85 protein-coding genes and 3 pseudogenes (1 of these 88 only partly in view) are annotated in these 115,343 nt (G+C 40.5%); 65 read left to right on the plus strand and 23 right to left on the minus strand.

What is annotated here, in order from left to right:
- The first annotated feature begins 52 nt into the window (after positions 1 to 52).
- Positions 53 to 991 carry a tRNA modification radical SAM protein MnmL/YtqA gene (locus B9Y81_RS07770; RefSeq protein WP_085536411.1) on the plus strand — a complete coding sequence of 313 codons (939 nt, stop codon included), beginning with the start codon at positions 53 to 55 and terminating at the stop codon, positions 989 to 991.
- On the opposite strand, the gene B9Y81_RS07775 is transcribed toward B9Y81_RS07770, so the two are convergent.
- Positions 972 to 1,457, minus strand: a complete 486-nt coding sequence (locus tag B9Y81_RS07775) for a DUF4251 domain-containing protein (protein WP_085536412.1) — start codon at positions 1,455 to 1,457, stop codon at positions 972 to 974. The genes B9Y81_RS07770 and B9Y81_RS07775 overlap by 20 nt on opposite strands.
- A 114-nt stretch (positions 1,458 to 1,571) precedes the next feature.
- Here B9Y81_RS07775 and B9Y81_RS07780 point away from each other — a divergent pair, with 114 nt between their 5' ends.
- The 6 genes from B9Y81_RS07780 to B9Y81_RS07805 all read left to right on the plus strand — a co-directional run bounded on the left by B9Y81_RS07780 (position 1,572) and on the right by B9Y81_RS07805 (position 10,190).
- The gene (locus B9Y81_RS07780; RefSeq protein WP_085536413.1) at positions 1,572 to 2,594 is read left to right on the plus strand and encodes a C40 family peptidase; all 1,023 of its coding nucleotides are present in this window, start codon (positions 1,572 to 1,574) and stop codon (positions 2,592 to 2,594) included.
- 6 nt (positions 2,595 to 2,600) lie between these two features.
- Positions 2,601 to 3,746, plus strand: a complete 1,146-nt coding sequence (locus B9Y81_RS07785; RefSeq protein WP_085536414.1) for a dipeptide epimerase — start codon at positions 2,601 to 2,603, stop codon at positions 3,744 to 3,746.
- Positions 3,747 to 3,861: 115 nt separating this feature from the next.
- On the plus strand, positions 3,862 to 6,549 hold the full coding sequence (locus B9Y81_RS07790) for a calcium-translocating P-type ATPase, PMCA-type (protein WP_085536415.1): 2,688 nt from the start codon (positions 3,862 to 3,864) through the stop codon (positions 6,547 to 6,549).
- Positions 6,550 to 6,692: 143 nt separating this feature from the next.
- Positions 6,693 to 8,924 (plus strand): formate C-acetyltransferase, encoded by a 2,232-nt coding sequence (gene pflB, locus B9Y81_RS07795; protein WP_085536416.1) that lies wholly within the window; start codon positions 6,693 to 6,695, stop codon positions 8,922 to 8,924.
- A gap of 46 nt (positions 8,925 to 8,970) precedes the next feature.
- The gene (gene pflA / locus B9Y81_RS07800) at positions 8,971 to 9,693 is read left to right on the plus strand and encodes a pyruvate formate-lyase-activating protein (protein WP_085536417.1); all 723 of its coding nucleotides are present in this window, start codon (positions 8,971 to 8,973) and stop codon (positions 9,691 to 9,693) included.
- 230 nt (positions 9,694 to 9,923) lie between these two features.
- Entirely contained in the window at positions 9,924 to 10,190 is a 267-nt protein-coding gene (locus B9Y81_RS07805) for a GNAT family N-acetyltransferase (protein ID WP_085536418.1), read from the plus strand.
- Here the strand turns inward: B9Y81_RS07805 and B9Y81_RS07810 are convergent.
- Positions 10,187 to 10,753 carry an RNA polymerase sigma-70 factor gene (locus B9Y81_RS07810; RefSeq protein ID WP_085536577.1) on the minus strand — a complete coding sequence of 189 codons (567 nt, stop codon included), beginning with the start codon at positions 10,751 to 10,753 and terminating at the stop codon, positions 10,187 to 10,189. The two genes, B9Y81_RS07805 and B9Y81_RS07810, sit on opposite strands and share 4 nt — an antisense overlap.
- 227 nt (positions 10,754 to 10,980) lie before the next feature.
- On the opposite strand from B9Y81_RS07810, the gene B9Y81_RS07815 reads away from it, so the two are divergent.
- From B9Y81_RS07815 to B9Y81_RS07850, 8 genes are all read left to right on the plus strand, one after another.
- The gene (locus tag B9Y81_RS07815; protein ID WP_085536419.1) at positions 10,981 to 12,009 is read left to right on the plus strand and encodes a FecR family protein; all 1,029 of its coding nucleotides are present in this window, start codon (positions 10,981 to 10,983) and stop codon (positions 12,007 to 12,009) included.
- Positions 12,010 to 12,158: 149 nt separating this feature from the next.
- Positions 12,159 to 15,746 carry a TonB-dependent receptor gene (locus B9Y81_RS07820; RefSeq protein WP_245832420.1) on the plus strand — a complete coding sequence of 1,196 codons (3,588 nt, stop codon included), beginning with the start codon at positions 12,159 to 12,161 and terminating at the stop codon, positions 15,744 to 15,746.
- Positions 15,747 to 15,759: 13 nt separating this feature from the next.
- The gene (locus B9Y81_RS07825) at positions 15,760 to 17,538 is read left to right on the plus strand and encodes a RagB/SusD family nutrient uptake outer membrane protein (RefSeq protein ID WP_085536420.1); all 1,779 of its coding nucleotides are present in this window, start codon (positions 15,760 to 15,762) and stop codon (positions 17,536 to 17,538) included.
- 33 nt (positions 17,539 to 17,571) lie between these two features.
- A complete protein-coding gene (locus B9Y81_RS07830) occupies positions 17,572 to 18,411 on the plus strand; it encodes an endonuclease/exonuclease/phosphatase family protein (protein ID WP_085536421.1) in 840 nt (279 codons plus the stop codon).
- A gap of 155 nt (positions 18,412 to 18,566) precedes the next feature.
- A complete protein-coding gene (locus tag B9Y81_RS07835) occupies positions 18,567 to 19,886 on the plus strand; it encodes a bifunctional folylpolyglutamate synthase/dihydrofolate synthase (RefSeq protein WP_085536422.1) in 1,320 nt (439 codons plus the stop codon).
- A gap of 3 nt (positions 19,887 to 19,889) precedes the next feature.
- Positions 19,890 to 21,239 (plus strand): MFS transporter, encoded by a 1,350-nt coding sequence (locus B9Y81_RS07840; RefSeq protein WP_085536423.1) that lies wholly within the window; start codon positions 19,890 to 19,892, stop codon positions 21,237 to 21,239.
- A gap of 4 nt (positions 21,240 to 21,243) precedes the next feature.
- Positions 21,244 to 22,053, plus strand: a complete 810-nt coding sequence (gene ispE / locus B9Y81_RS07845) for a 4-(cytidine 5'-diphospho)-2-C-methyl-D-erythritol kinase (RefSeq protein ID WP_085536424.1) — start codon at positions 21,244 to 21,246, stop codon at positions 22,051 to 22,053.
- A gap of 18 nt (positions 22,054 to 22,071) precedes the next feature.
- Positions 22,072 to 24,573, plus strand: coding sequence for an alpha/beta hydrolase family protein (locus B9Y81_RS07850; protein ID WP_085536425.1), 2,502 nt, complete (start codon positions 22,072 to 22,074; stop codon positions 24,571 to 24,573).
- Between the two features lie 265 nt (positions 24,574 to 24,838).
- On the opposite strand, the gene B9Y81_RS07855 is transcribed toward B9Y81_RS07850, so the two are convergent.
- The 3 genes from B9Y81_RS07855 to pheT form a co-directional block, all read right to left on the minus strand.
- Positions 24,839 to 26,179: a hypothetical protein gene (locus B9Y81_RS07855; protein ID WP_085536426.1), complete on the minus strand. Its 1,341-nt coding sequence runs from the start codon at positions 26,177 to 26,179 to the stop codon at positions 24,839 to 24,841.
- Positions 26,180 to 26,424: 245 nt separating this feature from the next.
- Positions 26,425 to 27,147 carry a YebC/PmpR family DNA-binding transcriptional regulator gene (locus B9Y81_RS07860; RefSeq protein ID WP_085536427.1) on the minus strand — a complete coding sequence of 241 codons (723 nt, stop codon included), beginning with the start codon at positions 27,145 to 27,147 and terminating at the stop codon, positions 26,425 to 26,427.
- A 27-nt stretch (positions 27,148 to 27,174) separates the two neighbouring features.
- Entirely contained in the window at positions 27,175 to 29,637 is a 2,463-nt protein-coding gene (gene pheT / locus B9Y81_RS07865) for a phenylalanine--tRNA ligase subunit beta (protein ID WP_085536428.1), read from the minus strand.
- A gap of 114 nt (positions 29,638 to 29,751) precedes the next feature.
- Here pheT and trmD point away from each other — a divergent pair, with 114 nt between their 5' ends.
- Complete coding sequence (gene trmD / locus B9Y81_RS07870; RefSeq protein WP_085536429.1) at positions 29,752 to 30,435, plus strand: tRNA (guanosine(37)-N1)-methyltransferase TrmD; 684 nt, start codon at positions 29,752 to 29,754, stop codon at positions 30,433 to 30,435.
- A 68-nt stretch (positions 30,436 to 30,503) separates the two neighbouring features.
- Here trmD and B9Y81_RS07875 read toward each other — a convergent pair whose 3' ends face one another.
- The 5 genes from B9Y81_RS07875 to B9Y81_RS07895 all read right to left on the minus strand — a co-directional run bounded on the left by B9Y81_RS07875 (position 30,504) and on the right by B9Y81_RS07895 (position 36,613).
- Entirely contained in the window at positions 30,504 to 31,154 is a 651-nt protein-coding gene (locus tag B9Y81_RS07875; protein WP_085536430.1) for a response regulator transcription factor, read from the minus strand.
- A gap of 3 nt (positions 31,155 to 31,157) precedes the next feature.
- Positions 31,158 to 32,393: a PLP-dependent transferase gene (locus tag B9Y81_RS07880; protein ID WP_085536431.1), complete on the minus strand. Its 1,236-nt coding sequence runs from the start codon at positions 32,391 to 32,393 to the stop codon at positions 31,158 to 31,160.
- Positions 32,394 to 32,487: 94 nt separating this feature from the next.
- On the minus strand, positions 32,488 to 33,045 hold the full coding sequence (locus B9Y81_RS07885) for a DNA-3-methyladenine glycosylase I (protein WP_085536432.1): 558 nt from the start codon (positions 33,043 to 33,045) through the stop codon (positions 32,488 to 32,490).
- 11 nt (positions 33,046 to 33,056) lie between these two features.
- Positions 33,057 to 34,076, minus strand: coding sequence for a tRNA (adenosine(37)-N6)-threonylcarbamoyltransferase complex transferase subunit TsaD (gene tsaD, locus B9Y81_RS07890; protein ID WP_085536433.1), 1,020 nt, complete (start codon positions 34,074 to 34,076; stop codon positions 33,057 to 33,059).
- Positions 34,077 to 34,177: 101 nt separating this feature from the next.
- Entirely contained in the window at positions 34,178 to 36,613 is a 2,436-nt protein-coding gene (locus tag B9Y81_RS07895) for a DUF5686 and carboxypeptidase regulatory-like domain-containing protein (RefSeq protein ID WP_085536434.1), read from the minus strand.
- Between the two features lie 2,652 nt (positions 36,614 to 39,265).
- Here B9Y81_RS07895 and B9Y81_RS07905 point away from each other — a divergent pair.
- The 13 genes from B9Y81_RS07905 (at position 39,266) to B9Y81_RS07960 (ending at position 54,542) form a co-directional block, all read left to right on the plus strand.
- On the plus strand, positions 39,266 to 40,612 hold the full coding sequence (locus B9Y81_RS07905; protein ID WP_085536436.1) for a sigma-54-dependent transcriptional regulator: 1,347 nt from the start codon (positions 39,266 to 39,268) through the stop codon (positions 40,610 to 40,612).
- A gap of 9 nt (positions 40,613 to 40,621) precedes the next feature.
- Complete coding sequence (locus tag B9Y81_RS07910; protein WP_085536437.1) at positions 40,622 to 41,932, plus strand: sensor histidine kinase; 1,311 nt, start codon at positions 40,622 to 40,624, stop codon at positions 41,930 to 41,932.
- A 73-nt stretch (positions 41,933 to 42,005) separates the two neighbouring features.
- The gene (locus tag B9Y81_RS07915) at positions 42,006 to 43,706 is read left to right on the plus strand and encodes a glutamine--tRNA ligase/YqeY domain fusion protein (protein ID WP_085536438.1); all 1,701 of its coding nucleotides are present in this window, start codon (positions 42,006 to 42,008) and stop codon (positions 43,704 to 43,706) included.
- Between the two features lie 31 nt (positions 43,707 to 43,737).
- On the plus strand, positions 43,738 to 45,189 hold the full coding sequence (locus tag B9Y81_RS07920) for a tetratricopeptide repeat protein (protein WP_085536439.1): 1,452 nt from the start codon (positions 43,738 to 43,740) through the stop codon (positions 45,187 to 45,189).
- 101 nt (positions 45,190 to 45,290) lie between these two features.
- Positions 45,291 to 45,518, plus strand: a complete 228-nt coding sequence (locus tag B9Y81_RS07925) for a 4Fe-4S dicluster domain-containing protein (RefSeq protein ID WP_085536440.1) — start codon at positions 45,291 to 45,293, stop codon at positions 45,516 to 45,518.
- Between the two features lie 23 nt (positions 45,519 to 45,541).
- On the plus strand, positions 45,542 to 46,621 hold the full coding sequence (locus B9Y81_RS07930) for a 3-methyl-2-oxobutanoate dehydrogenase subunit VorB (RefSeq protein WP_085536441.1): 1,080 nt from the start codon (positions 45,542 to 45,544) through the stop codon (positions 46,619 to 46,621).
- Between the two features lie 4 nt (positions 46,622 to 46,625).
- On the plus strand, positions 46,626 to 46,796 hold the full coding sequence (locus tag B9Y81_RS15275) for a hypothetical protein (RefSeq protein ID WP_176221461.1): 171 nt from the start codon (positions 46,626 to 46,628) through the stop codon (positions 46,794 to 46,796).
- 11 nt (positions 46,797 to 46,807) lie between these two features.
- Positions 46,808 to 47,572: a thiamine pyrophosphate-dependent enzyme gene (locus tag B9Y81_RS07935; RefSeq protein ID WP_085536442.1), complete on the plus strand. Its 765-nt coding sequence runs from the start codon at positions 46,808 to 46,810 to the stop codon at positions 47,570 to 47,572.
- An 18-nt stretch (positions 47,573 to 47,590) separates the two neighbouring features.
- A complete protein-coding gene (locus B9Y81_RS07940; protein WP_085536443.1) occupies positions 47,591 to 48,133 on the plus strand; it encodes a 2-oxoacid:acceptor oxidoreductase family protein in 543 nt (180 codons plus the stop codon).
- Between the two features lie 72 nt (positions 48,134 to 48,205).
- The gene (locus B9Y81_RS07945; protein WP_085536444.1) at positions 48,206 to 50,296 is read left to right on the plus strand and encodes a putative porin; all 2,091 of its coding nucleotides are present in this window, start codon (positions 48,206 to 48,208) and stop codon (positions 50,294 to 50,296) included.
- Positions 50,297 to 50,311: 15 nt separating this feature from the next.
- Positions 50,312 to 51,130: a transporter substrate-binding domain-containing protein gene (locus tag B9Y81_RS07950; protein WP_085536445.1), complete on the plus strand. Its 819-nt coding sequence runs from the start codon at positions 50,312 to 50,314 to the stop codon at positions 51,128 to 51,130.
- A 39-nt stretch (positions 51,131 to 51,169) separates the two neighbouring features.
- Positions 51,170 to 52,408 (plus strand): DEAD/DEAH box helicase, encoded by a 1,239-nt coding sequence (locus B9Y81_RS07955; protein WP_085536446.1) that lies wholly within the window; start codon positions 51,170 to 51,172, stop codon positions 52,406 to 52,408.
- Positions 52,409 to 52,418: 10 nt separating this feature from the next.
- A complete protein-coding gene (locus B9Y81_RS07960) occupies positions 52,419 to 54,542 on the plus strand; it encodes a Tex family protein (protein WP_085536447.1) in 2,124 nt (707 codons plus the stop codon).
- 80 nt (positions 54,543 to 54,622) lie between these two features.
- On the opposite strand, the gene B9Y81_RS07965 is transcribed toward B9Y81_RS07960, so the two are convergent.
- The 6 genes from B9Y81_RS07965 to hisG are packed head-to-tail and all read right to left on the minus strand — an operon-like array spanning position 54,623 to position 59,821.
- Complete coding sequence (locus tag B9Y81_RS07965) at positions 54,623 to 55,015, minus strand: lipocalin-like domain-containing protein (protein ID WP_085536448.1); 393 nt, start codon at positions 55,013 to 55,015, stop codon at positions 54,623 to 54,625.
- Entirely contained in the window at positions 55,012 to 56,139 is a 1,128-nt protein-coding gene (gene hisB, locus B9Y81_RS07970; protein WP_085536449.1) for a bifunctional histidinol-phosphatase/imidazoleglycerol-phosphate dehydratase HisB, read from the minus strand. The genes B9Y81_RS07965 and hisB overlap by 4 nt, the downstream gene beginning before the upstream one ends.
- Positions 56,136 to 57,173 (minus strand): histidinol-phosphate transaminase, encoded by a 1,038-nt coding sequence (gene hisC, locus B9Y81_RS07975; protein ID WP_085536450.1) that lies wholly within the window; start codon positions 57,171 to 57,173, stop codon positions 56,136 to 56,138. Before hisC ends, hisB begins: the two co-directional genes overlap by 4 nt.
- The gene (gene hisD / locus B9Y81_RS07980) at positions 57,170 to 58,450 is read right to left on the minus strand and encodes a histidinol dehydrogenase (protein WP_085536451.1); all 1,281 of its coding nucleotides are present in this window, start codon (positions 58,448 to 58,450) and stop codon (positions 57,170 to 57,172) included. The genes hisC and hisD overlap by 4 nt, the downstream gene beginning before the upstream one ends.
- On the minus strand, positions 58,437 to 58,973 hold the full coding sequence (locus tag B9Y81_RS07985; protein WP_085536452.1) for a GNAT family N-acetyltransferase: 537 nt from the start codon (positions 58,971 to 58,973) through the stop codon (positions 58,437 to 58,439). The genes hisD and B9Y81_RS07985 overlap by 14 nt, the downstream gene beginning before the upstream one ends.
- The gene (hisG, locus tag B9Y81_RS07990) at positions 58,970 to 59,821 is read right to left on the minus strand and encodes an ATP phosphoribosyltransferase (RefSeq protein ID WP_085536453.1); all 852 of its coding nucleotides are present in this window, start codon (positions 59,819 to 59,821) and stop codon (positions 58,970 to 58,972) included. Before hisG ends, B9Y81_RS07985 begins: the two co-directional genes overlap by 4 nt.
- A 453-nt stretch (positions 59,822 to 60,274) precedes the next feature.
- Between hisG and B9Y81_RS07995 the strand changes: the two genes are divergently transcribed.
- From B9Y81_RS07995 to B9Y81_RS08035, 10 genes are all read left to right on the plus strand, one after another.
- Positions 60,275 to 60,484 (plus strand): hypothetical protein, encoded by a 210-nt coding sequence (locus B9Y81_RS07995; RefSeq protein ID WP_085536454.1) that lies wholly within the window; start codon positions 60,275 to 60,277, stop codon positions 60,482 to 60,484.
- A 117-nt stretch (positions 60,485 to 60,601) separates the two neighbouring features.
- Positions 60,602 to 60,751, plus strand: a complete 150-nt coding sequence (locus tag B9Y81_RS15280; protein WP_176221462.1) for a hypothetical protein — start codon at positions 60,602 to 60,604, stop codon at positions 60,749 to 60,751.
- A 509-nt stretch (positions 60,752 to 61,260) separates the two neighbouring features.
- Positions 61,261 to 61,677, plus strand: coding sequence for a DUF2141 domain-containing protein (locus tag B9Y81_RS08000; RefSeq protein WP_085536455.1), 417 nt, complete (start codon positions 61,261 to 61,263; stop codon positions 61,675 to 61,677).
- 1 nt (position 61,678) lies between these two features.
- Complete coding sequence (locus B9Y81_RS08005) at positions 61,679 to 64,075, plus strand: TonB-dependent receptor (protein ID WP_085536456.1); 2,397 nt, start codon at positions 61,679 to 61,681, stop codon at positions 64,073 to 64,075.
- A gap of 61 nt (positions 64,076 to 64,136) precedes the next feature.
- Positions 64,137 to 64,736: a hypothetical protein gene (locus B9Y81_RS08010; protein ID WP_245832421.1), complete on the plus strand. Its 600-nt coding sequence runs from the start codon at positions 64,137 to 64,139 to the stop codon at positions 64,734 to 64,736.
- A complete protein-coding gene (locus tag B9Y81_RS08015; protein WP_085536457.1) occupies positions 64,729 to 65,013 on the plus strand; it encodes a winged helix-turn-helix domain-containing protein in 285 nt (94 codons plus the stop codon). The genes B9Y81_RS08010 and B9Y81_RS08015 overlap by 8 nt, the downstream gene beginning before the upstream one ends.
- A gap of 191 nt (positions 65,014 to 65,204) precedes the next feature.
- Positions 65,205 to 65,618: a methylmalonyl-CoA epimerase gene (mce, locus tag B9Y81_RS08020; protein ID WP_085536458.1), complete on the plus strand. Its 414-nt coding sequence runs from the start codon at positions 65,205 to 65,207 to the stop codon at positions 65,616 to 65,618.
- Positions 65,619 to 65,663: 45 nt separating this feature from the next.
- A complete protein-coding gene (locus tag B9Y81_RS08025; protein WP_085536459.1) occupies positions 65,664 to 67,226 on the plus strand; it encodes an acyl-CoA carboxylase subunit beta in 1,563 nt (520 codons plus the stop codon).
- Positions 67,227 to 67,240: 14 nt separating this feature from the next.
- A complete protein-coding gene (locus B9Y81_RS08030) occupies positions 67,241 to 68,152 on the plus strand; it encodes an OadG family transporter subunit (RefSeq protein ID WP_085536460.1) in 912 nt (303 codons plus the stop codon).
- Between the two features lie 3 nt (positions 68,153 to 68,155).
- Positions 68,156 to 68,590, plus strand: a complete 435-nt coding sequence (locus tag B9Y81_RS08035) for a biotin/lipoyl-containing protein (RefSeq protein ID WP_085536461.1) — start codon at positions 68,156 to 68,158, stop codon at positions 68,588 to 68,590.
- A gap of 75 nt (positions 68,591 to 68,665) precedes the next feature.
- On the opposite strand, the gene B9Y81_RS08040 is transcribed toward B9Y81_RS08035, so the two are convergent.
- Together B9Y81_RS08040 and B9Y81_RS08045 are read right to left on the minus strand one after the other, a co-directional pair.
- A complete protein-coding gene (locus B9Y81_RS08040) occupies positions 68,666 to 70,159 on the minus strand; it encodes a SusD/RagB family nutrient-binding outer membrane lipoprotein (RefSeq protein WP_085536462.1) in 1,494 nt (497 codons plus the stop codon).
- Positions 70,160 to 70,181: 22 nt separating this feature from the next.
- Positions 70,182 to 73,436: a SusC/RagA family TonB-linked outer membrane protein gene (locus B9Y81_RS08045; RefSeq protein WP_085536463.1), complete on the minus strand. Its 3,255-nt coding sequence runs from the start codon at positions 73,434 to 73,436 to the stop codon at positions 70,182 to 70,184.
- A 737-nt stretch (positions 73,437 to 74,173) separates the two neighbouring features.
- Between B9Y81_RS08045 and B9Y81_RS08050 the strand changes: the two genes are divergently transcribed.
- The 14 genes and pseudogenes from B9Y81_RS08050 to B9Y81_RS08110 all read left to right on the plus strand — a co-directional run bounded on the left by B9Y81_RS08050 (position 74,174) and on the right by B9Y81_RS08110 (position 93,735).
- Positions 74,174 to 76,354: a ligand-binding sensor domain-containing protein gene (locus B9Y81_RS08050; RefSeq protein ID WP_085536464.1), complete on the plus strand. Its 2,181-nt coding sequence runs from the start codon at positions 74,174 to 74,176 to the stop codon at positions 76,352 to 76,354.
- A gap of 184 nt (positions 76,355 to 76,538) precedes the next feature.
- A complete protein-coding gene (locus tag B9Y81_RS08055) occupies positions 76,539 to 78,365 on the plus strand; it encodes a purple acid phosphatase family protein (RefSeq protein ID WP_085536465.1) in 1,827 nt (608 codons plus the stop codon).
- A 3-nt stretch (positions 78,366 to 78,368) separates the two neighbouring features.
- A complete protein-coding gene (locus tag B9Y81_RS08060; RefSeq protein WP_085536466.1) occupies positions 78,369 to 81,026 on the plus strand; it encodes a glycoside hydrolase family 2 protein in 2,658 nt (885 codons plus the stop codon).
- A gap of 17 nt (positions 81,027 to 81,043) precedes the next feature.
- Entirely contained in the window at positions 81,044 to 83,380 is a 2,337-nt protein-coding gene (locus B9Y81_RS08065) for a hypothetical protein (RefSeq protein WP_085536467.1), read from the plus strand.
- Positions 83,381 to 83,404: 24 nt separating this feature from the next.
- Complete coding sequence (locus B9Y81_RS08070; protein ID WP_085536468.1) at positions 83,405 to 84,496, plus strand: alkaline phosphatase; 1,092 nt, start codon at positions 83,405 to 83,407, stop codon at positions 84,494 to 84,496.
- Positions 84,480 to 86,291 (plus strand): exo-alpha-sialidase, encoded by a 1,812-nt coding sequence (locus B9Y81_RS08075; RefSeq protein WP_085536469.1) that lies wholly within the window; start codon positions 84,480 to 84,482, stop codon positions 86,289 to 86,291. Before B9Y81_RS08070 ends, B9Y81_RS08075 begins: the two co-directional genes overlap by 17 nt.
- Position 86,292: 1 nt before the next feature.
- Positions 86,293 to 87,300 (plus strand): LacI family DNA-binding transcriptional regulator, encoded by a 1,008-nt coding sequence (locus B9Y81_RS08080; RefSeq protein ID WP_085536470.1) that lies wholly within the window; start codon positions 86,293 to 86,295, stop codon positions 87,298 to 87,300.
- Between the two features lie 17 nt (positions 87,301 to 87,317).
- A complete protein-coding gene (locus tag B9Y81_RS08085) occupies positions 87,318 to 88,226 on the plus strand; it encodes a dihydrodipicolinate synthase family protein (RefSeq protein ID WP_085536471.1) in 909 nt (302 codons plus the stop codon).
- Between the two features lie 29 nt (positions 88,227 to 88,255).
- Entirely contained in the window at positions 88,256 to 90,028 is a 1,773-nt protein-coding gene (locus B9Y81_RS08090; RefSeq protein ID WP_085536472.1) for an L-fucose isomerase, read from the plus strand.
- Positions 90,029 to 90,035: 7 nt separating this feature from the next.
- Positions 90,036 to 91,277 (plus strand): MFS transporter, encoded by a 1,242-nt coding sequence (locus B9Y81_RS08095; protein WP_085536473.1) that lies wholly within the window; start codon positions 90,036 to 90,038, stop codon positions 91,275 to 91,277.
- A 560-nt stretch (positions 91,278 to 91,837) separates the two neighbouring features.
- Positions 91,838 to 92,037: pseudogene (locus B9Y81_RS08100) on the plus strand (helix-turn-helix domain-containing protein).
- 2 nt (positions 92,038 to 92,039) lie between these two features.
- Positions 92,040 to 92,192: pseudogene (locus B9Y81_RS15495) on the plus strand (type I restriction-modification system subunit M N-terminal domain-containing protein); the annotation flags it as partial.
- Positions 92,175 to 92,414 carry an N-6 DNA methylase gene (locus tag B9Y81_RS15500; RefSeq protein ID WP_394335437.1) on the plus strand — a complete coding sequence of 80 codons (240 nt, stop codon included), beginning with the start codon at positions 92,175 to 92,177 and terminating at the stop codon, positions 92,412 to 92,414. The pseudogene B9Y81_RS15495 and the gene B9Y81_RS15500, both read left to right, overlap by 18 nt.
- Before the next feature lie 181 nt (positions 92,415 to 92,595).
- Positions 92,596 to 93,735: a Fic family protein gene (locus tag B9Y81_RS08110; protein ID WP_095996259.1), complete on the plus strand. Its 1,140-nt coding sequence runs from the start codon at positions 92,596 to 92,598 to the stop codon at positions 93,733 to 93,735.
- Positions 93,736 to 93,945: 210 nt separating this feature from the next.
- On the opposite strand, the pseudogene B9Y81_RS08115 reads toward B9Y81_RS08110, so the two are convergent.
- Positions 93,946 to 94,386, minus strand: a pseudogene (locus B9Y81_RS08115) (IS1634 family transposase); the annotation flags it as partial.
- A 258-nt stretch (positions 94,387 to 94,644) separates the two neighbouring features.
- Between B9Y81_RS08115 and B9Y81_RS08120 the strand changes: the two are divergent.
- The 8 genes from B9Y81_RS08120 to groL all read left to right on the plus strand — a co-directional run bounded on the left by B9Y81_RS08120 (position 94,645) and on the right by groL (position 103,542).
- Positions 94,645 to 96,699: a dipeptidyl-peptidase 3 family protein gene (locus B9Y81_RS08120; protein ID WP_085536476.1), complete on the plus strand. Its 2,055-nt coding sequence runs from the start codon at positions 94,645 to 94,647 to the stop codon at positions 96,697 to 96,699.
- A gap of 9 nt (positions 96,700 to 96,708) precedes the next feature.
- On the plus strand, positions 96,709 to 97,365 hold the full coding sequence (locus B9Y81_RS08125; protein ID WP_085536477.1) for a DNA alkylation repair protein: 657 nt from the start codon (positions 96,709 to 96,711) through the stop codon (positions 97,363 to 97,365).
- A gap of 66 nt (positions 97,366 to 97,431) precedes the next feature.
- Positions 97,432 to 97,911 (plus strand): Fur family transcriptional regulator, encoded by a 480-nt coding sequence (locus B9Y81_RS08130; RefSeq protein ID WP_085536478.1) that lies wholly within the window; start codon positions 97,432 to 97,434, stop codon positions 97,909 to 97,911.
- Complete coding sequence (locus B9Y81_RS08135) at positions 97,908 to 99,179, plus strand: adenylosuccinate synthase (RefSeq protein WP_085536479.1); 1,272 nt, start codon at positions 97,908 to 97,910, stop codon at positions 99,177 to 99,179. The genes B9Y81_RS08130 and B9Y81_RS08135 overlap by 4 nt, the downstream gene beginning before the upstream one ends.
- Before the next feature lie 108 nt (positions 99,180 to 99,287).
- Positions 99,288 to 99,965 carry a zinc metallopeptidase gene (locus tag B9Y81_RS08140; protein ID WP_085536480.1) on the plus strand — a complete coding sequence of 226 codons (678 nt, stop codon included), beginning with the start codon at positions 99,288 to 99,290 and terminating at the stop codon, positions 99,963 to 99,965.
- A gap of 116 nt (positions 99,966 to 100,081) precedes the next feature.
- Positions 100,082 to 101,437: a histidine--tRNA ligase gene (gene hisS, locus B9Y81_RS08145; protein WP_085536481.1), complete on the plus strand. Its 1,356-nt coding sequence runs from the start codon at positions 100,082 to 100,084 to the stop codon at positions 101,435 to 101,437.
- Positions 101,438 to 101,601: 164 nt separating this feature from the next.
- Entirely contained in the window at positions 101,602 to 101,871 is a 270-nt protein-coding gene (locus tag B9Y81_RS08150) for a co-chaperone GroES (protein ID WP_085536482.1), read from the plus strand.
- A 30-nt stretch (positions 101,872 to 101,901) separates the two neighbouring features.
- Complete coding sequence (gene groL, locus B9Y81_RS08155) at positions 101,902 to 103,542, plus strand: chaperonin GroEL (protein WP_085536483.1); 1,641 nt, start codon at positions 101,902 to 101,904, stop codon at positions 103,540 to 103,542.
- 83 nt (positions 103,543 to 103,625) lie between these two features.
- Here the strand turns inward: groL and B9Y81_RS08160 are convergent, their stop codons facing one another.
- A complete protein-coding gene (locus tag B9Y81_RS08160; protein WP_085536484.1) occupies positions 103,626 to 104,123 on the minus strand; it encodes a radical SAM-associated putative lipoprotein in 498 nt (165 codons plus the stop codon).
- A gap of 149 nt (positions 104,124 to 104,272) precedes the next feature.
- Here B9Y81_RS08160 and B9Y81_RS08165 point away from each other — a divergent pair, with 149 nt between their 5' ends.
- Positions 104,273 to 106,120: an ABC transporter ATP-binding protein gene (locus B9Y81_RS08165; protein WP_085536485.1), complete on the plus strand. Its 1,848-nt coding sequence runs from the start codon at positions 104,273 to 104,275 to the stop codon at positions 106,118 to 106,120.
- Between the two features lie 7 nt (positions 106,121 to 106,127).
- On the opposite strand, the gene B9Y81_RS08170 is transcribed toward B9Y81_RS08165, so the two are convergent.
- Both B9Y81_RS08170 and B9Y81_RS08175 read right to left on the minus strand, forming a co-directional pair.
- Positions 106,128 to 108,047, minus strand: coding sequence for an LTA synthase family protein (locus B9Y81_RS08170; protein ID WP_085536486.1), 1,920 nt, complete (start codon positions 108,045 to 108,047; stop codon positions 106,128 to 106,130).
- A 71-nt stretch (positions 108,048 to 108,118) separates the two neighbouring features.
- Positions 108,119 to 109,732, minus strand: coding sequence for an ABC-F family ATP-binding cassette domain-containing protein (locus B9Y81_RS08175; protein WP_085536487.1), 1,614 nt, complete (start codon positions 109,730 to 109,732; stop codon positions 108,119 to 108,121).
- 343 nt (positions 109,733 to 110,075) lie between these two features.
- Here B9Y81_RS08175 and B9Y81_RS08180 point away from each other — a divergent pair, with 343 nt between their 5' ends.
- The 3 genes from B9Y81_RS08180 (at position 110,076) to B9Y81_RS08190 (ending at position 113,822) form a co-directional block, all read left to right on the plus strand.
- Positions 110,076 to 110,840 carry a BACON domain-containing protein gene (locus tag B9Y81_RS08180; protein ID WP_085536488.1) on the plus strand — a complete coding sequence of 255 codons (765 nt, stop codon included), beginning with the start codon at positions 110,076 to 110,078 and terminating at the stop codon, positions 110,838 to 110,840.
- A 249-nt stretch (positions 110,841 to 111,089) separates the two neighbouring features.
- Positions 111,090 to 112,772, plus strand: a complete 1,683-nt coding sequence (locus B9Y81_RS08185; protein ID WP_085536581.1) for an alpha-amylase family glycosyl hydrolase — start codon at positions 111,090 to 111,092, stop codon at positions 112,770 to 112,772.
- A 105-nt stretch (positions 112,773 to 112,877) separates the two neighbouring features.
- Positions 112,878 to 113,822, plus strand: coding sequence for a ribose-phosphate pyrophosphokinase (locus B9Y81_RS08190; RefSeq protein WP_085536489.1), 945 nt, complete (start codon positions 112,878 to 112,880; stop codon positions 113,820 to 113,822).
- 73 nt (positions 113,823 to 113,895) lie between these two features.
- On the opposite strand, the gene guaA is transcribed toward B9Y81_RS08190, so the two are convergent.
- On the minus strand, positions 113,896 to 115,343 hold the 3' portion of the coding sequence (gene guaA / locus B9Y81_RS08195) for a glutamine-hydrolyzing GMP synthase (protein WP_085536490.1). It continues 73 nt past the right edge of the window; only the last 1,448 of its 1,521 coding nucleotides appear in the window; the start codon falls outside the window, past its right edge; its stop codon occupies positions 113,896 to 113,898.

Consider the following 115,343-nt stretch of genomic DNA (forward strand, 5'->3'; position numbering starts at 1 on the left):
CATTCCTGTCTTATTTATTCAACAACCTGTATTTCTTTTTTATCTTTGCGCTGTGGCAGAAGATAGTAAACGATACAATGATTTCGGGGATTTCCTGAAAAATATATTTCCTTATAAAGTTCAGAAGATTTCTGTTAACGCGGGCTTTACCTGTCCTAACCGGGATGGAACAAAAGGGCGCGGAGGATGTACTTATTGCAATAATCAGACCTTCAGTCCGGATTATTGTCATACAGAAAAAGGGGTTGGCGAACAGTTGGATGAAGGGGTTGGTTTCTTTTCCCGGAAATATGCCGACATGAAATACTTAGCCTATTTTCAGGCATACACTAATACGTATGAACGGTTTGATAAATTAATCCCCAAATACGAAGAGGCACTATCCTACCCTAACGTAGCCGGATTAATCATTGGTACCCGTCCGGATTGTATGCCGGAAGACTTACTCTGTTATTTTGCTGAGCTGGCCAAACGGAAATTCCTGATGATTGAATATGGATTAGAAAGCACATTAGACCGGACGTTGGAATTAATAAACCGGGGGCACACGCATGCTGAATCGGAAGAAGCGATTCGTAGGACAGCAGCCAAGGGTATTTATACCGGAGCCCACATGATACTCGGTCTGCCGGGTGAAAGCAGAGAAGAAATACTGCATCATGCGGATGTATTATCCGCGTTGCCCTTAACAACACTCAAACTGCATCAACTACAGTTGATTCGTCATACTAAGATGGCGTATGATTTTTCAAAAAGACCGGGCGATTTCCACCTATATGAAGTAGACGAATACATTGATCTGGTGATCGACTTTATAGAAAGATTAAACCCCTCTATTATTGTAGAGAGGTTTGTATCGCAGTCCCCCAAAGAATTATTGATAGCGCCGGACTGGGGGTTGAAGAATTATGAATTCACAGCGAAGGTACATAAACGTTTAGCTGAGCGAGAAACCTGGCAGGGACGTTTATTCACTCCTGCTTCAACCTAATCTCTCCATGATAAGTAATGCTTTGTTTATTCGTAGGTTGAACAAAAACCGTCGCGGTTCCGTTTGAATAAATCTGAATCCTGAATTCATATCTATCGTCATCCGAACGGGTTGAAAATACTACGGTTGCTTTATCGTCTTTGTCGAAAGAAACATTATAATCCATTACGGGTTTTTCAAACCGCATACCATTACCACCGCCATAGGGAACAGAATAAGCACGCCCATAATAAGGAAGATGAGAATAAATAGAATCTCCCTTAATATCAATGCTATAAAGAGAAGTCAGATTGACAGAACGCCCGCCCATGGGGTAAGCGCGATCAATGTCTACGCGATAAGTACCACTCTCTATCAAGTCTTTTACTTGTTGCTTCTTTTCTTCTTGCTTATCCTGAGCAAAAAGGGACTGTCCCCCAAGAAAGGAGACAATCCCTAACATAATCAAAAACCTACTAATCTTCATAACCTTAAAAACTAAACACTCTATATATATAAGACAAAAAAGACACAAAAGGTTTAATTTGAAACCTTAAATAAATAAAATTTGTATTTTTACATTTTAAAATAGATTATCATTATGACTAGAACCTTTTCTTTATTTTTATTTAGTCTCCTTTTACCGGTATTGTTTTCCTGTACGGAAAGCGGTAAAACGAATCGTACCGAATGTGCACAAGAAACCGTGTCGGGGAAAAACGTAGGAGATAAAACGTTTGGTGTTGTTAATGTATCGGTAGCAGATACACGTACCAAAAACAGTTATTCGAGCGGAATGGCCACTCAACTATTGCTGGGCTCTCCTGTAAAAACCCTTGAACACGATGGTTGGTGGCAAATTGAAAGCAGTGAAGGGTATGTTTCATGGATTCCATCCAACACTTTTGTGCCTATGACCAAAGAGGAGTTCAACACTTGGACTTCGGCTCCCAAAATTATCTTTACCGATTTCTATGGATTCTGTTATGAAACAGCAGATAAAAAACAACAAACCGTATCTGATCTGGTGTATGGCAATATGCTCAGGTTAGACGAAGAGGTGGGCAATTTTTACCGGGTTATTTATCCCGACGGACGAAAAGGATACGTTTTAAAAGATCAGGCTAAAACAATTGAGGACTGGTTGGCCGGTCATGATTTAAGTGAAGCTACTTTGCTTGAATCAGCATTTCGCATGAAAGGAATACCTTATACATGGGGAGGAACATCTGTAAAAGGATTAGACTGCAGCGGATTTACAAAGTCTGTTTTATTTGAATTCGGAGTAATTTTACAACGCGATGCTTCTCAACAAGCAAAAACCGGCACTCCGGTTGATATTACTAACGGATACGATAATCTTTGTCCGGGAGATCTACTCTTTTTCGGCAAAGCTGCCACACCTGACAAACCGGAAAGAGTAAGACACGTCGCGTTTTACATCGGCAACAAGGAATTTATTCACGCTTCCGGCTTTATCAAAATCAACAGCTTAGATCCGGACAAACCGAATTACGATGAACTAAACACAAAAGAGCTACTAAGTGCTTCACGTATTTTCGGATCAGTTGGTTCGGAAGGTATTCAACGTATTTCAGACAACCCCCTTTACAAAATTCAATAAAACAATATGAAAAACTCCAGACGGGCATTCTTAAAAAAAGCAACATTTGCCACAATCGGAACAAGTATTGCAGGTTCATTGCCGGCAACTTTATTAATTCAGCCTAAATCTATTTCTGAAAACAAAGGAAGCAGCAAGATGAAATTAAGTTTCAAGCCTTACGACTTGCAACTAAGACATGTATTCACTATTGCCAATTCTTCAAGAACAACCACACCTGTTGTACTAGCCGAAATAACTTACGAAGGTGTTACAGGCTATGGCGAAGCTTCTCTTCCACCCTATCTGGGGGAAAGTCAGGCTTCTGTAATCGAATTCCTAAAAAAAATAGACCTCAATCAGTTTTCAAGTCCATTCCTGCTTGACGATATCCTGACTTATGTTGATAAAATAGCTGAAAACAACACAGCGGCCAAGGCTGCTGTTGATATCGCCCTGCATGATCTTGTCGGCAAATTAGTTGGACAACCTTGGCATAAACTATGGGGATTAGATAAATTGAACACGCCCTCAACAACATTCACAATAGGCATCGACACAGAAGAAGTCGTTAAGCAAAAAACACGTGAAGCAGCAGGGTTATATAATATTTTGAAAGTTAAGCTTGGGCGTGACAATGATAAAGAGATCATTAACGCTATACGCTCGGTAACCGACAAACCTATTGCTATTGATGCAAACCAGGGATGGAAAGACAAACATCAGGCGTTAGATATGATCTACTGGCTAAAAGAAAAAGGGATTGTTATGATAGAGCAACCAATGCCAAAGTATAATTTAGATGATACCGCCTGGGTAACCGAACAAAGTCCACTCCCCATCTTTGCAGATGAATCTTTCCAGAGACTACACGATGTAATGCGACTGAAAGGGGCTTTTACGGGTGTAAATATCAAACTGATGAAATGTACAGGCATGAGAGAGGCACACAAAATATTGACCGTTGCCCGCGCGTGTAACATGAAAGTTATGATCGGATGTATGACGGAAACTTCTTGTGCTATTTCTGCCGCCTCTCAACTTTCTCCTGCTGTAGACTGGGCCGATCTGGATGGCAATCTATTAATCGCTAACGACCTGTTTAGCGGGGCCAAGGTTGTGGATGGGGTAATAACACTTAATGATTTGCCGGGTATCGGATTAGACAAGTAAACCGCCCCCGGTTTAATCAGATGTTTATATGCTAATAGCTTAAATAAAAGAACTAAACGTGTATAAATAGCAGGAACTTTGTATTTTTGCATTCATATTAACACATCACAAAAGTATGGATAGCAAAAAATCGTTTCAAGGATTAAACGACGAACAAGTTGAAGAAAGCAGGCGTTTACATGGAGAGAACATTTTAACACCCCCTAAAAAAACTTCCTTATGGAGCCTGTTTCTGGAAAAATTTGACGACCCGATTATACGAATACTGCTTGTTGCCTGGTTTCTGTCTATGATCATCGCCGGAGTACACTGTTGGGGACCTGAGGCAAAAGGATTTACCGCTTTTCTTGAACCAATCGGTATCTTTTTTGCCATTATTCTGGCAAGTGGCGTTGGCTTCTTCTTTGAAGTAAAAGCGAACAAAGCATTTGACGTACTCAACACCGTAAATGACGATATACAGGTTAAAGTGATCCGAAACGGAAACATCTGCCAGGTTACACGTAAAGATGTAGTAGTAGGAGATATTATTCTGCTTGAAACCGGTGAGGAAATTCCGGCAGACGGTCATCTGATTGAAGCGATCTCTTTGCAAATTAACGAATCAACGCTGACCGGTGAACCTATAATTGCTAAAACAACCAACGAAGCCGACTTTGATGAAGAAGCGACTTACCCGTCGAATATGGTTATGCGAGGCACAACAGTGGTAGACGGACACGGCGTGATGGAAGTAGAATTAGTTGGCGATGCGACCAGTTATGGAAAAGTGTACGAAGGTTCGCAGATCGATAATAATGTAGAAACACCACTTCAGATTCAGTTAAAAGGATTAGCCGGAATTATCAGTAAAGCAGGATATACAATAGCCGGAGCGACTTTTATCGCGTTGGTTGCTAAAATGTTCTTAACGCAACCGAACCTTCCTCTAATGGATATGATCAGTCATGTATTGAATATATTCATGATTGCGGTTACTTTGATCGTTGTTTCCGTGCCGGAAGGGTTGCCTATGAGTGTAACATTGAGTTTGGCACTTAGTATGAATCGGATGTTGAAAACGAATAATCTTGTTCGTAAGATGCATGCTTGTGAAACAATGGGAGCAACTACGGTTATTTGCACAGATAAGACGGGAACACTTACGCAAAACCAGATGCAAGTGTATAAAACAAACTTCTACAACCTGCCTGATCAACTACTAAAAGACGATGAACTAAGTAACTTGATTAAGGAAGGTATTTCTGTAAACTCTACCGCTTATCTGGACTATTCGGAAGACAAAGTTAAAACGTTAGGAAACCCTACTGAAGCAGCCTTATTGTTGTGGTTGAATAGCCAAAATCAAAACTACCTTAATTTTCGCGAAAGCGCTCCTATTGTCGAGCAGTTGACATTCTCAACCGAACGTAAATATATGGCCACGGTAGTGACCTCTCCTTTATTAGGTAAGAAAGTTCTTTATGTTAAAGGAGCTCCGGAAATTGTTCTGGCAAACTGTAAACGCGTAGCTACCGAAGGTAATTACAAAACTGTAGCTGAAGTTAAATCCGGAATTGAACAACAATTGCTCGATTATCAGAATCAGGCGATGCGTACATTAGGATTTGCTTATCAGATTATTGATGATAATCACACAGGCAGTTTCTTTACTGAAGGAAGATTGGTTCAGGATACTGATTTGACTTATCTGGGTATCGTTGCAATCTCAGACCCTGTCCGTTCAGATGTTCCTGATGCGGTTAAAAGTTGTTTGAACGCAGGCATTTCTGTTAAAATAGTAACGGGTGATACTCCGGGAACTGCAAAAGAAATCGGCCGCCAGATTGGTATTTGGGAACCGGAAAAAGACACAGAAAGAAACATCATTACCGGTCCCGGATTTGAAGCCTTAAGCGACGAAGAAGCATTAGATCGTGTACTCGATCTGAAGATAATGTGTCGGGCCCGCCCAACGGATAAGCAGAGACTTGTTCAATTATTACAGAAAAAAGACGCTGTTGTGGCTGTTACCGGAGACGGAACCAACGATGCTCCGGCATTGAAAGCCGCTCAGGTAGGTCTTTCTATGGGCGATGGAACTTCTGTTGCCAAAGAAGCCAGTGATATCACAATCATAGACAACTCCTTCAGCAGCATCACTCGCGCTGTTATGTGGGGGCGTTCGTTATACAGGAACATTCAAAAATTCCTGTTGTTCCAATTAACAATCAATGTGGTGGCATGTATTATTGTTTTGGTCGGATCAATTTTGGGAACAGAATCTCCGCTTACCGTAACTCAAATGTTATGGGTAAACCTGATTATGGATACATTTGCCGCTGCTGCTCTTGCGTCATTACCTCCTCAGGAGCACGTGATGAAAAACAAACCGCGTAAAAGCGGTGCAAATGGTGATTTTATTATCACTAAAGAAATGGCTTACAATATATTCGGTGTAGGTATACTTTTCGTTGTGTTCCTCGTTTGTGTTTTATTGTATTTCTATCAGGACGGTACACTATCACCCTATGAATTATCCATGTTCTTTACCATTTTTGTTATGCTGCAATTCTGGAATATGTTTAATGCCAAAGCATACAGTGATAAAAAATCAGCATTCAGTGACTTTAACGACAGTAAGGTATTTCTATTTGTTTCACTCTTAATCATTGTTGGACAGTACCTTATTGTAACTTTCGGTGGACAAATGTTTAGTGTTGTTCCGCTAACGTGGGAAGACTGGGGAATAATCATTGCAGGCACTTCAATTGTGTTATGGCTGGGCGAAATAGTTCGTTTTTTCACACGGATGAAAAAATAACTATGTTTAACAACCATGCTTAACAACATATAAATCATCATATTTAGGTATAATCCCTACATAATTCACATTATGTAGGGATTGTTGTATTTTTTTTAAATACCTACATTTGTGCATCTTTTAAACAAAATTATAGTGAGTATATGGATGCGTACAAAGACTTTCAAGGAACTAAGTGGCAAGAAACAATTGACATCAACGACTTTATTCTAAAGAACTACACAGAATACACAGGAGACGAGAAGTTCCTGGAATCTTCAACCGAGGCTACAAATAAATTATGGGCTGAGCTAAGCCAAATGTTTGTTGAGGAAAAAAAGAAAGGCATCTATGATGCTGAAACTAAAATGCCTTCTCAAATCGATGCTTACGGAGCAGGTTACATAGATCAAAAGCTTGAAAAAATTGTTGGACTTCAAACAGACAAACCGCTTAAAAGAGCAATATTCCCCAATGGCGGCTTGCGTATGGTGCAGCAAAGCCTTGAAGAATATGGCTACCAATTAGACCCGGTAACAACAGAGATTTTTTCTAAATACCGCAAAACGCATAACGAAGGCGTTTTCGCTGCTTACACAGACAGTATCCGCCGTGCCAGAAGTAACGGTTTATTAACCGGGTTACCTGATGCCTATGGACGCGGACGTATTATCGGTGACTATCGCCGGGTGGCGCTTTATGGTGTAGATCGTTTAATAAACGAACGCGTAAAGCGTTTTCAAGAGTGCGACCCAATTGTTATGACCGACGATCTGATCCGTCTGCGTGAAGAACTAAGCTCACAAATTGAGGCACTAAAAGCACTTAAACGCATGGCGGAATCTTACGGTTTTGACATTTCAAATCCGGCAAACAATGCCAAAGAAGCTATTCAGTGGACATACTTCGCTTATCTGGGAGCTATTAAAGATCAGAACGGAGCGGCAATGAGTTTAGGTCGTGTCACTACTTTTCTGGATATCTATATTGAACGTGATCTTAAAAACGGAACACTTACAGAACAAGAAGCTCAGGAATTGATGGATCACTTCGTTATGAAACTTCGCATTGTAAGATTTCTCCGCACAAACGAATACAACGAATTGTTCTCGGGTGATCCGGTTTGGGTAACAGAATCAATCGGGGGTATGACCAACAAAGGACGTTCAATGGTAACGAAGAACAGTTTCCGTATGTTGCATACATTATATAATTTAGGTCCGGCTCCGGAACCAAACCTAACAGTTCTTTGGAGCGACCGCTTGCCTGAAGCCTGGAAGAAATATTGCGCCAAAGTTTCAATCGATACGTCATCTCTTCAGTATGAAAATGATGATTTGATGCGTCCGCAATTAGGAGACGACTACGGCATCGCTTGTTGTGTGTCGCCTATGCGTATCGGTCAGCAAATGCAATTCTTCGGTGCTCGCGCCAACCTACCAAAATCTTTGCTATATACAATCAACGGAGGTAAAGACGAAATAACAAAAAAACAAGTTCTTCCTAAACATTGGGTTGAAAAGGTGTCTGGTGATTACCTTGAATTCGACGAAGTATGGGAAAAATTTGACCGCACACTCGATTGGGTTGCTGAAACCTACGTTAAAGCATTGAATATTATTCACTATATGCATGATAAGTATTCATACGAAGCGCTTGAAATGGCTTTGCATGATGTAGATATCGTTCGTACACAAGCCTTTGGTGTATCCGGTCTTTCAATTATCGCAGACTCGTTCGCTGCAATTAAATACGGGAAAGTTCGTATCGTAAGAGATGAAGACGGAGATGCGGTAGATTATGTAAATGAAAAAGACTACGTTCCTTTCGGAAATAACGACGACAACACAGACCAATTCGCAGTGCAAATTGTAGAATTGTTTATGAATAAGATTCGTAAACGCAAGATGTACAAAAACGCGACTCCTACACAATCGGTATTGACGATCACATCCAATGTGGTTTACGGAAAGAAAACCGGAAACACTCCTGACGGACGTCGTGGTGGTACGCCATTTGCTCCGGGAGCAAACCCGATGCACGGACGAGACACGAAAGGAGCTGTAGCTTCGCTTGCATCCGTATCTAAACTGCCATTCGAACATGCAAACGATGGTATCTCCTACACATTCGCCATTACACCGAATACGTTAGGAAAGAACAGAGACGAAGAAGCACAAAACCTTTGCGGTTTGTTGGACGGTTATTTCCTACAAACAGGTCATCATCTGAATGTGAACATCTTCGATCGACAGTTATTGATCGACGCAATGGAACATCCGGAACAATACCCTCAATTAACAATACGTGTTTCCGGTTATGCCGTTAATTTCGTCAGACTAACACGTGAACAACAATTAGACGTAATAAACAGAACGATAGCAACAGCTATCTAATATCCAATACAATAGAGACGTGCGAAAACACGTCTCTATTTGCATTATGACGGGAAATATTCACTCTTTCGAATCGTTCGGCACCAAAGATGGTCCGGGAATACGCTTTGTCATCTTTATGCAAGGATGCCCGCTTCGTTGTCTGTATTGCCACAATCCGGACACATGGAATGTGAAGAATCGTGCCTATGAAATGACTCCGGAAGAAGTCTTCAAGGAAATCAATAAAGTAAAAAACTTTATCCGCAATGGCGGAATAACCATTTCCGGTGGCGAACCCCTACTCCAACCCGATTTCATTCTCGAACTATTCAAACGCTGCAAAGAAGAAGGTATTCATACTGCAATAGACACTTCAGGTTATCTACTGAATGATAAAATCAAGGATGTATTAGCACTGACCGACCTCGTTTTATTGGATATAAAACACATCAATCCCAACAAATACCAAACCCTGACTGCAAAACCATTAGAACCCACCCTGCAGTTTATCGATTATCTTACCGAAACAGAAAAACCAATGTGGGTACGCTATGTACTTGTTCCCGGCTATTCCAATGACGAAGCCGACCTTCATCAATGGGCAAAATACGTATCCACCCTTCCTACAGTACAACGAGTAGATATTCTTCCTTTCCATCAAATGGGAATACACAAATGGGAACAAATCGGGGCAAAATACCAACTAAAAGAAGTACTTCCCCCCACAAAAGAAGAAATAATTCAAGCCGAAACCATTTTTAAAAGCTACGGATTACCGCTAATCTGAGTCAGAGCACAGTCTCTAAATGCAAAAAATCCATCCATCTTACCTCTATCTACTATTCTTAATACTAAAAAAGAATAGCTATATAGAATAAAACAATATTTTTGTACTATATTTCTCTTTTTCTATATCTGTGGAAAAACTTTTCTATATCTGTGGTAAAGTTTTTCTATATATATAGAAAAAGGAAAATAAAGGATGTTTTCAAACAAATAAAGATTAACCGAGATTTTATGAACTATCAAATTACACATTTACAAGAAGAAAATCGCTTTGAAATTAAGATCGGCGAAGACATGGCGTATGTTGAATACACTTTGCATGATGAGAATCTGGATATTGAACATACATTTGTTCCAAAGCCTTTGGAGGGACAAGGTCTGGCAGCAGCTCTTGTAAAAAAGGCTTATGATTATGCTTTGGTAAATAATCTTAAACCACTCGCCACATGCTCTTATGCTGTTGCCTGGTTAGAGAGACATCCGGAATATAATCGTTAAAGGAGTCCGATAAACGAAGGCAGATACTCTTTCAGATCTCTCCGCAGCAACTTTAGCGCTTGTTGTATGCGGTAATCAATTGTTTTGGGAGACAAGGAAAGTTTCTCTGCGATTTCATTGTAGGTCATATCTCTAAACCGGTTGAGTTCGAACGCTATTCGATAACTTTCCGGCAGACGCTTTAGTGCCTCTTCTATTTTCAAGGTCAATTCTTCCACAATATAAAAGTCGGGAGCGTCATGCATATATCCCATATTTTCATGCACCGTCTTTTGCACCTTTTCTTTAAGCTCATTTCTCGACAAGAAAGTAAGGCATCTATTCTTAACCGATTGAAAGAAATATTGTCGCGGAGAGGTTGCAACCAACAACTGCCCTCTGTTCAACCACATATTCACCATAATATCCTGCACAATATCCTGTCCGTCTTCAATGCTAACAAATTGCTTTGAATAAGCACACAACACAGCGTAATATCGGATAAAGAAGGTGTCAAAAGCCTTCTTATTACCAGCTTTAATGGCGTAAATTAGGTCTATATCTGACTGGTGGTTATCATTCATAACAGGATACATTTAATACAAACATAATTCTTTTCGTTTTAATATGCGAAAGCTGATTGGCTTTCTTTGCGCATAATTGAGCTAATTTTGTGTTGGCTACAAAAATAAACTATCCGGGTTACGTATTTATGTATTTTCTTTTACAAAAAAATGTTACAAAAAAATCATTTTTGTTTAGGAGGTAGGCGTTTTTGTTAGTCTTAAGAATATAGAAACGAACAAACGGAATGAATACAGAACAAAACAACAGAAATAAAATAACAGAATTTGAATTAATCAGTTACTTCAAAGCTGAATTGAGCGAAGATGACAGAGGGTGCGTGGAAGCATGGATTGATGCTTCCGAAGAAAACCGGGCTCTTGCCGAAAACATTTATACCATTATATTTGCGGATGAAACTTTGCACACCATTAATAATATATCAGCACATGACGCGCTTAGGCAAGTAAATAAAAAAATTACCTTGTTTAAATTTCGTCAGGGAGGAAAATGGTTACAGCGCATAGCAGCTATTTTATTTATTCCTTTGTTAATTACAACAATCTATCTTTCAACAAAAGATCTCAACGACGAACCGGAATATATATCACTCCGAACCAATCCGGGAATTGTAGCAGACTTTAAATTACCCGACGGAACAAAAGTTTGGCTAAACGCACTTTCAACACTCACCTACCCTGCCAAGTTCTCAACAAAGAACAGAAAAGTGGAATTGTCCGGCGAAGCCTATTTTGACGTTGAGACAGATAAAAAGCGCCCATTCATAGTCGGTGTCAGCAACAATATTGAAGTTGAAGCAACAGGAACAGAATTCAACATTGACGCCTACGATAATTTCGGTCAAATAACAGCCACACTGGCCGAAGGAAGCATCAAGATGAGATATCCGGATAAAGAAACAGGTATAAAAACACAAATACTAAAACCCGAAGAGAAAATCGTTTTTGACAAAAACAGCGGAAACATAATGCTAACAACAGCATCAACTCTTGTAGAAACAGGCTGGAAAGACGGGTTGATTTATTTAGAAAACACCCCTTTAGAGCATTTATTACACACATTGAGCAAACGCTTTAATGCAAATTTCGTATTAGAGAACAATTCACTTAAAGAAAATTATTTTACCGGAGTTTTCGGAACACAAGACCTAAAATTGATACTACAGCATCTTGAAATATCTTCCGGCATTAAGCATCACGTAAAAATGCCTACAGAAAACGATCCGGAAGCACGAATAACGATAAGACTATATTAATTTAAACAACACAATTATGATGATGAATAAACCACCTTAGAAAAGGACGGGAAAGTGCTGGAGACACCTTCCCGTACAAGAAACTGATTTCAGTATTACTCATGCAAGTAATTAACCAGGTTTCATACAAAAAAAACTATTACAAATCTATGACAAAGAAAAATATGAACAAAGGATTTAGAAACTCTGTTTTTCTTAATCTTTTAAAAATCAATACCATTAGAGGTCTGTTAGCCGCCGTTTTATTCCTGTCCGCAACAGGCGTATGTAACGCGTCAACCACGTATGCACAGACCGTTTCGCTCTCTCTGCATATAGAGAATAAACCTATACAACAAGTATTACAGGAAATAGAAAAAAACTCAGAATTCAAATTTTTCTATAACAATAAGCAGATTAATTTATCTCATAAAGTTTCTGTAGATATTTTGGAGAAAGATGTGTTTACAATCCTCGATCAAGTATTAAAAAACACAGATATCAGTTATAAGGTTTTAGATAAAAACATTGTGCTGGCTCGTAAAAACATGTTGGATAAAACCAATTTAACAGAGTTACAACAACAGAAACAAAAAACGGTAACCGGTACTATTGTCGATACATTCAACGAACCAATTATTGGAGCTAATATTTTAGTACAAGGAATGACTTTGGGTACAATTACGGATATCGATGGTCGGTTTACACTGACCGAAGTACCTGAGAATGCCACTCTTATCGTTTCATATATTGGATATATCGAACAACTAATCAAGGTTGAAGGGAAAAATCAACTGGCGGTTATATTAAGGGAAGATACGAAAGCCTTAGATGAAGTGGTTGTAGTAGGTTATGGTGTACAAAAGAAGCTTAACCTGACAGGTTCTGTTGAACAGGTAACTTCTGAAGTTTTTGAAAATCGCCCTATCACAAACATATCTCAGGGATTGGTTGGTGCAATTCCAAACCTGAATATAAAAATGGCAGATGGAAAGCCAACTCAGTCTCCTTCATATAATGTGCGTGGTACCACATCTATCGGTCAAGGAGGTAGTGCGTTGGTATTGATTGACGGTGTAGAAGGAGACCCTCGCATGTTGAACCCCAATGACATCGAAAGTGTATCGGTACTTAAAGATGCGGCTTCTGCTTCAATTTATGGAGCACGTGCTGCTTTTGGTGTTGTTTTGATTACCACAAAATCAGCATCCGAAGGAAAAACATCCGTTACCTATAGTGCTAACTTTTCATCCAAATCTCCCACTACTGTTCCGGATAATATTGTAGATTCTTATCCATGGGCACAATCGTTCAGCGATGCATGGTCAAGATGGAATGACAATGGAAATACGCCTACGGCAGTAAACAAGACAATGACATTCTCACCGGCTTATTTAGCTGAAATCAAAAGAAGATGGGAAGACCCTTCTCTACCCAGAGTCGAAATAAATCCTACTACGGGCGCGTACGAATATTATTACAGCACCGACTGGTATAAAGAGTTATATAAAGATAGTTTCTTCGCACAAGATCATAATCTATCCATGTCTGGAGGTAATAATTTAGCAACCTATTATGTAGCTGCAAGATATAACGGTGAAGATGGGCTTTATCGTTACAGTCCGGATAAATATTCCATGTATAATATTCGTGGAAAAGGAACCCTTCAGTTGACAAAATGGCTGCAAATCGACAATAATATTGAATACTCTTCTATGAGTTATTATCAACCGATCAATGTTGGTGAAGGTAGTAATATCTGGCGTAACATTGCCGATGAAGGTAACCCTTTAGCCCCACTGCTCAACCCTGATGGAACATTGAGTTTCGTGTCTGCCTATACTGTTGGTGACCGTTACTTAGGAAAAAGCGGAGCGGATATTCGCCAGCGGGTTTTCAAAAACAAAGCCGGATTTAAAGCGGAGTTTTTAGATAAAAGCCTAACTATACGTGGAGATGTAACGCTGCAAAACACAGACTATGACCATGATCAAATACGCGTACAGGTTCCATACAGCAGATACGAAGGTGTTATTGGCTATGCAGGAACAAATACGAATGATTTTGAGGTAAGAAAAAACACGAACGAGTATATTGCTACGAATTTATTTGCCAATTATATAAAATCATTCAGAGAATCACATAATTTCAATTTTTTAGTGGGATGGAATTATGAGCAATCTACGTATAAAAACTCAACAGTTCGCCGTAACGGTATTGTGTATGAAGATGCAAGCGACATCAACCTTGCGCTTGGAAATAACATAACAACCACAGGAGGATATAGAAAATGGCGTGTAGCAGGTGGATTCTTCCGTGTAAATTATAATTTCAAAGAACGCTACCTTCTCGAAGTTAACGGGCGATATGATGGCTCTTCCAAATTCCCGGATTCACAGCAATGGGATTTCTTCCCATCTGCCTCAGTGGGTTGGCGTCTCTCCGAAGAAGCTTTCTGGCAGGTAGATCCTAAAGCTATCTCTAACATAAAACTTCGTTTATCTTACGGATCATTAGGAAATGGAACAATTGATCCTTATACGTTTAGTGAAAACTTTAGTATTAAGCAATCCGGACGTATCCTTAACGGAATCCGTCCGCAACAAACGTCTCAACCAAACGTTATCCCACATAGTTTAACATGGGAAACTGCAACAACAGGAAATATAGGGTTAGACATAAGTAGTTTAAACAATCGTCTGAGCTTTGCCGGAGACCTTTACCGCAGATGGACGAAGGATATGTACACAGTAGGACCAACTGTTCCGGCAATCTTCGGTACAGGAGTTCCCAAAGGTAATTATGGTGCTATGAGAACTACCGGATGGGAAATTTCGGTAAACTGGATGGATAAATTCAATGTCAATAACAAACCATTGAACTATAATGTAAGATTTACTTTGGCCGATTATCAGTCTGTTATTACCGACTATTACAACCCGGACAAGAACCTGAGCGACTATTATGTTGGTCAGAAGATTGGAGAAATTTGGGGTTATCGCGTAGAAGGTCTGTTTAAATCACAGGAAGAAATTGACAACTCCCCTTCACAATCCAATATTTTGGCGCATAATACACGCAAGAATCATGTAGGAGACCTGAAGTTCAAAAATCTGGATGGAGATGATATTATTTATCATGGCTTAAACAGAGCAGATGACTCGGGAGACAAAACAATTATAGGAAATAAAGAACCAAGATATGTATTCGGTCTTACACTCGGAGCTGATTGGAACGGATTCTTTTTCTCTTCATTCTTCCAAGGAGTAGGAAAACAACAATGGTATCCTTCTAAAGAAGCTCGTTTCTGGGGACAATATAATCGTCCGTACAACGACTATCCACGTTGGCAGGAAAATCAACAATTCCGTCCCGAATTAAATAATTTTGATGCTTATCTTCCATTACTTTCCGGATATACAGCACAGAATTCAAATGGCCAACTCAGTTTACCAAACGACCGATACCTACAAAACGTAGCTTATATTCGTTTAAGAAGTTTGAATATCGGTTATACAATTCCTAAACGGTTTACAGAGAAAATCAAAGCTCAGGATCTAAGAATCTATATCTCCGGGGAAAACCTGTGGACGTGGTCGCCATTGTATAAAAAAACAAAAGATACAGACGTAACTAATATCTGGGGAGCAGGATCTGAACTAACCGGTGTCGATAGCGACAAAACTCGTACTGATGGCGATGGATACGGTTATCCTGTTTTAAAGGCAATTACGCTTGGTTTATCTGTAAACTTCTAATATAAAAGACAATATGAGAAATATAAATAAATATATACAGCGCATTGCCGTCGCTTTATGCATCTCGGCAGGCTTAATTAGTTGCGACTTAAATGAAATGCCAAAAGAAACAGCATCTAATGCTGCCATATTTGGATCAAAAAATGGTCTGGAACTATACTCTACTTCTTTTTATGAAATATTACCTACACCTTATGATGGTGTTTTCATGGTTGATGACAATTCGGACCTTATTGCCCGAAACGGAGTAGACATACGATTTGTACCCAATGCTTTAAGCCCCTTAAACAGCGGTGGTTGGGATGTAAAAGACAACTGGGACAGATTGAGAAATCTTAATTATTTTATTGAAAACTGCGAGAAGAGTTCTGTTGCGGAAAAAAATCATTATTTAGGTTTAGCCCGCTTCTTTCGCGCTTATTTCATGTTTGAAAAAGTGAAACGTTTCGGAGATGTTCCCTGGATAGATAAAACTATTGAGGTAAGTGATGAGGAGACGTTATACGGAACACGTACAAATCGTTTTGAAGTAATGGATAAAATTCTGGCAGATCTTAATTATGCTATTGAAAACATCACATTGGAAGTGGATCCTTCTTCTACCAACATTACAAAAAATGCTGCAAGAGCATACAAAACGCGCGTATGTTTATATGAAGCTTCTTTCAGAAAATATCACACGGGTTACGGAAAGCAAAGTACAGCAAACGAGTGGTATCAGGAAGTTATTAGCACAGCCGATCAGATTAAGGGCTTCTCTTTACGTCAAGGAGCAAATGTATATCGCGACATGTTCCTGCAAAAGGTTCCTTATATTGAAGAAACAATTCTTGCCGTTGCTCTGGATGGCGCGTTACAAACATACAGTTCCAGAAACAGAAAAACTATCAGTCCGACTTATGGCAACAGACCGGCTCTGACTCGTCGGTTTATTAATACTTATCTGAATTTGGATGGTACTTCCTTTACCGACAAGCCGGCATATAAAACAACTCCTTTTGTAGAGGAAGTTAAAAACCGTGACTTGCGCTTAAAACAGACAATTCGTGTGGGAGATTATAAAAGAACAGAAAACGGTGATCCGATTGCCGCTCCAAGTAATCTTGATCAGTCTTATACCGGCTATCAACTTATTAAGGGTTGTTATGACGAACGTTTCCCTTACGATGACGAGAGTCGTAATGAGAACGCACATATTTTATTCAGATATGCTGAGGTTCTTTTAAATAAAGCTGAAGCATTAGCCGAATTAGGTACTATGACGGATACTGACTGGGCTAATACGATTGGTGCACTTCGTGCCCGTGCCGGCATTACAGGATCTACATTAACTCAAAAACCAACCGTTGCCGATCCTTATATGGTGGACTTTTATAAAAACAAATTCTCTGATCCGGTATTGCTCGAAGTTCTTCGTGACCGTGCTATCGAAATGATCACCGAAGGTTTACGACCGGACGATTTGACACGATGGAGATTGGCAGAATTGTTTGCCGAAGCTCCAATGAATGGAATGTATGTGCCGGCATTAGGAGAGTATGATCTAAATGAAGATGGAATTATGGATGTTTGCTTCTATCAGGGTGAAAAGCCTAAAACGGCAACTGCAACTGTATTTGTGGACGTTTCGTCTTCCGGAGTAGGAAAACGAATACTGTCTAACGGTACATCCGGAGAAATAATATGGAATCCGGGTGAGCGCGAATGGGCAGAAAAGAAGTACCTTTACCCCATACCTGAAGCACACAGGATCAAAAATCCTAATTTAGGACAGAACCCCGGATGGGAATAATAATGGATCACACATAATTATAAACTAAGTCTTATGAAAAAAATTTTAATTGTACTCCTCTCTGTTTTATGCGTTTCCGCATATAGTCAACAGAAAGCGAATATCAACGTAGGTTCATTCAACCTCCGTATGGATACAGAAAGTGATAAGGAAAATGCCTGGCCAAACAGGAAAGAAATGGTTAAGTCATTGCTTTTGTATCATGAGTTCGATATCTTCGGAACACAGGAAGGTTTCAAGCATCAGTTGGATGGTATTTTGGAAACGGGTAAATATGCATATATCGGAGGTGGACGTGATGATGGTAAGGATGCGGGAGAGCATTCGGCTATTATTTACAATAAAGAACGCTTCAAGGTGTTGGATAATGGTGATTTCTGGTATTCGGAAACTCCGGATGTGCCCGGCAAAGGATGGGATGCGGAATGTTGTAACCGGATCTGCTCATGGGGAAAGTTCAAAGATAATGTAAGTGGAAAGGAATTCTTTTTCTTTAATTCGCATTATGATCATCAGGGTAAAGTGGCACGTAGAGAATCATCCAAACTCTTACTTAAAAAGATGAAAGAAATAGTTGGTTCCTCTACCTTCTTCTGCACGGGAGACTTTAACGCAACACCGGATGACGAACCGATCCAGATTCTCTACGCCGATGGTATGTTTAACGACTCAAGAAAAATAACCAAGCAACCGCCTTATGGACCGGAAGGAACTTTTTCTGCTTATAAATTTGACGCACCAATGAAAAACCGGATCGATTATATCTTTGTTTCAGCCGATGTTACTGTAAATAAATACGCCGTATTAACAGACAGCAAATTCGGTCGCTACGCCTCAGATCATTTCCCGGTACTCATAAACGCAACTTTCTAAGTTGCAGGAAGAAAATAATTGAGGAAGGCCGTAACGAACAAGTTTTATCGTTACGGCTTTTTTATATACATACGCTAAAAACTATCCTGATACATAGTTTAATATAATGATCAAATGGCTTTTTTAGCTATTTTTGTGAAAATAAAGATAAGAACATGACTTACGAAGAAACGCTGCACTACTTGTATACCAGCATTCCTGTCTTTCAGCATATTGGCGGAGACGCTTATAAACCGGGGTTAGATAGAAGTTTAGCGTTAGATAAACAGTTGGGATTTCCTCAGCAAGCTTATAAGAAAATTCACGTTGCCGGAACGAATGGAAAGGGTTCTACAAGTCATTTGCTGGCAGCTATATTACAAGCAAGCGGATATAAAACCGGACTCTACACATCGCCTCATTTAGTGGATTTCAGGGAACGTATCCGGGTTAATGGAAAAATGATCAGCGAGGAATACGTTATTGATTTTGTTGAACATCACCGCCCTTTTTTCGAATCTCTTCAGCCTTCTTTCTTTGAACTTACCTCCTCACTTGCCTTTGATTATTTCCGCTCAGAAAAAGTTGATTTTGCTATTATAGAAGTTGGCCTGGGAGGGCGTTTAGATAGCACCAACATTATTACTCCTGAATTAAGTATCATCACCAATATAAGTCTTGATCATACGCAGTATCTGGGAAAAACACCGGAGGCTATTGCTTTTGAAAAAGCGGGGATCATCAAATCCGGTGTTCCTGTTGTAATTGGTGAATGCGGAAATGAAGGCGTTAAGCATGTCTTTGTTGAAAAAGCAAAAGAATTGAATGCTCCTATACTTTTCGCGGAAAAGGAAGATGTACTTCAGAGAACGTCGTTAACTGATAACGGACAATGGATCTATCTTTCAACGGATTTCGGCCAGATTACCGGAGAGTTAGGAGGTGCTGTTCAGATACATAACACCCGGACTGTATTAACGGCTGTAAGACTGTTGAGGGATTTAGGCGTGGTAATATCGCCGGACGCTGTCAAAGAAGCATTTGCTCATGTAGTGGAACTAACCGGATTAATGGGTCGGTGGCAAACTATGCAAGAGTCTCCACTTGTGATCTGTGACACCGGGCATAACATCGGTGGGTGGGAATACCTTTCCGTTCAGTTAAAAGAGAAACAAAAAAATCACCCTTCACTTCGCATGGTGGTGGGGATGGTAGATGATAAAGATATAAATGGGGTTTTAAGCCTCATGCCAAAGGATGCGATTTATTATTTTACGCAAGCTTCCATAAAAAGAGCCATGCCCGTAGATAGTTTTGCCGAGATGGCCCACAAACATGGGCTGGAAGGTTCCAACTATCCTACGGTGGAAGAAGCAGTACAGGCTGCTCTTACCGATGCCGATCCGGCCGATCTGGTTTTTATCGGAGGAAGCAGCTTTATTGTCGCGGATGCGATTCCTTTATTCAGCAATTCAAATAACTTAATAAATAATTAATCTATGACTGAGATCATACAAAAAAAGTTGAATGATTCGCCCGTAGCACGTTGGAGTGTACTGGCAATCGTATCGTTAACAATGTTGTGTGCATACTTCCTGACGGATGTAATGGCACCCATGAAAACTATGCTGGAACAAGAATTCGGTTGGAGCAGTTCGGACTATGGTTTTTTCACCAGCGCTTATGGTTGGTTCAATGTGTTCTTATTTATGCTGATCATCAGTGGTGTGATTTTAGATAAGATGGGGCCACGATTTGCCGGTATTTTAGGATGTGTCTTTATGCTTGCCGGCTGTTTTATAAAGTATTATGCTGTTTCTTCGTTTTTCACGCTTGAAGGTGAGTTGTTCGGAATCAGCTTACGTGTTTTTGCCGCCGCTATCGGATTCGCTATTTTCGGCGTGGGGGTTGAAACAGCGGGAATTACTGTTTCTAAAATTATCGCCCGTTGGTTCAAAGGACACGAAATTGCGATGGCTATGGGATTAGAAATGGCTATGGCACGTATTGGAACGGCATTGGCTATGTCTGTTACCGTTCCATTCGCTAAGCACTTTGGAAGTATCTCCGCACCGATATTATTGGCGTTAGTACTTCTTTGCATAGGGCTTTTGTCATTTCTCTTGTTCTGCATCATGGACCGTAAATTAGATGCTTCTCTTGGGGAAACCGAAGTGAATGAAGAAGACTCCTTTAAATTCGCGGATATTATTTTTATTATTAAGAATAAAGGTTTCTGGTTAATCGCGATCTTATGTGTTCTGTTTTATTCGGCCGTATTTCCATTCTTGAAATATGCCACGCAGTTGATGGAGATCAAATACCAGGTTGATATTGAACTCGCGGGGATAATCCCGGCATTATTGCCGTTTGGTACGATTCTGTTGACTCCGCTGTTCGGAGGGATCTATGATAAAAAAGGAAAAGGAGCTACGATTATGATGATCGGTGCTTTCCTGCTGATTATTGTACACCTCCTTTTCTCTTTGCCTATTTTAAATGTTTGGTGGTTTGCTACGATTATCATGATTGTGTTAGGTATCGCGTTTTCTTTGGTGCCGAGTGCGATGTGGCCTTCTGTGCCGAAAATCATTCCGGAAAGACAATTGGGAACAGCCTACGCGCTTATTTTCTGGGTACAAAACATCGGACTCATGTTGGTGCCTTTACTGATTGGTTGGGTATTGGAAAAGTATTGCAAGACTAACGATCCTTCAGCACCTTACGATTATACACTACCAATGGTAATCTTTACCTGCTTTGGTGTGTTGGCTGTATTTGTAGCTTACCTGTTGAGACTTGAAGACAAGAAAAAAGGTTACGGCCTTGAAAAACCGAATATAAAGTAATAAGATGATTTGTTTTCCGAATGCAAAGATCAACCTGGGGTTGAACGTTACAGAGAAACGTCGGGACGGGTATCATAATATAGAAACCATTTTCTACCCGATACCTGTCAAGGATGCCTTGGAGATTGTTCCTGCCCGGGAGTTTTCTTTTTCTCAGACGGGAATCGCAATTGATGGTCCGGCCGAGAAGAACTTAGTAATGAAAGCTGTCAACCTGATGAAAGAACATTTCGATATTCCGCCATTAGATATTCACTTACTGAAAGCGATTCCTTTTGGCGCGGGATTAGGAGGAGGTTCGGCTGACGCGGCTTTTATGCTAAAGCTTCTGAACGATTTCTGTTCATTGGGTCAAAATGAAAAAGAGCTTGAAGCATTGGCAGCGTCTATCGGTGCGGATTGTCCTTTTTTCATTCGTAACAAACCGGTCTTTGCATCCGGAACCGGAAATATATTCACTCCCGTGAATGTATCTCTTACAGGTTATATGTTGTGTCTTGTCAAACCGGATATAGCCGTTTCTACACCGGAAGCCTATTCATTGGTTAAGCCGGCTTTTCCGGAAACAGGTGTAAAAGAAATTATAAGTCGCCCTGTATCTGAATGGCGGGAATTATTGGTTAACGACTTTGAGGAAAGTGTTTTCGCTCGTCATCCACGGATAGAGCAGATAAAAACAACGATGTATAAAACCGGTGCGGCTTATGCGGCAATGTCCGGCTCCGGTTCTTCTGTGTTCGGTTTGTTTGAAAAACCGGTTTCATTAAAAGAAAACTTTCCCGATTGCTATGTATGGGAAGGTAATTTACCTTAATTAATAACGTTAAAACGAATGAAGAATAAAACGAAATATGTAATAGCACTATTGTGCGCGGCATTCACCATGCAAGCGGCAGAGGATGTTAAAATACAGCAATACAAACATGCCGGTCCGTTTACGGTTAATAAACCGGTATTGGCAGACAGCCTGAATGTAAATGGTAAACCTTTTGAAATAAAGAACCTGCTGAAAGCCACTTTGCCTTCAGACCTTGCCTTGAAACAATATCAGGTATTAGAAGCAGATACGGCAGGCAAAGTAAGCTTTACCTCACCGGAGAAAGGATACGCACTACACCTCTTCTCGTTCTATCTGAACAGCGACCGTTACGTAAAAGGCAATCTGGAAGTATCGGGAGCTGGCGAAATGGAAGTGTTTGTCGATAATAAATCGGTAGGAAAATCAGCCGAACTGAAATTGGAGCCACGTCGTTATGAGGTGGTTATTAAATACCTGACCGCCGAATCGGATACTTGCGCGCCTTACATACAGTCTGTTTTCAAAACAAAAGACACTGCAGAAGTAGTTGCTTCTCTAAATTCGGAACAACGTTATACACTGAAAGCAATGATTGAGGGTAAAAACCTCAGCGGTGTAAGTGTTTCGCCCGACGGGAAACTGGCATTGGTGAAATACACCACACAGTTAGAGGGTGGCAAGAGCGAGCGATTCGCACAACTAATCGAAACAGCTTCCGGAAAAGTTAAGCTACAGAGCGACGGCTTCCTCAACAATGCCCGCTGGATGCCGAAGAGCAATGCCTTATACTACACGCGAACCGGTTATAACGGTACTGAATTAGTAAAATTGGACGTAGCAACGATGCAGGAGGTTGTTCTTGTAAACGCATTGCCGGAGAAGAACCCATATTTCGCACCCGATGAACAAACACTTTTCTTTATGGTAAAGGAAGAAGGACCGAAAGAAGGGAAAGAACTTATACGTGTTCAGGAGCCAAGCGACCGCTTACCCGGATTTCGTGATCGTTCATTTATCTGGCGCTACGATTTGCAGTCCGGATTATACGAACAGCTTACCTACGGACATAACTCAACCTATATCAACGACATTAGCTTAGACAGTCGCTATATACTGTTCAGCACCAGCGAGCGTGTTCTAACCGCTGTGCCACATTCACGCAACTCGCTTTATAAGCTGGATTTACAAACACTGAAAACAGATACACTTTGGGAAAAAGCTCCTTTCATTAATCAGGCTTCTTTCTCTCCCGATGGGAAACAATTGCTTGTATCCGGAGCAGGAGCGGCGTTTGATAATATCGGACTGAATATTCGTGAAGGACAAATCTGCAACACCTATGACGGACGCCTTTATACCTACGATATCGCAACTAAAAAAGCGACCGCGTTGATGAAAGATTTCAACCCGAACTCAATCCGTGCCGTATGGAGTCAATTCGACAAACAAATTTATATCCTGACGGAAGACAAGGATTATCAAAACATCTACGTCTGCAATCCGACAAACGGTAACCTAAAAAAAATAGAAACAGGAGAAGATGTAATTCTCAACTTTTCGTTGGCCGAAACGGCTCCGGTAATGTACTATTACGGACAAAGCGTTTCAAACGCTAACCGCCTATACTCATACAATACAAAGACAAATAAGCGTCAATTGGTGAATGATCTCTCGGCCGAAAGACTGAAAGATATCAAATTGGGCGAATCTCACGATTGGAATTTCACCTCTGCCGATGGAACCACAATCGAAGGACGCTACTACCTGCCGCCCAATTTCGATCCGGCAAAGAAATACCCCATGATTGTTTATTACTACGGAGGCACCTCTCCTACCAACCGTATGCTTGAAATGCGCTATTCAATGCACATGTATGCCGCTCTGGGTTATGTGGTTTACACGTTGAATCCAAGCGGAACAACCGGATTTGGACAGGAATTCGCCGCGCGCCATGTAAACGCCTGGGGTAAGGTTACTGCCGACGAAATCATTCGCGGAACCGAGCTTTTCTGCAAAGAACACACCTTTGTTAACAGCAAAAAGATCGGTTGTATCGGGGCAAGCTATGGCGGATTTATGACGCAATACCTGCAAACCCGTACCGACTTGTTTGCGGCAGCAGTAAGTCACGCCGGCATCAGTGCCCTAAGCAGTTATTGGGGAGAAGGATATTGGGGATGGGGTTATTGCTCCGTTGCCAATACGAACAGTTATCCCTGGAATAACCCTGAACTATTCGTAGAACAAAGTCCGCTGTACAATGCGGATAAAATTAAAACACCCTTACTGTTATTGCACGGAAACGCGGACGTAAACGTTCCTGTAGGAGAAAGCATCCAGATGTTTACGGCCCTTAAACTATTAGGTAAGACAGTAGAGTTCGTACAAGTAGAAGGAGAAGATCACGGTATTGTAGGCTACAGCAAGCGTATCGGCTGGCAAAACAGCATCTTCGCCTGGTTTGCGAAATGGTTGCGAGACGAACCTCAATGGTGGGACAACATGTTTCCCGCTGCTCCGGGAGAAGCCAGATAAAAACCCTCAAAAAAAAATAAAAACGGTCTGTCTCTACCACAATAGAAACAGACCGTTTTTTTGCTCAAAACTATACCACATATTTAGAGGCTAAAACACATAGTAATGTCTTTAAAAACATAAAGGATATTTTTTCAAACATAAAGGATATTTTTTCAAAAATAACCTTTATGTTTTTTCACGCAAAATAAGCATTGATTTTCAACACTTTACAAACACGCATTATCGGCCGTATTTTCACCTGTTTTTCACATAAAAACTGCACTTAGAAAATACTATACGTCAATGAAGCGGCAAAATTAAGCTTTGGGTTATTTATCGTAGATTCCCAACTCTTGTCATCTTCAGAGAATTTAAAATAATAATAATTAATTCCTGCATTTGCACTAATGCGCAGTTGTGGAGATAAATAATAGTACATAGAAAAACCCAAATTTGTGTTAGAAAAGGTTTGGTTGTAGCTATCATCGTTCAAAAAGTTAAAATCTTCTCTCAATGTAAGTGTCATATAAGTTCTGGAGTTTGGATAATATCCCAACCCAAGGGAGCCTCTTAATGAAGTAGACCAAAAAGTCTCATCTATTCCTCTATTACGACCTACCACCTCTTCCGCTTCCACAAAAGCAGAATGTTGCCAATATAAGTTTACCGGTTTTTCATAGGTATAATTAACATAAGCACCACCTTTTAGAGAAGAGTTATATATTTTATCATCTTTATATTCCCATCTACTCCAAGCAAAAGCAGGTGATAATCCTACAGAAAAACGACTCCCTGAAAGACGAGTAATCAATCCTGCATACAGCCAATTATCATATAACGTTGTAAAATAACGAGAATTATTCTGTTTATCAATAATATCATTTGCCAGCAAAAAAGAGTCTACGGTAGCTATTTCATCAATCAATTTAAGTCGAGTATCAAAATGGCGTTTGTGTTTTACAAGAGTCATACATTCAGCTAATTGATCAATCACATCATGTGTGATGTTATTCACAGGCACTCCCTTGCTTGCTAAATCTTCCAACAAATAAACGGCAAGGCGCGCATCTTCAACATGCTCAATTCTTCCTTTTCCATATCCTAAGCGGAAAGATGTTATCATATTATAAGTCTTATTGTCAAATTCTTGCTCTCCGTTCTCTTTTTCCCTTCTATTATCTATATTCCCTGAAATAGAAGGTGAAAATTCTATGAAATTTTTATTTGTGAAATAATAACGAGAGTTGTCAGCCAAACTAATAGAAATCTTTAATTTATTGTTTTTTGTGAGAATGATATCATCATACTTATCCGTCAAAAGATTCCCATCAAAAGACAATGATAAAAAACGTTCGCTTTGTTTGCTTAAAGAGTTCTGTTCCTTTTTATACATGAGAGATAAATCGCCACTCCAAAACGAGCTTTTGTTTTTATTATCAACACCATCATCCCACTTCTGTTTACTCGAACTGAAATTTCCCGCCGTATTAAACATAAATTCGAGTGATTGTCTTTTATAGTCCGGATTCACATATTGATCCAGGCTATAATTATCAAACTGAGCATAGCTGCTAAAACAAACTAAGCCAGCAAAAAATAGTATCAATACTGTTAATCTTTCCATAATGGTAAAAATTTAATAGTTAGCAATTAAGCCAAAAATAACGAATATTCAACGGTATATATAATAAAAAGTAAAAAAACTACTTTTCATCGGTGAATTTTAATTAGATCGGAAAAGAAGACTTCTCTCTTATTGATCAAAAGTTCTGATATTAAGAGGCTGACTATTGGTTAGTCGGTCTTTTACAAGCAGAAGGGGCTGCCTCAAAAGTGAGACAGCCCCTAATTATTGTTATAAGAAGTTTATTACTCTTCTTCCATTTTCATATTGTGAAAAACGTTTTGCACGTCTTCATCTTCTTCCAGCTTATCGAGCAGTTTATTAAGAGACTCGCGTTGTTCGTCGGTAACCTCTTTCATATCATTAGGAATACGCACAAATTCCGCGCTGTTTATCTCGTAGCCGCTTTCTTCCAGGTATTTCTGAATAGCTGAGTTTTGAGCAAATTCACCGTAAAGGATGATGTCGCCTTCGTCTTCTTCAACTTCATCAACACCGAAATCAATCAGTTCTAACTCCAGATCTTCAAGTGAAACACCGTCTTTCTTTACAATATGGAATACGCATTTATGCTCAAACAAGAACTCCAGACTACCGGAAGTACCTAATGATCCTCCATGCTTATTAAAATAGCTGCGTACGTTGGCAACTGTTCTGGTTGTATTGTCTGTTGCTGTTTCCACGAAGATAGCTATACCAAATGGGCCGTATCCTTCGTAGTTCATTTCCTTGTAATCAGTAAAGTCTTTAGAAGTAGCCTTTTTAATCGCACGTTCCACGTTATCTTTAGGCATATTCTCCTTCTTGGCTTGTTGCATCAACACACGCAAGCGAGGGTTTGTGTCTGGTTCCGGGCCTCCTTCTTTTACTGCAATTGTAATTTGTTTACCTAATTTCGTGAATACACGGGCCATATTACCCCAACGCTTCATCTTTGTAGCTTTGCGATATTCAAATGCTCTTCCCATCTTATTTATTAAGTTTTTATATTTTAATTAACGTAATTGCGCATTAAGTTTCTGCTCCAGATTCGCGCGAATCTTACCCATTATACCGTCGATTTGTTTATCGTTAAGTGTTTTATTCTCATCTTGCAGATAAAAACTAACCGCATAAGATTTTTTTCCGGCAGGCAGATTCTTGCCTTCATAAACATCAAACAGACGAACATCCTTCAGTAGTTTTCGTTCGCTTTCACGCGCTATATTTTCAATCTCTTCAAAACGAGTTGAATTATCAATCAGTAACGCCAAATCTCGTTTTACTCGTGGAAACTTAGACATCTCAGTGAAGGTAACTTTATTCTTGCGTGTTTCCTTCATCAACAACGTCCAGGATATTTCAGCATAATATACTTCAACATCTATATCAAGAGCTTTAGTCAACTTGCGATCTACAATTCCAAGTGTAGCCAATTGTCTTCCCGAACGAGTGGTTACACTCAAACCGACAGAATAGATATCGTTACTAAGATTACCGAAGATCACGCTTTTCGGATTAATACCTAAACGTGTTAGGATATTCTCAACGTACGCTTTCAGCTCATATACGTTTGATTTCTCATCCGGATGAGCCCAATTGTTTTCTACGCGATTTCCTGTAATCCACAATCCCAGACAATATTCTTCACTGAATTCGGCAAGGCTTTCACCTTCTTTCTTCCTGTCTATATCATACCTATAACAGTTCCCGAATTCAAAGAAACGGATATTCTCATTCTTTCGTTTTACGTTGTGCTCAACACTTTCCAATCCGCCAAATAATAATGTCTGACGCATTACACTCAAGTCTGCACTTAAAGGATTCTCGAGTTTTACACAACGAGCGATCGGATAGGTAGAAAGATTCTCGTAATACGCTGAACGAGTCAGCGAGTTATTTAGAATTTCATTGAAACCACCTCCACAGAGTTGTTCGGAGATTAGGTTCTGCAAATCGTAGCTCTTATCTGTTGGTGTTTTATAACTCAGGTTTGATTTCAAGCTGTCGCTGAATTCTATATTATTGTATCCGTAGATACGCAGAATATCTTCTATCACATCCACATCACGCTGTACATCCATACGATACAAAGGTACCTCCAACGTCCAACGTCCGGCGGTTTCTGCAACAATTTTCATCTCAAGACTTGTTAAAATGCTGCGGATTGTATCTGCCGGTATATCTTTACCGATCAAGGTATTCACTTTTGAATGAAGCAGATCAACGGTATACGGTTTTGCCTGTACAGGATAAACATCCTGAATCGGACCGGCAATAATACCTCCGGCCAATTCCTTGATCATAATCGCGGCTCTTTTCAACGCATACATTGTTTCATTAGGATCAAGTCCACGTTCGAAACGGAAAGACGCATCCGTATTTAAGCCGAAACGACGAGCTGTTTTTCGTATCCAGGTTGAATGGAAGTTGGCTGATTCAAGGAATACATCTGTTGTTTGTTCTGTTACGCCGGAATCCAAGCCACCGAATACACCACCGATACACATAGCGTCTTCCGTATTGCAGATCATCAGATCACGTTCGGTTAGTGTACGTTCTATACCGTCTAACGTAATAAATTTAGTTCCTTCCGGTTGAGTCTTAACCACAACCTTATCTCCCTTAATCCTTGCCGCATCAAAGGCGTGTAAAGGACGACCTACTTCGTGAAGCACGTAGTTGGTTATATCCACTATATTATTGATCGGACGCAGACCTATTATTTTCAGTCGGTCTTTCAACCAATCCGGGCTTTCTTTTACAGTAACGCTTCTGATTGTAATACCGGAGTAACGAGGACAAGCCTCTGTATTTTCAACAATTACTTCAATACCTGAAGTAGGGTTTTCTATTTCGAAAGACTCCACCGAAGGTAAAGTCAATGTTCCTTTTAAATTATTTTGTTTTAAATAAGCAGCCAAATCACGTGCCACACCGTAATGCGAAGTCGCATCCACCCGGTTCGGTGTAATATCAACTTCAAGCACATAGTCGCTCTTTACATTATAATAATCCTTTGCCAAAGTTCCGACAATAGCATTTTGCGGCAAAACGATAATGCCTTCATGACTTGTGCCGATACCTATTTCATCTTCGGCGCAGATCATACCATTGGATTCAACACCACGGATCTTTGATTTTTTAATCGTAAAACTTTCGTCACCATCATACAATTTAGTGCCGTTAACAGCAACTACAACCTTTTGACCGGCAGCAACATTCGGAGCGCCACAAACAATCTGAAGCGGTTCTTCACCACCTACGCTTACAGTAGTAAGATGCAGATGATCTGAGTTCGGGTGGTCTATGCAGGTTAATACTTCTCCAATGACGAGCCCTTCCAGTCCGCCTTTGATCGTTTGCACTTCTTCCACGCCTCCGGTTTCTAAACCGATAGAAGTTAAAGCATCCGCTACTTCTTCCGGCTGAAGGTCAAAATCAAGATAGTCCTTCAACCAATTGTATGATATATTCATTGCTTTTTTAATTTACGCCCCAAAGTTAACAAGTTTTTTTTACGGTTAAAAGATACACACCATTATATCGTCTTGAAAACACTACCTTTGCACCTGAATAGAAAACAGATACGAATGAGAATAGATATACTGACGGTTTTGCCGGAAATGATAGACGGAATGATTAACTGCTCTATACTTAAACGGGCGCAGGAAAAAGGCTTGGCAGAGATACATTTACATAATCTTCGTGATTATACGACTAATAAATGGAGACGAGTGGACGATTATCCGTTCGGAGGAGAAGCAGGAATGGTGATGCAGATAGAACCGATAGACCGTGCGATCAGCACATTAAAGGCCGAACGCGCATACGACGAGGTAATCTACACTTCACCGGATGGCGAAACATTCGATCAGCCGATGGCAAACAGTATGTCTTTACTAAATAATATGATCATCCTTTGCGGACATTACAAAGGGGTGGATTACCGGATAAGGGAACACCTCATCACAAAAGAAATTTCTGTGGGCGATTATGTTCTTACCGGTGGAGAATTAGCCGCAGCCATTATGGCCGACGCTATCGTACGTCTTCTGCCCGGTGCTATCGGCGATGAGCAGAGTGCGCTTTCCGATTCTTTTCAGGATAATCTTTTAGCACCACCTGTATATACACGTCCGGCGGAGTATAAAGGATGGAAAGTACCGGACATTCTCCTTTCCGGACACCAACTGAAAATTGATGAGTGGAGACTTCAACAAGCGCAGGAGCGAACAGCCAGACTACGACCGGATTTACTCCAAAAGGATAAATAAAATCAGCAGGGGCGAAAACATTTCGTCTCTATATCAAATTTGTACAACCGGCAAATTTCCGGGGTGTATCAGATATAATATTCAGCCGAATCAACAAGTCCGGCCCGAAGTGCGTATTTCGTTGCCTCGTGGATATTATTGACTTCTAATTTACGGAAGATATTTTTTCGGTGTGTCGTGATCGTGTGGACACTCGAGAAACGTTCGGAAGCGATTTCTTTGGTTGTTTTTCCTAACGCGATTAATTTAAGTATTTCGGTTTCAGTTGCCGTCAATACCGGCTGCTCCTTTAATTCATAGTCCGCCCTACGACTCAACAGCATATTAGAAATGCGATTACAAACATAGCGTTCAGACCGTAACGCGTATTGAACAGCCGCTTGAATTTCTTCCAGCGAAGAATCTTTCAGCACTATACCAAAAGCCTCACTTCCAAAAACAACCCTGCGGATAAAATCTTCAGACAGGAATTCACTGAACAAGATCCATTTCACCTTCTTATACCTTTCCTGTATGATCTGCAACTCTTCAATACTGTTCATATCGAACAACGAATAATCCAGGATAACAACCGAATCGGGGTATTCAGCCAGTTTTGCCAACAGAGCTTCACGGTTTTCGGCTTCAGCTATTTGACTGTAGCCGGAAATCTTATTACATATGTATAAGATCCCGGCTCTTGTTATATCCTGATTATCCGCTAATATAATCGTTTTCATTCCTTAGGAATATAATGCTTGTTTAATGTCATTAAACAGGTCTTCTACCTCTTCCAATCCCACAGACAATCGAATTGTTTTCGGGCTAACATCCATACTCACACGCTGTTCTTCTGTAAAACTGCCAAATATTGTCGTTGCCGGATGAATAATCAAAGACTTGTTATCAAAAAGATTGGTTGCCCGGCAAATCAACTTCAACCGGTTCATAAATGCAAAACAAGCGTCTTTTGAAGCCAAATCAAATGTCAACATAGCACCGGGAAGTGGGCCAAATTGAACGGTACTCAATTTATAATAAGGATTATCCTTGAGTCCGGTATAATTAACCGATTCAATTTTATCTAACGTTTTCATACGTTTTGCCAATTCAAGGCAGGTAGATGCCTGACGTTCGAAACGCAGCGACATGGTTTCCAAGCCCAAGGTCTGCATATAAGCTACCTGTGGAGTCATATACGCACCCATATTCCGATGAATTTCTTTACGCATACGAACCGTAAAAGCATCCGCTCCGAACCGTTCGGCCATTGGAGCAAGCACACGAGACTTAGACCAGTCGAACGTTCCGTAATCCAGAATTAAACCGCCAACACTTGTCGCTCCACCTGAAATATATTTAGTAGATGAAACAACCTCTATATTAATTCCGAACTCATTTGCATGAAAAACAGAAAAAGGAACAACCGTGGTATCTGCCACCAAGGGTATTCCGCCTTCCAGACAAATCGAAGCGAGTTGTTTCAGATCGGCCACTTCCAATTGCGGATTAGTAATGACCTCCAGAAATAAAGCAAATGTATTTTCGTCGATCTGTTTACGCACCTCTTCCGTGTTTTTCAGATCACAAAAGCGAACTTCTACGCCAAATGCAGCCAGCGTCATCTTAAACAAAGAATATGTATTGCCAAACAAATGCGAAGAGGTAACGATATTACCTCCTGCAAAACCGATTGCCATCATTACATTACTGATTGCCGCCATACCCGAATTAAGCGCGGTTACACCTGTCGCTCCCGTGATAGCACGAACTCTCGTTTCAAAATATTGTACTGTAGGATTGGTGATCCTTGAGTAAGTGTGATCCGCCGAGTACCCTAAAAAGGCTGCTTCCATTGCTTCCGCAGTCTCGAATTCAAAGGCAGCCGAATTATATACCGGCATAGCCAATGCATTATACGCATCCGGCTTCTCATACGGGGTATGAAGAAGCCGCGCCTCAAAACTAATCTCTTCCATTTTCAACAAATTCAATCATTAAACACCTTTTATCTCCGCAAAAGTACCATTCAAATCTGTTTACAGAATATGTTTTCCGGTTTTTTTGCGTTTTTCAACGACAATGGCAATCCACTATATGATCATTAACAAAACCCACCGCCTGTAAATGGGCATAACAAATCGTTGTGCCAAAAAATTTGAACCCCCGTTTCTTCATATCTTTACTGATCGCGTCAGACAAAGGAGTTGAAACCGGCACTTCAGCCAAGGTTTTCCAATGGTTGAGCACGGGTTTTTTATCGGGTAGGAAAGAACGCATATAAGCACAGAACGAACCAAACTCTTTCTGCACAGCAATAAAGCATCGCGCGTTTGATATCGTTGATTTTATTTTATTCCGATTACGGATTATTCCGGCATCCGGCATGAGCCGATCCACATCCTCATCAGTCATGCAAGCCACCTTGTTTACATCAAAATTATGGAAGGCGTTGCGATACCCTTCACGCTTTCTTAAAATGGTGATCCAGCTCAATCCTGCCTGCGCACTCTCCAACACCAGGAATTCAAACATTTTATGGTCGTCGGTTACCTCTTTCCCCCACTCCTCATCGTGGTATTTCATATAAAGCGGATCCGTACCACACCATCCGCAACGTATTTTATCCATAAGATTTAGTATTATAATACAACGCGTGAAAACGGCGCCGCATCCATTGGGCAAAACTCTTTGTCCATATATTTATAATATCCAGTAATAGCTACCATAGCCGCATTGTCTGTCGTATAGGCAAACTTGGGAATATGTATTTTCCATCCGAAACGTTTGGCGTGATCATGAAACGCGTCACGAAGTCCGGTATTGGCAGACACACCACCGGCAATTGCTACTTCTTTTATATGGAGATCTTTCGCCGCTTTGCGCAGCTTATCCATCAGTATGTCAACAACCGTTGCCTGCAAAGAAGCACAAAGATCGGCTTTATTCTTTTCAATAAAATCCGCATCTTCAGCCAACCGATCACGCAAAGTATAAAGAAAAGAAGTTTTCAAACCACTAAAACTATAATTATAATCAGGGATATGAGGTTTACTGAATGCAAAGGCTTTCGGATTTCCTTCATTAGCCAGGCGATTCACGATTGGTCCTCCGGGATAACCCAACCCCATTACTTTCGCACATTTATCAAAGGCCTCTCCGGCAGCGTCATCAATAGTCTGTCCGATCACTTCCATGTCGTTGTAGGCGTTTACCTTGATGATCTGTGAATTACCTCCCGACACAAGCAGACAAAGGAAGGGATAATTCGGTTGATCCGTATCGTCCGGTGTATCTTTAATAAAGTGTGCCAACACATGCGCCTGCAAGTGATTTACCTCAATCATCGGAATGTTCAGCGACATCGAAAGTCCTTTCGCGAAAGAAGTACCGACCAACAGAGAGCCCATCAATCCCGGACCACGGGTAAACGCGATCGCATCCAATTCTGATTTATCAATACCGGCCCGTTTAATTGCTTCGCTCACAACAGGAATGATATTCTGTTGATGCGCACGCGAAGCCAATTCCGGAACAACGCCTCCATACGCTTCGTGTACAGCCTGACCGGCAATAACGTTAGACAATAACACACCATCCCGGATAACTGAAGAAGAGGTATCGTCGCATGATGATTCAATACCTAATATAGTAATACTCATATTAATGATCTTTTTTCTGCAAAGTTAACCAATTCCATTACTCCAATGTTGCAGTTTTCTCCTTTTCTATAAATCTTTTAAGTCTCACAAATCGAGGGTATTTACAGATCGCTAATATCCAAAGTAAATCTCACACCGAACTTATCCTGCTTAAAATCATTAAACGAACCGAAAACACCAACATTCATCAACTTCCCAAAACCGACGCTATAGCCAAACTCCGTGTAATGCTTCCGGTGAGGTGTGTACAAGTATTTAGCACCAAGTGTTTCACCAAAAACCTTGCCCTGCAAAAACGGCAATCTCTTCAGGAAAATATATTGGCTGTTATAATTCATATTCGCCTGCACCCAATGTTCATTTGTTGAATGCGTATAATAATCGAGCAACATATAAGAATCGAAGCTGTTTTTTCCTGTAAACATCAAATCCGACGTATTGAAATGCTTATAATCAGCAAAGTTCATCCGATTGTAAGATCCCAAAAAAGTACCTGCGTTTAGTGAATACAAAAAAGAACTGAACAACCCCGTTTTAATGGTCTGCCTCACGCCCATTTCAAGAGACTGCGAACTGCTGTTCTGCGTATCATTTACCGGAGTATTCCGACTATAATGCAGATTAACCGTTGGCGAATTTGTTCGTTTATAAATTTTCCTCCCCTTATACAGCTCGTAATATTGATTAAACGTATATTCCAGATCAACATCATAACGAATACGATCAAACCGGGAATCAGTTATCAAGTTGGGCGTTACATCCGTTTTCTTTCCAAAAAGCATATCCGTAACGTTGTTTTCCAGACTTCGTCTTTTAGCTATATCCACTTCAATCGTAAGTTGTAAAGCATGGATCGGTTCTATTTTATGCTTCACATGAAAATAATCATTCTGATATAGCATACTACGATTACTTCCCCACAAGAAAGAGTTCAGCGCGTTTTCTATTCGTAAAGCACCGTCGGGGTTATAATCGACGGAGGTACTACCGGCAGACAATTCAAGAAATCCGAATCGCAGTGGAGCATAATTAAGCTGCAAAGCCGTTTCCCATAAAACACGCTTTCGGGCTGTGGCATAATAAACCGCGGGAACTACATGGAATGAATTATGCTTACCAATATGAATACCCAGATCAAAACGTTGCCCTAACCAATAACCGTCCACAAAGTTATATTCCGGCAAAGCCCTCAATAATCCCCCGTATTTTAATGATATCCGGGCAGAATCGCCACCTACTTTTCCTCCTGTAAGCAATGTTTTCGGCTTAAACTTTGTATTGTGATAGTTTTGTTTAATAGAATCAGTGAAAGCCTGTATAGAATCTTTTTTCTGATAACTCAAAAGTTCATCATCCGTAAGCGGAAGCGTTCGTATTTCCTTCCAAAACAAAGAATCCTTTTTATTTGCCAGCGAATCCGATTTCACCACATACGTTGTATCTTTACTAATTTCAAGGGATCGTTTAGGCTTTTTTTTCTTTTCCAGCACAACCATAACCGAATCATTTGGTATTACTTCGGTGTATTTAGTAGAAGAAGAGTAGCTACCCTCAGCTTTAAATCCCATCAATGATATTTTTGAGTCGATATCATAAGTCGTCGGCAGATAAACCGAATCGGCAACCTCATTATAGGTAATACGATAGACCTCTAAAGAACCTAAAATATTCAGAGTCAGTTCCGCAAAACGGATATTCCATTCATTGTCCGCGATATAAATATATCCGGAAACAAAAAGCGGATCGTTCAACTTAGGAATTATCTTTATCTTATTGACCACCTGTCCATCTTCCTCAATAAAACCTTCGTAACGAAATTTATAATACGAAAACGCCTTCGGGTGCAAAGGAGAAGTTAGTCCCGCAAAAGTAGGCTGATACAATGAACTTTTAGTAATCCGGAAAGCATCTTCCGGATTCAGATTGTCCGGTATCGTGCTACTAAATCCTTTAACTATTTGCTCATATTTATCCGGTGATATGTAATTAATTTCATTAAAGGATTCCTGCATAAACAAATTCCCCTTATAATCATTCAAATTAAGCCCTTCGTTCGTTTCAAGTTTTACACCGGGAATTTTCGGCAACGCCAGCAACTTTAATTTCAACTTTTGATAAACCTCCGAATGATACGATTTTACCTGATTTGCATGAAAAGGAGCTTTGGCAATCGCCTGCCGCATGATTTCGTAAGCAGGATCTTCCTGACCGGTTACCACCACTTCGGAGAGAGCATAAGAACGGTCTGCCAACTTCACATCAACAACCACATTCCGGTCGGTTTCCATAACCACACTCATCACCTGTGTTTCATACCCTAACGATCGAAATTCCGCCGTATAGCGTCCTTCCTTCAAACTGATCCGAAACTCACCCTCATCATTGCAGACAATCCCCTGCGTAGTTTCTCTGATAAAGACCGTACTGCCAAGTATCGCCTCCCCCGATTGATCCGCAATACGCCCACTAAAAATTTGAGCAAACAAGCTTAATCCCCAAAACACAGTCCAGCCAACAGTTAGCAAAAGTCTTCTCACAGCTCCGTTATTATTTGTTTATTAAGGGCAAACGTAAACCATCAGGCGGTTAACTTTTGTATAAATGGCGTTAATTCTTTTTATTTTTAGTGTGTTTTAATAAACTGAATAAATACATTTATAACCATGGATAAAAACATTAGAAAAAGAGACTATTCGCAACAAATTAACAATTCAAATTACCCCTTACAGCAAAGGCATTTTTCAACATTACTATATAAAAAAAAATATAACCTTTATTTTTCAAAAGATATCCTTTATTTTTCGAAAAATATCCTTTATGTTTTTCGCCCCATAAAACAAGCTGACTATCAACCAATTACAAAAACGGTTAAAAACAAGAAAAACCAGCTGATTTTAACTAAAAAAACAAGGCTGTCAACCGATGTCATCTTGAGCCTGTCGAAAGATCTCATACCGTCGAACTATTCTTTAACGAAGCCACATGCAGAGATCTCTCCACTGCGGTCGAGATGACAGAAAGGGTGTGGTTCCTTCCCCTTGTCATCTTGAGCCTGTCGAAAGATCTCATACCATCGGACTATTCTTTAACGAAGCCACATGCAGAGATCTCTCCACTGCGGTCGAGATGACAAGGAGGGTGGTTGTATTTACAAAGAGGGTATGTTTATAATAATCCAACTTTAACCCAATTATTATAAGTATGATTATAATAACAGCTATATTTAGAGTAAACTATAAGTATAACTACAAATAAAACAAACACTATGATTACGTTTCCTTCAATTCTCCACAGCAGAGACACCTATATTGAGCGTATCAAACCATTAACCAATGTCATCTTGAGCCTGTCGAAAGATCTCATACCATCGGACTATTATTTAACAAAGCCACATACAGAGATCTCCCCACTTCGGTCAAGATGACAAGGAGGGTGGTTCCTTCCCCTTGTCATCTTGAGCCTGTCGAAAGATCTCATACTGTCGAACTATTCTTTAACGAAGCTCCATGCAGAGATCTCTCCACTTCGGTCGAGATGACAGGGAGGGTGGTTGTATTTACAAAGAGGGTATGTTTATAATAACCACACTTTAACCCAATTATTATAAGTATGATTATAATAACAGCTATATTTAGAGTAAACTATAAGTATAACTACAAATAAAACAAACACTATGATTACGTTTCCTTCAATTCTCCACAGCAGAGACACCTATATTGAGCGTATCAAACCATTAACCAATGTCATCTTGAGCCTGTCGAAAGATCTCATACCATCGAACTATTATTTAACAAAGCCACATACAGAGATCTCCCCACTTCGGTCAAGATGACAAGGAGGGTGGTTCCTTCCCCTTGTCATCTTGAGCCTGTCGAAAGATCTCATACTGTCGAACTATTCTTTAACGAAGCTCCATGCAGAGATCTCTCCACTTCGGTCGAGATGACAGGGAGGGTGGTTGTATTTACAAAGAGGGTATGTTTATAATAACCACACTTTAACCCAATTATTATAAGTATGATTATAATAACAGCTATATTTAGAGTAAACTATAAGTATAACTACAAATAAAACAAACACTATGATTACGTTTCCTTCAATTCTCCACAGCAGAGACACCTATATTGAGCGTATCAAACCATTAACCAATGTCATCTTGAGCCTGTCGAAAGATCTCATACCATCGAACTATTATTTAACAAAGCCACATACAGAGATCTCCCCACTTCGGTCAAGATGACAAGGAGGGTGGTTCCTTCCCCTTGTCATCTTGAGCCTGTCGAAAGATCTCATACTGTCGAACTATTCTTTAACGAAGCTCCATGCAGAGATCTCTCCACTTCGGTCGAGATGACAGGGAGGGTGGTTGTATTTACAAAGAGGGTATGTTTATAATAACCACACTTTAACCCAATTATTATAAGTATGATTATAATAACAGCTATATTTAGAGTAAACTATAAGTATAACTACAAATAAAACAAACACTATGATTACGTTTCCTTCAATTCTCCACAGCAGAGACACCTATATTGAGCGTATCAAACCATTAACCAATGTCATCTTGAGCCTGTCGAAAGATCTCATACCGTCGAACTATTCTTAAACGAAGCCACATACAGAGATCTCCCCACTTCGGTCAAGATGACAGGGAGGAGAAAGATAATAGGAATGAAGGGGCGAAAGTTTTTCGTCCTTATCAACCAAAGAAAAGGGTGATTCCTACCCGAAAAAGAGCGCGATGCCGCGCCAAGCGGCGAGCCGTGAAAAAAACGGCCTCATTGGATGAGCGTTAAGAAAAACCCGGAGCGAAAGCGTTAAAAACAAATCGTTGTTTGAGCGCAGCGAGTTTTCGATTTGTTTAGCGAAAGCGCAGTGTTTTTTAGCGAAGGAAGTGCAGCCTTGATCTTTTTTGCTTCGTTTTTTGGATCAAGCCAAAAAATGATGTGGGGTCGCAGGGGTGAAACCCCTTAAAACCCTGTCCCATCCAATGTCATCTTGAGCCTGTCGAAAGATCTCATACCATCGGACTATTCTTAAACGAAGCCACATGCAGAGATCTCTCCACTTCGGTCGAGATGACAGGGAGGGAAGGGTTGTGATGATAAAGTAAGAGATCACAATACGTGAAGTATTAATTATGAATCTTTTGATTACCTTTGAACATTCAAAAGAAATGAGTCCACACAATGCCAATACAGGGTACAATATTAGTAGTTGATGATAATAAAGCGATTCTGACAGCGATGAAAATGTTGCTGAAAACTTCTTTTGAAAAAATCATCACAATCACCACTCCCGAACAAATCAAGTCTGTCTTATCAAAAGAAACGCCGAATGTAGTTTTGCTGGATATGAATTTTAAGTCCGGCATTAATACCGGGAATGAGGGTTTATTTTGGCTTACTGAAATAAAAAAAGTAAACCCATCCCTTCCGGTAGTACTTTTCACAGCCTATGCAGATATTGATCTTGCCGTAAAAGGAATTAAAGAAGGGGCTGCCGATTTTGTGGTTAAGCCATGGGATAACGACAAATTGGTACAAACATTACTGAAAGCCGCAGCATTTGATAATAACCGGAAAGGCAAAAAAGGGGCAACAAGTACGCTTTCGCCAATTGCAAACTGCATGGTTTGGGGGGAAAGCAAAGCTATGCAACAATTACGCGCTTTGATTGAAAAGGTAGCTATTACGGATGCGAATATACTGATAACAGGAGAAAACGGCACGGGAAAAGAAATGCTCGCACGGGAAATTCATGCTTTGTCTAAGCGCAAAAACAACATCATGATCCCGGTAGACATGGGTGCAATCACTGAAACGCTATTTGAAAGTGAACTGTTCGGACATGTGAAAGGCGCATTTACGGATGCGAACGCGGATCGCCCCGGTAAGTTTGAAGCAGCCAATGAGGGAACACTGTTTCTGGATGAGATTGGCAATCTGCCCTATCACCTGCAAGCGAAACTTCTCACCGTATTGCAAAGTCGTAAAGTGGTAAGAGTAGGCAGCAACAAACCTATACCTATAGATATACGCTTAATTTGCGCGACAAACAGAGACATGGAGAAAATGGTTGAGAAGGATGAATTTCGTGAAGACCTTTTATATCGGATCAATACGATACACGTAAGAATACCTTCGTTGCGAGAACGCCGGGAAGATATTATCCGCCTGGCAGAAATATTCCTGTTCAAATACTGCACCATTTACGGAAAACAAAACATGCGACTGACTACCGAGGCTAAGGCTAAATTAATGCAGCACGTATGGTCCGGAAATATTCGCGAACTTGAGCATACAATCGAAAAGGCTGTCATTATTAATGAATCGGACACATTAGACGAGGTTTCTATTGACCTGAACAAAAACAAGAATAAAGTTCAGAAAGAAATCACGACACTGGAAGAGATGGAATACAAGCTGATTAAGGAAACCATTGATCAGTTTGAAGGGAACATGTCATTAGTAGCTCAGCAGCTGGGCATTTCAAGACAAACCCTATACAACAAGATTAAACGTTACGAATTGTAGGCAAACGATATGTTGAGGATATTATTAAAAAGACTCTCATTTGTTTTACTTCTGCTGTCAGCACTGTCTGCTGCCGGAGCCTATCTTGCTATGCGGAAAGAATGGATATTGTTCGGAATAATCGTTTTCTTTTGGGTTCTTCTTTTCCTGACACTCCGAAAAATATATAAAAAAAACGCGCAAAAGGTCGCTTTTCTGTTTGACTCCATTGATAATGGAGATCAGGCCTTCAATTTTGCTGAAAGAGGTACTTCCTCTTCCGATGAATTAGTGAATAATTCTCTTAACCGGATAAACAAGATTTTATTTCAGGCGAAAGCCGAAGTAATACAAAAAGAGAAATACTACGAACTGATTATTAATTTCGTTAATACAGGAATTATTGTTGTTGACGAAGGAGGATATGTGTTTCAAACAAACAAAGAAGCACTGCGTCTTTTGGGAATGACTGTTTTCACACATGTGAAACAGCTCTCCAAAATCGATCTGAAATTAGAAGAGGCAGTAACAAAAGCGCAACCCGGCACAAAAGAACAAATCAGTTTTCACAACGAGCGCGGATTGGTACATCTGCTTATTCAGGTTTCCGGCATGCAGCTTCAGTCAAAAAACGTCCGCATCATAGCAATTAACGATATCAACAAGGAATTAGATGAAAAGGAGATAGATTCATGGATACGACTTACCCGTGTATTGACGCATGAAATAATGAATTCCATCACACCGATCACCTCATTGAGTGAGACCCTTCTTTCGACACACGGAAATGTCAACAAAGAAATTAACGATGGGTTGCAGGTTATTAATTCAACGGGCAAAAGCCTTATGTTGTTCGTAGAATCTTACCGGAAATTCACCCATTTACCCACTCCAAATCCTACTCTTTTTTATGTGAAGACATTTGCAAAGCGTATGCGACAGCTTGCTTTGCATCAAAAAAACTACCCAAACGTTCGTGTAGAACTGGATATCCCACAGGAAGATTTAATTGTGTACGCTGATGAAAATCTGATCAGTCAGGTTGTTCTGAACCTATTAAAAAACAGCTTAGAAGCCATAGGAGATGAAAAGAGTGACGGTCTTATTGTAATTAAAGCATACACAGACAGTCAGGAGGCGGTGATTATGGAAATAGGTAATAACGGTCCGGCTATCCCTCCGGACATACTGGAGCATATTTTCGTACCTTTTTTCACTACAAAAAAGCGGGGGAATGGAATTGGTCTTTCCGTGTCTCGTCAAATCATGCGATTATCCGGAGGCAGCCTTACGGTCAGAACAACTTCTGAGCGTACATGCTTCTCGCTCACATTCCCGTGAAAATAGAGCTTTCATTATGCCGCTTGTGAAGAAATCGTTACATTTGCATTCTTAAAAACAAACCGAGTGCAATATGAGCGATGTGAAAGTAAGCGAGGAAGGCAAAAAGAGCTTGAATTTTATTGAATCCATTGTAGAAAAGGATTTGACTGAAGGTAAAAACAGCAAACGTGTTCAGACGCGTTTCCCACCGGAACCAAACGGTTATTTACATATAGGTCATGCTAAAGCAATTTGCATTGATTTTGGCATTGCTGAACGCTATAATGGTGTTTGTAATCTACGTTTCGACGACACAAACCCTGTTAAAGAAGATGTGGAGTATGTGGATTCCATTAAAGAAGATATTCAATGGTTAGGATTCCACTGGAACGAAATTTATTATGCCTCTGATTATTTCCAGCAACTTTGGGATTTCGCGGTTAAATTAATCAAGGAAGGAAAGGCGTATATAGATGAACAAAGTGCTGAAACAATCGCTGCTCAAAAAGGAACACCCACACAAGCGGGAGTAGAAAGTCCTTATAGAAATCGCCCGATTGAAGAAAGTCTTGATCTATTCAAAAGAATGAACGAAGGCGAATTTGAGGAAGGACGTATGATTTTACGTGCTAAAATCGATATGGCCTCGTCGAATATGCATTTCCGTGATCCGATTATTTATCGAATCATCAAACATCCTCATCATCGTACAGGCACAGACTGGAAAGCTTATCCGATGTATGACTTCGCTCACGGACAGAGTGATTTCTTTGAAGGCGTAACGCATTCGATCTGTACGCTTGAATTTGAAGTGCATCGTCCTTTATATGATTATTTTATTGACGAATTGAAGGAAGATGACAATTACCGCCCTCGTCAGATTGAATTTAACCGTCTGAACTTAACTTACACCGTTATGAGTAAGCGTAAGCTGCTCCAATTGGTAAAAGAAGGTTTGGTTAATGGCTGGGACGACCCCCGAATGCCGACTATCTGCGGATTCCGGCGCCGTGGTTACACCTCGCAATCCGTTCGTAATTTTATTGATAAGATTGGTTATACAAAATACGACGGCATAATTGATGTCGCATTGCTTGAACATGCTGTTCGCGAGGATTTGAACAAAATAGCACCACGTGTTTCGGCTGTTATAAATCCGGTAAAGCTGATCATCACCAATTATCCGGAAGGACAGGTTGAAATGCTTGAAACGGTAAACAACCCGGAAGATTTATCTGCGGGTACACATGAAATTGCATTTTCACGTGAATTATATATTGAACGCGAAGACTTCATGGAAGATGCGCCAAAGAAATTCTTCCGTATGACACCCGGTCAGGAAGTACGCCTGAAAAGTTCTTATATAGTGAAATGTACGGGCTGTAAAAAAGACGAAAACGGTGAAATTGTTGAAATCTACGCCGAGTTTGACCCGATGACGAAAAGCGGAATGCCGGATAGCAACCGTAAGATCAAAGGTACACTACACTGGGTATCGGCAGCGCACAGTTTGCCGGCCGAAGTTCGTTTATACGACAGGTTGTTCATGGCTGAAAATCCGAGTGAAGAAAAAGACAAAGATTTCCATGAGCTATTAAATCCTGATTCGCTAACCGTATTGCGTAATTGCAGGGTTGAAGCCGAATTGGCAAAAGCGAAACCTTATGATCATTTTCAATTCCAACGTCTGGGCTATTTCAATTTAGACCCTGACAGCAAGGAAGGAAAACTTATTTTTAACAGAACAGTCTCGTTGAAAGACACTTGGACAAAAGTAAAAGACAAGTCCTGATAGCTTTATTCAACAGAGAAGGAGTCGAAATATGAAACAAAACAAAGCGTCTCATCTTCTGGATAAATTTTTAGCTGCTCAAAAGGCTGGAAAAGAAATCTATTTTGACGCTGATGAGATTGATGATATTCTTGAACGCCTGGAAGATCGGGAGGATTATACCCATTATGAAGCGATTCTTTCACTTGGGTTACGACTACATCCGGGCAGCACGGAATTACGCATCAGACAATGCAAACTGCTCATATATAAAGAGGAGTTCAATCAAGCATTAGATTTAGTAGACAGCATTTCTGACGCAGCTCATCTTGAATTAGATTTGCTGCGTTTGGAATGCTATTGCGCCTTAGACCAATACCACAAGGTGGTTAGTTATATTGAAGCTCACCTGAATGATGATCGGGAGGAGCTGGAAGAGGTTTTTGAGTATCTCGCTCCGATTATCAGTGATATGGATATGAATGAGGAAACGTCGGATTTCATTCAGCGCGGATTGAAGATATTTCCAAACAACATGATACTCAAAGATGAACTTTGCTTACATCTTGAGGCTATAGGAGATATTGATGGCGCGATTAAAATATGCAATGAACTTATAGACAAAAACCCTTATTCGGTAGATTATTGGTTTATGCTGGGCCGTTTATATTCCATGTCGGCTGATTACGAAAAGGCGATAGAAGCTTTTGACTTCGCGTTGACTTGTGATGATTCGGATATTGAATTGAAGATTCTCAAAGCCTATTGTTTATATATGAACGACAACTTTGAAAAGGCCATTGAGGTATATTCGGATATCATTGACACGGATAATAGTCTGCGGGACAGAATAACACCGTTGTTGGCTGAATGTTATATTAAACAGGAGAAGTACGAAGAAGCTTACCGGTTATTAAAAAAACACCTGAGTGAGAAAGAGACTAATTCGGTTGAAGATATCTCTACTTTTCTGAACTTCATACGTTGTTGTATGGAAACGGAAAGGGAAACAGAAGCTACCGTTATTCTCAACAAGGCTCTTGAGTTATACCCGGACAACATTCGTCTGCTTTCAATCCTTGCTATAAAATATACGGAAGACGGTAAGGATAAGGAAGCAAAAGAAATTACCGAAAAATTATTCCGTCTGATCGATGAAGCAAACGACAGCTTAGTGGACAATGCCGAAAGTCTTTTTCAAACAGCTCAATACCTGAACTTGAAAAATGACATCCGGGAAGCGTTGAAATATTATCTGAAAATTCTTAATATTGATCCGAAGATGCCGCTGATCACGATGTATATCGCCATGGCCTATTTGTCTCTTGGTGATATTGAGGCGTTCAATAAATATTATAATTTAACTCCCCAGGAAGAACTGGCCGACTTTTTCAACAAATCCGGCATTGATCTGGACGATTTGCTACGAAACCTTGAAAGTAAACATATTGAACCCGAAAACCTGACAAAAGAATACCTTAAAAACAAAGGTCACAGAAATTAAATGACATAAAGCGTTATCAGATAATTCTCCGATTCGTCTTGGTTTTATCACATTAGTTCTTAACTTTGTGAGTCTACGCGGTAATACATAATTAGTAGTTTATGGCTAAAATTAAAGGAGCGGTTGTGGTTGATCAGGAAAGATGCAAAGGTTGCGACCTTTGTGTTACCGCCTGTCCTACAAGTGTTTTAGAACTTCATCCACGCGAGGTAAACAATAAAGGATACCACTACGCGTACATGAAAAATCCGGATGACTGCATTGGTTGTTCCAGTTGTGGTTTGGTATGTCCGGACGGATGTTTAACTATCTATAAAGTTAAAGTGTGAAACTTACTCAATCTTAAACCGGAATGGAAGATGATATAAAATTAATGAAGGGAAACGAGGCCGTTGCCCATGCTGCTATTCGCTATGGCGTGGATGGCTACTTCGGTTACCCTATTACTCCTCAATCAGAAATACTTGAAACCCTTACGGTTGAAAAGCCGTGGAAAACTACCGGAATGGTGGTATTGCAGGCTGAAAGTGAAGTGGCTGCAATAAATATGGTATATGGAGGAGCCGGTACGGGAAAACGTGTAATGACGTCGTCCTCAAGTCCGGGTGTTAGTCTGAAGCAAGAAGGGATCTCTTATATCGCAGGTGCTGAATTACCCTGCCTTATTGTTAATGTAATGCGAGGAGGCCCGGGATTGGGAACTATCCAACCCAGTCAGGCGGATTATTTCCAAACAGTAAAAGGGGGTGGACATGGTGATTACAAGTTAATTACGCTTGCCCCGTATTCAGTTCAGGAAATGGCAGACTTTGTCGGATTAGGTTTTGAATTAGCATTTAAGTATTCAAATCCGGCGATCATACTGGCTGATGGCATTATCGGTCAGATGATGGAAAAAGTGGTTCTGCCTCCTTTCCTACCCAGAAAGACAGAAGCCGAAATTATCGCGGAAACTCCTTGGGCTGCTCAAGGAAAACCTGCAGGACGTAAACCAAATGTAATTACATCTCTGGAGCTTGATGCGTCAAAGATGGAAGAGAACAACATACGTTTTCAGGCTAAATACAAAAAAATCAGTGAGAACGAAGTGAGATATGAAGAATTTCATTGCGAAGACGCGGAGTATTTGCTTGTTGCATTCGGATCGTCAGCACGTATTTGCCAAAAGGTTGTGGAAAACGCACGTAACGAAGGTATTAAATTAGGATTATTGCGTCCGATAACGCTTTGGCCTTTCCCGACTGAGGTAATAAATAATTACGCATCTAAAGTAAAAGGCATCCTGTCTGTTGAGCTCAACGCCGGACAAATGGTAGAAGACATTCGTCTTGCGGTAAATGGAAAAGTTAAGGTTGAACATTTCGGAAGATTGGGAGGTATAGTATTTACTCCTGATGAAATATTAGAAGCTTTTAAACAAAAAATACGCTGAGAATATGGAACGTGGAGGTAAGACTGATCAATTAATGACTATTATTTTTATGGTTCTGGCGGTTATCGCAGGTGCATGTCTGCTATTTGCCAGCAACAGGGTTTATTTTTTATCGTTTGCCGGTATCGCGTTATTATTACGTATTACTCAGTATGCGCTCAGATTTTTCAAATAAAAACAGTATTTATGGAATTGTGCGATATAATTAAACCGGAAAATCTGGTCTATAAAAAACCGGAATTGATGAATGACGCCCCGATGCATTATTGCCCGGGTTGTAGCCATGGAGTTATCCATAAGCTTATTGCTGAAGTCATTGTGGAAATGGGTATGAAAGAAAAAACAATCGGTATATCTCCGGTTGGTTGTGCTGTTTTCGCGTATAATTACTTAGACATAGACTGGATCGAAGCTGCACACGGTCGTGCGCCGGCCGTAGCTACTGCATCTAAACGCCTTAATCCTGAGAAAATGGTTTTCACCTATCAGGGAGACGGCGACTTAGCGGCTATCGGTACAGCAGAAACGATTCATGCGGCTAATCGTGGAGAGAATATTGTTATCGTATTTGTTAACAATGCAATCTATGGAATGACAGGCGGACAGATGTCTCCTACCACACTTGAACACATGTCGACTTCAACAACGCCTTACGGACGCGACATTAACTTAAATGGTCATCCACTTAAAATATCCAACTTATTAGCACAGTTGGAAGGTACTTGCCTTGTAACTCGTCAAAGCGTACATACTCCCGCGGCTGTTAGAAAAGCCAAAAAGATGCTGCGTAAGGCTTTTGAAAACTCAATGATGGGTAAAGGAACCTCTGTGGTAGAGTTTGTTTCAACTTGTTCTTCCGGTTGGAAAATGACACCGGCTCAATCAAACAAATGGATGGAAGAACATATGTTTCCGGCCTATCCGTTAGGAGATTTAAAAAATGTGGATTAATACTTAACGCTTACACGAATGAAAAAGGAAATTATTATAGCTGGATTCGGAGGGCAAGGTGTATTGTCTATGGGAAAAATCTTAGCCTACTCCGGCTTGATGGAAGGAAAAGAAGTTAGCTGGATGCCCTCTTACGGACCTGAACAGCGTGGTGGAACAGCTAATGTAACAGTCATACTTAGTGACGCACCGATTAGCTCGCCGATTCTAAACGAATTTGACGTAGCGATCATTCTAAATCAACCCTCGCTTGACAAGTTCGAGAGCAAGGTAAAGCCGGGAGGTATTCTTATCTACGACGGGTATGGAATCCACACACCTGTGAAAAGAACAGACATTGACGTTTATCGTGTAGACGCGATGGATGCTGTGACTGAAATGCAGAACGAAAAAGCATTCAATATGCTTATCTTAGGAGGACTTCTGAAAGTTTCGCCGATGGTTAAGATAGAAAATGTACTGCTGGGATTAAAAAAATCATTACCGGAACGTCACCATAAACTGATTCCGATGAATGAAGAAGCTATCAAGAAAGGAATGGAGATTATTCGTAAGGTATAGTCTCATGCTAAAAGATTATAATGAGGGGTGTTTCTTTCGTAGAAACGCCCTTTTCTTTTATCTTTGCATCCCATGAAGTATTGCGTATACATATTCATTATCATATTCATATCAGCAACAACATCTCATGCCCAACGAGGCGGTGGAGGACAGCGTGGGAGTTTCTCTCTTTCGAACCTTTCTTCATCAAAGAATGCTTTGCCGGATAGTATATTATTTGCAGACAGTGCAGAATTAAAAAACAAGCGTATTATCGGTTATTCGCTCACAAAGGATATTGGTGATTCTTATATCGCCCCGATGGATACCAACCGACTAAACTACGCCAACAGCACATTAATTGATGGGCATGGACTTTCTGTTGGTTATCTCGGCAATATGGGTTCTCCGGCTCAAAGTCATATTTTTTCCGACAGGAAAGAGGCTAACGACTTCATTTTCGCTGATGGATATAATTATTATAAATATACCTCGCAAAACCTGTTGTTTTATGATGCGAAAACACCCTATTCCAATGTAACATATACTTTCGGAGGGGCCAGCATAAACAAAGAGGAACGGCTGAAAGCAGTTCTGACAACCAACTTCGGAAAAAAAATTAATATCGGAGGAGACTTCGATTACGTATACGGACGTGGTTTTTATAATTCAAACGGGACAAAACAGGTAAGCTACAGATTGTTTGGAAGCTATAGAAGTGACCGGTATGAACTCAATGCTTATTTAAGCAATCAGCATTTCGTGATTAATGAAAATGGCGGGATAACTGATCCCAAATATATTAGAGACCCGGATAATAATTTACAAAACGGACAAATTCCTAAGTCAAAAGAGTTGCCTGTACGTTACAACGCTGCCTGGAATCGGGTAAGAAACAAACAATATTTTCTGACACATCGTTACAATCTGGGATTTACCAGATCCATTGATCAAGTTGACGAAGAGGGAAATGCAAAAGAAATTTTCGTACCGGTATCAAGTATTATTCACACGTTTGAATACGAAGATTACAGAAGACGGTTTTACTCAAGTCAGACAAGTGTTATCGACACTTGCTATCAGGGTGTTTACAATTTAGATCCGGAATTAAATGACAGGATGTCTTCTTGGAATTACAAAAACACATTTGCTCTTTCTCTTCGTGAGGGTTTCCAGGATTGGGTTAAACTTGGACTTACTGCTTTCATCCGGATTGAACAGCGAAAGTTCAGACTTCAATCTCAACCGGAAGAGCTAAAGAATTCACCCATATTCAGTGATAACTGGGATTCATATCCAACCCTTGAATCATTAGATTTTCCACTGATAAAAGACTACAGCGAATCTTCTACTTATATCGGAGGTGAGTTATACAAGAGACAAGGCAGTATGCTGACTTATAATGCCCGCGGTGAACTAAGTATTATTGGTGATGATATAGGAGAATTCAGACTAACCGGAGAGTTACAGACCAAGTTCAATTTATTCAATAAAGAGCTATCCTTAAGGGTAAACGGACATATAAACAACACGACCCCTGCATTCTATCAGAGGCATTTTTATTCCCGTTATTTTTGGTGGGAAAACAACCTGAAGAACATTAAACAAGTTTATGTTGGTGGTGAAGCAAAAATAGAAGCTACCAAAACAACCTTATCAGCTGGTGTGGAAAGCATTGAGAATTATGTATTTTTTAATGCCGATGGAGTACCGGAACAATCCGGCAATAACATACAAGTAATTACGGCAAAAGTTAAGCAGGATTTCCATTATAAAGCTTTTGGATGGGAAAATGAAATAGCCTATCAGCTCAGTAGCGAAAAGAAAGAACTTCCGTTACCGGAAATCACGGCATACTCCAATATTTATCTCAAAACAAAGTTGGCCAAGGTACTGACTGTTCAGATTGGAGCTGACGCGCATTATTTTACCGAATATGATGCACCGTATTACGAACCGGCAACACAACAATTCCAACTACAGCGAAAAGGAAAAGAGATGAAAGTAGGGAACTATCCGTTAGTAAATGCTTATGTAAACTTCCATTTGAAACAAACACGTTTCTTCCTGATGATGTACAATATTAGTACTTTGTTTACAGACCCGAATTACTTTTCTCTGGCAAGCTACCCACTCAACCCGATGCACCTGAAGATTGGCATCTCTGTTAATTTCAACAACTAACCTGATCCGCCACTTATGAAGCATAAAAAACTACTGACCATTTACATAGTTCTTCTTTTGGTGGTTATCGCTGCCATGACCGGCATTTGGTTTTCTCTTACTAAAAATAAGGTTATAAGGGATTATCCGGAAATACAACAAGAGGGTATACTTCGTATCATCACAGAATATAATCAATCCGGTTATTACATTTCAGGAGATACCATAGAAGGATTTCAATACGAACTGAGTCAGGCGATATCCAACATATCCGGACTTGAAGTACAGATCAGTTTAGGTAGCCGGTTATCAAATAGCTTCAGGCAATTAGCAGATGGCAAATACGACATTATCGCGCAAAATATACCTGTCACTTCTGAAAAGAGGGAAGATTTTTTATTTTCCGACCCGATTGTGCTGAACAAACAAGTATTAGTACAACGATCTACAGACGACAGCATTCCTCCGATAAGGACACAGCTTGATCTTGCAAGAAAAGAATTGTATATACCCGAAGGTTCCCCTGCTCTACTCCGCATACAAAATCTGGAAGCTGAAATCGGCGATTCAATCTATGTGATCGAAGATCAGACTTATTCCGAGGAGCAACTGATCATTAAAGTGGCGAAAGGAGAAATTGATTACGCGGTCTGCGATCAGCAAATAGCTAAAACTTACCAAGAGATATATCCTCAGATAGACATAGATACAGACATTAGCTTCACCCAGTTGCAATCTTGGGTGGTAAGAAAAGACGCCCCTATCCTCTTAGACAGTCTAAACGGTTGGATTGAACGGATCAAGAAAAGCGGTGTATATGACAATATATACAAACGTTACTACAAGAAACATTAATTATGTTTATCTTTACACTATACATATTACGAAGTACACATGAGATTTGATGAATTAGAGCTTGAAGATGCCGTATTAGATGGGTTGGATGCCATGAATTTTCTGGAGACCACACCCGTACAGGAGCTCACGATCCCCATTATATTAGAAGGGAAAGATGTGATTGCCTGCGCTCAAACAGGCACTGGTAAAACCGCGGCATATGTGCTTCCGGTAATTAATGAACTGAGCAAGGGCCAGCATGCTTCAAACGGGATAAACGCCATTATCATGGCTCCCACAAGAGAATTGGCCCAACAAATAGATCAACAAATAGAGGGATTCACCTATTTTGTTCCGGTTTCTGCCGTAGCCGTTTATGGAGGAACAGACGGTATAGCCTGGGAACAACAAAAGCGAGGCATAGAGATGGGAGCGGATATCATTATCGCTACACCCGGACGATTGCTTTCACACATGAAACTTGGCAACATTGACTTTTCACACGTATCCTTCTTTATTCTTGACGAGGCTGATCGTATGCTTGATATGGGTTTCTTTGAGGATATCATGTCCATCTATAAGGAATTACCCAAGAGTTGTCAGACAATCATGTTCTCTGCCACTATGCCTCCTAAGATTCGTACTTTGGCAAAGAGTATCCTGAAAACCCCGGAAGAAGTAAAGATTGCCATTTCCCGACCTCCCGAATCCATTATGCAAACGGCCTATATTTGTTACGAACCGCAAAAAATAGCTATTTTGCAGCATCTCTTCGTAGAAAGCCGTCCACAGCGGGTAATTATTTTTTCTTCGTCTAAGTTAAAAGTTAAAGAACTCGCCTCTACACTCAAACGCCTGAAGTTTAACGTTGCAGCTATGCACTCTGATTTAGAACAAAGTCAGCGCGAAGAGGTAATGAAGGAGTTCAAAAACGGACGTATCGACATTCTTGTAGCCACAGATGTGGTTTCACGTGGTATCGACATCAATGACATTAGACTGGTGGTTAACTTCGATATTCCGCATGATCCGGAAGATTATGTACACCGCATCGGACGTACGGCTCGCGGTACCGGAGGAGAAGGTCTTGCAATTACATTTGTATCGGTAGAAGAACAATATTCTTTCAAAAAAATTGAAGATTTCTTACAAAAGAACGTATATAAAATTCCTGTCGATCCAATCATCGGTGAAGCTCCACTTTACGAACCGGATAAAAACAAACAAAGGAGAGGTCGTGGGGGAAGACCAACAGGAAAATACCCTGTAAGCCCAAGAGGCAGACAGCGAAAATAATTCCATTAGCATGAATACATTATTTCATACGCTTATCTCCCGGGTATTGAACATCCCGGACAGACAAGTAAACAAGACCATCGAACTGCTGGGCGAAGGGGCAACTATCCCCTTCATCAGTCGTTACAGGAAAGAAGCAACAGGAGGATTAGACGAGGTACAGATTAGCCAGATCAAAGATCGCCTCGACAAACTCACTGAAATAGAAAAACGTAAAACTACGATTCTTACCTCTATCGAGGAACAAGGCAAACTCACCGCCGATCTTAAGAAACGAATCGAGGACTCGTGGGATGCCACTGAGTTGGAAGACCTCTACTTACCCTACAAGCCCAAACGGCAAACCAAAGCAGAGATAGCACGTAAAAAAGGACTGGAACCGTTGGCCGAAATTGTTTTCATTCAGAATGAACGCGACCTTTCCACACGCATACTTCCTTTTTTAAACGACGAGGTAAAAAATGAAGACGAAGCGCTTCAAGGCGCACGTGATATTATCGCCGAATGGGTGAATGAAAATGAAGACGCGCGTAATAATGTGCGCAACAGCTTCGAACGAACAGCCGTTATCACAGCTAAAGTAATTAAGGGAAAAGAAGAAGAAGGTGCCAAATACCAGGATTATTTTGATTTCTCCGAACCGCTTAAGCGCACCACATCTCATCGATTGCTTGCCCTGCGTCGTGGTGAAGCCGAAGGGATACTGCGTGTAAGCATCTCACCGGATACGGAAAACTGTGTGGATCGCCTCAAGAATCGCTTCGTTAAAGGACGCGGAGAAGCTTCCGGACAGGTTGAAACAGCCGTGGAGGACGCTTTCAAAAGATTACTGAAGCCATCTATAGAAACAGAATACGCCAACCTCAGTAAAACAAAAGCAGATGAAGAAGCCATCCGTGTTTTCGCTGAAAACCTGAAGCAACTGCTTCTTGCTGCTCCGCTTGGGCAGAAGCGTGTTCTCGGTGTTGATCCGGGTTATCGCACGGGGTGTAAATTAGTTTGTCTTGATGCGCAGGGCACACTGCTGCACAACGAAACAATCTATCCTAATCCTCCGCAGAACGAACGAAGTAAAGCAACTTCCAAGGTAGCTCATCTGGTAGAAACTTATGCTATCGATGCTATCGCGATCGGTAACGGAACAGCAAGTCGCGAAACGGAAAAGTTCATCACCGACATTCGCTACGACCGGAAGGTACAAGTATTTGTTGTCAGTGAGAATGGAGCTTCTATCTACTCTGCTTCACCAATAGCGCGTGAAGAATTCCCAAGCTATGATGTTACGGTGCGTGGTGCGATCAGTATCGGACGCCGTTTGATGGATCCGTTGGCTGAACTGGTGAAGATCGACCCCAAAAGCATTGGCGTAGGGCAATATCAGCACGACGTTGATCAAGGTTCGCTGAAAAAAAGTCTTGATCAAACCGTAGAGAGTTGTGTTAATGCGGTGGGGGTAAATGTAAATACCGCCAGCAAACACCTGCTGACGTATATATCCGGTCTGGGACCAACGCTGGCAAAAAACATTGTGGAATACCGTACCGAGCATGGTGCCTTCCAAAGTCGCCGGGAATTACTGAAGGTTCCCCGTATGGGTGAAAAAGCTTTTGAGCAATGCGCAGGCTTCCTTCGTATACAAGGCGGTAAAAACCCGTTGGATAATTCCGCGGTACATCCGGAAAGTTATCCTGTGGTAGAGCAAATGGCAGCCGATCTGCAATGTACAGTGGAAGAGTTAGTCAAGAACAAAGAACTTAAAAAGAAACTCGATCTCAGGAAGTACGTTTCCGACAAGGTAGGTATTCCCACGCTACAAGATATTATGGAAGAGTTGGACAAGCCCGGACGTGATCCACGTCAGACGATACAAGTCTTTTCTTTCGACCCGACAATCAAGACGATTGAGGATTTGCGTGAGGGACAAGTATTGCCCGGAATTGTAACTAACATTACAAACTTTGGCTGTTTTGTAGATGTAGGAGTTAAAGAAAACGGCTTGGTGCATATTTCAGAACTGGCCGACCGTTTTGTTAGCGACCCTACAGAAGTAGTTTCCATCCATCAGCATGTTACCGTAAAAGTACTGAGCGTTGACATGGGGCGTAAAAGAATACAACTCAGCATGAAGCTGTAAAACAAAATAAACCAAAAGTACGTGATTCCTACTACAATCCGGAATCACGTACTTTTAACAACTCCTCTATTCCTTTAAAATCAGAATTTGCGGAAAATATACCGTTTCTCGTTCCTCAGGAGTATAAGTTCCTTCCCCTTAAGCCGTTCGATAGTAAAAGATTCTTTCACGCTATCCCAATCGGTCAGTTGCAGAAAGTCACCGTCATATTCAAGTTGGAGAAGCAGTTGTTTGTCGGCTTCAAGTGTTTTAAAACCATAGCGATGCTTCATTCCGTCAGTGGCAGGATCATACACCTGATACATGAACAGTGAAGTCTGAAAATTATAGAAAACAGTATCTACGGCTGTAATCTGTCCGCTTTCCACAACCTGTCTAAGTTGCCATTTTCCTTCAAGTTTGTCATCATCGTCTTTGCTGCATGAAACAAGGATCAATAATCCCGCGAGCAGCGCTGTTATTCGTCTTATCATAAAACTCCTTTTGTGCTTGGTAACGTAAAATTATATACATCCCGGCGGATAGCCATACGGATCGATCGCGCCAAGGCCTTAAAGATACCTTCTATTTTGTGATGTTCGTTCTCTCCTTCGGCTTTAATGTTCAGATTCATGCGAGCGGCATCACTTAAGCTCTTGAAAAAATGAAGAAACATTTCAGTTGGCATATCCCCTACCCGTTCACGATTAAACGTGGCGTCCCAAACCAACCAAGAGCGTCCGCCGAAATCAAGGGCTACAGAACAGAGGCAATCATCCATCGGCAAACAATAACCATAACGCTCGATTCCCCGCTTGTTACCAAGCGCTTTTAGTAACGCTTCACCGAGAGCAATAGCTGTATCTTCAATGGTATGATGCTCATCCACATTAAGGTCGCCTTTCACACGGACAGTCAAATCCATCCCCGAGTGCTTACCGATCTGGTCGAGCATGTGATCAAAAAATCCGAGACCGGTGGAAACTTCAGTCTTGCCGCTGCCATCCAGATTCAGGGAGATATAAATATCCGTTTCGTGGGTTGTGCGCTGCACAGTAGCCGTGCGTTCACCGGCAAAAAGATATTCAGTAACCTTATCCCAGTCGTCGGTAATAAGCGTTGGCCGAAGCTCACGCGCATACGCCTTTAGTTCAGCTTCCGCACCTTCGGGACTGCGTAGCCAAATGGCCTTAGCTCCAAGATTAGCCGCAAGTTCCACATCAGTCAGTCGGTCGCCGATAACATAGCTGTTTTCCAAATCGTATTCCTTACTCAGGTATTTGCCAAGCATACCCGTACGCGGCTTACGATTCGGCGAATTATCTTCCGGAAAAGAAGGATCGATCAGTACCTCGTCAAAATGAATACCTTCACCTTCAAGTGTCTTCATCATCAAATTATGCGCCGGCCAAAAAGTATCTTCAGGAAAAGAATCAGTACCCAAACCATCCTGATTGCTGACCATCACAAACTCAAAATCGAGCTGTTTCCGTATAAAATGCAAATTACGGAACACTTTGGGGTAGAATGCCAATTTCTCAAGACTATCTAATTGATAGTCTACAGGCGGTTCCAGCACCAATGTTCCATCACGGTCAATAAACAAAGCTCTTTTCATGATTGTATCTTTTCCAGTTCGTTTAATAGTTGATTATTCTCCTCTTCCGTGCCCACAGTTATGCGAAGACAGCCCTCACATAAGGCTACATTAGTACGGTTGCGCACAATAATTCCCTTCTCGACCAATCGGTTGTAAATGCCGGTGGCATCCGTAACGCGTACCAGAATAAAGTTGGCGTCTGAAGGGTATATTGTTTTTACACACGGTAATTCACGGAGGCGTCGCTCCAACAGCGTACGCCCTTCCAATAGTAAAACAAGTTGTTCTTTCATCTTGTTTTCATCCAGAAGTAAGCGTAGCGCGAATTCCTGTGTTAATTGATTGATATTGTAGGGATACTTTATCTTATTCAGCAAACCGATTACCTCCGGCGAAGCAAATGCCATACCCAGACGTATAGCTGCCGCTCCCCAGGCTTTCGAAAAAGTTTGCAACACCACTAAGTTCGGGTACTTGCTCAGTTCACCGATATAAGAAGGCGCGGAAGAAAAGTCAATATATGCCTCATCCACAACCACCAATCCATGAAAATTAGCTAACACCTTGTGAATTTCCTTGCGGCTGAGATTATTTCCGGTCGGATTATTCGGAGAACAAAGAAAAATCAACTTAGAATCTTCTCCCGCAACGCGAAGCAGTTTTTCCGCATCCAATTCAAAGGCCGGCGTAAGTTTCACCTTACGAAATTCCACATTATTTACCTCAGCCGACACCTCATACATACCATACGATGGCGAGATAGAAGTTATCGCATCCTTACCTGGATCGCAAAACGCGCGAATAAGCAAATCAATCGGTTCGTCACTCCCATTTCCCAGCAAAATATTCTCTTTACGTACTCCCTTTAGCTGACCGATCTTTTCCTTCACCGCCCATTGTAACGGATCAGGATAACGGTTATACGGTGTGTTGAACGGGTTTTCATTCGCATCCAGGAAAATAGATGCTTCACCCTGGTATTCGTCTCGCGCGGAAGAGTAAGGTTTCATCTTCAGCACACTTTGTCTTACTAATTTATTGAGTTCTGTCATAGCGTATTCAGTCTTACAGTTACGGCATTGCGATGCGCTTCAAGTTGTTCGTTAGCAGCCATCACCCGGATGGTATCACCTAAATTACGTATCCCGTCTGCGGATATCTCCTGAAAAGTAATCTTCTTAATAAAGCTGTCGAGATTCACACCGCTATACGCCCGGGCATACCTATTGGTCGGCAAGGTATGGTTCGTACCGGAAGCATAGTCGCCTGCGCTTTCAGGAGTATATGCCCCTAAAAAAACACTTCCGGCGTTCTCTACACGCTCGGCTACGGCAGCATAATCTTTGGTTTGAATAATCAAATGCTCCGGTGCGTATAGATTCGTAAATGCAATTACTTCATCCATATCTTTGAGTAATACAATACGACTATGCACAAGTGCCTTAGCTGTAATTTCCTTGCGTGGCAAATCGTTTAACTGGCTGTTAATCGCTTCCTCTACGCGAGAGATCAGCGCTTTATCAGTCGTCACCAATATAGCCTGACTATCCACTCCATGTTCCGCTTGCGACAAGAAATCGGCTGCGATAAAGTCCGGATTGGCGGTTTCGTCGGCAATAACCTGCACTTCAGAAGGTCCGGCAGGCATATCGATAGCTACATCCTTCAAACTGACCAATTGCTTAGCGGCAGTTACATATTGATTACCCGGACCGAAAATCTTGTCTACTTTCGGAACAGACGCTGTGCCATAGGCCATAGCAGCAATGGCCTGTATCCCCCCCGCTTTAATTATTATATGTACACCGGCAGTCTTGGCGGCAAATAAAATAGCCGGGTGCACATTACCGTTAACATCCGGCGGCGTACAAAGAACAATTTCTTTACATCCGGCAATACGCGCGGGAACAGCAAGCATCAGCACAGTTGAAAACAGCGGAGCCGTTCCTCCGGGGATATAAAGTCCTACCTTTTCGATAGCTACCGCCTTCTGCCAGCAAACAACACCCGGGGTTGTTTCAATTTTCTCTCCTGTAAATTCCTGAGCCGCATGAAATCGCGCGATATTCGCATAAGCTGTTTGTATCGCCTGTTTAAGTTCAGCCGGCACGTTTTCTTCAGCTCGTTTGATCTCATCCGCAGAAACTCGAAGCGTATCCAATGTTACTTTGTCAAATTTCTCCTCATACCGCTTTACGGCCTCATCGCCCTCTGTTCGCACCGCTGCCAATACGGGATTAACCGTATCAAACAGTATACTTACATCCATCGCCGGGCGTTTAGCCAGTTCGGGCCAATTGCTTCTGTCGGGATAGTTAATGATTTCCATTCTTGTATTCTTTTTTCAGCAGACTATAAACATTAATGTCAGTATATTTATTATCGGCTAATAATTCACCGTCACGTTCAACTCCTTCAAACTTGAAACCCAGCTTTTGCGGAATGCGGTTACTCTTTTTATTATCAACCGCTACCTTTATCTGCACACGGTTCATATTCAATTGTTCGAAAGCGTAATCAAGCAAAGCATCCACCGAGCGTGTCATGATACCGTTTCCCTGTTGATATTGAGAAAGCCAGTAGCCAATCTCGATTTTATGATTTGAATCGTCAAAATCCTTAAAACCAACCAGTCCGACAAAAATACCCATGTAACGAATAGTAAATTGTTCGGAAGGCGATTGCAGCATCTGCACAACTGCATTCGCAGTATCTTCTTCCTGCTGTGTATTATCCACAAAGGGCAACCATTCACGCATATATTCGCGCTCATCATTCAGCATCCGGAAGATATCCGAAATATCGTCCAAACACAAAGGTATTAATTGTATATCGTCTGTGATGCGTATCATAAGATCATTTTTTCAATAGGTAACACTAAAATACCTTCCGCACCCAACGATTTTAGTTTCCCGATGATCTCCCAAAAATGCTTCTCCGCGATTACCGACTGGATAGAAACCCACTCGCTATCAGCCAATGGCGTAACCGTAGGACTCTTCATTCCGGGCAGAACACGGATAATTTCATTCAGATTTTCTCTCGGCGCATTCAACAACACATATTTCTTTCCTTCCGCTTCCTGGATGGCCGCAAAACGGAACAGAAGTTCATTTAGCACTTCTTTTTTCTCTTCAGTCAGTTTTTTATTCGCGATCAATAATGCCTCGCTATTCATCACCACCTCAACCTCTTTCAGGCGGTTACTCACCAATGTACTCCCCGAGCTTACGATATCAAAAATCGCATTTGCCAAACCAATACCCGGAGCAATCTCTACCGAGCCACTAATCACATGAAGTTCTGCTTTTACCTTGTTTTGCTTCAAAAAAGCTTCCAAAATACCTGGATACGAAGTAGCGATCGTTTTACCTTCAAACCACTCAACTCCGTTATACTCCTCATCCTTCGGAATAGCCAGCGACAAACGGCATTTACTAAAACCAAGACGTTTGATCAATTCAGCCTGCCCGCCTTTCTCTACATACTCATTCTCTCCCACAATGCCGACATCCGCCACACCGTTTGCAACTGATTGCGGAATATCATCGTCTCGCAGAAAAAGAACTTCAACCGGAAATCCTTTTGCAGACAAAAGCAATACACGTTTCCCTTTATTTAATTTAATTCCCGCTTCTTCTAATAAAAGCATTGTTTCGTCGTACAAACGACCTTTGGACTGAACTGCGATTCTTAACATGTCTATTTGTTTTTATTTATAAATATGCACAAAAAAAGGCTCACCTACACGGCAAGCCTTATTATATATTATCAAAGTATCTACATACCACACAGCCTACCGAACGATGTCCGCTATACAATGATGGTGATGATGTAGATTTATTCTTTTCATTTCAATACTTATTTCAAACGCAAAGTTACAATAATAATTGAATATCCAAATTTTTCTATCCTTTTTATTCATAACAGACCGTTTCGTGTACGTTATATGATATATAAAAGCAAAGACTTCAACTTCTTTCATTATATTAAAAGAAATCTTATCTTTGTATTGAAAGAATTTAATTAAAATTCTGTATCGACAAGTGAAAATACAGGCAGGCGATTAGAAAATTTAATCTTCTTACACCTTCGTCGAAAACACAAACAGATATTCTATTATAAAGATCGGGGAGAATGCGATTTTATAGCAATGGAGAAAAATGCAGTCAAAGAAGCGATACAAGTATGCTTAACCATAAACGATGAAAACTTTGACAGAGAATATAACGGCTTGTTAGAAGCAATGCAAAACCTCGGACTCAACGAGGGCACAATCGTTACGCTCAATCAAAACGATACATTTGAAAAAAACGGCATGATCATCAATATAATACCAGTACACGAATATCTGGAGCGATAAGTAGCTAATAGTATTAATTAAATATACGGTTTGATCTTTAATTAATTTGTTCATTTATTTGTACGTATGTAATTGTTTCGTATTTTTGTCGTGAACACTAAAAAATTACTTATAATTATGACAAAGCATCAGGATGAAAAAAAAACTGCACTGAAAAAGATGCTTGATGACAAGAAAGCACTTTCTAAGTGTATCAGGGAAAAGGGTGATATTAATAAAATTCTGAATGAAAGAGGTATTAAATTGTCCGCGCCATTATCCTGTTAAATTTAACGATAATTCAACAACTTACGAGTTTATAACTGAGGGCGGTATAAAATATACCGCTTATTTTATTTGCTGCTCCTGCTATTCTGACGAATTAAGCATCAAAGTAAAGCATTCGTTTTCTGTACATCTCTTTATGAAATGACCCTCTAAATTAATCGATATTTATTCCTGTTTTTTTGCATTACTATATGTTTAAAAAGATATCCTTTATTTTTCAAAAGATAACCTTTATTTTTCGAAAAATAACCTTTATGTTTTTAGGAGGTTTCAGTGGTCTGATTATCAATGATATAGAAAGACGCTAAAAACATGGCGATTTTCCCTTGATTTTAATTTAAAATTCTCCCGTTTTGCTCTCCCTGAGCATAGAGAAATCTTAGACAATCACAAAAATATATTTATTATTCCAAATCATTTTGCATATCAGTATGGTTTATGTTATAAACTTATTTATATTTGCAGAAATATATTATTTCTAATACAATAACAAATTAAATATTACTGTCATGAAAAGTTTAATAATCAATGTTTTTGCATGCTTGACAATAGCTGTTTCCGGAAACAGTATAATGGCACAAACTGCCGAATTAACAATCGTAGTAAAAGACATCAAAGAATTAAAAGGGAAAATATTGGTTGCTGTTAAGGACAGCAAAAACCCGGAAGCAATGGTTTACGATATGGCTCCGGTGGAACAAAAGGAAAGCGTTGTTTTTACATTAAAAGATGTTCCCGCAGGAAAGGTCGATATTTCACTCTTTCAGGATCTCAATGAAAATTTCAAGCTGGATATGGACGAACAAAACATACCGCTTGAGCCTTGTTACAACAAAGAAAAATTCAACGTGAAAGAAAACGATACGAATAAACTCGTGGTCAGATTGATAAACGTGAAAGAACTGATGATGCAAAATCCGAATTAAGATGAAACGAACAGTCTTCTATTTTTTTATCAGTATTTCCTTCTTTTTTTCTATAACAGCCATTGCGCAAGAACGCAAAGGGCGTATTCTTAACAACCGGAATGAACCTGTTGAGTTTGCGACGATTATCCTACTCAAGAACGGGGAACAGGCCACCACGGCAATAACGGATACATCAGGCTGTTTCGCTTTTACGGCTAATGAAGGTAAATACTTGATGCGCATTCAGAACATTACGTATAAAACGCTTGAGAACGAAATCAACCTTACCCGAAGCAATCTTGATTTAGGGTTATTTGAAATGGAGGATGCGTTTGTAAATATGTCGGAAGTAGTGGTTACCGCCTCTACGATCACTCGTGAAACAGACAGATTTATTATGCAGGTCAACAACAATATGCCTTCGCTGATGAACAAAGACGCGTCTGAAGTGCTTCAACTTGCCCCCGGTGTATGGGTGGATGAGAAGGGTATTTCTATCAACGGAACTGCCGGAACTAAAGTGTATATTAATGACCGGGAACTAAAGCTTCCGGCCAACGAACTGGTTGGCTATCTGCGCAATTATCGTTCGTCGGATATAGCACGCGTTGAAGTAGTGCCGCAAGCTGGAGCGGAATACAGTGCGGATTCCAAAGGGGGTGTAATCAGGATTGTTTTACGCAAACAGCAGGAAAACGGGTTGACCGGCAGTGGCATGATGCAAACCTCACAGGGTGAAAATTACGCCTATTACAAACCCTCGGCAAACATAAACGCACGTATTGGAAAATGGACAATAAACGCATCCGCGTCCGGAGATGTAACACCCACAAACAAAAATAAAATGACCGAACTTCGCTCCTATCCGGATGTTTCGGATGATTCTTTTCAATCTCAGTCATTTATGAACAGAAAACCGAAATCGGCAATGGGCAGACTGGGGGCTGTTTATGAAATAAATAAAAGAAACAGTATTGGCGCGGAACTGGAATGGTGGGCAAGAAAAACAGAAACACCGGCCTACTCGGAAACGACCGGCAACACAAGTGGCACCCTGTTTCATAGCACAAGCAACTACGAAGAATATGAAAAAGACCGGAATATGTCGGCAACTTTCAACTATATATATAAGGTAGATACGCTTGGGTCTATCCTTAAAACGATTGTAGACTATACCGATAAAAAAGTTACAGGGGTAAATGAATACGCGTCTGTTTTTGAGCTACCCAATGGTCGGTCGGATTCCGTTTACCGCAACAATTCGTGGTCGAACTACCGCATATACACTACTGATCTGATGTTGGACAAGCGTTTGCAAAACGGGATGAAATATACCGGAGGAGTACGTTTTGTCCGCAATGAAATGTCAAACGAAACCTTGTATGAGGGGCAATACAATAAACAATGGAGACCACTCGATCGATTTAATTACGCGTTGGATTATGCGGAAAACATCAGTGCCGCTTATGCTACATTTGCATTCCGGTTGGGCAGTCTGGATGTTTTAGCCGGTTTGCGCGGTGAATATACGTTTACAACAGGGAAAAATGAACCGGATAAAAAGTACACAGATCTGTTTCCAAACCTGAATCTGACTTATTCGTTTAATACGATGAAAACTTTTTTACTTGTGGGACAGTATGCCCGGAATATACAACGTCCGAACTTTTGGTATTTAAACTCAAATCGTATTCAATACTCAGACTACGCGTATTATATCGGCAACCCACTGCTTAAGCCCACTTACATCAACCGGATGAGTCTAACCGCAGTATATAAATATCGCCACACGCTAACAGTCGGAGCCAATCTGCACAAAGACCTGATACGTGAAGTAACAAAAATCGATTCGGAAAATCCGGAAGTTAAATACATAACTCCTGAAAATCATTCCAGCGAGAATCACTATTTTGTTGCCATAAGCAGTCCGCTGAATTTCAACAAATGGTTCTCGTTAAACACAAATTTAGTCGGTGTAAAACAAGATATTCGTGGGGTAAAAACAGACAAGACGATGAGTCATTACCTCTATTTCATCAACTCGACGGCCAATTTCACACTGCCTATGGATTTCTTCCTTGAATTTTCTTACAACGGCACAAGCCGGCTGTATTCCGCTAATTCAGGAATTGAACCCACTCATTTATTTCATGCAGAGATCAAAAAAAAGCTACTTGCCGGCCGGATGAACCTGACGTTAGGCATCCACAATATATTCAATCGGCAGACCTCCTATTTCGCGAACATGGATAGTTACATGTCGAAATCAAAAAGTGTGGACGCAAGGAATTCCCGGTCAATAAAACTATCGCTACAATACACGTTCAATGCAGGGAAAGCAGTTAAAAAGCGTGCAATTGAAAGTGGACTTAACTCGGAAAAGGAACGTATAGAAAAGGCCTCCGGTGTAAAATAATTTATATTATAAACCAAATAAGATAATAATCATTAATTTTACAATTAAAATATAATTAATCATGGAAGAATTGCAAGACAAACGGCTAAACGAAAAAGAAAGTTTAGAATTGATCGCACAAATGATCCGCAACACCAAAATGAAGATGAAAGAAGGCAGCGGAACAATGTTTTTGATCTGGGGATATTCCACGGTGATCGTTACAATGCTTGTTTGGAGTCTTTGTCTTTATACGCAAGATTATAGATACCAGTGGCTCTGGTTCCTGCTGCCGATATCCGCTTCAATAATGACGATTATTTACAAAAAGCAAGAAGATAAAAAACCTCGTGTCAGCACATATATAGACCGTGTAATAAGCTATATATGGTGGGTAGTGGGTGTTGCCGGATTTTTGCTTTCAATGGTATCTATACTGGCTTATACCTTCCCGATCTTGTTTGTAATCGTTCTGATCATGGGCATCGGCACTACATTAACAGGATTAATCATCAGTTTCCGTCCGTTGATTATTTCCGGTATAATAGGAATGGCGGCTTCAGTCGTTTTATCTTTCCTGAGCTGGAAGTTTCAACTACCACTGTTTTCCCTGATTTTTCTGTTCATGATGATCATTCCCGGGCATTACCTGAACCATAAAGCCACAAATAACAATGTTTAAAGAATTAGATCCGTTATTTTTATCCGAACTCCGACTTGCCGTAATGTCGATTCTGATCTCGGTAGAAGAGGCCGACTTTGTCTATTTGAGGGAAAAGACAAACGCAACCGCCGGAAACCTGAGTGTGCAGATCGATAAATTGCAACAAGCGGGTTATATTGACATAAAAAAAACATTCAAAGGAAAAAGACCTCAAACGCTTTGTAAAATAACAAAAAAAGGAATCAGCGCTTTTGAAGAATATATTGAGGCTTTAAAAAGCTACATAAACCTATAATAATCAGCTTATAAAAGCTATCCTGTTTGAGAATAAGAATCATACATAATTGAGAGGGTTTTTCAAAAACATGCTATAAAGCATATTTTGAAAAACTCTCTTAATTTGAAAAAAGATTCCTCTAATGTTTAAAAGAACGTACATTTGTCGTCTTAAACAGAAACAACTAACTATAACTAAATAAAGACATCATGAATATCTCACACATTGAGCATCTTGGTATTGCAGTAAAGAGTATCGAACAATCTCTTCCTTACTACGAAGAAGTTCTCGGATTGAAATGCTACAACATAGAAGAAGTTGTAGATCAAAAAGTTAAAACTGCTTTTTTTAAAGTAGGGCAAACAAAAATCGAACTTCTTGAACCTACCAGCGAAGACAGTACAATCGCAAAGTTTATTGAGAAAAAAGGAGAAGGAATACACCATATCGCATTTGCAGTTCCTTCTGTACAAGAAGCACTTGACAAAGCTTCTGAAAAAGGTGTTCAATTGATTGACAAAGCACCAAGAGCAGGTGCGGAGGGTATGGATATCGCCTTCTTACATCCTAAATCAACATGCAGTGTACTTACAGAATTCTGCATGCCGGGTGCAAAAAAATAACAACGTAATTTTAAAAGAACATTTTTAACAATAAGCTAAAATCTAATGGATAACCAGCAAGAGAAAGTGAAACAACTTATCTCGCTTCGTGAAAAGGCTCGCCTTGGTGGAGGAGAAAAAAGAATTGCTTCACAACATGAGAAAGGCAAATATACGGCCAGAGAACGTATTGCTATGTTGCTCGACGAGGGCAGTTTCGAGGAATTTGACATGTTTGTTCAGCACCGCTGCACAAACTTTGGTATTAGTGATACGCAATATTTAGGAGACGGTGTAGTTACTGGTTATGGAACTATCGACAACCGTTTAGTTTATATTTACGCGCAGGATTTCACCGTATTTGGCGGCGCTTTATCTGAATCAATGGCCATGAAAATATGTAAAGTAATGGATCAGGCGATGAAGATGGGTGCTCCGGTAATCGGATTGAATGATTCGGGAGGCGCGCGTATTCAGGAAAGTGTAAATGCTTTGGCAGGTTATGCTGAAATATTTCAACGCAATATTCTTGCCTCCGGAGTAATTCCTCAGATATCCGCGATCTTCGGTCCTTGTGCCGGTGGTGCGGTATATTCACCTGCTTTAACAGACTTCACTATCATGTCTGAAGGTACCAGTTATATGTTTGTAACCGGTCCGAAAGTAGTTAAAAGCGTTACGGGAGAAACTGTAACTCAGGAACAATTAGGAGGTGCGAAAGTACACGCCAGCAAATCAGGTGTATCTCATTTCGTATCCGAGACTGAAGAAGATGGTTTATTAGTTATTCGTAAGCTATTAAGTTACCTTCCTCAAAATAACCTGGAAGATGCTCCGCTAAGTATATGTACAGACGCTGTCGATCGTTTGGAAGATGCGTTAAATGAAATCATTCCGGACAATCCGAACAAACCATACGACGTTACAGACATAATAAAAGGTATCGTTGACAATGGAGAATACTTAGAGTCACAAAAGTTATATGCGCCTAACATCGTTACTTGCTTTGCTCGTTTCAATGGTCAAAGTGTAGGTATTATCGCTAACCAACCGAAATACCTGGCCGGTGTATTAGACATTAACGCATCTCGTAAGGCTGCGCGTTTTGTACGTTTCTGCGACGCGTTCAATATTCCTATCGTAACATTGGTAGACGTACCGGGATTCCTTCCGGGAACTGCACAGGAATACGGAGGTATCATCATTCATGGTGCGAAATTACTTTTCGCATACGGTGAAGCTACTGTTCCAAAGGTAACTGTTATCTTGCGTAAATCGTATGGTGGTGCTTATTGCGTAATGAGTTCTAAACATTTACGTGGTGACATTAACTACTCTTGGCCATCCGGCGAAATCGCTGTAATGGGCGCAAGTGGAGCAATAGAAGTGCTTTATTCTAAAGATATAGCTAAAATAGAAAATCCGGAGGAGAAAGCAGCCTTTATCGCTGAAAAAGAAGCAGAGTATAAAGATGCTTTTGCCAATCCTTATGAAGCGGCTAAATATGGCTATGTGGATGACGTGATTGAACCACGTAACACGCGTTTCCGTATTATCCGTGCTTTGCAGTCATTAGCAACCAAGAAACTGGTAAATCCGGCAAAAAAACACAGTAACATTCCATTATAAACCGAAAGGAAGATATGAAACAATTATTGTCAATAAAGATAGTTGCACTAATAATCTGTCTTTTTTCGGTTTCGAAAGCCACAGGTCAAATGTTGGACGATGTTCGAATTAATGAAATCCAGGTAATTAACAAGGATGGATTTAAGGATAATTTCGGACAGGCACTTTCCTGGATTGAGCTTTTCAACACCGGATACGGACAAGTGAATATTGGTGGAGCTATTTTAAAAGTAAACGGTAAAGAATATCGTATCCCCAGAACAAAAGAGATGGTTATCCCGACACGTGGATATGTTATCTTTTTTGCGAGTGGGCAAACTGATAAGGGTGCGTACTATACGAACTTCACGTTAGAAAATACGGACTTTATCGAACTGTACTCTCCCGACGATCTAAATACACCCATAGACAGACTTACATTCAATCCTGCGGAAATGAAAGAAGATGTCACATACGGTTGGTTTAAGGACGAGAGCGGTGTGGAAAAAGTAATGAATCTCCCCGTAATTACTCCGGGTGCGACAAACAATACCCTTGAAACGGTTCATCGTTCGGAACTATTCCGTCAGGCTGATCCTTCAGGTGGTGTACTGACTATAACGGCTGTAGTCGTGGTTGGTCTGAACCTTTTCTTGCTGTACATTATTTTCGCATACATTGGAAAAATGAATATGAAGATAGCTCGCAGAAAAGAAGAAAAAGCGTTGAAAGCTATTGCAGAAGCAACGAATACTAAAGTTGTTGCCGGAAAAGAAGATGTTCTTACCAACGAAGAGTTAGCTGCTATTGCTATCGCATTGTTTAAGTATTCAGAAGATCTTCATGACATTGAGGATACCGTGTTGACCATCAACCGGGCAGCGAAAGCTTATTCTCCATGGAGTTCCAAAATCTACGGTTTGAGACAATCATTAATTAAAAGGTAAATCATGAAAAAATATGTTATAAAGATATACGGTACTGAATATGCCGTAAAAATCAAAAACGTAGAGGGAAAAACTGCACAGCTCACGGTTAATGACATCCCCTACGAAGTAGAAGTTGAAGGGATAACAACGAATCCGACAAGAATGACTACTAAAACAGCTATTCAACATCCGGTTATGCAGTCTGAAGTTCCGGTTAGTAAACCGGCTCCTACTTCAAGCAGCTCATATCCAATGAAAGCACCACTTCCCGGTGTGATTTTGGAAATGGGTATCAAAGAAGGTGATACGATAAAACAAGGTCAGCTTTTATTAGTACTTGAAGCAATGAAAATGGAGAACAACATCGAATCAGACAGAGCTGGTGTAATAGACAAGATCTACTTTCACAAAGGCGACTCCGTATTAGAAGGCGACACACTGCTTACAATCAAATAAGGATATATAACACAAAAAAAAACGGATATCAAAAAGGTATCCGTTTTTTTGTATTATATAAATATCAAATCATCCTCATTTAATCAACCACATTTTAGTATTTATGTCGTCAGCACCAAAGATTTTAAGAGCCTCATCGTATTGCTTCTTATTTTGAGCACGCTCGCCATCAGGGTAAATATATCGGAAAGGAATTGTAGTTTGTTTAGCTCCTTCCGGATTTATTCCTCCGTTAAATCCGAGAATATCATTTGTACGTCTGTAATCAAACCAACCTTCTGCCCCTTTTATGAATAATGAAGCCCATTTTTGCCCGATCAGTTGTTTTAACGTACCATCATAACTTACACCATCTTGTATCAGATAACCCTCAGCAGATTCGGAAGAAGCACCCCAATACAAAAGACTCGCCTTAATTCCTTCTTCATAAAAACTTTGAGCCGTTTTACCGGAAACTGTAACTCCCTTTTGTTGCATGACCTCTGCAATCATAAAGCAAACTTCCGGATAGATCATCATACTTGCCTTAACCTTTCCCGGTAAATCCAAATAGAAAACCGATTTATTTAATGTGGATATATTATCACCTCCCCCATTATAGTCATAAATTGAAATTAAAGCGACGGGGGCACCCACATAAGGATTTTTATCTACAAGACCGGACGCAGGGTCAGCAACCTCATCAAATAATAACGACAAACGGGGATCATTACGAGATTGCATAAAATCGATGATTTCCTTACTTGGTCTTCTTTTAATAAATTCAGCGTATTCATCCGTGAGATTTCCACCACCTCCGGTAGGGCCACCCGGCCATTTATGAGTTACCACATAAGGTATTTCAGCATTATCAGCATTACTTTCAAACAATGGATATTCGGATGGATTATTTAGCATCTCTTGAATAGTCGATAGTGCATCAGGAAGTTTATCTGACGCTTTCAGCAACAATCGCAAACGAAGTGAATTCGCAAACTTACGCCACTTCAACACATCACCACCATACATCACATCAGCTGAGGCATCTATAGGTAAAGTCGAACTTTTCAAAAGCGTATTTGCTTCTTTCAATTTTGCGATCAGATCCGGATAAATCTCTTCTTGCTTATCGTATTTCGGATAAACAATTTGTTCATCTTTCGATTTCAAAGCCTCAGAATAAGGGATATCTCCCCATAGGTCCGTAACATACGCAAAATTAAAAACGCCAAGTATAAGTGAAGTCGCGACGTATTGATCACGTCCGTTAGCAATGGCCTGATCATGGAACGTACGATTTTCTGAGAGCCGATAATAATGCGAATCCCAACCTTCCGAAGTCCATCCAAAAGTATCGTCACCTGCGTTTCTTAAGCGTGTCATATATCTGCCTGCAGCAGCTGGTTTGCCCATATAGGCTTCTTTCTGATAATCGTAGGCCGTCGAAATAATAACTTTTGTCAAATAATATACCTCGTCTGCCTTTTCACCGGCGTTCGGATTTGTATTGATTTTTTCAAAATCTGCCGTACAGGCAAATGAAACAAATAGTATTCCGGTCAATAATAATTGTATAACTGTTGTTTTCATTACTAATTTTCTTTTTTTAATATTAGAAACTAACACCGATCTTTATTCCGTAAGTACGCGTATTAGGCAATGACCATCCCCCAACACCCGGAGTAATTGTTCCTGCAGTAAATGTCATTGATGATTCCGGATCAAAACCCTGATCTGCGGCCGTCCAACTATACAAGTTACGCCCCCACAAGCCCAATGTCAGGTTTGTAATAGGTAGTTTTTGTATTGTTTTCTTATCGAAGGAATAATCTAAAGAAACTTCACGTAGCTTTACGTAAGTAGCATCAAAAGTGGAACGTTCATTATAACTCCAATAGTATTCACCATAATAGCTTTCGGGATCAGTAACAAACTCACTTAGTGCAAAACTACCGTCTGCCTGTTGAATATACCCATGCAATTTCATACCATCATTACGTTGTGTGCCATTGGCATCAACCCAAGAAAGTCCTCCGGCAGCCGCATCACGACCGAAAATAGTAGCTTCTGTGCGTCCGTCAGATATCAAGTTTTTAGCCACGTACGAATAAAAATCACCTCCTTGCCTCCAATCAATCAAAGCTGAAAGGGTAAATCCTTTATAATGGAATGTATTTGTAAAACCAATCATAAAGTCCGGATTGTAATTACCAATCTTTACAAATTCATTTTCACGCTGATAAGCTCCGTTTTCTGCCAACCAAGGCTCTCCCGCATGCGGTCCGTCGGGAACTTTTTTCCACGTACGAGCATACATATCACCAAGTTCATATCCCACACGCGCATAATAGTTAATACCTTCACCTCCACCAACATTTATTTCATCAACACCATCGATCAATTCAAGTATCTTATTGCGGTTTCTGGAGAAATTAGCAGCGACATCCCATGTAAATGCTCCTTGAACCGGCGTTCCACTCAAAGATATTTCTATACCTCTGTTCTGTATTTTACCGGCATTAATTGCTCTTGAGCCATAACCAGAAGCAACAGTAGTAGATATATTCATTACTTGGTTCTTGATTTGAGTGTTATAATAGGTAAAGTCCAATCCCAACCGTCCTCCGAAGAAACGCAGATCGGTTCCAACTTCAAATGAAGTACTAATTTCCGGTTTCAATTTGTTGTTTTTCAGACTTCCTTCCTGATTAGCAATATTCTCATCTCCCCAAGAAGTCAATCTTACAACATTATATAACGTATAAGGACTAACATCCTGGCCCACCTGAGAGATATTTCCCCTCAACTTGATATAAGAAATTTTACCGGACTGCTCTAACCGAAGCATATCACTCAACAAAACACTCAATGAAGTTGATGGATAAAAATAAGAATTACTTCCGGTGGGCAAAGTACTCGACCAGTCATTACGTGCCGTTAAATCTAGGAAGACATAATTTTTGTAGGCAACCTGCCCCATACCATAAACACTGTTAATTCGTTTTTCCCATTTATCCGTGGTAGACAGATTCTGAACTGTTCCGGCTACGGCATTCGCGATATTATAAACACCCGGATTAACCAGTTGATTCGTAGCTAATGTACTATTATTGCCCGATTGATCCATCCTGTTTGCACCGGCAGAAACGGAGATAAACCAATCATCATTCAAATTATTTTTGTAAGTAGCGAGAAAATCCGTGTTTTGCTCTTTGAAAAAAGTATTCGACAAGCTATACGCTCCTTGTGGGAAACGCCTTGAACTGAAAGCACTTCTACTTTCACGAGTTTCTCCATAATAGTCAATACCAGTTCTACCCATTATATTAAAGTTTGAGTTGATTTCCCAATTCAACTGTACACTTCCGGTGAGCCGGTCGCGATTATAGCCATTCAGGTTTTCGTAAACAATAAAATACGGGTTATCATTACCTCCGGGCACAGGCGAATTTTGTTCTATTCCTTCTCTGCCGGCTTTCCAATAATTCCGCAACTTTTTAACATTGATATTAGCCGGCATTGTATATACAATATTCACAGCACTCTCTCTGTTAAACGTAGGTCGATTATCACTTTTATTATTTGTGTATGAAACATTGGCGTTTACCTTCAAATTAGGATGAAGTTTATAGCCGGCGGTTAAATTTATATTATTCCTCTTTAAATCCGTATTAGGAACTATACCCTCATTATCCATATTCGTAAATGAAAGTCTGAATTCACCCTGATCATTAGCACCGCTAACAGCAACATTGGTAATTAATGTAGAACCGGTTTGGAAAAAGTCTTTCACGCGATCAGGATACGAAACCCAATCAGTGGCGACAGGATTGCCATTATTATCTAAAGGACTGTCCCATTGTACATACTTTGTGCCATTATCCAATCGAGGTCCCCATGATGCTCCGGATATCACATCAGTCGTTCCTTCTCTCGTACCTGAACCAAACATATTCTGAAACTTCGGAAATTGCCATGCTTCATCAAAAGACAAGCTACTGTTTACACTCACACCAATACCTTTCTTTTGTAATGCTCCTGATTTGGAAGTAATTAAAATCACCCCGTTGGCAGCACGGCTACCATAAAGCGCGGCAGCGGCCGCTCCTTTAAGAACAGAAATAGATGCCACATCGTCCGGATTGATGTCCGAAATAGGATTACCATAGTCAACAACCTGCCTGTTCGAACTTCCCAATTGAGAAGATGTATTATTTACTGAGTTATTAACCGGAATACCATCCAACACAATTAAAGGCTGATTATCACCGGTAAGAGAACGTTGTCCGCGAATATTGATCAATACCGTAGAACCCGGATCAGAAGCAGAAGAACGAATGTTAACACCCGAAACTTTACCGGAAAGACTACTGATCATATTAGCAGACTTCGCATTGGTTACGGCAGACTCATTCAGTTGAGCTACAGAATATCCAAGGGCTTTCTCACTTCGTTTTATACCCAAGGCCGTAACAACTACCTCCTCAAGCTGTTCAACATTTTCCAATAAAATAACATTAATAACGGTTTGATTTCCGACAGTGATCTCTTGTGTATTATAACTTATATACGAATACACTAAAACTGAATTTCCACCGGGAACAGCTAAAGAATATTGTCCGTTACCATCTGTAACTGTACCGGAAGTAGTACCTTTTAAAGAAACACTTACCCCAACCATAGGTTCTCCTGTATTGTCTTTAACAACTCCCGAGATTCTATTTGTCTGTTGTAAATTTTCTTGTTCAATCAACATGTTTGCCCGTAGCGTGGTAAATACAGGTAAACATAAAACACAAATCATAACTAATAGTAGTGCCCTTCGCTTTACGAAGCCAAGCACAGAAAGAATTGAATTCAAATTCATAAAATAGTAAATTTAGTGTTGTTGGAAATTAAAAAAAGATTTAATAGTATACATTAATATCAAACTGATCAGGTAATCATAACGCAAAGTTCATATTCCAATATTTAAGAATAAATAATAATGGAATTACGTTATTAATACGTTTCAGCAATACATATCATTTTCACTCATGAGAATTGACATTTTCATAATAATGACTTTTAAGCACAAAAACAAACGTCAATTATTTATCAAAAACAAGATATCAACGACTTAAAAACACAACATTTACATACTTTCAGCAACTGTCAGCAAAAGTATTCATTTAAACGTTTATGCACAAACAAAAAAGACATATTGTACAACATGTTTTTTTAAATATCTTATTTAACATTCCACCTTATAAAACTATATAACAACATATTAAGGATATAAATACAGATAAAAAACAGGCAATTTTCCTTGAGGTATACTCGCTTAATAAAAATGTCAACTCAATTTAATTAGTTCACAACATAGCTGTTTTTTCTTTGCACGAAAACAAAACATAAGTTCATGCAGAAATAAAAGCACATTATATATGTTGTTTTTCAAATATTTAAACAAATATATATTATACAACATAAAGACAACATATTGCTTAAACGTTTATTTATATAATTTTGTTTTCGATTCTCATTATAGACATCAAAGACTCATACTATACAGCAACAACAAACGAATGGTTCCTTTTTTAATCACTATTATTACGTACAAATATGAAAATACAACCTCACATTATTTTACTCTGTATCCTTTTACCCGGGTATTTATTCGCGCAAGGCGGACAGAGTACAGTTAAGGATGAACCCTATACTGTGCCGCAATCTGTTAAATACGCCATTTCTGATAAGCACAAGGATGTTAATCTAAAAAAACTCGTTATTGATGGAGACAACAGTGTGTTCATTTTAACCAACTTAGGTTTATTCAGGGATTATCCGGGGAATATAATTTCAAAAGATCTTATATACAGCTCATTGGCAGACAAAAAGCCCGTCGATATTTGCATTCAGGAAGAGAAAGAATATTTGTATTACCTGTATCCGGATCGGTTCTTGACAAATAAGCACGCCGGAACAATCTGCGGACATTTACCTCTTAATAAATACAGTCACATTGCTGTCAACAAAGATGATGATGTGTTGTTAGTCGGCAAACAAGGGGCAATTTTATTCAACCGGAGCAACAAGCTGAAAGAGTTTAGCATTCCTCAGGGAGAGTTTGTTAAGCTGTATGTATCAAACAATACTTTTTGGTATTTGTGCAAGGAAGCAGTCTTTGTGCTAGAAAACGACAAGTGGAATAAATTACATGAGGGAAAAAACCTCACCGCGCTGGCTTTTTCCGGAAATAATATTGCTGTGGGAACAACTGACGGTTATTATGTAATTGACAAAAAAGGTAATTCTATCAATAAGAAAAACAATAGGTTGCCTGTTCCTGCTATTACAAATATGCTGACTGTAAAGGATCGTTTTTGGTTTGCTACGGATGACGGTGCTTTTGTTAAGCAGCAAAAAAACTTCGATTACTATGCTTCTAAACGCTGGCTTGACCAGAATCGAGTGATCGACATGGCAGCAGACAAGAACGGCAATCTTTTCTTCCTCACGTCTACCGGATTAAACAAGGTTGAATTTGTTGAAGAGACCTTAGCCGATAAAGCAAATTATATGCAAGACAATCTGCGTAAATATCACCTTCGTTATGGTTTTTCGGCTGAATCAAGACTTACAGACCCAAATGACCCGACCTCTATTCGTTTGGACGACAGTGATAATGACGGACTTTGGACATCCTTTTATTTAGGTAGCCAGGCTTTTCGTTATGCTGTTACTAAAGAAGAGAAAGCCAAAGAATATGTCTGGGAATCGTTTGAACCGTTCGAAAGACTAATAGTTATCCACCCAATTACCGGTTTCTCGGCGAGAACATTCGAACGTACCGGATACATAGCCGGAGACACAGTTCCCTGGCGCCCTGCTCCCGACAAAGATTGGTGGTGGAAAGGTACCACCAGCACCGACGAATTTGTGGCATACCTGTTTGTTACAGCTGTAATTGATCAGTTTGTGGCTACCACCGCGGAAGAAAAAAAGCGTGTAGCAGATTATTTTGATGCTATCATGACGCATATAATCAGTAATGATTACTATTTCATTGACTATGATGGCAAGCCTACATTGTGGGGAAGATGGAATCCGGAATATGTCAATTCTTTTGCCACGACACAGTTTGACCGTCGCTTAAACAGTACCTTGACAATTACCGGACTACAACTGGCCTATAAGTTGACGAATAAAGAGATATACAAAACAGAGGCTTACCGGATGATGAAAGAGCATGGTTATCTGGAGAACATGAAAATTCCGATGAACAACATTAAATTCACCTCCGGATTCCAACACGACGGTATCACCATGGGAGAAGACTGGAATCATTCTGATGATGAGATGGCCTTCCTAACCTACTGGGTGCTTTATCATTACGCCTTCGATAACCAAATTAAAGAAGAATACGCGAAAATGATACGTGACCATTGGGAAATAGAAAAGCCAGAACGTAATGCGCTGTGGAATTTGCTAACTTATGGAACCAGCGGAGATATTGATCTGGAATCTACCATCTGGTATCTGCAAGGTTTCCCGAAAGATCGCACTCGCTACGAAGTAAAAAATTCGCATAGAAAGGATATTGAACTCATGCCTGTAGATCTACAGTCAAATTTCAGAGATCAAAAAACAAAGGAACTGCTTCCTAAAAGAGAACGCCCCATGAACCGTCATAACAATAATGAGTTTTTTATTGACGGAGGCCGTGGCAGTAGTAGAACTTTATCAGGTGATGAATACCTGCTTCCTTATTGGATGGCACGCTATCTTAAAGTGATAAAATAAGACATATAAAAATTTTAACGCCCGTGCTTTTATCTTTTGAGGCTCCTCAAAAAACAAAAGCACGACCGTCAAAAGACAAAAGCACGGCCGTCAAAAAATAAAAACATACAGAATATCTCTTCTTATCATACGATATTTCACTGAAAATTAACTTGATTACAGTTAACATTAAAACGACAAGTAAATGAGAACATCTGCCATCCAATTATTACTCCTGTTTTTTACAGCAACATTGGGTTGTAGTTGCCAAGGTTCAGCCTCAAAAAAGGTAAGTGAAGATGGCCTGCAAATTACTGAACAGACAAGAGATCATGTGTTGCAACGTATCATTTCCGCCTACTCTCCCGAAGAACTGAACAAGCTAAACTCCGAGCAGATATTAGCCTTGCTTAGTAAAGAAGAAAAAGCGGTATTTGCAGATCTACATTGGCGGTTCGTAACTAACAAACCGGCTTTGGTGTCTGTTATGCGCCACAATAAGCAGGAAACCATTCCTTTCTGGTTAACCGAAAAAGGGTTTTTAAAAACGCAACTTACTGTTACGAATGAGAATTATGAATATGAAGTTTGGCAAAAAGAGTTTCCGGCAGGCGAGATCAATCTGGGAATAAATGGATTTGATTTGCATCGACCTGTCTATTTCGTAACAATCGGTCCGGTTCAGGGGAGCGACATGCCGGAAATTATTCAACATGCGCCCGATAAATGGGAAGTAAGCCACATGGAAAAAGGCGCGTATATTTACAATGATTGGGACGAATTGGTAATCAAGGATTTTCCTAAAGAAATTGAAGGGCATATACTATTTACTACTATTCGGGGGCGTGCTCGTGAATCAGCCATTCAGGGTTGCTTTCGGGCAACAACGAATCCATCCTCTAAAGATGTTGATCAAATAGTGTTGACATGGTGTGCTGATCCGGCCACAACGCAAGCAATCCAATGGCGTACGGATCCGTCTGTCGTAAAGACTTCTCTTAGATATTGGAAGGCAACAGAGAATAAAAAGAGCTATAAAGAAAAAGATGCCACCTACGAAATGCTACGCGACAGTTATATTTACAACAATCCGGAGGTAAAGCATTGGCAGATCAACCTCTCACGACTTATTCCGGACACGGAATACAACTATCTGGTATACAATGCCGATACAAAAAAAGAAAGCAAAACTTATACGTTTCGGACCGGACCGGAGGATGATCGTCCTTTCAGTTTCATCTATCTGGGCGATACACACAATGATGATATTGTTGGGCCCGTTTTAAATCAAGCGATCAAGGAATCTCCCAACGCTGCATTTCTTATTCATTCCGGTGATCATGTAAATACCGGATTGTTCAGAGATCTTTGGGATAAGTATTTTAATTCGGCAAAAGAGGTCTTCCCTGCATTATCATTTGCGCCGACACTTGGAAATCATGATAGTCAGGACGGTTTGGCTCCAACGTTGTTTACTCAACTATTTATGCTGCCGGATAATACGGATAACGATTTACCTGCTGAGCGAAATTACACATTCTCTTACGGAAATGCACGTTTTTTCATGATCGACGCAACGGGAGATATTACTAAAATTGCCTATTGGTTAGAAAAAGAACTTAGTCGGACAACGGAAGTCTGGAAGATAGCAGTCACCCATTTCCCACCCTATGCAACAGACGATTCTTATCCAGAAATACGTGAATCATGGTGTACTTTGTTTGATAAATACCATGTTGATCTGGTTTTGTCCGGACATGTTCATCAATACTTCCGATCATATCCGATAAACAATCAACAGGTCGAATCTACTTCAGATAAAGGTACGGTCTATGTATCCTCCGTTACAGTTGAACCTCGAGAGCCCGAGCCTGTATCGTCTACTTATAATAAGGTATATGCTAACAAAGGCAGTTTATACCAAATCATTCGGATTGATAAGCATACGCTCGATTTCAAATCTAAACGAATCGACAACAGCATAGCTGATCAATTCCGGCTACAAAAACAGAACCAATCACAGAAGCAATAAAACATGAAGTTTAAACATATATTCATAGCATCAATAGTGGTTTTCTTCTTCACGGCATGTGCAAAACAAAGCCCGATAGAGGAGATCGTATTAACGGAAAACTGGAAACTCCATTCTTCGGAAGGGATTAGTCAGGATGGAACAGCCTTATCCACGTATCCGGTTACCGACAATTGGGTGGAGACTTCGTTACCATCCACGGTGTTAGGCGCGTTATGCAATGCGGGTATTTATGAAGACCCTTTTTTCGGCATGAATCTGGAGAAAATCCCGGCTGCTCAATTCGAAAAACCATGGTGGTATCTTACCGATTTCGATCTTGCCGGTTTTAATGCGGAAACAGAGCAAACCATGCTCTTTCTCGATGGCATTAACTATCAGGCTAATGTTTGGTTAAACGGCAAACAAATACTATCCGCCGACACTGCCTTCGGTGCTTTCCGGCAATTTGCCTGTGACATAACAGATATCGCAACAGAAAAAAGCAACAAAATGGCGATTGAAATCATACCTCCGCAACCCGGTGATTTTTACATGGGTTTTGTAGACTGGGCTCCTGTCCCACCCGATCATAATATGGGTATTTATCGTCAGGTAAGGATCAAACGCAGTGGAAAAGCTACAATAAATCGTCCGTTCATAATAACCGACGTAAACACAGAAACGCTTGACGAAGCAACATTATCAATCTCTGCAGAACTGACCAACCATGGTGGAAAGAGTAAAAGAATGACACTTGAGGCAAGAATCGAAGAATGTGTGGTAAAAGAAACATTCACAATTGAAGCAGGAGAAACACTACTTGCCCAACTCACGCCGGACAAGTTTAAAAATCTCCTGATCAAAAGCCCTCGCCTCTGGTGGCCTAACGGTTTGGGTAATCCGGAAATGTACACAATGCACCTGTCCTTAAAAGAAGGCAATACGTTATGCGACACCAGCTCCGTTAGATTCGGAATTCGCTCCATCGACACATATATGAATAAACAGGGCGTGCGCGGTTATAAAGTAAACGGCAGAAAAGTATTGATTAAAAGCGCAGGATGGGTTGATGACCTCTTCCTTCGAGACAATACTCGCAGCAACAAAGCTCAAATACGTTATGTAAAGGAAATGAACTTAAATTCAATCCGTTTTGAAGGTTTTTGGGGTACAAGTCCGGAAATATACAATCTATGTGACGAGAATGGTATTTTGTTAATGGTCGGGTGGAGCTGTCAATGGGAATGGCCTGATTATCTCGGCTTAGCAATGGAAATGCCCGAAGAAGACGAGAACATCCCTATTAATGAGGGTGTAGATAAATATGGCGTTAAAATTACGCCGGAAGAAGAGCAATTATTATCCGATATGTTCAGAGACCAGGTGCTTTGGTTAAGGAATCATCCTTCTATTTTTGTTTGGGCGGTAGGTAGTGATGCTATGCCTAAGCCTTCTTTAGAAGCGAAATACACTGAAACACTAAACAAGTATGATTCAAGCCGCTCATTATTGGTTTCCGCCGGTGATTTCACCAGCGAGCTGTCCGGACCAACGGGTATGAAGATGAACGGCCCGTACGAGTATGTACCTCCGGTTTATTGGTTTGAGGATAAAAAATTAGGAGGGGCTTTTGGTTTTAACACAGAAACCGGTCCCGGTCCACAGATTCCTCCTATCAGCAGCATAAAGAAAATGATACCTGAAGAATATCTTTGGCCGCCTCTTAACGAAATGTGGGATTTCCATTCCGGCCGAAAAGATTTCAACAGCGTGAAGGTTTACCTGAATGCCATGAACAAAAGGTATGGCGCATCACAAAATCCGGAAGAATTGGCTATGAAAGCGCAGTGGGCTAACTATGAAGCTATCCGACCTATGTTTGAAGCCTTTGTTATTAATCATCCTGTGGCAACCGGAGTTGTTCAGTGGCAACTAAATTCAGCCTGGCCTGAATTTTATTGGCAACTATACGACTGGTATTTAATGCCGACAGGCGCGTATTTCGGAACAAAAAAGGCTTGTCAGCCTATAAACGTGATATACAACTATCACGACAGGAATGTATACGTTGCAAACGATGCTTTGGGAGACATTTCCAACCATACAGTAAAAGCTACTTTATATACCAGTAGGTCCACAGAAGTCTTTAACTACGAAAAAAAGATGTCTGTCCGCGAAAACTCGTCAGAAGTTTTAACCGCACTTCCCGCATTAACCGATAAGGAGGAAACTTATTTTCTCAACCTCACCATACATGACAGCAGCCATAAGTTGGTGGCAGATAATTTTTACTGGTTGTCCGGTCAAGAGGACCAAATGGAATGGAATCAATACTATTGGTTCTATACTCCACAGAAACAATTTGCCAATTTCAATGCGTTAAAAAATCTGCCGGAATCACAGGTTAACGTTTCAAAAAACGTTTATCAGGAAAATAATGAATGGGTGATTGATGTTATATTAAGTAACTCCGGCAAAAACATCGCATTCTGTATAGAGTTACTTCTGGTCAACAAAGACACTGAAGAGCCTGTGCTCCCGGTATACTGGACCGACAACTATGTATCTTTAATCAACAACGATACAAAGAAAATAACAGCTCGTTGCAATATTGATGAAGTTGCGTCAGAACCTGATGTAATCATACAAGGCATTAATGTAAATCGGATAAAGAAATAATTGTAACTTTAAGCACCATGTATAAATACAAGAAAAACAGCATACGTTTCATTTTCGCTGCAGTCGGGTTTCTTTTTGTAATGCTGACCGCGCATGCGGAAAGCATTAATCTGTCGGGTAGTCGTTTAATGGTTTCCTCAACCATAAAATCTCCGGTAAAAGAAACAGTCGTACTCATGTTGCAGGAAGAGGTTAACAAACGCACAGGTGAGAATTGGACAACCACAAGCACCTGGAATAATACACCGGTTATTGCTCTTGCGCTAACTTCAGACCAAGAGTTGAACGGCAGGCAACTTCCGGACAAATCTCAACTACCCGGCAAACCGGAAGGTTTTAGTCTGATTGTTGCGGAAAATGCTTCGCAACCTGTCATCTGGCTTATCGGTGCAGACGAACGTGGCGTTCTGTTTGCTGCCGGGCATTTATTACGTATGATTAACCCGAAAAACAAGCGTATTACATTTAATTCCGGAAACACGGTAAAAAACGAACCTGAATATGCAATCAGGGGACATCAACTTGGCTACAGAAACACGGCTAATTCATACGATGCCTGGTCAAAAGAACAGTATGAACAATACATCAGGGAACTGGCTATTTTTGGAACGAACAGTATTGAAACGATTCCTTTCGACACAACTCCGGCGGCATTAATGAAAGTACCCAAAGAGGAAATGAATAGGCATATCAGCCGGGTTTGTTATAATTATGGCTTAGATTATTGCGTCTGGACTCCGGCAAGCGTTGATCTTTCAGACAAAAAATTATTTGCGGAAGAAGTCAAGAGGCATGCTGAATACTACAAACTATGTCCGCATTTGAGCGACGTATTTGTTCCGGGAGGTGATCCCGGCGACAATCATCCCCGCTATGTACTGCCTTTTTTAAAAGCTATTGCGGAGGAACTTGTAAAGTATCATCCACAGGCAGGTGTTTGGGTTTCTCTTCAGGGTTTTAGCGATGAGCAAATTGATTACTTCTACCACTTTTTATCAACTAATAATCCCGATTGGTTACGAGGTGTTGTTAGTGGTCCGAGTAGCCCTTCTTTATCCGAGACTCGCTTTCGCTTACCCGAAAAATATAAGCACAGACATTATCCAGACATTACGCATACAATACGCTGCCTCTATCCTACACTGCATTGGGATCAGGCGTTCGCACTTACGTTAGGTAGGGAGCCTGTAAATCCTGAGCCGACTTATTACGCGGCAATACACGATCAATTCGCATCATTTACAGATGGATTTATATCGTATTCGGATGGTGCTCATGACGACCTCAATAAGTTTATATGGACACGTAAAGGCTGGAGTAAAGAAGAAGACCCAGTTAATATCACAGCGCAATACGTACGCTTTTTCTTTGGCACAAAAACCGAAGACCGTGTAACTGACGCCATCTTCGGATTAGAGCGGAATTGGAACGGACCAATAGAAACGAACGGAGGAATTGAAATGACTTTTGCCCGTTGGCAACAGCTTGAAAAGGAATATCCCAAGCTGCAAAAAAACTGGCGCTGGCAAATGTTACTTCTACGTGCATATTACGACACCTATATCAAAAGAAGGAAACTTCACGAACAGGCTCTTGAGAAAGAAGCGAACAAAATACTCGAACAAGCTGAAAGCAAAGGTGCAACAGAAGTAATGAAACTGGCTTTAAACAAAGTAAATGAAGCGGATCAAATCAATATAGCAACTGAATTGAGAAAGAAGGTTGTAGACTATTGCGAAGCACTATTCCAGTCAGTTGGTTTGCAAACAAGCGTCGAGAAGTATCAGGCAAGAAGTGCAGAGCGAGGCTGTGTGCTGGATTTCATAGATTATCCACTCAACAATCGCTGGTGGTTGTCTGATCAGTTTGATTCAATATCACAACTTCAAACAGAAGCGGAAAAGCAAAAAGCTTTAGCTGTTATCCGAACCTGGAGCAACCCCGGACCCGGCAGTTTTTACGATAATGTATCAGACATCAGTCAAAGTCCTCGCGTTAAAACGGTTGTACATGACGCTTGCGATGTAGCTTGGTGGGATAACGGAAAAAGTCGCAAAAGACTATCTACACAATTATTCCAGAACTTCCCTCGGTTAGTTTACGAAGACCTTGATCCCAAGTCAAGGTATGTAATTCGCATAGCAGGTTATGGTGATGCTTTACTAAGAGTAGATGGAGTTAGAATCTCTCCGACCCTATACAATAAAGAACTGGAGGAATTCAAAGAGTTTCCGGTAGACAGAAGGTTCTTTCAGGATGGAAAACTGGAAATCTCGTTCGATGAGCCGGAAGAGTCTCACCTCAACTGGCGAAAACAATCCAAGATATGTGATATTTGGTTGATCAAACAATAATATTAAACTAAAATAATTCAGAACATGAAACGAATTCAGCTTTCTTTTTTAATCATTTTATCTGTATTATTCACACATTGTAGTCCTTCCGCGGATAAGAATGAGCAGAAATCTGCCCCACAGGTAAAAAATGTCATTGTCATGATTGGAGATGGTATGGGAGTATCTCAGGTTTATGCCGGACTTACAGCCAACAAAGGTTCTTTGCATCTGGAAAAGTGTCAGTTTGTAGGTTTCTCCAAAACTTTTTCCGCAAATAATTACATTACAGATTCAGCCGCCGGTGGTACTGCCATCGCTTGTGGAGTTAAAACAACAAATGGAGCCATAGGTGTAGACGCAGATGGCAATTCGGTTAAATCGATGCTTGAGTACGCTGCCGAGCATGATCTGTCTACAGGAGTTGTATCCTCTTGTTCTGTTACCCATGCTACCCCTGCCTCTTTTGTTGCACACCAGCCAAGCCGTAAAATGGAAGAAGAGATCGCTGTCGATTTTCTTAACTCAGACATTACATTGTTTATTGGTGGTGGTAAGCGTTATTTTGATGCGCGTTCGGATGGTGAGAATCTATTGGAAAAACTTGAGGCAAAAGGTTTTCAGGTTGCACTTAACATGGATGATGTTAAGAAAGTTACTTCAGGTAAGTTGGCCGGTTTAATTGCCGATGAGCACCCCGAATCTTATCCTGAAAGAGGAGAGTTCCTGCCTGAAAGTGTTCAAAAAGCTATTGATTTGCTTAAGAATAATGAAAAGGGCTTCTTTCTTATGGTAGAAGGATCGCAGATCGACTGGGCTTGCCATGGCAACGATCAGGAAAATCTGGTTAACGAAATGGTAGACTTTGACCGCGCTATTAAAGTAGCTTTTGACTATGCGGCACAGGACCCAAACACGCTCGTTATCGTTACGGCTGATCACGAAACAGGTGGAGCCGCTTTAACAGGTGGAAACTTGTCCACCGGTGAAGTTGGTGTCACCTTTGGTACTAAGGGACATACCTCTGTTATGGTTCCGGTTTTTGCTTATGGAGCAGGAGCTGTTGATTTCGCCGGAATCTATCAAAATTCTGACATCTTATCTAAAATAATCAAGCTCTATGGTTTTGAAAAGTAATCAACAAAAATTAATCCTGTTCCTTTTGTTAATCACAACCGGACAGTTGATAGCAAGAGAGTCTGTAGTGGCAGACATTTTATATAAGTTCAATCACACCCCAGATCGTATTTTGGTTGCGGCTCATCGTGGTGCGCATCAAAACTATCCGGAGAATTCGCTCGCTTCTTATCGCGAAGCCATTCGCTTAGGCGTGGATATCATTGAAACAGACGTAAGGGCAACAAAAGACGGTGTTCTGGTTATTATGCACGATAAAACAGTAGACCGCACAACAAATGGCACTGGCAACGTAAGTGACTATACGTTTAACGAACTTCGCGAACTACGTTTGAAACATAACGGACAAGTAACAGGCGAACTTATCCCCTCCTTTGAGGAAGTTTTACAACTCATCAAAGGGAAAATCATGCTTGATGTAGACTTCAAAGCAGATCAGCGTTTTGCCGAAAAAACATGCCACGCCATTAAAGAAGCCGAAATGGAAGATCAGGTGCTTTTCTTTATGTATGACTATAAGGAGATTCCCGCTCTACGAAAAATCGCTCCCTCTATTCTTGTTATGCCTCGCGCATACAGTCTTAAAGATATGGATAAGATCATGAAAATGGGAAACATTCCCGTTATCCACATTGATCCGTCGTATTATAAAGAGAAAACGATCAGGGAATATGCCGATAAAACAAGGATATGGGCTAATGCTTTAGGCAAATATGACAATTACAGCAACAAGAGCGAAGGTTTCGAACAAATGTTGAAAGACCTCAGGCATGTAAATATCATCCAGACCGATTTCCCTGAGGAACTTATACGATTTCTCGATCAAAAAGAAAGGGAAAAACTCCGGGCAACGAACCCTGTAATTCTCCGTTCCGAAATAATAAAAGAACCAAAATCCGTTCCATCCGCTCATGCCTCTACCATCGTAGAAACCGAAGATGGGATGCTTGCGGCATGGTTTGGCGGGACTTACGAAAGACATCCGGACGTAAGTATATATACCTCCAGACTAAAAGACGGCGTATGGAGCGATCCGGTTCTTGTGGCCGACGGTGTACAAAACGAATCATTCCGTTTCCCTTGCTGGAACCCTGTTTTGTTTAAGCGAGACAACGGCGATCTGATCCTTTTCTATAAAGTTGGTCCCAGTCCAAGCACCTGGTGGGGCAAATACAAACTATCTACTGACGAAGGAAAGAGTTGGTCTGATATGGAAGTAATCCCCCGAGCCTGCGTAGGTCCTATCAAAAATAAGCCCGTAATTATTCCCGGAAAGAATATTCTTTATCCTACAAGCATAGAAATCCCCGGAAAATGGAATGTTTATATGGAAATATCCGATCAGAGTCTGAACAACTGGGAAAAGATAGAGATAGATAATAATGGCTTTGAAGCCATTCAACCATCTGTACTGTTCCATAAAGACGGTTCATTGCAAATTGTTTGTCGATCCAAGAATAAAAGCGTTGTAGAATCCTGGTCAAGAGATAATGGCAAAACCTGGTCGAAACTTATGGCGACCGAACTTCCCAATAATAACTCAGGGACAGACGCGGTTACTTTAACAAATGGCATGCATATTATAATATACAATCCAATAACAGAAGGTAGAAACAAACTGGCAATAGCAGGTTCGTATGACGGTAAAATATGGGAAAAGTTAATTGATCTGGAAGATCATACCTCCGGAGAATATAGTTATCCCGCTATTATACAAGATAAGGAAGGTAACGTTCATGCAACCTATACTTACAACCGGGAAAAGATCAAATATGTACAATTAAAATTCCAGTGATTTGAAATCAACACGTGTATCTATAAAAGATATTGCAATAAAGGTAGGGGTATCTAATGCAACCGTTTCTCTTGTCCTAAATGGAAAAGAGAAAGAAGGGCGCATCAGAAAAGAAGTAGCCGAAAAGGTGCTTCAGGCCGCTAAGGATTTAAACTATGAACCAAACAACTTCGCCAGAGGTTTGAGGATGGGGCATTCAAACACGATCGGTTTAATATTAGCTGATATATCCAATAGCTTTTTTGCCAATATCGCCTTTTACATTCAAGAGTATGCGGAAGAATATGGATATTCCGTCATAATCACCAACACAAATGAGAGCGGCAAAAAAATGGAGAAAATGATCCATATTCTTAAAAGCAGACAAGTGGATGGTTTTATCATTGTGCCTACCGAAGATGGGGAAGATTATGTTAATGAGCTATCTAAAACTAAAACTCCGATCGTTTTATTGGATCGTTATTTTCCGAATCTCCCAATCAGTCATATTGTTGTTAATAACTATCATGCCTCTTTTAATGCGGCCAATCTTTTGATAGACTCCGGGTGCAAAAACTCAGGACTGATCATTTATAACAACAAGCTGCCTCACATGCAGGATCGGGAAAAAGGATACATGGAGGCATTAACAAAAAAGAACTGCTATAATCCGGCACTGACAAAAAAAATAACCTACAGTAATATTGAACAGGATATTTCAAATGCGATCGAGGAGTTACTTAAAGAAAATCCTAAAGTAGACGGAATATTCTTTGCATCAAACAGTATTTCTGTCATCGGAATAAAGCACTTATTAAAACTCGGCGTACGTATTCCGGAAGACATTCAGGTTGTTTGTTTTGATAAAAATGATGCTTTTGATTTTATTCCATTCCGGATTCCCTACGTGCAACAACCCATTCAGGAAATGAGTAAAAAAAGCGTAGAGGTACTCATGGAACAGATAAAAAAAACGAATACAATACCAACAACAATGGAAATGTTTGCTCGCTTATCGAACATTCCATAGTTAAACACAGCAACAAAATGAAAAAACCTTTATATGGTATTATACCACCATTAGTTACTCCGTTAATCGATAATGACCGTATAGATATTGAAGGTCTCGAACGGCTTATCGAACATGTTATTGCCGGAGGAGTACACGGTATTTTTATTCTCGGAACAACGGGTGAAGCGCAAAGTCTGAGCTTCACCCTCAGAGCGGAAATGATTAAACTAACCAGCCGGATCGTAAAAGGAAGACTTCCTCTTTTAGTCGGCATCTCAGACACATCTATTGTAGATAGTGTTAACCTGGCTAAAACAGCGGCCAATTTCGGCGCAGACGCGTTGGTTTCCGCGCCACCGTACTATTTTGCCACAGGACAGCCCGAACTGGCTGAATTCTATGAAAGCCTCATCCCTGAGCTGCCTTTGCCTATCTTCTTGTATAATATGCCTACTCACACAAAAGTTTCCTTTGCTCCCTCAACGATACGAAGAATCGCGCAAAACCCTAAAGTGATAGGTTTTAAAGACAGTTCGGCCAATGGAGCTTATTTTCAGGCCGTCATGTATGAAATGAAAGAACACGAAAACTTCTCCATCTTTGTAGGTCCTGAAGAGATGACCGCCGAGGTTGTTCTTCTAGGAGCCAACGGTGGTGTAAACGGTGGGGCGAATATGTTCCCCAAGCTCTATGTTGATCTTTTCAATGCCGCTCGCGAGAAGGATATGGAACGTGTAAGCCTCTTGCACAATAAAGTGATGCAGATCAGTTCTTCTATTTACAGCATCGGCAGTTTTGGCTCCAGTTATCTGAAAGGGGTTAAATGTACTTTATCCTTGTTAGGAATATGTAATGATTTTTTAGCCTCGCCATTCAATAAATTCGGGGATGAGCATCGTAAAAAAATCAAGGATGCCTTAGATGCGTTAGATCTGAACTATTAATTCAAAAGTTAAACTTTAAATAAAAAGCCATGAACACAAATTATCCAACCATCGGTATTCGACCTATTATTGACGGTCGTAGAAAAGGGATCAGAGAATCTCTTGAAGATACCACAATGAATCTGGCTAAAAGTGTAGCTCAATTCTACACAAGTAATTTGAACTATCCGGATGGTACGCCGGTAAAATGTATTCTTGCGGACACCTGTATTGGTGGAGTAAAAGAAGCGGCAGACTGTGCTGCCAAATTTGAGAGGGAAAACGTCGGACTTAGTCTTTCGGTTACACCTTGCTGGTGTTATGGATCGGAAACGATTGATATGAATCCGCTTATACCCAAAGCCATCTGGGGATTTAATGGCACCGAACGTCCGGGTGCTGTTTATCTGGCAGCGGCATTGGCTGCACATACTCAGAAAGGACTTCCCTGTTTCGGTATATATGGTAGAGACGTACAGGATATGAACTCTTCGGAAATCCCCAAAGACGTACAGGAAAAGCTTTTACGCTTTGCTAAGGCGGGATTGGCTGTCGCGTTAATGCGTGGAAAATCGTATTTGGCTATCGGATCGGTTTCGATGGGAATAGCCGGGTCTATAGTGAGCCCTGATTTCCTACAAGAATACCTGGGACTTCGTGCGGAGTTTGTAGACTGCTCCGAGATTAGTCGTCGCATTCAATACGAGATTTTCGATAAAGAAGAATACCGGAAAGCGCTTGAATGGACGCAGAAGAACTGCATAACGAACGAAGGCGAAGACTACAATCCGGAGCATTTGCGTAAAAGCAGGGAAGATAAAGATAAAGACTGGGCATTTGTGGTGAAAATGACGCTGATCATGCGTGATCTGTTAATTGGCAATCCCAAACTGGCCGAAATGGGGTATAAGGAGGAAGCAATGGGGCATAATGCTATTTGTGGCGGATTCCAGGGGCAACGTCAGTGGACGGATTTTCTTCCTAACGGAGACTTTTCCGAAGCTATACTTAATTCTTCCTTCGATTGGAACGGCATACGTAAGCCTTTCGCTTTTGCCACCGAAAATGATCATCTGAACGGCATAAGTATGCTGTTTAACCAACTGCTAACGAATACGTCTCAGCTATTTGCCGATGTGCGTACTTACTGGAGCCCTGAAGCTATCGAACGAATAAGCGGATGGAAACCGGACGGTATGTTGAAAGACGGAGCGATTCACTTGATCAACTCCGGCTCTTGTACGCTCGACGGAACAGGGCAACAGACTAAAGACGGTAATCCGGTGATGAAACCCTTCTGGGAGATCACCGCAAACGAAGTAGACAAAATGCTTGAAGCAACGAAATGGCATCCGGCCAATCTGGAATATTTCAGAGGAGGTGGTTACTCATCCAAGTTTTTGTCTAAAGCCGGTATGCCGGTTACCATGTGCCGCCTCAATTTAGTAAAAGGACTCGGTCCGGTTCTTCAATTGGCCGAAGGCTGGACAGCAACATTCCCGGAACACGTGTTTAACCTGATCGACAAACGTACGGACAAAACATGGCCGTCTACTTTCTTTATTCCACGGGTTACGGGCAAAGGCCGATTCAAGGATGTTTATTCGGTAATGAATTATTGGGGAGCCAATCATGGAGCTATCAGCTACGGGCATATCGGTCTCGACTTAATCGCGTTGGCTGCCATGCTTCGCATTCCGGTTTGCATGCATAATGTAGACGAAAGCGAACTATTCCGTCCGTCGGCATGGAGTGCGTTCGGGTCAGACGCGGAAGGATCAGACTATCGTGCATGTAACACCTATGGTCCAATCTACAAATAACAGAAAGATGAGCGTAGAAAAAAGAACCTACCCTTGGGCTGTTGTTGCCATGCTTTGGTTTGTCGCATTACTTAATTACTTAGACAGACAAATGCTGGCAACAATGAAGCCTTCCATGATGGAAGATATCTCAGAACTGGTGTCGGCTGCTAATTTCGGGCGTTTAATGGCCGTATTCCTTTGGATATATGCCTTTATGAGCCCTCTCTCGGGAGTTATCGCCGACAGGTTGAATCGTAAATGGTTAATCATAGGAAGCCTTTTCGTATGGTCTGCCGTAACCCTGTTGATGGGCTATTCAACAACATTTAATCAATTATATATCCTCAGGGGCATTATGGGAGTAAGCGAAGCTTTTTACATTCCTGCCGCCCTTGCCCTCATCGCGGATTATCATCAGGGTAAAACCCGTTCGTTGGCCATCGGGATCCACACCACAGGAATCTATCTCGGTCAGGCTTTAGGCGGATTCGGAGCCACGATTGCCAGTAATTTCTCCTGGCAATTAACCTTTCAGTCGTTCGGTGTTGTAGGCATGGTGTACGCCCTTTTCTTGATTCTCTTCTTAAAGGAAAACAAAACATACACAATAGATAAGAGTGAAAAGCTTTCCATCAAACAGGAATTTAATGCCGCCTTTAAAGGACTGGGTATTCTTCTGGGGAATATCTCATTCTGGGTATTGCTGTTTTACTTTTCCGCCCCAAGCTTGCCGGGTTGGGCAACGAAAAACTGGGCCCCTACCCTCTTCTCCGACACACTTAAATTAGATATGGCTCAGGCCGGACCCTTGGCAACCATTACCATCGCGATGGCATCATTCGCAGGCGTACTTATCGGAGGACTACTCTCCGACCACTGGGTACAAAAAAACCTCAAAGGGCGAATCTACACCGGTGTAATCGGACTGGCCTTAACCATTCCCGCCTTATTCCTATTGGGATTTGGCACAGCATTCACCCCTGTGCTCTGCGGAGCCCTGTGCTTTGGATTAGGCTTCGGGATATTTGATGTCAACAATATGCCGATCCTCTGTCAGTTTGTATCACCACGTTACCGTGCAACAGGCTACGGACTGATGAATCTGGCCGGCATATCCGCCGGCGCCTTTATTACAAACTTTCTCGGCAAATCGATAGATGCCGGTCATTTAGGAAGAGATTTCGTTCTTCTCTCCGGCGTTGTAGTAGTGGCAATCATATTCCAGCTCACCCTACTAAAACCCAAAACAATCAATAAAACCGACTAAGACACCCCCAATTCCCCCTCAAAAAATCAGCCGATATACCCCATTTTCACCCAAAGGGTATATCGCTGAAAATCAGTTACCTATTACACCCCAAAAACATAAAGGTTATTTTTCAAAAAATAAAGGATATCTTTTGAAAAATAACCTTTATCTTTTTTTTCATATAGTATTACAAAAAAAGAGCCTAAGAAGTAAGGGCAAAAAACAAGGCAAAACGGCTCTATTTTCCAACAGAAAAAAGAGAGGGGGAAAACCGGAAAACTAATGCCTGATTCAACCGTTCGTAAATTCCGAACTGTTCGATTAGGGGGTAGCCGGTAGACAGAGCATGTGAAGTAATGCGAACCCACACTTGTAAAGAGAGAATAAATCTGATGCCGAATATAAAGAATTGTGGAGTAGACCACGGTTACCAAAAGCATCGAAGGAGGAACAAAAGCAAAAACAGCCTATCGTTCAACAGAAGAATAGAGGACAGAAAAGGTAGGAAGATGAATATATTCTTAAAATTACCCATTTAAAATTCCTATATTTACCATTCGTAACACAATCATAAAAATATGAATCGCATAAAAGAAGTTTTGCAAGAAAGAGGAATTAAGCAAACATGGCTTGCCGAGAAGCTCGGAAAAGCTTTAAGATAGTAAATGCTTACGCATGCAACCGTGTTCAACCTCTCTTGGAAACCTTGTTTCAAATTGCAGAGATATTGCAGGTGAGTGTGAAGGATTTAATTGAGGATAATAAAGAAGAAAAATAGATATGGCAAAGAAAAACGGAAATACGGCAGAAGAGCCTTTGGAAAAACAGCTTTGGAAAGCCGCGGATAAACTGCGAAAAAACATAGACGCTGCCGAATACAAGCATTTTGCATTGAGGCTTATTTTCCTTAAATACATTTCTGATGCATTTGAAGAATTCTTTGCATGGTTGCAACATTTTATTTATCATTTGTCACCGAGTGGGCAAGCCGGCGTGGTGTTGGCAAAAGGAGCTTTGACCTCCAAAACATCTGGTGAGGGGGAAATTCGTAAAGCATTGATAGAAGCAGGAGGTACAGGTTTGATTGTTTGCATAGTCAATCTTCCGGCGAAATTGTTTTTGAATACACAAATCCCCGCTGCTTTATGGCTCTGAAAGCGGAGTTCAAGGAACAGTTGAAAGAAGAGGAGCGTTTAAAATAAGCTGATAGCGGAGAGTTTGAGCAAGATAAAAATTAATGAGATAAAGTAAAATAAAAAAACAACTATTTTACTTTATTGATTGAAAGTAAAATAAAAGAAACCTTATTTTACTTTTATGAAGAAAAAGATCATCTATGATAGAACTAGAAAAATACCAAGCAGGACATCTTGAAAAGACATCAGGATATAAATATTTTGTACCAAAAAATATCAATGATGAGTGGTCATGGAAAACGCCCATAATTAATAAGCTTTTAGAGAGGGCTGCAGTAAAACTTGGCGAATTAAATTCTTTTGCAAGATTAGTTCCTAATATTGATTTGTTTATTCAGTTGCACGTTACTAAAGAAGCCGTTGTGTCAAGTCGCATCGAAGGAACGCAAACAAACATGGATGAAGCTCTTCTTCCGATAGAAGAAATTCGACCAGAGCGCAAAAACGACTGGCAAGAGGTCAATAATTACATCAGAGCCATAAACGATGCTATCGGACAATTGGATACACTGCCTATTTCGTCAAGACTACTAAAATCTATTCATAAAACCCTACTCCAAAGCGTTAGAGGTGAACACAAACTGCCAGGAGAATATAGAAGTAGCCAAAATTGGATAGGAGGAACATCACTATCTGATGCCGTGTTTATACCTCCAACACATCTGCTGGTAAATGAGTTAATGGGAGATTTGGAGTCTTTTTTGAACAATGAAGATATTCATGTTCCTGCGCTTGTTCGTATCGCAATCGCCCACTATCAGTTCGAAACGATTCACCCTTTTCTCGATGGGAATGGACGTATAGGGCGTTTGATGATTACACTATTTTTAGTTTCGGAAAAAATCCTAGATAAACCGTTGCTGTATTTATCGTATTTTTTCGAGAAAAACAAAAGTCTTTATTATGACAACTTGAGCCTTGTTCGAACAAAAAATGATATGATACAGTGGATTAAGTATTTTTTAGTAGGGATTGAGCAGACTGCAACAAAGGCTGTTGATACGCTTTCAAGCATTTTAAAATTAAAAGAGCAAATAGAAAATGATATAAAAGCAAAAATGGGGAGACGTAGTAATTCAGCCCTTATTTTGCTTACAGCTTTATTCAAAGACCCTATTGTCACCATAGATCAAGCGGCGAAAATATCCAATTTAAGCTATAAAGCAGCGAATGACTTGGTGGCAGCAATGCAGGAACAGGGTCTGCTTAAAGAAATTACTGGACAAAGCAGAAACCGTATTTTTGTATTTGACCAGTACTTGAGTGTTTTTAATATATAGGAACCCGGTGTTTTCTATACATGTTCAAATTTACATGTATAGGGATGGTACGAAAACTATAAATGAAAGAGAATCTGTGCGAGTGGAAGATATCATCACGTAAGATCGCTGCAGCTTTATGCATAAACAAGGAGACTGTGCTAACCTACCTCAAATATGACACATGTCCTGCTGAAGGTATCTCCTGTTTTGGTCATTGGGTCACCCAACTCAGAAATCAAATAATTTAGCTATTCCTTTTTGTTCTTGTGATAACAAAATTGTTTTGGAAATTATCTCTCCTGTTGCGGGAACTTTAATGTTTATCGCAAATATGGTTTCAGCAATTTCTATTACCTTCTCTGGTGTTAAGTTTGATCCTTTTTCTTTTAGAATCCTTTCTAATTCCGTGTATACCATGTACGCGGAGAATGTGATACATATATGAGCTTCTATCCGTTTTTTATTACGATGGAATACAGGTCTTATTTTTAAATCATGTTTGGCTACTCGGAATGCTTTTTCGATACGCCATAAATGATTATAATTAGCCAAAATTTCTTCTTTATTTAATTTTGAGTTTGTTTCATAACCTTTTAAGCCATCCCATTTACCATCCTGTTTAAATTTGTTATGATCAATACTCACTTGTATCTGCCCATCTATCTTTAGATATTTCTTTGCATCAAGCTAATCAACCTGCTCAAAGCGGAGCAAATTGGTGAATTTATCTCATTACTTTTCCAATATCTATCTTAAAATAACAGCCGAGCTTAAACTGTCGATTCCGGGGAAATCATTCCAAAAGTAAAAGTTCTGATTCTAAATCATTATCTATCACTAAAAAACAGCAATTCAATCTTTTGAGTTATACTGCTTTCTTTAATTTTCGTTACCTTTGCGATTGTTCACAATTAATTTTTCACACAAATGAAAAAAACTTTATTATTTATGTTGGGAATGGGTATGGTCGTTTCTTCCTGCACGGATGGGGGCAAACAAACGGAAGTAAAAGGTAAGGATTTTGAATATACTGTTGATGCTTTTGCGGATTTACAGATACTACGTTATCAGGTTCCGGGATTTGAGACATTGACGTTGCAGCAAAAACAATTATTATATCATTTGTCGGAAGCCGCGTTGATGGGACGTGACATTTTGTTCGATCAGAACTGTCGGTACAATCTGGCGATACGTCGTACGTTGGAGGCTATTTACGAAAATTACAAAGGGGATAGAAACGATACGCAATTCAAGGCTTTGGATACATATATGAAGCGTGTATGGTTTTCTAACGGTATACATCACCATTATGCGGAGGATAAGTTTTTGCCGGAGTTTTCGGATAGTTTCTTTACGCAATGTGTAATGGAGCTGCCAACCGAAAAGGTTCCTCTTCGTGAAGGGCAACAGGTTGATCAATTTATTGCGGAAATCAAAGAGGTTATCTTCTCACCCACTCTATTAGCGAAGCGCACTGTACAAAGCGGAGATAATGATATTATCCGGGCTTCGGCCAATAATTACTATGCTGGTGATCTGACACAAAAAGAAGTGGAGGATTTCTATGCCGCAATGAAAGACCCAAAGGATAACACGCCTGTATCCTACGGATTGAACAGTAGGTTAGTGAAGGAAAACGGAGTTATCAAAGAGAAGGTATGGAAAGTAGGCGGTCTTTATTCGCAGGCTATCGAACAGATCGTTGCCGAGTTAGAGAAGGCTGTTCCTTTTGCCGAAAACGAGAAGCAAAAAGCAGTGATCCAAACTTTGATCGATTATTATAAATCAGGTGATTTGAAAACGTTTGACGCTTATGCCGTTCTATGGGTAAAAGACACGGATTCTGAGGTTGATTTCGTTAACGGATTTACGGAAACGTATGGTGATCCGTTGGGTATGAAGGCCAGCTGGGAAGCTACCGTAAACTTTATTAATAAAGAAGCTACTAAGCGTACAAAATTAATTAGTGACAATGCGCAATGGTTTGAAGATAACTCACCGATAGATGATCGCTTCCGCAAAAAAGAGGTAAAAGGTGTTAGTGCGAAGGTAATTACCGTAACTATGCTGGGTGGAGATTGTTTTCCGGCAACTCCTATCGGAATCAATCTGCCGAATGCTGATTGGATAAGAAGGGATCACGGTTCGAAATCGGTAACGATTGAAAATATAACAGAGGCTTATGATAAGGCATCACAGGGCAATGGTTTCGGTGAAGAATTTGTTTGGAGCGATACGGAACGTGATTTGTTGAAAAATTACGGATTTGCAACCGACAACCTGCATACTGACCTGCACGAATGCCTGGGGCATGGTTCAGGCGTGACACTTCCCGGTGTGGAACCGGATGCGCTGAAAGCCTACGCTTCGACATTGGAGGAAACACGTGCGGACTTGTTCGGACTGTATTATATTGCCGATAATAAAATAGTAGAATTAGGTCTTTTGCCGGACAAAGAAGCCTACAAAGCCGAATACTATAAGTTTATGATGAATGGCTTGATGACACAGCTTGTTCGCATTGAATTGGGCAAGAACATTGAAGAGGCGCACATGCGCAACCGTCAGTTAATAGCTCGCTGGGTTTACGAAAAAGGTAAAACAGATAATGTTGTAGAATTAAAGCAACGCGACGGTAATACGTACGTGGTTATTAATGACTATCAGAAACTACGCGACCTGTTTGGTCAGCTTCTCAGTGAAGTTCAACGTTTGAAAAGCGAAGGTGATCTTGCAGCAGGTAAAAAACTGGTTGAAGACTATGCTGTGCAAGTAGATCATACGCTTCATGCTGAAATTCTGAAGCGATATGCCAAGTTAAATTTAGCTCCTTACAAAGGATTTGTGAATCCGGTCATGAAGGAAGTAAAGAACGCCAATGGCGAAGTGACAGATGTGGTGCTCGACTATTCTGAAAGTTACGTTGAACAAATGCTTCGTTACAGTAACGATTATTCGTTCCTCCCAACATACAACGATTAAACCCTGATTATGGAGGAAATAATAAAAGATATACGCTTTCGGCTACGTAAAGCGATGAACGGTGTTGTGTCTGCAAGTATGCGTAGGGAAGGGATGGAATACAAACTGAATTTTGGCGTGTCCATCCCCGAAATCAAGGTTATTGCTTCGGCATATACCCCTGATGCGGAGCTGGCAAAATGGCTTTGGACACAGGATGTAAGAGAACATAAAATACTGGCAACACTACTATTTCCTCGTGAAGCCTTCACGGAAGAAGACGCGGAAAGTTGGGTGGGTGATATTCGTTATCTGGAGATTGTGGAGCAATTTTGCGCAAATCTGGCTCAACACCTGTCTTTTGCGTCAACCTTGGCCGAACGTTGGATTAGCGACGAACGGGAAAATGTAAAAACGTCCGGTTTTATATTGTATGCCCGATTGTTCACAAAAGGGTATAATCTTTCTTCTCCGGACAGCTTTTTGAAAGAAGCAAAAATGATTCTCGACAAAGGTATTTCTCGTCCTCAACGCGCGGCTTTATTAGCGTTAAAGCGGTATGGACGACAAGAGGAAGCACAAGCAGAGCGTGTTCTACAATATTTCAGCACGTATGCAGATGCTGACTTAATAGAAAAGAATGAATTTTACAAAGATCTAAAGTTTGAATTTGAATATTATAATTAGGTTTTGTCGTAAAAATAATTAGGTTACCTTTGTCTGACTGGACTATATGACATGAAATGTCTTTAAATGGAAAATAAATACTATACTGAGCTTAAGGGTGTGCTGACAGACTATCTTACCACATTGAAACTGCGTAAGACAGATGAAAGATATGCTATTTTTGAGCAGATTTGTTTATTTTCGTCGCACTTTGACATTAGCATGTTACATGAGCGATTGAATTTGACAAATTTTCATGTCAGCAAAGCGACTTTATATAATACGTTAGACATCCTTCTGGCAGCGGATTTGATCGTAAAACATCAATTTACGGCAAAGTCGATTCAGTATGAATTAAAAGTAGTGGCAGAAACGCACTCGCATCTGATCTGCACAAACTGCGGGTCTGTACGAGAGGTACGTGATTCTTCACTAAAAAAAGATATAAAGAATTTGAAAATAAGTAGGTTTACTCCTATGTTTCACATGCTTTATATCTATGGTATATGTAGTAAATGCAAATATAAGATTCAAAAAAACAACAATAAAGGCAATACAAAACAATGAAAGTAGATGTTTTACTAGGTTTGCAATGGGGTGATGAAGGCAAAGGAAAAGTTGTCGATGTATTAACACCAAAGTATGATGTGATAGCTCGTTTTCAGGGTGGTCCGAATGCCGGTCACACGCTTGAATTTAATGGAGAAAAATATATACTTCGCTCAATTCCTTCAGGGATTTTTCAGGGTGGAAAGATTAATATTATTGGTAATGGCGTTGTACTTGATCCGCTGTTGTTCCGTCAGGAAGCGGAAGCTTTAGCAGCAAGTGGTCACGACCTGACAAAAAAATTATTTATCTCTAAAAAAGCGCACCTGATCCTGCCTACTCACCGTGTATTAGATGCCGCGTATGAGGCATCCAAGGGAGCCGGAAAGATTGGCACTACCGGTAAAGGTATCGGACCGACTTACACAGACAAGATCAGCCGTAACGGTCTGCGTGTAGGAGATATTCTGCATAATTTCGAAGAAAAATACGCGACTGCCAAAGCAAAGCACGAAGCTATTCTGGCATCTTTAAATTACACATTTGATAGTAAAGAACTGGAAGCTGAATGGTTGTCGGCGCTTGATTATCTGAAGCGTTTTAACCTGATAGACAGCGAACAGGTGATCAATGATTATTTGAAAGAAGAGAAATCAGTGTTAGCAGAAGGTGCTCAGGGAACAATGCTGGATATTGACTTCGGATCTTACCCCTTCGTTACTTCGTCAAATACAATTTGTGCTGGATGTTGTACGGGATTAGGGGTATCTCCACGTAATATTGGTGAGGTATTCGGCATATTCAAAGCGTACTGCACACGCGTAGGCAGCGGTCCTTTCCCGACAGAATTATTTGATGAAACGGGTGACAAAATATGTGAGTTCGGACATGAGTTCGGATCAGTTACCGGACGTAAGCGTCGTTGTGGCTGGATTGATCTGGTTGCCTTAAAGTATGCAATCATGATTAACGGAGTTAGTCAACTAATCATGATGAAAAGTGATGTACTCGATACTTTCGAAACAATCAAAGCATGTGTAGCTTATCGTGTAAATGGCGAAGAAGTAACCACGTTCCCTTATGAAATAAATGAAGGAATAGAACCTATCTATGTGGAATTGGCAGGTTGGAACACAGATATGACAAAAATGCAGAGCGAAGATGAATTCCCTGAAGAATTCAACAATTATCTGACATTTTTGGAAGAAGAATTAGGTGTTCCTGTAAAAATTGTGTCAGTGGGTCCGGATAGAGAACAAACAATCGTTAGATACACTGATAATTAATCATAAAACAATTAAAAAAGGAGTGTCTGATATAACGTATTTCTAATTTGGCAAGCTTTTTGCCGTTTAAATTGTTATATTAATAACTATGTCTTTAATGTAAAAAGTATGACGTACTGGATTATATTTATTGGTTTTGCTTTATTAAGCTGGATTGTTTCTTATCGTTTGAAGAATAAATTCGAGAAATATTCCAAAGTACCCCTGCCTAATGGTATGACAGGAAAGGATGTTGCTGAAAAGATGCTTCATGAAAATGGCATCTATGATGTAAAGGTAATCTCTACTCCCGGTCATTTAACAGACCATTACAACCCTACAAATCAAACAGTAAATCTGAGTGAATCGGTTTACTACAGTAATAGTGTAGCTGCAGCGGCTGTGGCTGCTCATGAGTGTGGACACGCAGTTCAACACGCTACTGCTTATGCTCCGTTGAAGATGCGTTCGGCACTCGTTCCGATAGTTAGTTTTTCATCCAACATCATGATGTGGGTAATTCTTGGTGGAATGTTAATGATTAACACTTTTCCTCAATTACTGCTGTTTGGCATCATTTTGTTTGCCTCCACAACCTTATTCAGTTTCATCACGTTACCGGTTGAAATTGACGCCAGCAAACGTGCATTAGTCTGGTTAAGCAATGCAGGCATTACAAATGTAGCGACACACGATAAGGCGGAAGACGCCTTACGTTCGGCTGCTTACACCTATGTGGTAGCGGCCTTAGGTTCATTAGCTACATTATTATATTATATTATGATCTATATGGGACGCCGTGATTAAACGGTGTTAAATTTGAGATAAGTAACATGAGCCTTTCGGAAGCTTTTGCAATCCGAAAGGCTTTTTTCATTTGATTTATTAACTTTGTGGGCAAAATAATTAATTGATTAAAAGACATGCAGAAACCATCGATACCAAAAGGAACCCGGGACTTCTCGCCTGAAGAAATGGCGAAACGTAATTATATATTCAACACAATTCGCGAAGTCTATCATTTATACGGTTTTCAACAGATCGAAACTCCCGCGATGGAGAACCTGTCAACCTTGATGGGAAAATACGGTGAAGAAGGAGATAAATTATTGTTCAAGATATTGAACTCGGGAGATTGCTTCTCCGGAATAACGGATGAAGAACTTACAGAACGTAACGCGGTAAAATTTGCGGCAAAAGCCTGTGAGAAAGGGTTACGCTATGACCTTACGGTACCCTTTGCCCGCTTTGTGGTTCAACACAGAAACGAGATCACTTTTCCTTTCAGACGTTATCAGATTCAGCCGGTATGGCGTGCTGACCGTCCTCAAAAGGGGCGTTACCGTGAATTTTTCCAATGTGATGCCGATGTGGTAGGTTCGGATTCGTTGATTAACGAAGTAGAACTGATCCAAATTATAGATGAAGTATTCAGCCGCCTGAATATTCGTGTTTCTATCAAGATGAACAATCGTAAGATACTGACAGGTATAGCTGAAATAATCGGCGAAGCTGAAAAGATTGTAGATATAACCGTAGCGATCGACAAGTTGGATAAGATCGGCTTAGATAATGTAAACGCCGAACTACGGGAAAAAGGGCTTTCTGAAAAAGCAATCAACCATTTGCAACCGATTATCCAATTAAGCGGTACTAACAATGAAAAGCTGGAGCAATTGAAAGCAGTCCTTGCTGATTCGGAAATCGGGTTAAAGGGAGTAGAAGAACTTGCCTTTATTCTAAAACGTATCGACTCCACTCCTATTCGATCCGAACTGGAGTTAGACCTGACATTGGCTCGCGGACTAAATTATTACACAGGGGCTATCTTCGAAGTTAAAGCGCTCGATGTTCAAATCGGAAGCATAACCGGAGGCGGACGATATGACAACCTTACAGGCGTATTCGGATTGCAGGGTGTTTCGGGGGTAGGAATTTCATTTGGAGCAGATCGAATTTTCGATGTATTAAATCAATTAGACTTATATCCAAAAGATGCATTACAAACAACTCAACTGTTGTTTGTCAATTTTGGCGAAAAAGAAGAAGAATATCTGCTACCGATCGTATCCAAAGCACGTACTGCCGGAATACGCGTAGAACTTTATCCGGAAAGTGCCAAAATGAAAAAGCAAATGAGTTATGCGGATGCCAAAAAGATTCCTTATGTAGCCATCGTTGGGGAAAATGAAATCAATGAGGGTAAAATCAATTTGAAAAATATGGTCACCGGTGAACAAAACCTATTGACTATTGATGAATTGATTGCGCAATTCTAAAGAACCTATATCACGTCATAAAAGCGACAAACTGTCAGTCGTAGGTATAATCAGACAGACTATATTGACAGTTGTATAATTGAATTTTACTTTGGCATGGAATTCGTATAGGTAGTGACGTGAACATTAAAATAATCATATTAATAAATTAAAATACCAAGAAAATGAACATTAAGCCATTAGCAGACAGAGTGCTTGTAAAGCCTGCAGCAGCAGAGGAAAAAACAGTTAGTGGAATTATCATTCCCGATTCAGCGAAAGAAAAACCTCTAAAAGGTGAAGTTGTAGCTGTTGGAAATGGTACAAAAGATGAAGAAATGGTAGTTAAAAACGGTGATAGCGTATTATATGGTAAATACGCAGGAACTGAGATCGAACTGGATGGGGAGAAATTCCTGATCATGCGTCAATCAGATATTTTAGCTATTATCTAATTTCTAAACAAATTAAAAAGTATAAAAATCATGTCAAAAGAGATTTTGTTTAATATGGAAGCCCGCGACCTGCTAAAAAAAGGCGTGGATGAATTGGCAAATGCTGTAAAAATAACTTTAGGCCCAAAAGGTCGTAATGTGATTATCGAAAAGAAATTCGGTGCTCCTCACATCACAAAAGACGGTGTAACCGTAGCAAAAGAAGTAGAATGCACTAACTCATTCGAAAATATGGGTGCTCAGCTTGTTAAGGAAGTTGCGTCTAAAACAAATGACAATGCCGGTGACGGTACTACTACTGCTACAGTATTGGCTCAATCAATTATCGGTGTAGGTTTGAAAAACGTAACCGCAGGAGCTAATCCTATGGATCTGAAACGTGGTATCGATAAAGCAGTTGCTAAAGTTGTAGACCATATTGCAAATCAGGCAGAAGCTGTAGGTGACAGTCTTGATAAAATCGAACATGTAGCTAAAATCTCTGCTAACGGCGACGAAACAATCGGTAAGCTGATTGCAGAAGCTATGAGAAAAGTAAAAAAAGAAGGTGTAATCACAGTAGAAGAAGCTAAAGGTACCGAAACTACAGTAGACGTAGTTGAAGGTATGCAGTTTGATCGTGGTTATATTTCTCCTTATTTCGTAACTGATACAGAAAAGATGGAAGCTCAAATGGAAAATCCATATATTCTGATCTACGAAAAGAAAATTTCCGTATTGAAAGAGCTTCTTCCTATCCTTGAACAAACAGTACAATCAGGTCGTCCGATGTTGATTATCGCTGAAGATATCGATAGCGAAGCATTGGCAACATTGGTAGTTAACCGTCTGCGTGGTTCATTAAAAATTTGTGCAGTTAAAGCTCCAGGATTTGGAGACCGTCGTAAAGCGATGTTGGAAGATATCGCAGTGCTAACAGGTGGTACTGTTATTTCTGAAGAAACAGGCTTGAAACTTGAAGCAGCTACTATTGATATGTTAGGTACTGCAGAGAAAGTGACTGTAAACAAAGACAACACAACTATCGTAAACGGTGCCGGTGACAAAGATGCTATTCAATCTCGTATCGGCCAGATCAAAGTTCAAATCGAAAATACAACTTCAGACTACGATAAAGAAAAACTACAGGAACGTTTAGCTAAAATGGCTGGCGGTGTAGCTGTACTTTATGTAGGCGCTCCTTCAGAAGTAGAAATGAAAGAGAAAAAAGACCGTGTAGATGATGCGTTAAGTGCCACACGTGCTGCCATTGAAGAAGGAACTGTTCCTGGAGGTGGTGTTGCTTATATCCGTGCTATCGAAGCATTGGAAGGCTTGAAAGGTGAAAATGACGATGAAACTACAGGTATCGAAATCGTTAAACGCGCAATAGAAGAACCTCTTCGTCAGATTGTTGAAAACGCCGGTAAAGAAGGTGCTGTTATTGTTCAGAAAGTAAAAGAAGGAAAAGGTGACTTCGGTTACAATGCTCGCAAAGATGTATATGAAAACTTGTGTTCTACAGGTGTAATCGACCCGGCTAAGGTAACTCGTGTAGCATTGGAAAACGCTGCGTCTATCGCTGGTATGTTCCTGACTACAGAATGTGTTATCGCTGAGAAGAAAGAAGATACTCCAGCAATGCCTCCAATGGGCCCGGGTATGGGTGGCGGCATGGGCGGTATGATGTAATCAACCTCTTCATGAAATATAAAAAGGTCCGGCAATTAAAAACTGCCGGACCTTTTTTCATCCAAGTCATATCAACATCTTCTTTATTCTTTTCTGCTAAGTTTTATCTTTATATTTTCTGATACCGAACCATATTCCCAAATACCGTTACCTCCGGATTCTGCCAATTGCTTCAGCGAGAATTTTACATCAACCGTATCATTTTTGAAATGTCCTCCGTTTTTATCTCCATCAATGTCTTTGATGATAAAACGGAATGTTTGATCTTTCGCTAATGCTTTTCGCTCCCACTCAAAAACGCCCTTCTTATTTGTATATCTTACTTCTACTTTCTGATAGGGCTGAGGATCATTAATATCATTGGGGATTTCAACAAGAATATTTTCCAGGGGTTGATTATTCGGTGTTACAACTTCTCCTTTCACACTGAATAGTGCCCCTTCTCGTCCATATTGCGCATACGCGGCTTCCTCTAAATCATTTTCGCCTAATGAGCAGGAGTTGAAACCTCCTAATAAACAAATAATCCCGCCGATCAACAGAAATTTTCCTTTTATGTATATTTGATCTGTCATTTTCATTATTCAAACCTTAGTCCATATAGATAAGATGCAAAAGAATACAAAATGTTGCATCTCTTTCAGTAAAAAAATGAAAGATTCGCAGGATATATATTAAAACGCCGGATATTCCGTAACTTGCAGCCTCAAATAAAAAAGAACTGTTCTACATGAAAGATTTCATAAAAGTGCTTAGGCGCTTCGTGCCTCCCTACAAGAAATTTATAGTATTGAATATTGTATTCAACTTTTCGTCTGCTATATTGAATTTATTCTCTTTTATGCTGATTATTCCGATACTTAACATCTTATTTAAAACGGATGATAAGGTTTACAGTTTTATGGAATGGTCTTTCAACCTGTCGAATGTAGAAGCAATGAAAGAAACAGTCAGTATCGCTTCAAATAATTTCTTTTGGTTTATCAGTAGTTATATTGAAACTTACGGAGGATCGTCTACGCTGATTATGTTAGGCGCGTTTTTGGTAGTTATGACTTTTCTGAAAGTACTGACCATGTATCTGGCTTTCTATACTATGATTCCTATCCGTACGGGAGTAGTTCGCGACATACGTAATCAAATAAACACAAAGATCACCCAACTTTCTTTAGGTTTCTTCTCCGAAGAGCGTAAGGGCGACATTATCGCGCGTGTATCCGGAGATGTGAATGAGATCGAAACTTCGATTATGAGTTCGCTGGATATGCTGTTTAAGAACCCGATCATGATCATTATCTACCTGACAGGGATGCTTATCATCAGTTGGGAACTGACAATTTTTGTATTGGTACTTCTGCCCGTGGCAGGCTATCTGATGGGGCAAGTCGGAAAGAAGCTGAAACGAAAATCGTTTGAAGGGCAGGAACAATGGGGTGTATTGATGAGTCAGATAGAGGAAACCCTTGGTGGACTTCGCATTATAAAAGCTTTTAACGCAGAAAAGAAAATCCAGAGACGCTTTGAAGAAAGCAACGATAAGTTCAGAAACATCACCAATCGCATCTATCGTCGCCAGCAGATGGCACATCCGATGAGTGAGTTCTTGGGTACTGCTACTATCGCAATTGTATTATGGTACGGAGGAACATTAATTCTCGGCAACAGCAACTCTATCGACGCGGCTACTTTTATTTATTATCTGGTGATCTTTTACAGCATCATTAACCCGGCGAAGGATCTGAGCAAGGCTGTTTATGCTATACAGAAAGGGCTTGCTTCGATGCAGCGGGTAGACAAGATATTGATGGCTGAAAGCACAATCAACGATCCGGAAAGCCCGAAACAGATCAGTTTGAATGAAAAAATATCCTATAATAACATTTGGTTCAAATACCAAAGCGAATGGATAATAAAAGACGTAAGTCTGGAAATAAAAAAAGGACAAACAGTAGCCTTAGTCGGACAATCCGGCTCCGGTAAAAGCACAATGGTCGATCTCCTGCCCCGCTTCTATGATATAGAAAAAGGCAGTATCACCGTGGATGGTGTGGATATACGGGATGCTCGCCTTTATGATTTGCGTTCGCTAATGGGCAATGTGAATCAGGAGGCTATCCTTTTTAATGATACATTCTACAACAACATTGCTTTCGGTGTGGAAAGCGCCACGTTAGAGCAAGTGGAAGAAGCTGCGCGCATTGCGAATGCCCACGAGTTTATTATCCAGACCGAAGGAGGTTACAACGCTAACATAGGCGATCGCGGAGGTAAATTATCCGGAGGGCAGCGTCAGCGTATCAGTATTGCCCGGGCTATACTGAAAAATCCGCCCGTACTTATCCTTGACGAAGCTACGTCTGCGCTCGATACTGAATCCGAACGCTTAGTTCAAGACGCACTCGAAAAGCTGATGCGCAACCGGACAACAATCGTTATTGCCCACCGCCTCTCAACCATCCGCAATGCCGACGTGATTTGTGTCATGCACGAAGGACGCATCGTAGAGCAAGGACGCCACGACGATTTGATTGCACTGAATGGCTATTACAAGAAGTTATGTGATATGCAGAGTTTTTAAGCATTCATTATCTCTTCCCCAAATCCTGATACAGGGTTTGAAGAACCGATTTACCTTTTTCAAAACGTTCCGCACTTCCTTCTGCCGGAGATTCTAATAATGGAACTTCGGCAGCATTGTCATAAATAGACACGCCGGTGCTGTCGATAAAGGCGAAACCGTTGTTGAATGTATAAAATACTGAGTTAGGGTAATCGGGAGTAAAGAAATCACGGCTGAAAGCAAAGTCTTTGTTATCGATATCAAGTTGACCGAGCAGTGTTGCCGCCAAATCAGACTGGCTGATCAGCTCATCAACTACCACGGGTTCCTTTATCGCTCCTCCAATCCAAAGGCAGGGAATATGATAACGTTCGGGTTCATACTCTTTAAAAGTATCCGGATAACGAAAACCATGATCCGAAACAAAAACAACCAACAAATTATCCCACACCGGAGTCGCTTTTATCTTATCGATAAAGTGACCGATGCAACTATCCGTAAATGCTACTGAGTTAAGATAAGGATGTTCCAACCTTTGATAAGGCACCTTGAACGGCTCATGACTACTTAGCGTCAGAAATGTACAAAACCAGGGAGATTGCTTTATTTGCTTATCAACGATATCCTGATATAAATAGTCAAAAGTAACATCATCGTGCGCGCCCCATTTACTTAAACGGTTGGCTATCGGGAAATCTACGTCGGCAATCAAACTATTGTAGCCGGAATTAAAGAAAAAACTCCGCATATTGGTAAAATTAATGTCGCCACCATACAAAACATCCGTGTTATAGCCTTCCGCTCGCAGACTCTTTGCTATTGAAGGTAGAGATTGACTTTTCGAAGGATATTTCATAATTGAAGTTGTGGGCTGTGCCAGATAGCCATTCAAGGCAGCAACCAGTCCTCTGTCTGTACGAAATGAGCTGGCATACATATTCTTGAACAACACACCTTCCTTGCTCAAGCGATCGAGATGGGGCGTAACACCCGCTTCTCCACCTGTCGATTCAACCACATTAGCCGAAAAACCTTCAAGGATGACCATCAAAATATCCGGTCTGTCTGTTCGCAAAAGTTTGCTGCTTGATTTTTCACAGGAGGCATTACTGTCATCTTCAGCTTGTAGGGAATTGGCTGTATAAAGCAGATCAGCACCCTCCTTTTCGGTCGGGATAGCAAGAGATAAAGCGGGAAACACCGTTTCAAACAAGGCCTTGCGTTTTTCTTCCGGAAAAAACTGAAATTCGGACGAAAAATCCTGTTGCTTGGTCAACGACGTTAACAAACTAAAGCACGGATTAATGGCCGAGTGGTTCAAGAATTGATCTTTACTAAAGTAAACCATCCCCACATTCGCGGTTGAAGTAGTTACACCTCCGCGAATCGCGATAAACAGCAACCCACCCAATAGAACAGAGACAGACAATGTCTGCCATTTCTTCCTGGTTGGCTCTACGGGCAACATCGGCACGACAAAGCGTTTAAACCACCAGTAGATTACGGTGCCGAACACAACCGTTTTTATGAATTGAATTATAAATGCAAAGACCGGCACACTTGCCATCGCGTTTTCAGGAGATTCCAGGTAGAAGAAAATTGTGGAATCCAATCTAAAATTCCAATAGCCGTACAAAGCCTCATCAACAGTGAATATCAAGGCAACGAGCGCACCTACAACAGCAAAATAAACCTTAAGTACATGTTGCATCATCTTTCCGCTGAACCAAACCGAAACAACAGTCAGCAGAAGTGGTATAATTGTCAGATAGCCCGCCACCACAGCGTCCAACTTAAGACCGTTTAATACAACCTGCAAAAATTCGGCAAAGGAATGTGTTTCGGCTAAATTGTGATGGTAAAGGAGAAATAATGGTTTCTGGACAGCAAAAAAAACAATCCAGGAAAAAAATACGCATACGATGAATAATATTCTCTTTTTCATTCTCGTAATCAAAGAGCCCAAGAGGCATAAAAAAGATAGAGACGCACCTTTTGATACGTCTCTATCCGGTGTTATTTATAAAATCGTTGTTTCAGTTCCAGAACCGTAGGATCCGTAATATAATCATCATAATCCATCATCTTATCGATAATACCGTTCGGTGTTAGTTCGATAATACGATTGGCCACGGTCTGAATAAATTCGTGGTCATGACTGGAAAAGAGTACGTTTCCTTTAAATGTTTTCAATGTATTATTGAAAGCCTGGATAGATTCCAGATCAAGATGGTTGGTCGGTGTATCCAAAATCAGCGTATTCGCGTCTTTCAGCATCATACGGGAAATCATGCAACGCATTTTTTCACCTCCCGACAAAACACTTACCTTCTTCAGAAGTTCTTCTCCGGAGAAAAGCATACGTCCGAGGAAACCTTTCAGGTAGACTTCGTTCGTATCCTGGGCAAACTGGCTTAACCAGTCGATCAGGTTGTATTCCGATTCAAAAAATCGCGCGTTATCTAATGGCAAATAGGCCGTCGTGATTGTTTGCCCCCACTGAAAAGTTCCTGCATCTGCTTTTTCTTCGCCGTTAATGATTTGGAAAAAGGCTGTCATCGCACGAGGATCCCTACTGATAAACACTATTTTATCGTCCTTTTCAACATTAAAGTTTAAATCCTGAAACAGCACCTGTCCATCAATAGTCTTGGTTAGTCCCTTTACTTCCAAAATCTGATTTCCCGGCTCTCTTGAAGGCGTAAAAATAATTCCCGGATAGCGGCGAGACGACGGTTTGATCTCTTCGATATTCAGTTTCTCTATCATCTTTTTACGGCTTGTGGTCTGTTTTGATTTAGACACATTGGCACTAAAGCGACGGATAAACTCTTCCAGTTCCTTCTTCTTTTCTTCAGCTTTCTTATTCTGTTGTTGCTGCTGGCGAAGGGCTAACTGACTGGATTCATACCAGAAGCTATAGTTGCCGGCAAACAACTGCAATTTATTAAAGTCGATATCTACGGTATGTGTACATACGGAGTCGAGGAAGTGACGGTCGTGACTAACCACCAACACGGTATGTTCAAAATTAGAAAGATATTCTTCGAGCCATCTTACCGTTTCAAGGTCGAGGTCGTTGGTCGGCTCATCGAGCAATAAGTTATCCGGCTGTCCGAACAACGCACGCGCCAACAAAACGCGTACCTTCTGCTTACCGCTCAGGTCTTTCATGATGCTGTAATGCAGTTCTTCGCTCACTCCGAGACCGCTCAACAAACTTGCCGCATCACTCTCCGCGTTCCAGCCTTCCATCTCGGTAAACTTTTCTTCCAGTTCCGATACACGAATTCCGTCTTCATCACTAAAATCAGGCTTAGCGTAAAGTTCATTTTTCTCACTCATCACTTCCCAAAGGGTAGTGTGTCCCATCAATACTGTATCGAGTACTGAATACTCGTCAAAAGCAAAGTGATCCTGACTCAACACAGACAAACGCTCGCCCGAACCAAGAGAAACAGTTCCTCTTGTCGGATCCAATTGTTTGCTTAAGATACGGAGAAAAGTAGACTTCCCGGCTCCGTTAGCACCAATTATGCCATAGCAGTTTCCGGGAGTGAATTTTAAGTTGACATCCTGAAAAAGAACTCTTTTACCAAACTGAAGGTCCAGATTATTTACTGTTATCATTCTATAATTTCGTTATTTACCAATTGAGGGTGCAAAGTTAGCAAAAATAAAGCAAACGCCTCGAACACTTTCTTTTATCATTCCTTTTATAAACTTAAAAAGATAGTATCTTTTTTCTATTATGTAGTAATGATTTTGTTTTTCCACAATTGTCGAACTGTTTTTCCATATATATAGAAAAGTTTTTCCATATATATAGAAAGCTTTTTCCACATATATGGAAAAAGGAAAATATAGAATATAAAAACAGAAATATAGGAAGCATTCCTTATATTAATACTATAATTCGGACCGTTAGTTCTTAACGAATCGCTATTTTTGATTCTCTGATAATAAAAACGATATGAAACACTACAAATTCTACCTATTATTTCTATTGCTTACCCTATTGTGCTTCTCCTGTACCGATGATTCGGTATTTGTAAACCTTGACCAAACATCATTTGTGGTGGATGCAAAAGGCGGAAGCGAAATTATTAATGTAGCCGCCAGTGGCGATTGGTCTGTTTCGGATATTCCTGAATGGGTATTTTTGAATACAACTTCAGGAAGAAAAGACACTGAAATTAAAATTGATATAGCCGGACATAAAGCACAAAATAGTCGCGAAACAACATTAATCTTTTCTTGTGGAGAAAAAACACAGGCATTGCAAATACAACAATTAGGATTAAAAGAATCTGAAGTTTTTCTTGAATTAGATGTAGAGGAGGCAAGAGTAGGTGTTGATGGAAACCAATTCCGGATTGAACTGACCGCCAATAGAAAATGGACAATAACAAAACAACCCGTTTGGGTAAGAGCTTTGCCTTTTTCAGGCACCGGTTCGGAAACTCTTACTTTTAAGGTTGCCGAAAACAACACGGCTGAGAGCAGATTTGGTGATATTGAATTCAGCAGTGAAGACATTAAAAAGACATTAAGCATTCAACAACTTGCGGAAAAAGATTATGTAAGGATTCCGAGCATGTCTATTTTCAGAGCGGCAAAATTATCTATCAAAGGCTTTACTTATTTCGAAGTAGAAAACACAAAACTGTTTATCAATTCATTTATCAGCGACAAAGCTTATTTAGGAAATCTTATCAGCTATAACCGTATTTTATAGGATTTTATTATGATATGTGATAAAAAAAGTGCATATTTGTTATGATTAATCAAAGTATTTGTACAATATATAACTTTTGAGCTTGAAAATGCATATCAATTTTCATAGATATGGCATGATTAAGCATCACGACAAATAAACGATTTATTAAAATTATCACTTAAGCAAAAAAACACCGGACATAACATTTGAAGGATCGGTTTAATTCGTAAATTTAAATTAATAACCTTACAAATGAAAATAGGAAAAATGAAAGAGACAGTAAAAACAGTAGTTTATCAGGCATTCCCAAGATTATTTGGAAACAAGAATGCCACCCTCATAAAAAATGGGAACATAAAAGAGAATGGTGTTGGCAAGTTTTCTGCATTTTCCACCAAAGTATTAAAAGAAATAAAGGGATTAGGGATTACGCATATTTGGTACACCGGGGTAATTAGGCATGCTTCGGTTACAGATTATTCCGAATATGGTATTCCTGCATCTCATTCAGCAACGGTAAAAGGCAAAGCGGGTTCTCCGTATGCTATCAAAGACTATTACGACGTAGCTCCGGATCTGGCGGATAATGTTGAAAAAAGAATGGATGAGTTCGAGGCGCTTATCAACCGCACGCATAAGGCAGGCTTAAAAGTAATTATCGATTTCGTTCCGAATCATGTTTCCCGGGAGTACCATTCGGATCTTCGCCCTCCTTTTATCGAAGATTTGGGTCAGCACGATAATTTAAGCAAAGCTTTTGACTCGAATAACAATTTCTATTATTTACCCGGCCTTTCACTTGTATTGAAATATGACACACAAACTCAAATAGAGGATTTTCAGTACAGCGAGTTTCCGGCAAAAGTAACCGGAAACGATTGCTTCAGCACCACGCCGGGCAAAAACGATTGGTACGAAACCGTTAAGCTGAATTACGGGATTGACTTCATGAACGAAAGGCGACAGGTATTCGATCCGATACCGTCAACATGGAAAAAAATGTTGGAAATACTGCTATTCTGGACTGAAAAAGGGGTTGACGGATTTCGATGTGATATGGCGGAAATGGTGCCGGTAGAGTTTTGGAATTGGGTTATTCCACAGGTAAAAGCACAAAGAGACGTATGTTTCATTGCCGAGGTCTACAACCCGGCTGAATATAGAAACTACATACAAAATGGAAAGTTTGATTACTTGTACGACAAGGTTGGTTTGTATGACACCTTAAAGCAAATTGGTTGGGGCAATCTGCCTGCAAGCCGGATAACGGATTGCTGGAAGTCGGTTGAAGGTATCCAACACAACATGCTGAACTTTTTGGAAAATCATGACGAACAGCGTATCGCGTCAGACTTTTTCGCCGGTAACGGGTTTGCGGCAATCCCCGCTATGATCGTCTGCGCCTTAATGAACACCAATCCGGTTATGATCTATAACGGACAGGAATTAGGCGAACGGGGCATGGATGATGAAGGCTACAGCGGACCGGATGGCAGAACAACGATCTTCGACTACTGGAGTATGACCACCGTACGTGAATGGCTGAGCAATAAGCTGCCCGAAGAGGCACAGAAACTCCGATCATTCTACAAAAAACTATTAAACGACATTGCGAAAGAGAAAGTGGTAAGCCGGGGTGTTTTTCATGATCTTGTTTATGCGAATCTGAATAATGAACACTTCAACATACACCGTCACTACGCATTTCTGCGTAAACATGAAAATGAGGTGCTTTTGGTAGTCGTAAATTTTGATCAACAGGAACAGACTGTAAGTGTAAATATCCCTCAGCATGCCTTTTCATTATTAAATATCCCGGACAATAAAGTGGCAAATGTCAAGGACTTATTTACTGAAAATGAATTCATCGGAACACTGACAGATGCCTGTCCGTATCAAATGATTCTGCCTCCGATGTCGGGGAAAGTACTGAAATTTAGGTACAATTAATATTGCATAAAGGAAAGTATTCGTATTTCAAGTATATTGCAAATAAGTTTTGTACTTTTGCGACACAATTAAACTTTATTCATTCTAAAGAAAATATTCGGAATAATGAGTACACAAACTCCTTTCTTGGTGTTTTCGGGAAGTAATTCCCGTTATCTTGCAGAGAAAATTTGCCTAAGTCTTGGTTGTCCGTTAGGACAGATGAACATTCAGCATTTCGCGGACGGAGAGTTCGCGGTTTCTTATGAAGAGTCTATTCGCGGACGCGATGTATTTTTGGTTCAATCCACATTCCCCAACTCAGACAACCTGATGGAGTTGTTACTTATGATTGACGCTGCTAAGCGTGCTTCGGCTCATTCAATCATTGCGGTTATTCCTTATTTTGGTTGGGCCCGTCAAGACAGGAAAGATCAGCCACGTGTTTCAATCGGAGCAAAACTAATTGCCGACATGTTGAGCACTGCAGGTATAAACCGGTTAATCACAATGGACTTGCATGCCGACCAGATACAAGGATTCTTTAATGTTCCTGTAGATCACTTGTATGCATCTTCTGTATTCTTAGACTATATTAATAGCTCATTGAATATAGAAAACCTGTGTATAGCTACACCGGACGTAGGAGGTACAAAACGCGCAAGCAGTTATTCAAAATACCTCGGACTTCCGATGGTTATTTGCCACAAATCCCGTTTACGCGCCAATGAAGTAGCAGAAATGCGCATAATTGGAGATGTAACCGGACTGGATGTTCTTCTGGTAGATGATATGGTAGACACCGGTGGTACAATCACAAAAGCAGCCAACCTGATGTTAGAAAACGGAGCAAATTCTGTTCGCGCAATAGCCAGTCATGCGGTTATGTCTGACCCGGCTTCTTCGCGTGTAGATCAATCCGCATTAACAGAAATGATCTTTACTGATTCAATCCCATACTCAAAGAAATGCGAAAAGGTGAAAGTACTTTCGGTAGCTGATATGTTTGCCAAAGCTATCCGCCGTGTATGCAATAACGAATCGATCAGCTCTTTGTATGCTATAAAGTAAGCTGTTGATTTTTTCACATAAAAAAAGCGAGGCTGTCCGAATTTAATCAGACAGCCTCGCTTTTTTATTTTAATTATTCCCACTCAATCGTAGCGGGTGGTTTAGAACTGATGTCATAAACAACGCGGTTCACCCCTTTCACTTTATTGATTATCTCGTTTGATACCTTAGCAAGAAAATCATAAGGAAGTTGAGCCCAATCGGCCGTCATCGCGTCTGTAGAAGTAACAGCACGTAAGGCGATTGTATTTTCGTAGGTACGCTCATCTCCCATTACACCGACTGAACGGATCGGTAACAGAATTGCTCCTGCCTGCCATACTTTGTCGTATAGCCCCCATTCACGTAAAAGAGAAATATAAACGTCGTCGGCTTCTTGCAATACGCTTACCTTTTCTGCCGTGATATCACCCAGAATACGAATGCCTAAGCCCGGTCCGGGGAATGGATGGCGAGCAATCAGGTGAGACATCATTCCCAGCTCCGTTCCTACTCGGCGAACTTCATCTTTAAACAACAGACGAAGAGGTTCAACCAATTTCAGATGCATTTTTTCGGGCAGACCACCAACATTATGATGGCTCTTTATCACCGTTCCGGTTATTGACAATGATTCGATCACATCAGGGTAGATCGTACCTTGTCCCAACCATTTAATGTCTTTGAGCTTGTGGGCTTCTTCGTCAAACACGTCGATAAACCCTTTTCCAATGATTTTACGTTTCTCTTCCGGATCAGTTACACCGGCCAAACGGGAATAGAATTTCTCACGCGCATTGACTCCGATAACATTTAGTCCCAGATGTTCGTAATCACGCAAAACGTTTTCGAATTCATTTTTACGTAACAAACCATGATCCACAAAGATACAGGTCAGGTTCTTACCTATTGCTTTATTCAGAAGAACAGCCGTAACCGAAGAGTCAACACCACCTGAAAGAGCAAGAATCACCTTGTCGTCTTTAAGTTGCTCTTTTAGTTCTTCGACAGTCGCTTCAATAAACGATGCCGGAGTCCAGTCTTTGGAACAGCCACAGATAGAAAGGAAGTTGTCCAACAATTGAGTTCCGTTTGTTGTATGAAATACTTCCGGGTGAAATTGAACACCCCATGTTTCCTCTCCTTCAATTTTATAAGCGGTTGCCTTTACATCATCTGTGCTGGCAATAACGTTGAATGATGCCGGCAAAGAAGTGATGGTATCTCCATGAGACATCCATATTTGTGCACCCGAAGTTATACCTTTAAATAACCGGTCGTCACTATCAGCGAAGGTTAGTTTGGCACGTCCATATTCGCGTGAATTTGCCGATTCTACACTTCCGCCGGAAGTATAGGCTAAAAATTGTGCACCATAACAAATTCCTAACACCGGATACTTACTACGAATCTCCGTCAGGTCAGTTTTAAAAGCGTTTGCATCATAAACAGAATAAGGGCTTCCGGAAAGAATAACCCCCTTAACATCTGTTGCATCATGTGGAAATTTGTTGTAAGGAACAATCTCGCAATAAGTATTCA

The organism is Massilibacteroides vaginae, assembly GCF_900178525.1.
Taxonomy (GTDB): domain Bacteria; phylum Bacteroidota; class Bacteroidia; order Bacteroidales; family Tannerellaceae; genus Massilibacteroides; species Massilibacteroides vaginae.

Coding starts and splice junctions, on each gene's coding strand:
- B9Y81_RS07930 (WP_085536441.1), top strand. CDS start 45,542: ATGGAAGATGATATAAAATTAATGAAGGGAAACGAGGCCGTTGCCCAT.
- B9Y81_RS08090 (WP_085536472.1), top strand. CDS start 88,256: ATGAACACAAATTATCCAACCATCGGTATTCGACCTATTATTGACGGT.
- B9Y81_RS07905 (WP_085536436.1), top strand. CDS start 39,266: ATGCCAATACAGGGTACAATATTAGTAGTTGATGATAATAAAGCGATT.
- B9Y81_RS07960 (WP_085536447.1), top strand. CDS start 52,419: ATGAATACATTATTTCATACGCTTATCTCCCGGGTATTGAACATCCCG.
- B9Y81_RS08010 (WP_245832421.1), top strand. CDS start 64,137: ATGGAAGAATTGCAAGACAAACGGCTAAACGAAAAAGAAAGTTTAGAA.
- hisG (WP_085536453.1), bottom strand. CDS start 59,821: ATGTTAAGAATCGCAGTTCAGTCCAAAGGTCGTTTGTACGACGAAACA.
- B9Y81_RS07785 (WP_085536414.1), top strand. CDS start 2,601: ATGAAAAACTCCAGACGGGCATTCTTAAAAAAAGCAACATTTGCCACA.
- B9Y81_RS08165 (WP_085536485.1), top strand. CDS start 104,273: ATGAAAGATTTCATAAAAGTGCTTAGGCGCTTCGTGCCTCCCTACAAG.
- B9Y81_RS08025 (WP_085536459.1), top strand. CDS start 65,664: ATGGATAACCAGCAAGAGAAAGTGAAACAACTTATCTCGCTTCGTGAA.
- B9Y81_RS07815 (WP_085536419.1), top strand. CDS start 10,981: ATGAATACAGAACAAAACAACAGAAATAAAATAACAGAATTTGAATTA.
- B9Y81_RS07995 (WP_085536454.1), top strand. CDS start 60,275: ATGGAGAAAAATGCAGTCAAAGAAGCGATACAAGTATGCTTAACCATA.
- B9Y81_RS08175 (WP_085536487.1), bottom strand. CDS start 109,732: ATGATAACAGTAAATAATCTGGACCTTCAGTTTGGTAAAAGAGTTCTT.
- B9Y81_RS08130 (WP_085536478.1), top strand. CDS start 97,432: ATGGAAAATAAATACTATACTGAGCTTAAGGGTGTGCTGACAGACTAT.
- B9Y81_RS07920 (WP_085536439.1), top strand. CDS start 43,738: ATGAAACAAAACAAAGCGTCTCATCTTCTGGATAAATTTTTAGCTGCT.
- B9Y81_RS08110 (WP_095996259.1), top strand. CDS start 92,596: ATGATAGAACTAGAAAAATACCAAGCAGGACATCTTGAAAAGACATCA.
- B9Y81_RS08055 (WP_085536465.1), top strand. CDS start 76,539: ATGAGAACATCTGCCATCCAATTATTACTCCTGTTTTTTACAGCAACA.
- B9Y81_RS07935 (WP_085536442.1), top strand. CDS start 46,808: ATGGAATTGTGCGATATAATTAAACCGGAAAATCTGGTCTATAAAAAA.
- B9Y81_RS08125 (WP_085536477.1), top strand. CDS start 96,709: ATGGAGGAAATAATAAAAGATATACGCTTTCGGCTACGTAAAGCGATG.
- B9Y81_RS08005 (WP_085536456.1), top strand. CDS start 61,679: ATGAAACGAACAGTCTTCTATTTTTTTATCAGTATTTCCTTCTTTTTT.
- B9Y81_RS07850 (WP_085536425.1), top strand. CDS start 22,072: ATGAAGAATAAAACGAAATATGTAATAGCACTATTGTGCGCGGCATTC.
- hisD (WP_085536451.1), bottom strand. CDS start 58,450: ATGGAAATCATTAACTATCCCGACAGAAGCAATTGGCCCGAACTGGCT.
- B9Y81_RS07885 (WP_085536432.1), bottom strand. CDS start 33,045: ATGGATAAAATACGTTGCGGATGGTGTGGTACGGATCCGCTTTATATG.
- B9Y81_RS08045 (WP_085536463.1), bottom strand. CDS start 73,436: ATGAATTTGAATTCAATTCTTTCTGTGCTTGGCTTCGTAAAGCGAAGG.
- hisB (WP_085536449.1), bottom strand. CDS start 56,139: ATGAAAAGAGCTTTGTTTATTGACCGTGATGGAACATTGGTGCTGGAA.
- ispE (WP_085536424.1), top strand. CDS start 21,244: ATGATTTGTTTTCCGAATGCAAAGATCAACCTGGGGTTGAACGTTACA.
- B9Y81_RS08120 (WP_085536476.1), top strand. CDS start 94,645: ATGAAAAAAACTTTATTATTTATGTTGGGAATGGGTATGGTCGTTTCT.
- B9Y81_RS08065 (WP_085536467.1), top strand. CDS start 81,044: ATGTATAAATACAAGAAAAACAGCATACGTTTCATTTTCGCTGCAGTC.
- B9Y81_RS07945 (WP_085536444.1), top strand. CDS start 48,206: ATGAAGTATTGCGTATACATATTCATTATCATATTCATATCAGCAACA.
- B9Y81_RS07840 (WP_085536423.1), top strand. CDS start 19,890: ATGACTGAGATCATACAAAAAAAGTTGAATGATTCGCCCGTAGCACGT.
- B9Y81_RS15275 (WP_176221461.1), top strand. CDS start 46,626: ATGGAACGTGGAGGTAAGACTGATCAATTAATGACTATTATTTTTATG.
- B9Y81_RS08135 (WP_085536479.1), top strand. CDS start 97,908: ATGAAAGTAGATGTTTTACTAGGTTTGCAATGGGGTGATGAAGGCAAA.
- B9Y81_RS08180 (WP_085536488.1), top strand. CDS start 110,076: ATGAAACACTACAAATTCTACCTATTATTTCTATTGCTTACCCTATTG.
- B9Y81_RS07825 (WP_085536420.1), top strand. CDS start 15,760: ATGAGAAATATAAATAAATATATACAGCGCATTGCCGTCGCTTTATGC.
- B9Y81_RS07830 (WP_085536421.1), top strand. CDS start 17,572: ATGAAAAAAATTTTAATTGTACTCCTCTCTGTTTTATGCGTTTCCGCA.
- B9Y81_RS08030 (WP_085536460.1), top strand. CDS start 67,241: ATGAAACAATTATTGTCAATAAAGATAGTTGCACTAATAATCTGTCTT.
- B9Y81_RS07780 (WP_085536413.1), top strand. CDS start 1,572: ATGACTAGAACCTTTTCTTTATTTTTATTTAGTCTCCTTTTACCGGTA.
- B9Y81_RS08060 (WP_085536466.1), top strand. CDS start 78,369: ATGAAGTTTAAACATATATTCATAGCATCAATAGTGGTTTTCTTCTTC.
- pflB (WP_085536416.1), top strand. CDS start 6,693: ATGGATGCGTACAAAGACTTTCAAGGAACTAAGTGGCAAGAAACAATT.
- B9Y81_RS08075 (WP_085536469.1), top strand. CDS start 84,480: ATGGTTTTGAAAAGTAATCAACAAAAATTAATCCTGTTCCTTTTGTTA.
- B9Y81_RS07875 (WP_085536430.1), bottom strand. CDS start 31,154: ATGAAAACGATTATATTAGCGGATAATCAGGATATAACAAGAGCCGGG.
- B9Y81_RS15280 (WP_176221462.1), top strand. CDS start 60,602: ATGACAAAGCATCAGGATGAAAAAAAAACTGCACTGAAAAAGATGCTT.
- pflA (WP_085536417.1), top strand. CDS start 8,971: ATGACGGGAAATATTCACTCTTTCGAATCGTTCGGCACCAAAGATGGT.
- pheT (WP_085536428.1), bottom strand. CDS start 29,637: ATGAATATATCATACAATTGGTTGAAGGACTATCTTGATTTTGACCTT.
- B9Y81_RS08150 (WP_085536482.1), top strand. CDS start 101,602: ATGAACATTAAGCCATTAGCAGACAGAGTGCTTGTAAAGCCTGCAGCA.
- B9Y81_RS08190 (WP_085536489.1), top strand. CDS start 112,878: ATGAGTACACAAACTCCTTTCTTGGTGTTTTCGGGAAGTAATTCCCGT.
- B9Y81_RS08185 (WP_085536581.1), top strand. CDS start 111,090: ATGAAAGAGACAGTAAAAACAGTAGTTTATCAGGCATTCCCAAGATTA.
- B9Y81_RS07790 (WP_085536415.1), top strand. CDS start 3,862: ATGGATAGCAAAAAATCGTTTCAAGGATTAAACGACGAACAAGTTGAA.
- B9Y81_RS07880 (WP_085536431.1), bottom strand. CDS start 32,393: ATGGAAGAGATTAGTTTTGAGGCGCGGCTTCTTCATACCCCGTATGAG.
- B9Y81_RS07910 (WP_085536437.1), top strand. CDS start 40,622: ATGTTGAGGATATTATTAAAAAGACTCTCATTTGTTTTACTTCTGCTG.
- B9Y81_RS07820 (WP_245832420.1), top strand. CDS start 12,159: ATGACAAAGAAAAATATGAACAAAGGATTTAGAAACTCTGTTTTTCTT.
- B9Y81_RS07925 (WP_085536440.1), top strand. CDS start 45,291: ATGGCTAAAATTAAAGGAGCGGTTGTGGTTGATCAGGAAAGATGCAAA.
- hisS (WP_085536481.1), top strand. CDS start 100,082: ATGCAGAAACCATCGATACCAAAAGGAACCCGGGACTTCTCGCCTGAA.
- hisC (WP_085536450.1), bottom strand. CDS start 57,173: ATGACAGAACTCAATAAATTAGTAAGACAAAGTGTGCTGAAGATGAAA.
- B9Y81_RS08170 (WP_085536486.1), bottom strand. CDS start 108,047: ATGAAAAAGAGAATATTATTCATCGTATGCGTATTTTTTTCCTGGATT.
- B9Y81_RS07965 (WP_085536448.1), bottom strand. CDS start 55,015: ATGATAAGACGAATAACAGCGCTGCTCGCGGGATTATTGATCCTTGTT.
- B9Y81_RS07940 (WP_085536443.1), top strand. CDS start 47,591: ATGAAAAAGGAAATTATTATAGCTGGATTCGGAGGGCAAGGTGTATTG.
- B9Y81_RS07950 (WP_085536445.1), top strand. CDS start 50,312: ATGAAGCATAAAAAACTACTGACCATTTACATAGTTCTTCTTTTGGTG.
- B9Y81_RS08160 (WP_085536484.1), bottom strand. CDS start 104,123: ATGAAAATGACAGATCAAATATACATAAAAGGAAAATTTCTGTTGATC.
- B9Y81_RS07805 (WP_085536418.1), top strand. CDS start 9,924: ATGAACTATCAAATTACACATTTACAAGAAGAAAATCGCTTTGAAATT.
- B9Y81_RS08050 (WP_085536464.1), top strand. CDS start 74,174: ATGAAAATACAACCTCACATTATTTTACTCTGTATCCTTTTACCCGGG.
- groL (WP_085536483.1), top strand. CDS start 101,902: ATGTCAAAAGAGATTTTGTTTAATATGGAAGCCCGCGACCTGCTAAAA.
- mce (WP_085536458.1), top strand. CDS start 65,205: ATGAATATCTCACACATTGAGCATCTTGGTATTGCAGTAAAGAGTATC.
- B9Y81_RS08035 (WP_085536461.1), top strand. CDS start 68,156: ATGAAAAAATATGTTATAAAGATATACGGTACTGAATATGCCGTAAAA.
- B9Y81_RS07860 (WP_085536427.1), bottom strand. CDS start 27,147: ATGGGAAGAGCATTTGAATATCGCAAAGCTACAAAGATGAAGCGTTGG.
- B9Y81_RS08095 (WP_085536473.1), top strand. CDS start 90,036: ATGAGCGTAGAAAAAAGAACCTACCCTTGGGCTGTTGTTGCCATGCTT.
- B9Y81_RS08015 (WP_085536457.1), top strand. CDS start 64,729: ATGTTTAAAGAATTAGATCCGTTATTTTTATCCGAACTCCGACTTGCC.
- B9Y81_RS07955 (WP_085536446.1), top strand. CDS start 51,170: ATGAGATTTGATGAATTAGAGCTTGAAGATGCCGTATTAGATGGGTTG.
- B9Y81_RS07775 (WP_085536412.1), bottom strand. CDS start 1,457: ATGAAGATTAGTAGGTTTTTGATTATGTTAGGGATTGTCTCCTTTCTT.
- B9Y81_RS08085 (WP_085536471.1), top strand. CDS start 87,318: ATGAAAAAACCTTTATATGGTATTATACCACCATTAGTTACTCCGTTA.
- B9Y81_RS07915 (WP_085536438.1), top strand. CDS start 42,006: ATGAGCGATGTGAAAGTAAGCGAGGAAGGCAAAAAGAGCTTGAATTTT.
- B9Y81_RS07835 (WP_085536422.1), top strand. CDS start 18,567: ATGACTTACGAAGAAACGCTGCACTACTTGTATACCAGCATTCCTGTC.
- B9Y81_RS08000 (WP_085536455.1), top strand. CDS start 61,261: ATGAAAAGTTTAATAATCAATGTTTTTGCATGCTTGACAATAGCTGTT.
- B9Y81_RS07985 (WP_085536452.1), bottom strand. CDS start 58,973: ATGATACGCATCACAGACGATATACAATTAATACCTTTGTGTTTGGAC.
- tsaD (WP_085536433.1), bottom strand. CDS start 34,076: ATGAGTATTACTATATTAGGTATTGAATCATCATGCGACGATACCTCT.
- B9Y81_RS08140 (WP_085536480.1), top strand. CDS start 99,288: ATGACGTACTGGATTATATTTATTGGTTTTGCTTTATTAAGCTGGATT.
- trmD (WP_085536429.1), top strand. CDS start 29,752: ATGAGAATAGATATACTGACGGTTTTGCCGGAAATGATAGACGGAATG.
- B9Y81_RS07855 (WP_085536426.1), bottom strand. CDS start 26,179: ATGGAAAGATTAACAGTATTGATACTATTTTTTGCTGGCTTAGTTTGT.
- B9Y81_RS08070 (WP_085536468.1), top strand. CDS start 83,405: ATGAAACGAATTCAGCTTTCTTTTTTAATCATTTTATCTGTATTATTC.
- B9Y81_RS08040 (WP_085536462.1), bottom strand. CDS start 70,159: ATGAAAACAACAGTTATACAATTATTATTGACCGGAATACTATTTGTT.
- B9Y81_RS07810 (WP_085536577.1), bottom strand. CDS start 10,753: ATGAATGATAACCACCAGTCAGATATAGACCTAATTTACGCCATTAAA.